The 115343-nt window shown below is 60.4% G+C and carries 85 protein-coding genes and 1 pseudogene (2 of these 86 running past the window's edge); 35 read left to right on the top strand and 51 right to left on the bottom strand.

Features of this window, described 5'->3' with window-relative positions:
* The 5 genes from KSS91_RS18995 to KSS91_RS18975 form a co-directional block, all read right to left on the bottom strand.
* A protein-coding gene (locus KSS91_RS18995; protein WP_217835758.1) for an AraC family transcriptional regulator crosses the window boundary here: on the bottom strand, positions 1-812 show its 5' portion. Its footprint begins 229 nt before the window's first position; the window shows 812 of its 1041 coding nt (coding positions 1-812); it begins with the start codon at positions 810-812; its stop codon lies off the left edge, out of view.
* 3 nt (positions 813-815) lie between these two features.
* Positions 816-1946, bottom strand: coding sequence for a carbon-nitrogen hydrolase family protein (locus tag KSS91_RS18990; protein ID WP_217835757.1), 1131 nt, complete (start codon positions 1944-1946; stop codon positions 816-818).
* Between the two features lie 234 nt (positions 1947-2180).
* On the bottom strand, positions 2181-3509 hold the full coding sequence (locus tag KSS91_RS18985; protein ID WP_217835756.1) for a TolC family outer membrane protein: 1329 nt from the start codon (positions 3507-3509) through the stop codon (positions 2181-2183).
* 1 nt (position 3510) lies between these two features.
* A complete protein-coding gene (locus tag KSS91_RS18980) occupies positions 3511-4851 on the bottom strand; it encodes an HlyD family type I secretion periplasmic adaptor subunit (protein ID WP_217835755.1) in 1341 nt (446 codons plus the stop codon).
* Between the two features lie 6 nt (positions 4852-4857).
* Positions 4858-6594: a type I secretion system permease/ATPase gene (locus tag KSS91_RS18975; RefSeq protein WP_217835754.1), complete on the bottom strand. Its 1737-nt coding sequence runs from the start codon at positions 6592-6594 to the stop codon at positions 4858-4860.
* A gap of 670 nt (positions 6595-7264) precedes the next feature.
* Between KSS91_RS18975 and KSS91_RS18970 the strand changes: the two genes are divergently transcribed.
* A complete protein-coding gene (locus tag KSS91_RS18970; protein WP_217835753.1) occupies positions 7265-18481 on the top strand; it encodes a peroxidase family protein in 11217 nt (3738 codons plus the stop codon).
* A 181-nt stretch (positions 18482-18662) separates the two neighbouring features.
* The gene (locus KSS91_RS18965; RefSeq protein ID WP_015094313.1) at positions 18663-19238 is read left to right on the top strand and encodes a hypothetical protein; all 576 of its coding nucleotides are present in this window, start codon (positions 18663-18665) and stop codon (positions 19236-19238) included.
* Positions 19239-19263: 25 nt separating this feature from the next.
* On the opposite strand, the gene KSS91_RS18960 is transcribed toward KSS91_RS18965, so the two are convergent.
* The 7 genes from KSS91_RS18960 to KSS91_RS18930 all read right to left on the bottom strand — a co-directional run bounded on the left by KSS91_RS18960 (position 19264) and on the right by KSS91_RS18930 (position 26440).
* Positions 19264-20253: a fatty acid desaturase family protein gene (locus tag KSS91_RS18960; protein WP_217835752.1), complete on the bottom strand. Its 990-nt coding sequence runs from the start codon at positions 20251-20253 to the stop codon at positions 19264-19266.
* A gap of 57 nt (positions 20254-20310) precedes the next feature.
* Positions 20311-21093 carry a PaaX family transcriptional regulator C-terminal domain-containing protein gene (locus tag KSS91_RS18955; protein WP_217835751.1) on the bottom strand — a complete coding sequence of 261 codons (783 nt, stop codon included), beginning with the start codon at positions 21091-21093 and terminating at the stop codon, positions 20311-20313.
* 148 nt (positions 21094-21241) lie between these two features.
* The gene (locus KSS91_RS18950) at positions 21242-21700 is read right to left on the bottom strand and encodes a glycine zipper 2TM domain-containing protein (RefSeq protein WP_007976931.1); all 459 of its coding nucleotides are present in this window, start codon (positions 21698-21700) and stop codon (positions 21242-21244) included.
* A gap of 14 nt (positions 21701-21714) precedes the next feature.
* Positions 21715-22143 (bottom strand): hypothetical protein, encoded by a 429-nt coding sequence (locus tag KSS91_RS18945; RefSeq protein WP_126050412.1) that lies wholly within the window; start codon positions 22141-22143, stop codon positions 21715-21717.
* Positions 22144-22171: 28 nt separating this feature from the next.
* A complete protein-coding gene (locus KSS91_RS18940; protein ID WP_217835750.1) occupies positions 22172-22849 on the bottom strand; it encodes a DUF3313 domain-containing protein in 678 nt (225 codons plus the stop codon).
* Positions 22850-22896: 47 nt separating this feature from the next.
* Positions 22897-24165, bottom strand: a complete 1269-nt coding sequence (locus KSS91_RS18935) for an OmpP1/FadL family transporter (protein ID WP_217835749.1) — start codon at positions 24163-24165, stop codon at positions 22897-22899.
* Between the two features lie 238 nt (positions 24166-24403).
* The gene (locus KSS91_RS18930; protein WP_217835748.1) at positions 24404-26440 is read right to left on the bottom strand and encodes an alkyl/aryl-sulfatase; all 2037 of its coding nucleotides are present in this window, start codon (positions 26438-26440) and stop codon (positions 24404-24406) included.
* A 153-nt stretch (positions 26441-26593) separates the two neighbouring features.
* Between KSS91_RS18930 and KSS91_RS18925 the strand changes: the two genes are divergently transcribed.
* The 3 genes and pseudogenes from KSS91_RS18925 (at position 26594) to KSS91_RS28635 (ending at position 30160) form a co-directional block, all read left to right on the top strand.
* Positions 26594-27553 carry a LysR family transcriptional regulator gene (locus KSS91_RS18925; RefSeq protein WP_217835747.1) on the top strand — a complete coding sequence of 320 codons (960 nt, stop codon included), beginning with the start codon at positions 26594-26596 and terminating at the stop codon, positions 27551-27553.
* Positions 27554-27718: 165 nt separating this feature from the next.
* Positions 27719-28165 carry a hypothetical protein gene (locus KSS91_RS18920; protein WP_217835746.1) on the top strand — a complete coding sequence of 149 codons (447 nt, stop codon included), beginning with the start codon at positions 27719-27721 and terminating at the stop codon, positions 28163-28165.
* 282 nt (positions 28166-28447) lie between these two features.
* Positions 28448-30160 (top strand): annotated as a pseudogene (locus tag KSS91_RS28635) (arylsulfatase).
* 70 nt (positions 30161-30230) lie between these two features.
* On the opposite strand, the gene KSS91_RS18910 reads toward KSS91_RS28635, so the two are convergent.
* Both KSS91_RS18910 and KSS91_RS18905 read right to left on the bottom strand, forming a co-directional pair.
* Entirely contained in the window at positions 30231-30890 is a 660-nt protein-coding gene (locus KSS91_RS18910; protein WP_015094324.1) for a MarC family protein, read from the bottom strand.
* A gap of 147 nt (positions 30891-31037) precedes the next feature.
* The gene (locus KSS91_RS18905) at positions 31038-32624 is read right to left on the bottom strand and encodes a GMC family oxidoreductase (RefSeq protein WP_217835745.1); all 1587 of its coding nucleotides are present in this window, start codon (positions 32622-32624) and stop codon (positions 31038-31040) included.
* 132 nt (positions 32625-32756) lie between these two features.
* Between KSS91_RS18905 and KSS91_RS18900 the strand changes: the two genes are divergently transcribed.
* Positions 32757-33761, top strand: coding sequence for an AraC family transcriptional regulator (locus KSS91_RS18900; RefSeq protein ID WP_217835744.1), 1005 nt, complete (start codon positions 32757-32759; stop codon positions 33759-33761).
* 4 nt (positions 33762-33765) lie between these two features.
* Here KSS91_RS18900 and KSS91_RS18895 read toward each other — a convergent pair whose 3' ends face one another.
* Complete coding sequence (locus KSS91_RS18895) at positions 33766-34731, bottom strand: LysR substrate-binding domain-containing protein (RefSeq protein ID WP_217835743.1); 966 nt, start codon at positions 34729-34731, stop codon at positions 33766-33768.
* Between the two features lie 139 nt (positions 34732-34870).
* On the opposite strand from KSS91_RS18895, the gene KSS91_RS18890 reads away from it, so the two are divergent.
* The 5 genes from KSS91_RS18890 to KSS91_RS18870 all read left to right on the top strand — a co-directional run bounded on the left by KSS91_RS18890 (position 34871) and on the right by KSS91_RS18870 (position 42494).
* The gene (locus KSS91_RS18890) at positions 34871-37246 is read left to right on the top strand and encodes a crotonase/enoyl-CoA hydratase family protein (protein ID WP_217835742.1); all 2376 of its coding nucleotides are present in this window, start codon (positions 34871-34873) and stop codon (positions 37244-37246) included.
* Between the two features lie 108 nt (positions 37247-37354).
* Positions 37355-38812: a coniferyl aldehyde dehydrogenase gene (locus tag KSS91_RS18885; RefSeq protein ID WP_217835741.1), complete on the top strand. Its 1458-nt coding sequence runs from the start codon at positions 37355-37357 to the stop codon at positions 38810-38812.
* 54 nt (positions 38813-38866) lie between these two features.
* Complete coding sequence (locus KSS91_RS18880; protein WP_217835740.1) at positions 38867-39253, top strand: tautomerase family protein; 387 nt, start codon at positions 38867-38869, stop codon at positions 39251-39253.
* Between the two features lie 228 nt (positions 39254-39481).
* Positions 39482-41521, top strand: coding sequence for an oxidoreductase (locus tag KSS91_RS18875; protein WP_015094332.1), 2040 nt, complete (start codon positions 39482-39484; stop codon positions 41519-41521).
* Positions 41522-41567: 46 nt separating this feature from the next.
* A complete protein-coding gene (locus tag KSS91_RS18870) occupies positions 41568-42494 on the top strand; it encodes a 1-aminocyclopropane-1-carboxylate deaminase/D-cysteine desulfhydrase (protein WP_217835739.1) in 927 nt (308 codons plus the stop codon).
* Positions 42495-42619: 125 nt separating this feature from the next.
* Here KSS91_RS18870 and KSS91_RS18865 read toward each other — a convergent pair whose 3' ends face one another.
* From KSS91_RS18865 to KSS91_RS18855, 3 genes are all read right to left on the bottom strand, one after another.
* Positions 42620-43180 carry a cytochrome b gene (locus tag KSS91_RS18865; protein WP_217835738.1) on the bottom strand — a complete coding sequence of 187 codons (561 nt, stop codon included), beginning with the start codon at positions 43178-43180 and terminating at the stop codon, positions 42620-42622.
* Between the two features lie 255 nt (positions 43181-43435).
* A complete protein-coding gene (gene phnX / locus KSS91_RS18860; protein WP_015094335.1) occupies positions 43436-44263 on the bottom strand; it encodes a phosphonoacetaldehyde hydrolase in 828 nt (275 codons plus the stop codon).
* 151 nt (positions 44264-44414) lie between these two features.
* Positions 44415-45524 carry a 2-aminoethylphosphonate--pyruvate transaminase gene (locus tag KSS91_RS18855; protein WP_217835737.1) on the bottom strand — a complete coding sequence of 370 codons (1110 nt, stop codon included), beginning with the start codon at positions 45522-45524 and terminating at the stop codon, positions 44415-44417.
* A 109-nt stretch (positions 45525-45633) separates the two neighbouring features.
* On the opposite strand from KSS91_RS18855, the gene KSS91_RS18850 reads away from it, so the two are divergent.
* Positions 45634-46497, top strand: a complete 864-nt coding sequence (locus KSS91_RS18850) for a LysR substrate-binding domain-containing protein (RefSeq protein WP_217835736.1) — start codon at positions 45634-45636, stop codon at positions 46495-46497.
* A gap of 94 nt (positions 46498-46591) precedes the next feature.
* Here KSS91_RS18850 and KSS91_RS18845 read toward each other — a convergent pair whose 3' ends face one another.
* The gene (locus tag KSS91_RS18845) at positions 46592-47464 is read right to left on the bottom strand and encodes a LysR family transcriptional regulator (RefSeq protein WP_015094338.1); all 873 of its coding nucleotides are present in this window, start codon (positions 47462-47464) and stop codon (positions 46592-46594) included.
* A gap of 267 nt (positions 47465-47731) precedes the next feature.
* On the opposite strand from KSS91_RS18845, the gene KSS91_RS18840 reads away from it, so the two are divergent.
* Positions 47732-49057 carry an MFS transporter gene (locus KSS91_RS18840; protein ID WP_217835735.1) on the top strand — a complete coding sequence of 442 codons (1326 nt, stop codon included), beginning with the start codon at positions 47732-47734 and terminating at the stop codon, positions 49055-49057.
* 71 nt (positions 49058-49128) lie between these two features.
* Here KSS91_RS18840 and KSS91_RS18835 read toward each other — a convergent pair whose 3' ends face one another.
* The gene (locus KSS91_RS18835) at positions 49129-50541 is read right to left on the bottom strand and encodes a type VI secretion system Vgr family protein (protein WP_217835734.1); all 1413 of its coding nucleotides are present in this window, start codon (positions 50539-50541) and stop codon (positions 49129-49131) included.
* Positions 50542-50766: 225 nt separating this feature from the next.
* On the opposite strand from KSS91_RS18835, the gene KSS91_RS18830 reads away from it, so the two are divergent.
* Positions 50767-51471, top strand: coding sequence for a YebC/PmpR family DNA-binding transcriptional regulator (locus KSS91_RS18830; protein ID WP_007976978.1), 705 nt, complete (start codon positions 50767-50769; stop codon positions 51469-51471).
* Between the two features lie 150 nt (positions 51472-51621).
* Here KSS91_RS18830 and KSS91_RS18825 read toward each other — a convergent pair whose 3' ends face one another.
* From KSS91_RS18825 to KSS91_RS18810, 4 genes are all read right to left on the bottom strand, one after another.
* Positions 51622-52935, bottom strand: coding sequence for a leucine-rich repeat-containing protein kinase family protein (locus KSS91_RS18825; RefSeq protein ID WP_217835733.1), 1314 nt, complete (start codon positions 52933-52935; stop codon positions 51622-51624).
* Between the two features lie 208 nt (positions 52936-53143).
* Positions 53144-54268, bottom strand: coding sequence for a cell division protein ZapE (gene zapE, locus KSS91_RS18820; RefSeq protein WP_217835732.1), 1125 nt, complete (start codon positions 54266-54268; stop codon positions 53144-53146).
* Positions 54269-54437: 169 nt separating this feature from the next.
* On the bottom strand, positions 54438-55190 hold the full coding sequence (locus KSS91_RS18815; RefSeq protein WP_217835731.1) for an anti-sigma factor family protein: 753 nt from the start codon (positions 55188-55190) through the stop codon (positions 54438-54440).
* Entirely contained in the window at positions 55187-55693 is a 507-nt protein-coding gene (locus tag KSS91_RS18810; protein WP_095966533.1) for an RNA polymerase sigma factor, read from the bottom strand. The genes KSS91_RS18815 and KSS91_RS18810 overlap by 4 nt, the downstream gene beginning before the upstream one ends.
* 158 nt (positions 55694-55851) lie before the next feature.
* Between KSS91_RS18810 and KSS91_RS18805 the strand changes: the two genes are divergently transcribed.
* Together KSS91_RS18805 and KSS91_RS18800 are read left to right on the top strand one after the other, a co-directional pair.
* On the top strand, positions 55852-56937 hold the full coding sequence (locus KSS91_RS18805) for a catalase family peroxidase (RefSeq protein WP_102674651.1): 1086 nt from the start codon (positions 55852-55854) through the stop codon (positions 56935-56937).
* The gene (locus KSS91_RS18800) at positions 56934-57479 is read left to right on the top strand and encodes a cytochrome b (RefSeq protein ID WP_007976988.1); all 546 of its coding nucleotides are present in this window, start codon (positions 56934-56936) and stop codon (positions 57477-57479) included. The genes KSS91_RS18805 and KSS91_RS18800 overlap by 4 nt, the downstream gene beginning before the upstream one ends.
* A gap of 103 nt (positions 57480-57582) precedes the next feature.
* On the opposite strand, the gene KSS91_RS18795 is transcribed toward KSS91_RS18800, so the two are convergent.
* Both KSS91_RS18795 and KSS91_RS18790 read right to left on the bottom strand, forming a co-directional pair.
* Complete coding sequence (locus KSS91_RS18795) at positions 57583-58734, bottom strand: M14 family metallopeptidase (RefSeq protein ID WP_217835730.1); 1152 nt, start codon at positions 58732-58734, stop codon at positions 57583-57585.
* Between the two features lie 485 nt (positions 58735-59219).
* A complete protein-coding gene (locus KSS91_RS18790) occupies positions 59220-59561 on the bottom strand; it encodes a DUF6124 family protein (protein ID WP_217835729.1) in 342 nt (113 codons plus the stop codon).
* 129 nt (positions 59562-59690) lie between these two features.
* Here KSS91_RS18790 and KSS91_RS18785 point away from each other — a divergent pair, with 129 nt between their 5' ends.
* Positions 59691-60338, top strand: a complete 648-nt coding sequence (locus tag KSS91_RS18785; protein WP_217835728.1) for a LexA family protein — start codon at positions 59691-59693, stop codon at positions 60336-60338.
* A 39-nt stretch (positions 60339-60377) separates the two neighbouring features.
* Here the strand turns inward: KSS91_RS18785 and KSS91_RS18780 are convergent, their stop codons facing one another.
* The 4 genes from KSS91_RS18780 to KSS91_RS18765 all read right to left on the bottom strand — a co-directional run bounded on the left by KSS91_RS18780 (position 60378) and on the right by KSS91_RS18765 (position 66062).
* Positions 60378-62333 carry an acetyl/propionyl/methylcrotonyl-CoA carboxylase subunit alpha gene (locus KSS91_RS18780; protein ID WP_217835727.1) on the bottom strand — a complete coding sequence of 652 codons (1956 nt, stop codon included), beginning with the start codon at positions 62331-62333 and terminating at the stop codon, positions 60378-60380.
* Positions 62333-63145 carry a gamma-carboxygeranoyl-CoA hydratase gene (locus tag KSS91_RS18775; protein WP_007981004.1) on the bottom strand — a complete coding sequence of 271 codons (813 nt, stop codon included), beginning with the start codon at positions 63143-63145 and terminating at the stop codon, positions 62333-62335. Before KSS91_RS18775 ends, KSS91_RS18780 begins: the two co-directional genes overlap by 1 nt.
* A gap of 133 nt (positions 63146-63278) precedes the next feature.
* On the bottom strand, positions 63279-64886 hold the full coding sequence (locus KSS91_RS18770) for a carboxyl transferase domain-containing protein (protein ID WP_015094351.1): 1608 nt from the start codon (positions 64884-64886) through the stop codon (positions 63279-63281).
* A 12-nt stretch (positions 64887-64898) separates the two neighbouring features.
* A complete protein-coding gene (locus KSS91_RS18765) occupies positions 64899-66062 on the bottom strand; it encodes an isovaleryl-CoA dehydrogenase (RefSeq protein WP_008031893.1) in 1164 nt (387 codons plus the stop codon).
* Between the two features lie 294 nt (positions 66063-66356).
* Here KSS91_RS18765 and KSS91_RS18760 point away from each other — a divergent pair, with 294 nt between their 5' ends.
* Together KSS91_RS18760 and KSS91_RS18755 are read left to right on the top strand one after the other, a co-directional pair.
* On the top strand, positions 66357-68051 hold the full coding sequence (locus tag KSS91_RS18760; RefSeq protein WP_217835726.1) for an AMP-binding protein: 1695 nt from the start codon (positions 66357-66359) through the stop codon (positions 68049-68051).
* 208 nt (positions 68052-68259) lie between these two features.
* The gene (locus tag KSS91_RS18755) at positions 68260-69096 is read left to right on the top strand and encodes a M15 family metallopeptidase (protein WP_217835725.1); all 837 of its coding nucleotides are present in this window, start codon (positions 68260-68262) and stop codon (positions 69094-69096) included.
* A gap of 619 nt (positions 69097-69715) precedes the next feature.
* Here the strand turns inward: KSS91_RS18755 and KSS91_RS18750 are convergent.
* From KSS91_RS18750 to KSS91_RS18740, 3 genes are all read right to left on the bottom strand, one after another.
* On the bottom strand, positions 69716-70615 hold the full coding sequence (locus KSS91_RS18750; RefSeq protein WP_217835724.1) for a hydroxymethylglutaryl-CoA lyase: 900 nt from the start codon (positions 70613-70615) through the stop codon (positions 69716-69718).
* 187 nt (positions 70616-70802) lie between these two features.
* Positions 70803-71204 (bottom strand): MerR family transcriptional regulator, encoded by a 402-nt coding sequence (locus tag KSS91_RS18745; protein ID WP_007980992.1) that lies wholly within the window; start codon positions 71202-71204, stop codon positions 70803-70805.
* A gap of 207 nt (positions 71205-71411) precedes the next feature.
* The gene (locus KSS91_RS18740) at positions 71412-72341 is read right to left on the bottom strand and encodes a LysR family transcriptional regulator (protein WP_217835723.1); all 930 of its coding nucleotides are present in this window, start codon (positions 72339-72341) and stop codon (positions 71412-71414) included.
* Positions 72342-72506: 165 nt separating this feature from the next.
* Here KSS91_RS18740 and KSS91_RS18735 point away from each other — a divergent pair, with 165 nt between their 5' ends.
* Positions 72507-73736, top strand: a complete 1230-nt coding sequence (locus KSS91_RS18735; protein ID WP_015094355.1) for an acyl-CoA dehydrogenase — start codon at positions 72507-72509, stop codon at positions 73734-73736.
* 125 nt (positions 73737-73861) lie between these two features.
* Here the strand turns inward: KSS91_RS18735 and KSS91_RS18730 are convergent, their stop codons facing one another.
* Together KSS91_RS18730 and xthA are read right to left on the bottom strand one after the other, a co-directional pair.
* Positions 73862-75202: a substrate-binding domain-containing protein gene (locus KSS91_RS18730; RefSeq protein WP_217835722.1), complete on the bottom strand. Its 1341-nt coding sequence runs from the start codon at positions 75200-75202 to the stop codon at positions 73862-73864.
* A 189-nt stretch (positions 75203-75391) separates the two neighbouring features.
* Positions 75392-76204, bottom strand: a complete 813-nt coding sequence (gene xthA, locus KSS91_RS18725) for an exodeoxyribonuclease III (RefSeq protein ID WP_007970500.1) — start codon at positions 76202-76204, stop codon at positions 75392-75394.
* A gap of 296 nt (positions 76205-76500) precedes the next feature.
* On the opposite strand from xthA, the gene KSS91_RS18720 reads away from it, so the two are divergent.
* The 7 genes from KSS91_RS18720 to KSS91_RS18690 all read left to right on the top strand — a co-directional run bounded on the left by KSS91_RS18720 (position 76501) and on the right by KSS91_RS18690 (position 87607).
* Positions 76501-77151, top strand: coding sequence for a GNAT family N-acetyltransferase (locus tag KSS91_RS18720; protein ID WP_095966520.1), 651 nt, complete (start codon positions 76501-76503; stop codon positions 77149-77151).
* A gap of 78 nt (positions 77152-77229) precedes the next feature.
* The gene (locus tag KSS91_RS18715) at positions 77230-78957 is read left to right on the top strand and encodes an autotransporter assembly complex protein TamA (protein WP_217835721.1); all 1728 of its coding nucleotides are present in this window, start codon (positions 77230-77232) and stop codon (positions 78955-78957) included.
* Positions 78954-82622, top strand: a complete 3669-nt coding sequence (locus tag KSS91_RS18710) for a translocation/assembly module TamB domain-containing protein (RefSeq protein ID WP_217835720.1) — start codon at positions 78954-78956, stop codon at positions 82620-82622. The genes KSS91_RS18715 and KSS91_RS18710 overlap by 4 nt, the downstream gene beginning before the upstream one ends.
* Positions 82623-82860: 238 nt before the next feature.
* Positions 82861-83334 (top strand): MarR family winged helix-turn-helix transcriptional regulator, encoded by a 474-nt coding sequence (locus KSS91_RS18705; protein WP_217835719.1) that lies wholly within the window; start codon positions 82861-82863, stop codon positions 83332-83334.
* The gene (locus KSS91_RS18700; RefSeq protein WP_217835718.1) at positions 83331-84800 is read left to right on the top strand and encodes an efflux transporter outer membrane subunit; all 1470 of its coding nucleotides are present in this window, start codon (positions 83331-83333) and stop codon (positions 84798-84800) included. Before KSS91_RS18705 ends, KSS91_RS18700 begins: the two co-directional genes overlap by 4 nt.
* Positions 84801-84815: 15 nt before the next feature.
* Positions 84816-86018 (top strand): HlyD family secretion protein, encoded by a 1203-nt coding sequence (locus KSS91_RS18695; protein WP_217835717.1) that lies wholly within the window; start codon positions 84816-84818, stop codon positions 86016-86018.
* A 59-nt stretch (positions 86019-86077) separates the two neighbouring features.
* Positions 86078-87607: a DHA2 family efflux MFS transporter permease subunit gene (locus tag KSS91_RS18690; protein WP_217835716.1), complete on the top strand. Its 1530-nt coding sequence runs from the start codon at positions 86078-86080 to the stop codon at positions 87605-87607.
* Positions 87608-87728: 121 nt separating this feature from the next.
* Here KSS91_RS18690 and lpxH read toward each other — a convergent pair whose 3' ends face one another.
* Together lpxH and KSS91_RS18680 are read right to left on the bottom strand one after the other, a co-directional pair.
* Entirely contained in the window at positions 87729-88481 is a 753-nt protein-coding gene (lpxH, locus tag KSS91_RS18685; protein ID WP_217835715.1) for a UDP-2,3-diacylglucosamine diphosphatase, read from the bottom strand.
* A complete protein-coding gene (locus tag KSS91_RS18680) occupies positions 88478-88981 on the bottom strand; it encodes a peptidylprolyl isomerase (protein WP_217835714.1) in 504 nt (167 codons plus the stop codon). Before KSS91_RS18680 ends, lpxH begins: the two co-directional genes overlap by 4 nt.
* Before the next feature lie 250 nt (positions 88982-89231).
* Between KSS91_RS18680 and KSS91_RS18675 the strand changes: the two genes are divergently transcribed.
* Complete coding sequence (locus KSS91_RS18675) at positions 89232-90929, top strand: glutamine--tRNA ligase/YqeY domain fusion protein (RefSeq protein ID WP_217835713.1); 1698 nt, start codon at positions 89232-89234, stop codon at positions 90927-90929.
* A gap of 21 nt (positions 90930-90950) precedes the next feature.
* Positions 90951-92333 carry a cysteine--tRNA ligase gene (gene cysS, locus KSS91_RS18670; RefSeq protein ID WP_217835712.1) on the top strand — a complete coding sequence of 461 codons (1383 nt, stop codon included), beginning with the start codon at positions 90951-90953 and terminating at the stop codon, positions 92331-92333.
* Positions 92334-92545: 212 nt separating this feature from the next.
* Here cysS and KSS91_RS18665 read toward each other — a convergent pair whose 3' ends face one another.
* Entirely contained in the window at positions 92546-94378 is a 1833-nt protein-coding gene (locus KSS91_RS18665; protein WP_217835711.1) for a sigma-54-dependent Fis family transcriptional regulator, read from the bottom strand.
* 400 nt (positions 94379-94778) lie between these two features.
* On the opposite strand from KSS91_RS18665, the gene KSS91_RS18660 reads away from it, so the two are divergent.
* Genes KSS91_RS18660 through KSS91_RS18635 form a run of 6 tightly spaced genes read left to right on the top strand, consistent with a single transcriptional unit; the run spans position 94779 to position 100735 of the window.
* Positions 94779-95873 (top strand): ABC transporter ATP-binding protein, encoded by a 1095-nt coding sequence (locus KSS91_RS18660; RefSeq protein WP_015094365.1) that lies wholly within the window; start codon positions 94779-94781, stop codon positions 95871-95873.
* A complete protein-coding gene (locus tag KSS91_RS18655; protein WP_217835710.1) occupies positions 95873-96988 on the top strand; it encodes an ABC transporter ATP-binding protein in 1116 nt (371 codons plus the stop codon). Before KSS91_RS18660 ends, KSS91_RS18655 begins: the two co-directional genes overlap by 1 nt.
* Positions 96985-97851, top strand: a complete 867-nt coding sequence (locus KSS91_RS18650; RefSeq protein ID WP_217835709.1) for a carbohydrate ABC transporter permease — start codon at positions 96985-96987, stop codon at positions 97849-97851. The genes KSS91_RS18655 and KSS91_RS18650 overlap by 4 nt, the downstream gene beginning before the upstream one ends.
* A 10-nt stretch (positions 97852-97861) precedes the next feature.
* Entirely contained in the window at positions 97862-98662 is an 801-nt protein-coding gene (locus KSS91_RS18645; RefSeq protein ID WP_007970460.1) for a carbohydrate ABC transporter permease, read from the top strand.
* Between the two features lie 10 nt (positions 98663-98672).
* A complete protein-coding gene (locus KSS91_RS18640) occupies positions 98673-98945 on the top strand; it encodes a DUF2160 domain-containing protein (RefSeq protein WP_015094367.1) in 273 nt (90 codons plus the stop codon).
* 47 nt (positions 98946-98992) lie between these two features.
* Positions 98993-100735 (top strand): ABC transporter substrate-binding protein, encoded by a 1743-nt coding sequence (locus KSS91_RS18635; protein WP_015094368.1) that lies wholly within the window; start codon positions 98993-98995, stop codon positions 100733-100735.
* 112 nt (positions 100736-100847) lie between these two features.
* Here the strand turns inward: KSS91_RS18635 and KSS91_RS18630 are convergent, their stop codons facing one another.
* The 13 genes from KSS91_RS18630 to nuoC all read right to left on the bottom strand — a co-directional run.
* A complete protein-coding gene (locus KSS91_RS18630) occupies positions 100848-101225 on the bottom strand; it encodes a type II toxin-antitoxin system VapC family toxin (protein ID WP_217835708.1) in 378 nt (125 codons plus the stop codon).
* Entirely contained in the window at positions 101222-101557 is a 336-nt protein-coding gene (locus KSS91_RS18625) for a type II toxin-antitoxin system Phd/YefM family antitoxin (RefSeq protein ID WP_437179760.1), read from the bottom strand. The genes KSS91_RS18630 and KSS91_RS18625 overlap by 4 nt, the downstream gene beginning before the upstream one ends.
* A gap of 294 nt (positions 101558-101851) precedes the next feature.
* Positions 101852-103315 carry an NADH-quinone oxidoreductase subunit NuoN gene (nuoN, locus tag KSS91_RS18620; protein WP_015094370.1) on the bottom strand — a complete coding sequence of 488 codons (1464 nt, stop codon included), beginning with the start codon at positions 103313-103315 and terminating at the stop codon, positions 101852-101854.
* Between the two features lie 7 nt (positions 103316-103322).
* Positions 103323-104855 (bottom strand): NADH-quinone oxidoreductase subunit M, encoded by a 1533-nt coding sequence (nuoM, locus tag KSS91_RS18615; RefSeq protein ID WP_015094371.1) that lies wholly within the window; start codon positions 104853-104855, stop codon positions 103323-103325.
* A 39-nt stretch (positions 104856-104894) separates the two neighbouring features.
* Positions 104895-106748 carry an NADH-quinone oxidoreductase subunit L gene (nuoL, locus tag KSS91_RS18610; protein ID WP_217835707.1) on the bottom strand — a complete coding sequence of 618 codons (1854 nt, stop codon included), beginning with the start codon at positions 106746-106748 and terminating at the stop codon, positions 104895-104897.
* Complete coding sequence (gene nuoK, locus KSS91_RS18605) at positions 106745-107053, bottom strand: NADH-quinone oxidoreductase subunit NuoK (RefSeq protein WP_075947950.1); 309 nt, start codon at positions 107051-107053, stop codon at positions 106745-106747. The genes nuoL and nuoK overlap by 4 nt, the downstream gene beginning before the upstream one ends.
* A 2-nt stretch (positions 107054-107055) precedes the next feature.
* Positions 107056-107559, bottom strand: a complete 504-nt coding sequence (gene nuoJ, locus KSS91_RS18600; protein ID WP_015094373.1) for an NADH-quinone oxidoreductase subunit J — start codon at positions 107557-107559, stop codon at positions 107056-107058.
* A 9-nt stretch (positions 107560-107568) separates the two neighbouring features.
* Positions 107569-108114 (bottom strand): NADH-quinone oxidoreductase subunit NuoI, encoded by a 546-nt coding sequence (gene nuoI / locus KSS91_RS18595; RefSeq protein WP_015094374.1) that lies wholly within the window; start codon positions 108112-108114, stop codon positions 107569-107571.
* A 12-nt stretch (positions 108115-108126) separates the two neighbouring features.
* The gene (gene nuoH, locus KSS91_RS18590; RefSeq protein WP_217835706.1) at positions 108127-109134 is read right to left on the bottom strand and encodes an NADH-quinone oxidoreductase subunit NuoH; all 1008 of its coding nucleotides are present in this window, start codon (positions 109132-109134) and stop codon (positions 108127-108129) included.
* Complete coding sequence (gene nuoG / locus KSS91_RS18585) at positions 109131-111845, bottom strand: NADH-quinone oxidoreductase subunit NuoG (RefSeq protein ID WP_217835705.1); 2715 nt, start codon at positions 111843-111845, stop codon at positions 109131-109133. Before nuoG ends, nuoH begins: the two co-directional genes overlap by 4 nt.
* A 136-nt stretch (positions 111846-111981) precedes the next feature.
* A complete protein-coding gene (gene nuoF, locus KSS91_RS18580; protein WP_057714158.1) occupies positions 111982-113337 on the bottom strand; it encodes an NADH-quinone oxidoreductase subunit NuoF in 1356 nt (451 codons plus the stop codon).
* A complete protein-coding gene (gene nuoE / locus KSS91_RS18575; RefSeq protein WP_008020715.1) occupies positions 113334-113831 on the bottom strand; it encodes an NADH-quinone oxidoreductase subunit NuoE in 498 nt (165 codons plus the stop codon). The genes nuoF and nuoE overlap by 4 nt, the downstream gene beginning before the upstream one ends.
* A 2-nt stretch (positions 113832-113833) precedes the next feature.
* Positions 113834-115343: the 3' portion of an NADH-quinone oxidoreductase subunit C/D gene (gene nuoC / locus KSS91_RS18570; protein WP_008020717.1), read on the bottom strand. The gene runs 275 nt beyond the window's last position; 1510 of the gene's 1785 nt are visible here — the last part of the coding sequence; its start codon lies beyond the right edge, outside the window; its stop codon occupies positions 113834-113836.

Below are 115343 nucleotides of genomic sequence, written 5' to 3'. Positions count from 1 at the left end.
GTGGGCAGCTTCAGGCGTGCCGCCACTTCTTCCAGGTCGGGCTCCCGGCCACCATTGAGCAAGGGGCCCAGCAGCGCGATGATGCGCTCACGCAGGCTGCGGGTGCGTGTCAGTTGTTCCAGCTCTTGCTCGCACAGTTGCAGCAAATGCCGCCAGGTGCTCGGGCAATGCTCGGGGTTGCGCTGGGCGAGGCTTGCCAGGCTCAAGCGCAGTTGATTGCGTTCGCTGCCAAACTGGATCGGACAGTCACCCAGAACGTCATAAGCCGCGCGGTATCCGGGTTCGTCGAATTCGATCTCGATACGTTCGGCGCGCAGCGGGATGGGGCTGACACTGGATAATTGCTGCAACCAGCCCGCAATGATCGAATCCACCACGAAACGGTTGTAGGCGTTGTAGGGGCTGATCGAATAGAAGCGCAGCCAGGCACCCTGGGCGTCTTCGTGGAAGCTTGATTGGCCGCGATAATTGGAACCATACAAGGCTTCGAAGCGGATCAGACAGCGTGCGGCTTCACGTACTGTGGGTGCCTGGGCGGCGGTGACCCCTGCGAGGCCGATCTGGCTCAGGCGACTGAGTTGACCCATGCGTAAGCCAAGGGCCGGGTTGTCGGTGAGTTGAATGGCGCCGTGGCCCAGGCGCATGTAGCGCGGTATTGACAGGCGGGCACCGGCCTCGCTCAGTCGTGCTGCATCGAGGCCGTATTGATCGAGCAGTGGCTGCGGATCGACGCCATGGCTGCGCACGGCATCGGCCAGGCTATGAACAAAGCCCACCGACAGATCGCCGAGGCGCATCGGCTGCGGTTTCATGGCTTACAACCAGAGGTTCAGCAAGCGCGCACCCTGGGCGTTGCCGTCGGCAAAATGCTGGCCGTTGCGGCTGAGGAAACTGTGCCCGGCGCTGCCCTGATCCCAGAACTGACCCCGCAGGAACACACTCATGCCAGCGACAGCCTGGCTGGACGGTATCCGGGTCGTGAGGGTCAGGCGCTGCCAGGCCTGGCCTTCGCTGACTTCTCCGGGCTTGAGGTTGACCGACGCCGGCTCCGATGCCCCCCTGTAGCCACGCCACGGTTGCTCCCAGGTGCCACGGCCGGGAACAAAGGCCGGTACCGCAACCAGCTGTACGCTCTGGTCGTTGAGCTTGAGGTAGTTTTCCGGGTACCAGCTGTCGTGGCCGATCAATACGCCCAACCTTCCTGCAGGGGTATCAACGACGTTGAGCAAGTGGTCGGCGTTCGCCTTGATCCCGTTCTGTTCTGCGAAGAACGGGTGCATCTGGCGCTGGGGCTGGCCGATCGGCAGGCCATCGTTGTTGAACACCACACTGCTGTTGTACAGCGCGCCGCGACCGATTTTCAACGTGCCGTCAATGATGCTCGGTTCGGGCAGCACGATGGAGCCCGCGACAAGCGTCACGTGGAATTCCCTGGCCAATCCTCCGAACAACGCCTGGTAGTCTCTGGCCATCGCCTTGGCTTTCATGCGCAGGTGGGCATCGTCCAGGCGGTTGCCACCCTCGGCGCTGATCAATGCTCTGGCGAACTTGAGGGGATTGCTCACCGCCAGCCAGTTCATGGCCTCCTTGAGGGTGCTGGCCTGATACAACTCATCTTTTTCGCCGCTGACCATCAGCCAGGTACCGACGTGTTCCGGCAACACGACGACGGTCTTGCCGTTCAACAAACCCTGGTCCCGGGCCGCTTGCAGGTAGGCCGCGAGCTTGCGGTGCAAACGCTCGGGGCTTTGATAATCGGTAGGAAACAGTTCGGGCTGAATGCCCAGCAGATTGCCACGATCGGCAGGCGTACCCTGGTCGACTGCCAGGTTGATCCGCAGGTCCGAAAGGTAGTGGCCCACCGGTCGGTCCGCGGCCCACATCGCGTAGGTCGTGAGGGCGGCGAGCAACGCCATGGAAAATGTCAGGTACAAAAGTTTGCGCATGGGGACACAGTTTACAGCCTGGAGCCGGGCGTGGCTTTTCATTTGGAACCGGATTAAGCATAAAGGGAATCAAGGGCTTGGTGGGCAAATTTCACGCTGACGGTTTTTTGCGGTCGGCGGCCTTTCTGCATCGAGATGCAGCAATGAATGACCGGGTTAAACGCGAGGGGAATTGAGAGGGAGGGGGGGGCGCCGGTCAGCCACCATTTTGCTCGACCGGCCGGCAGGAGAACGTTAGTTGGTGACCAGCAGTTCCGGGCCGAGGTAGTCGTTGATCTGGTCGATATCGTCGTCGCCCAGGCTGCCCACCGAAGAAGCCAGGCGCAGACGCGACATCAAATAGCGCAACTTGGCATCGAACAGGTCGTGACGCGCAACGAAGAGCAGCTCTTCGGCATTGAGGACGTCCGAGTTGGTGCTGGTGCCACCTTCCTTGAAGCCCTTGCGCGTCGATGCCAGTGAGCGTTCGTTGGACGCTACTGCCTTCTCCAGGGCGCGAATGCGTTTGGCGCCGCTGAGTATGCCTTGATACTCACGGGTGGTTCCGGTGATGACTTCCTGACGCGCGGCGTCAAGCTCATCCAGGGCCTTGTCGCTATTGGCGCTGGCCTGGCGCGTCAGTGCGCTGACGCCGCCACCGCTGTACAGCGGGATATTGACTTCCAGCCCGATCGAGCCGTAGCGGTTGCGTTGGTTCAACTCGGAGAGCGATTGGCTCTCACCCGCGGTGTAGCCGGCGATGAAATCCAGTGTTGGCCAGTGGCCGGCCCTGGCACGCTTCACTTCTTCTTCGGCGAGGTCGCGGCTGTAACGGCGCGCATGGATCAGCGGACTATCGGTCTGGGCCTTGACCAGCCAGTCCTGCAGGTTGCTCGGCAGCAGCGGTGGTGTGTCGAAGCTCGGACGCAAGGTGGTCAGCGATTCGGGAGTTTCACCGATATATTCCTCAAGCTTGGCGCGCGCGTTGACCAGATTGTCCTGCGCTTCGATCAGTTCGGCTTCGGCAAGGTCGCGGCGGGCGGCTGACTCGTCGATGTCGGTGATGGTGCCGGCCCCCAACTCCATGCGCCGTTTCGCCGAGGCAAGTTGCTCATCGAAGGCGCTCAGCTTGGATTTGGCCAGGGTGATGGTTTCGCTGGCCAGGAGCACGTCGAAATAGCTTTCGGCCAGGCGCACCGCGGCGTCCTGGCTCTTGGCATCGAATACCGCGTTGCTGTAGTCGGCACGCTGCTGACCCTGGCGGTACTCGGCCATCTTCTGTTTGTTGAACAGCGGCTGGCGCAGGCGCACGTTGGCGCCCTTGGAGTCGTAGTGCAGATCATTGTCGATGTTGTTCTGGCTTTGGGAGCCGTTGACCTTGTTGTTGTAGGCCGAGGCGTTGATCTGCGGTAGCAGGCCGGCCTTGCCGATGGCGCGGTTTTCGCCGCCGGCTTGTTTTTCATGCACGGCGGCCTGGTAGATAGGGCCCTGGTACTGCAACAGATCCCAGGCTTGCTTGAGGTCCATGGCGTCAGCCGGCAGGGCCAACCCCAACAAGCAGAAGAGCAGGCAATGACGTTCCATTTCATTGTTCCTTGAATGAGCTGTCCACGCGTTCGAGCATTGGTTTAAGAAGATAGCTCATCATGTTGCGTTCGCCGGTCTTGATGGTGACGGTGGCGGGCATGCCGGGGCGAATGTGATTGCTGCCAAGCAGGTTCATGCCGTCGGGCGTGACTTCCACCTGGGCCAGATAGAAGGGTTCCTTGCTTTCCTCGTCCATCAGGCGGTCGGCGGAGATGGTCAGCACGCGACCTGGGATGTTTGGCGTCTGGGCATGGTTGAAGGCCGGGAAGGCGATGTCCACGGGCAAGCCGGGGACCATCTTGTCGATGGCCTGCACTGGAATCATCGCGTCGACCTGCAACGGTTCGTTGAGCGGAACGATTTCCATGATCTTGAAGCCGGGCTGAATGACCCCGCCGACGGTGGCAATGCTCAGGCCCTGGACCATGCCATCGATTGGCGAGCGAATCACCGTGTGGGTCACTTCATAGTCGAGTGCGCGCAAGCGGTCGGCCAGGGTGGTGTTTTCCTTGGCGGTTTCAGTCAACTGCGATTCGACTTCCTTGAGGTAATCGTGCTGGCGCTGCAGGATGCGCAGCTTGATTTCGGTGGTCTGGCTGCGCACGCGGGCGATGTTGTTGAGGTTCTCGGCCTGGCCGGCGGAGAGGTCGGCGTTGCTGCGTTCCAGCTCGAGCAGGCGATTGCGCGGCACATAGCCTTCAGCCGACAGCACGCGGGTGCCCTGCAGTTCCTGATTGAGGAAGCCGATCTGCGAAGCGCGGGCGCTGTAGACCTGCTGCAGGCCCTTGAGCTGCACTGCCGACGCTGCCAGGTTCTCCTGCAGGATGCTGATTTCGCCAGCGAGTCCGGCGCGGCGGGTGTCCAGCAGGCGCTGCTGCAGGTCCATGGCGGCCTCCAGGCGGTAGTCACCCTTGAAGCGCTTGAGCAGCTCGGGATCGTAGGTCACTACATCGCGACCGTCTCGTTCCGCTTCCAGGCGGTTTTCCACGGTCTTGCTGACGATGTACTGAGCGCTGATCGCACCCTCTTCGGCAGCGGCACGCAACGAGTCGAGGCGGACCACTTCCTGTCCTTTTTTCACCAAATCGCCTTCGCGAACGAGTATGGCCTCCACGGTGCCGCCCGTGAGGTGCTGTACCGCTTTGCGATTGCTGGTGACTTTGACCGTGCCGGTCGCGACCACGCCGGCATCCAGCGGTGCCAGCCAGGACCACAGGAGGAAGCCGCCGAAGCCGGCGAGCACCAGCCACACGCCCCATCGCGTGGGTCTGCCGACGTCCAGGTCTACCGCGCTGCGGGGATCGGCAGGAATCATCTCGGTGTGTTGGCTCAGTTGCATGATCGGTCACTCCCGTGCTTTGACGGAGGCCAGCGGAGTCGACGCGCCTGCAGGCATCACACTGGCCTTGCGCAGCGCTGCGAATACTTCATCGCGCGTGCCGAGCATCTGCACGCCGCCGTCACGCAGCATCAGCACCTTGTCGACGGCGCAGAGTACGTTGGGACGGTGGGAAATCAGGACGACGGTGGCGCCACGGCCCTTGAGTTCGGCCAGCGCATCGACCAGGGCCTTTTCGCCGACGTCATCGAGGTTGGCGTTCGGCTCATCCAGCACGATCAGATTGGGCTCGCCATACAGTGCGCGGGCCAAGGCAATTCGCTGCTTCTGGCCGCCGGAAAGGGGGCTGCCATCGGTGTCCAGGCGGGTGTCATAACCCTGCGGAAAACGCAGGATCATCTCGTGCACGCCGGTGATCTTGGCGGCGCGGATGACCGCTTCACTGTCCACTTCGCCAAAGCGCGCAATGTTGTCGGCGATGTTGCCCTCGAACAGCTCCACGTCCTGTGGCAGATAGCCGAGCCAGGGGCCGAGTTCGCCCTTGTTCCAGGTGAATATGTCCGCGCCGTCCAGGCGCACCTTGCCGGCCTGCGCCGGCCAGACCCCGACCAGCAGGCGGGCGAGGGTGGATTTGCCCGAGGCGGACGGGCCGATGATGCCAAGGCTTTCACCGGGGACCAGGCTGAAGCCCACGCCGCGTAGAATCGTGTTGTTGGTACCAGGGGCCCCGGCATACACATTCTCCACTGCCAGCATGCCCTGCGGCCGCTGCAGCGACATGCTCGGTGGCCGGCGCGGAAAGTCTTGCAGCATCTCGTTGAGCCTGCCCCAGGCCGAACGGCAGCCGAGCAGTTGCTTCCACGATGCGATGACCTGTTCCACCGGGCCCAGTGCACGGCCGGTGAGGATCGAGCAGGCAATCATCATCCCCGGAGTGATCTTGCCTTCGATCGCCAGCAGCGCGCCGGCGCCGAGGATCAGTGACTGCAGCGTGATACGCACGAAGCGTCCGGTGCTGCTGATCAAGGCGGCGCGGTCGGAGGCCAGGGTCTGCATTTCCAGGATGCGCAAGTGGCTATTGAACCAGCGCTTGCTGATCGACGGCAGCATGCCCATGGCCTCGATGACCTCGGCATTGCGCAGGTTGTTGTTGGCGTATTGGGCTGAGGACATGGCGGCCTGATTGGCTTCGGCCAGCGGCTTCTGCGTCGACTTTTCAGTGAGATAAGCCAGGCCTATCAGAATCAGGGAACCGATCAGCGTGATCAGCCCGAGCATCGGGTGGATCAGATAGGCGACCAACAGGTAGATCGGCGTCCACGGTGCATCGAAGAAGGCGAACAGGGAACTGCCGGTGACGAACTGACGAACCTGGGAGAGATCTTGCAGGGCCTGGGCCGGATTACCTCCGGCGCGGCTCAGGTTGCGTTCGAATGCAGCGTTGAAAACGCGTCGGTTGAGGTCCATGTCGAGGCAGTTGCCGACCCGGATCAGCACCTTGGTGCGGACCATTTCCAGCGTGGACATCAACAGGAAAAGACCCACCACCAGCACAGTCAGCATTGTCAGCGTCGTAACGTTCCCACTGACCAGGGCTCGATCATAGACCTGCAGCATATAAATAGCTGGCGTCAACATCATGACGTTTATGACACCGCTGAACGCTGCCAGCGAATAAAAGCTGCGGCGCAGGCGAAAGAGCGCGTCGGACAGTTCGGAACGGATGCTCGACTGCTTGGGCATGGTGATCCTCCCACTTCGAAAAGGCGGTTGCCCTTGGGGCGCAACAGCTAACAGTAAATGTAGTCCGTTAAACGACTTATGCACACGCAGGCTGGTCGCTCTGTGAATGGCGAGTCTTCCGAAATCTCTGCGTTGCTCCCTTATGCAGGAGCGTAGGTCGCGCTGAAACCCTCCGAAATAACATTTCGCTCTATACCTGCACTCAACTTTCTATATGTCGTTTAAAAACAGCTAGTTGTGTCGACTAAACACCAGTCGTCTGTTTTCACGACGGAATATTGACAAAGATTTGCTATGGAACTTTAGTCTTAGTTATCGGGGGGGCCGCCCGCCTGAAGCTTGTCATCGTTTTGGCAACGCAAGGCGCGCTGATTTCCCGGAAGGAGCAGAGCATGTCGATCATTGCGTTCTTTTGCAGAGTGAAGGGGCTTTCCAGCAAGTTTGCCTTTACCTCCTGTTTCCATGGCCCGCCCAAGGGTCGTACTTGCTCTGCCTGACCGTTCGGCGAGCCATTCACTACGCGAATTCCAGGCGCGTATCCCGGGTCCCGGGTAACGCCAGCTCTCGCAAAAAAACATGACCAACACACTGCGCAAGCCAGCACTTGACTTGGCGCGGGAGGATTTTCTCGTCCCGCGCCTTTACCCAGACAGATCGAGGGCAATCCAAAATGGCCAATTTCACCCAATCGGACCTGGAATTCATCCTCAAGCAAATCTTTATCGCCGAAGCGAATGCCGCCGGCACCAGCCTCATTGATTTGCTTCCCAACACTCAGGTGCCATTCGGTCTGCGTACCGTCGATGGCAGCTTCAACAACCTGGTCACCGGCCAGACTGATTTCGGCGCGGCGGACGCTGATTTTCCGCGCCTGCTTGATCCTTCCTTTCTATCGGCGCAATACGCAGGAACCGGGACGGTGGTCGACCCGCAACCACGGATTATCAGTAACCTGATCGTCGACCAGACCGCCAACAACCCGGCGGCCTATGCTTCTGCGTTCGACCCGGGCCTGGACGGTGTGCTCAACTTCGGCACGGCGGGTAATGACGACGTACTCAAGGATGGCGTGCAGATAGTCGCCAGCCCCGGGCTGGATGGCGTATTCGGAACGGCTGATGACAAGGACGTATTCTTCTTTCCCAACGAGTCGCCGGACGTCGGCCTGACCGCCGGCTTCAACTCGTGGATGACTTTCTTCGGCCAGTTCTTCGACCACGGCCTCGACCTGGTCACCAAGAGCGCTACCGACATTGTGTTCATTCCGCTGCAGCCGGACGATCCGTTGTTCGTACCGGGCAGCCCGACCAACTTCATGGTGCTCTCACGCGCAGTGCGTACCGCCGGCGCGGACGGCGTAGTCGGCACGGCCGATGATGGCCAGACCAACACCACCTCGCCATTCGTCGACCAAAGCCAGACCTACAGCTCGCACCCCTCGCATCAGGTGTTCCTGCGTGAGTACGTGCTCAACGCGGCAGGTGACCCTGTTGCCACGGGGCGCTTGATTACCAACCGCGATCTCGGCGCCGATGGCGTGTTCGGCACTGCCGATGATGGCGCCGCTGATGGCATGGCGACCTGGGCAGTGGTCAAGGCGCAGGCTCGTGACATGCTCGGCATCAACCTGACCGACGCCGATGTGCACAACGTGCCGTTGCTGGCAACCGATGCGTACGGCAACTTCATCCGCGGGCCTAACGGCATGCCGCAGGTCGTGATTCGCGTCAGTAATGGTGCCGACGGCATCGCCGGAACAGCTGATGATGTCACGCAACTGGTCGAAGGCAACCGGGCTGCTCCGATCAGTCTGGCCAACGCCGTGAGTAGCGGGCATGCCTTCCTCGACGACATTGCCCACAATGCTGCACCGGTCGTCGTCGGTGGCGTTCTTCAGGCGGATGCCGACACCGCAGTCGGCAATGCGCAGCCTGTTGGCCCAGGCGGCAACAACCTGACCTATGACAACGAACTGCTCGACTCCCACTATATTGCCGGCGACGGCCGGGTTAACGAGAACATCGGCCTGACCGCCGTGCACCATGTGTTCCACTCCGAGCACAACCGTCTGGTCCAGCAGTCCAAGGACACCATCCTTGCTTCCGGTGACCTGGCCTTCCTCAATGAATGGCTGGCTGACGACGTGACTGCGATACCGACTACACCCGCCGAGATCGCGGCACTGGTGTGGGATGGTGAACGCCTGTTCCAGGCCGCCAAGTTCGGTACTGAAATGCAGTACCAACACCTGGTGTTCGAGGAATTCGGGCGTACCGTTCAGCCACAGATCGACGCGTTCCTTGCGCCCAACGGGTATGACACCTCGATCAATCCGGCAATCCTCGCCGAGTTCGCCCACGTGGTGTACCGCTTCGGTCACTCGATGTTGACCGAGACCGTCGATCGCTTCGACCCGGCGTTCAATCCGCTGCTCACTGACCCCACCAACCCGGACTCGCAAATGGGGTTGATCGCGGCCTTCCTCAACCCTCTGGCGTTCGCCAGCAGCGGGTTGACTGCGGACCAGGCGGCAGGTGCGATCATTCGCGGTGTGACCCGCCAGGTCGGTAACGAGATCGATGAGTTCGTCACTGAAGCGTTGCGCAACAACCTGCTCGGTCTGCCGCTCGATTTGCCGGCCCTGAACCTGGCGCGTGGTCGCGACACGGGCATCCCCACCTTGAATGAGGCGCGGCGGGAGTTCTACGAATCAACCGGCGACAGCCAGCTCAAGCCTTACATCAGTTGGGCCGACCTGGCAGACAGCCTCAAGCACCCCGAGTCGCTGGTCAACTTCATCGCGGCCTATGGCACGCACAGCACGATCACGGCGGCGACCACACTGGCAGGCAAACGCGATGCAGCCCTGGCGCTGGTATTGGGGGGCGTGGGTTCGCCCGCTGACCGCCTGGACTTCCTCAACAGCACCGGTGCCTATGCCAACGTAACGCTGGCCGGCGCGGATGGGGTACTGGGTACTGCAGATGACCTGACCGGTGTGACGATCACGGGCGTTGACGACATCGACTTCTGGGTCGGTGGCCTCGCTGAACAGAAGATGCCGTTCGGCGGCATGCTCGGCTCGACCTTCAACTTCGTGTTTGAAACCCAGATGGAGGCGTTGCAGGACGGCGACCGCTTCTACTACCTGGCGCGTACCGCGGGCCTGGACTTCGGCACCGAGTTGGAAAACAACTCCTTTGCCAAGCTGATCATGCTCAACTCCGATGTCACCCACCTGTCGAACACTGTGTTCCTGACACCGACGTTCACCCTCGAGGTGGATCCGACCGCTCAGTTCACCGGCCTTGGCGTGGACGGCCGAGCCGACCCTACGGGCGGCATCATGATCAACGGCGTCGAAGTCGTGTCGCTGGTGATTCGCGACAACCCTGACACCGTGGGTCCGGATACCAATTATCTGCAGTACACCGGTGAAGACCATATCGTCATGGGCGGCACCGCCGGCAATGACATCCTCATTTCCGGCGAGGGCGATGACACCCTTTACGGAGACGGCGGCAACGACCGCCTCGAAGGCGGCGCCGGGAACGACGCGGTACTGGGCGGTGCGGGTGATGACATCATCAGCGACTCGTTCGGTGACAACCGTCTGGAAGGCAATGACGGTAACGATGTGATCGTGGCCGGCAGCATGCTGGCGGGTGGCAACCTGATCCTGGGTGGCGCTGGCCAGGACTTCATCATCACCACGGAAGACATCAGCACCACCTTCGGTGGCCAGGGCGACGACTTCATCCTCGGTGCCAAGACCAACCTGCCACCTACCGGTGGCGAAGGTGATGACTGGATCGAGATGGGCACCCAGGACGGTGCGCCTGGTGATAACTTCTCGCCACTGCTCAATGACGATGTGATCGGCAACGACATCTTTGTCGGTGGTCCCGGCTTCGACGAAATGATCGGCGAGGGTGGCGATGACATCTTTACCGGCAGCGACGCCCAAGACAACATGGATGGCATGTCCGGCTTCGACTGGGTGACCTACAAGAATGACAGGCACGGCGTGACTGCCGACCTGACCATGGTCACGCTGGCACAGCCACACGGCAACGCGCCCAACCAGAACACCGGGGTGTTCAATCCGGTCGGCGCCTCGCCGGCCTCGATTCTCGACCGATATGCCGAGGTCGAGGGCTTGTCCGGTTCGAGTTTCGGCGATGTGCTCAAAGGCGATAATGTCGATGCCGACACCATCATCAACCACGGCGGTACCACGGGCAGTGCGCTGACCAATGTGGCGTTGATCCGCGGGCTGGACCAGTTCCTGGCTGATGCCGGGTTGCCGGTCACCGGCTTTGCCACTGGCAACATCATCCTTGGCGGCGATGGCAGTGACCTGATCGAGGGTCGCGGTGGCGATGACCTGATCGATGGTGACAAATGGATCAACGTCAGGATTGCCGTTTATGATCCGGCTGACGTCAACCATACCGGTCCCGAAATCGCCTCCTTCGACAGCATGGTCGATATGATTCCGCTCATGCTGGACGGCACCATCAACCCTGGTCAGCTCCAGGCCGTGCGGGAAATCATGCCCGGCACCTCGACCGGCGGGGCGGCTTTCGACACCGCCATTTTCTCCGGGCTTCAGGACGAGTACACGGTGACCGTCGACGACCGCGGCACCGCCGATCTGGCGGACGACGTCTATACCGTGACAGACAGCGTAGCGGGCCGCGACGGCGCCGATACTCTGTTGCATATCGAACGCCTGCAATTCGCCGATAACCAGCTAGTGCTGGTGGATGGACTCAATGCCGAACCGGCTGGCAGTCCGACTGTCACGGATGGCAACGGCGGCGCGATAGTCGTGGGCGATATACTGACTGTCAGCGTGGCCGGGGTGACCGATGCCGACAACGTCGCGGCGGGTAATCCGCAAGGCTTGATCAACGGCTCGGTGTCCTACTTCTGGCAATTCGAGGCGGATCCAGGCAGCGGCGTTTTCGAGGACATCATCCTGCTGCCGGCCGGCGACGTGGCGTTCCAGAGTGCCGACGGCACCACGTTCAAGGTCTCTCCCGACCTTGCCGGCCTGTCGTTGCGGGTCAAGGCGATCTACCAGGATGCTCATGGCACAACTGAGGTGTTGTTCTCGCAACCCACTTCAGTGGTAGCTCCCGGCGCGCCGGTCGTGCCGACCGCGCAGACCCCGGTTGTCGATGCCACCGCGGGTGGCGCAGGCCTGCACATGGTCCGCTCCGACCTCAACTTCATTCTTGACCAGATCAGGATTGCCGAGGCTGATGCGGCCGGTCAGGACATCCTCTCGCTGATCCCGAACATCCGCGCGCCGTTGGGCCTGCGTACGGTCGACGGGTCGAACAACAACCTGTTGAACCTCAACGGCATCAACAACACCGAGTTCGGCGCCGCCGATAACCTCTTTCCGCGCGTGAGCGATCCGGTCCTCAATCCGGCGGAAGGGGGAACGTCGTATGCGCAGAACAACGGCATTGTGATTGACTCGCAGCCGCGCACCATCAGTAACCTGATCGTCGACCAGACGTCGAACAATCCGGCGGCCTATGCCACGGCTTTCGACCCGGGCGCGGACGGTGTGCTCAACTTCGGCCTGGCGGGTAATGACGACGTGCTCAAGGATGGCGTATCGATAGTCGCCAGCCCCGGCCTGGACGGTGAGTTCGGCACTGCCGACGACCGCGATGTGTACCTGTTCGAGAACACCACGGCGGACGCGGGGTTGTCCGCACCGTTCAACGCCTGGATGACCTTCTTCGGGCAGTTCTTCGATCATGGCCTGGACCTGGTGACCAAAGGTGGTTCGGGCACCGTGTTCATCCCGCTGCAACCGGATGATCCACTGTTTGTCCCAGGTAGCCCGACGAACTTCATGGTTCTGACCCGCGCGACCAACCAGCCGGGAGCCGATGGCATTCTCGGCACGGCCGACGACATCCATGAGCACACCAACACCACCACGCCGTTCGTGGACCAGAACCAGACCTATAGCTCGCATCCGTCGCACCAGGTGTTCCTGCGCGCTTATCAAATGACTGACAACGGCCCAATAGCGACCGGCCGGCTGATCACCAACCGTGACCTGGGGGCGGATGGCCAGTTTGGTACCGCGGATGACATCGAACTGGGTGGCATGGCGACCTGGAAAGTGGTCAAGGCACAGGCCCGCGACATCCTGGGTATCAACCTTACCGATGCCGATGTCGATAGTGGCCCGCTGTTGGCGACCGACGCCTATGGCAATTTCATCAAGGGGCCGAACGGCTTCCCGATGGTGGTGATGACAGGGGTTGACGGTATTGGCGGCACGGCTGATGACGAACTTGTCGAAGGCAATCCGCTAGCGCCGATTGACCTGACCAATGCCGTGCGCACCGGTCACCAGTTCCTCGCCGACATCGCTCACAATGCCGTGCCGGTTGTCGCTGGTGGGGTTCTGCAGGCGGACGCTGACACCGATGTCGGCAATGCGCAGCCTGTTGGCCCAGGCGGCAACAACCTGACCTATGACAACGAGCTGCTCGATGCTCACTACATCGCCGGCGACGGTCGGGTCAACGAGAACATCGGCCTGACCGCGGTGCATGCGATCTTCCACTCCGAGCACAACCGGCTGGTTGCGCAGACCAAGGACACCGTGCTCGATTCGGGTGACGTGGCCTTCCTCAACGAGTGGCTGCTCACTCCGGTGACTGCGTTGCCAACCAACCAGGCTGAGTTCGATGCGCTGGTGTGGAATGGCGAGCGCCTGTTCCAGGCTGCCAAGTTCGGTACCGAGATGCAGTACCAGCACCTGGTGTTCGAGGAATTTGCGCGGACCATCCAGCCCCGAGTCGATCTGTTTTTCGCACCGACCCAGGTCTATGACGTCGACCTCGATCCCTCGATCGTCGCCGAGTTTGCCCACACCGTGTACCGGTTTGGCCACTCGATGCTGACCGAGACCGTCGATCGCTACGACATCGACTTCAACGTGGTGAGCGATCCGAACAGCGCTGATCCTGCTCAGCAGCTCGGCCTGATTGCGGCGTTCCTCAATCCGTTGGCGTACGCCGCCAGTGGCGTGTCGGCAGAGGATGCAACCAGTGCGATCATCCGTGGGGTGACCCGGCAAGCCGGTAACGAAATCGACGAATTCGTCACCGAGGCGCTGCGCAATAACCTGCTCGGCCTGCCGCTCGATCTGCCGGCGATCAACATCGCCCGTGGCCGCGACGTGGGGATTCCTTCACTCAACGCGTTCCGCCGCGACATCTACAGTCAAACCGGTGACACCCAACTCAAGCCGTACACCAGCTGGGTCGACCTGGTGCAGCACCTCAAGCATCCGGAGTCGTTGATCAACTTCATCGCGGCCTATGGCACGCATGACACGATCACCGCGGCGACCACGCTGGAAGGCAAGCGCGCTGCAGCCCTGGCACTGGTCTTCGGTGGTGTGGGTGCGCCGGCTGACCGCCTGGACTTCCTCAACAGCACCGGTGCCTATGCCAACGTAACGCTGGCCGGCACGGATGGCGTGCTGGGCACTGCCGACGACCTGAGGGGCGTGACCGTCACGGGTGTCGATGCCATCGATATGTGGATTGGCGGCCTTGCCGAACAGAAAACTCCGTTCGGCGGCATGCTCGGCTCGACCTTCAACTTCGTGTTCGAGAACCAGCTGGAAAAACTGCAGGACGGCGATCGCTTCTACTACCTGGAGCGTACCGCTGGCCTGACGATGAATGCGGAACTTGAAAGCAACTCGTTTGCCAAGATGATCATGGCAAACACTTCGGCCACTCACTTGCCGGGCCTGGTGTTCTCGACCCCGGGACTCTACCTGGAGGTGGACGCGGGGAGGCAGTTCAACGAAGGCCTGGCCGCCGCCGATCCGCTCGGCCCGAACGGCGAGCAGGTGGTGTTCCGCGACAACCCGCTGACCGTGGGGGCGGACACCAACTACATCAAGTACACAGGTGACCAGCACATCGTGCTGGGCGGCACCGACAACGCAGACATCCTCATTTCCAGTGAAGGCGATGACACAGTCTGGGGTGATGGTGGCAATGATCGCATCGAAGGCGGTGACGGCAACGACCAGCTGCGCGGTGGTGCCGGCGACGACATCATCACCGACACCGGTGGCGACGATAACCTCCAGGGTGGCGACGGCCACGACGTACTGCACGGAGGCAACGGCGTCAACCTGATCATTGGCGGGTTCGGCAACGACTTCATCATTACCGGTGAGGACGCCTCCGAAGCCATTGGTGGCCAGGGCAACGACTTCATCCTGGGCAGCAAGGCCAACGAACAGGACATGGGTAACGAAGGCGACGACTGGATCGAGAAGGGCACTTCGGATGGTGCACCTGGCGACAACTTCGACCCGCTCGGTAACGACCCTGTGATCGGCCACGATGTATTCGTCGGCGCCAGCGAGAACGATAAGTTCAACGGCGAAGGCGGTGACGACATCATGGTCGGCAGTCTCGGCTTCGGTGATCGCTATATCGGCGGCTCGGGCTATGACTGGGCGACCTTCAAGGGGCTTGCCCAGGGCGTGAGCATCGATTTCAGCGACCGTTTCTTCGATGTACCACCGACGCCGGGTTCGGGTGCGTCGGCGCTGGTGCGTTTCGACGCCATGGAAGGTCTGTCGGGTTCGTCTCACGGTGATTACCTGCGCGGCGATAGCACAGATGCGACAACGCTACCTACTGCGGGTGCAACCGGCAGTGTGCTGACCAACATCAGCCTGATCAACGGTCTGTCTGATCTGCTGGCAGCGGGAGCTACGTTCTTTGACGGCGGCAACATCATCCTCGGTGGCAGCGGCAGCGACCTCATCGAAGGCCGCGGTGGTGACGACATCATCGATGGTGACAAGTGGCTGAACGTGCGCATCAGCGTGCGGGCGAATGCTGATGGAAGCGGCGCGGAGATCGCCACGTTCAACAGCATGGAACCACTGGTGCCGTTCATGCTCAACGGTACTTACAACCCGGGCCAGTTGGTCATCGTGCGGGAGATTCTGACCGGCACTGACAACTTCGACACTGCGGTGTATTCCGGTAATGCGTCGGAGTACACGGTCGCTGTCGAAGGCAACTCCGTCATCGTGACCGACCTGGTGGCGGGCCGTGATGGCGTGGATCGCCTGACGGGCATCGAGCGTCTGCAGTTCGCTGACCAGGCGCAGGCGTCCGGCGTCGGCACCGCCGTGAACAGCGGGCCTGTGGGGCGTCTGGCGATCCTTGATGGTGTCACCGGTGCGCGTGAGGATACGCCTGTCGCCGGCCAGCTGTTGCGCGTCAGCAATCAGTCGGTCCGCGACCTGGACAGTGTGAGTGCAACCAATCCGACCGGTGCGGTTACCGGTCCGGTGTCTTACTACTGGCAGGTCGAAAACGTTGCCGGTTCGGGCATCTATGAAGACATCACCGTTATCGCCGCCGGCGAGGCATCGCGGGTGACGGGCACCACCTACCGGGTGGCGGATGATGTCGCCGGTCTGAACATCCGTGTTCGGGCAGTTTATCAGGATGCCGACAGTACGCTGGAGTTCGTCGATTCGTCGGCGAACAACACACCGACTGCAGGTCCGACCATCCTCGGGCTGGCGACGCAGAACCAGGTGTTGACCGCTGACCTGTCGACCATCATCGATGTCGATGGCCTGAGCAATCCGCAGTTCACCTTCCAGTGGCAGGAGACCAACGGAGTCACCTTCGTCAACATCCCCGGAGCCACCGGCAGCACCTTCACGCTCGGCCAGGCTCAGGTCGGCGATCAGGTGCGCGTGGTGGTCAGTTACGTCGATGACTTCGGTGTCGCCGAAACCGTTGCGTCCGATGCCACGGCACCGGTGGCCAACGTCAACGATGCACCGACAGGTGCGTTGCTGATCAGCGATACGACACCGACTCAAGGGCAGGTGCTGACCGCACAGACGGCCGGGATTGCCGATCCGGACGGGCTGGGCACATTCAGCTTCCAGTGGCAGCAAGGTGTCGGGACTACCTTCACCAATATCGCCGGCGCGACCAACGCGACCTTCACCCCGGGTGCGGCGCAGATCAACCAGCAAATCCGGGTGATCGCACGCTACACCGATGGCTTCGGCACGCTGGAGTCGGTGACCTCTGCGGCGACGGCGCTGGTCGTGCTGCTGGGTGCTGTGCAAACGGGGGACGCCCTGGCGAATACCCTTGTCGGCACCGCAGGTAGCGATGTGCTGTTTGGCTTGGGCGGGAACGATACGCTCATTGGCCTGGGTGGTGTCGACCAGTTGTTTGGCGGCATCGGCGACGACAATCTCAGTGGCGGAGACGGCAACGACTTCCTCAATGGCGAGGACGGCAATGACTTCCTCAATGGCGGAGCGGGTAATGACCAGATGCTGGGCGGAACCGGCAACGACACCTTCCGCGTCGACTCAGCCGGGGATGTGCTGACCGAGTTGACCGGCGAGGGGGCGGATTCCGTACAGACCACGCTGGCCAGCTTCACACTGGGCGCCAACATGGAACATCTGCTCTACCTTGGAGCCGCCAACTTCACCGGCAACGGCAACGCGCTGAACAACGTCATCACCGGCGGGACGGCTAATGACACCCTCAACGGTGGTGACGGCAACGATACATTGATCGGTGGTGCCGGTAACGACGTCCTCACCGGCGGTGCGGGTAATGACGCAATGGCCGGCGGAGCCGGCAACGATACCTTCCGCGTCGATTCAGCCGGGGACCTGGTGACCGAGGCGGCGGGTGAAGGTTCCGATTCCGTACAGACGACCCTGGCCAGTTACACACTGGGCGCCAATGTCGAGAATCTGCTCTACACCGGAACCGGCAACTTCACCGGCAACGGCAACGCGTTGAACAACGTCATGACCGGTGGGGTGGGTAATGACACCCTCAACGGCGGTGACGGCAACGACACGTTGCTGGGTGGAGCCGGCAACGACGTCATCACTGGCGGTGCGGGCAATGACCGGATGGTCGGCGCACTGGGCAACGATACCTTCCGCGTCGATTCAGCCGGGGACCTGGTGGTCGAAGTGACGGGTGAAGGTGCGGACTCCGTACAAACGACGCTGAACAGCTACACGCTGGGCGCCAATGTCGAGCACATGCTCTTCACCGGAGCCGGCAACTTCGTCGGCACTGGCAACGCGTTGAGCAACATCATTACCGCCGGGACCGGTAATGACACGCTCAACGGCGGTGACGGCAACGACACATTGCTGGGTGGCCTCGGCAACGACGTCATCGATGGCGGTGTGGGGGCTGACCGGTTGGAAGGCGGAGTCGGCAATGACACCTACCGCGTCGATTCTGCCGCGGACGGGGTCATCGAAGTGGCGGCCAGTGGAGAGGACTCCATTCAGACGTCGCTGTCCAGTTACACACTGGGTGCCAATGCCGAGCATCTGCTCTACACCGGGGTCGGCAACTTCGTCGGCACCGGCAACGCGTCGAACAACGTCATCACCGGTGGGGTGGGTAATGACAACCTCAACGGTGCTGGCGGCAACGACACTTTGCTGGGCGGCCTAGGCAGCGACATCATCGATGGCGGTGCCGGCAACGACAGTATTGCCGGTGGGGCCGGCAACGACACGATGAATGCCAGCACTGGCGACGATGTCTTCGTGTTCGGACTGGCCTTCGGCAACGACCGGATCATCGGCTTTGATGCCAACGCGGCGGGCGGCCAGGATCTGCTCAATTTCGCCGCACTCAACATCACGGCTGCGACCTTCAACACCAGTGTCAACGTCTTTGATCAGGGAGCGGATACGTTACTCACCTTCGGTGCCGGTTCCATCACCCTGGTAGGTGTGGGAGACCCGAACACCATCTCGGCCACAGACTTCATTCTGGCCTCTTGAGGTTCTGACAAACACTGTCGCAGGAGCGTGTACCACGGAAGGGAGGGCAATGGATGCCCTCCCTTTTTCCTTCCACTCAATGACCCATTGGTAATCGGGGTGCCAGCAGCGTACTGGAGCTCAACAAAGCAGGCTGGATTTGAGCTGCGAAATCAAAAAATGGAAAAGGGGACACCAGGTCGTGAACATTTCTGCCATCTGCATCTTGAGCAGCCTACTGGTTTCGGCCGCGGCATCTGCTACCGGGGCCGCTTCTGTCTTCGACCTGGACTTCACCAGGTCAGCCATGGAAACGCTGGAAAAACTGGATATCAACGACGCTTGCATTATCTCCGTCTCAAGTCCTGCTGCGTTTACCTTTTGCCGAAAAGGATCGTCAACACTCTGGAAGTATCAGGTGCTGGATCTGGAGCAACAGGCGGCGATCCAGATGGGGCAAAAGCGCTCTTCGACGGACTATCAACGAATTACCGTTGTGCAACTCAATAGCGTTGCCTGCGAGCAGGATCACCTTGCAGCATTGGCTAAACCGGCTATCAGGCGTGGGCTTGCCCTTGGCCTGATCGCCCTGTTTCTGTTGGTCGGCCTGCGGTATACCTACCAGGCAATCAGGCATGGTTATTACGTACAGGTCGGTGTTGCGAAGCCCGGTTTGCAGCGATTGAGCGAATCCGGATTACCGCAAAACTCAACGGTCATGGCATTGGTCGCGTGGGGTATGGCGGCAGCTACGGCATTTGTCTACTTCGGCTTTTGAGTCTGGGGCGAACAGTATTCACCCATCAGGCGGTGTGAATTCGCTGGCTCACACGCTTGAGCACCTGCAAGTAAGTGGGCGGTTGCGGCACGATGCCACGCTGTCGCAAAAGAGCATGCAACTTCGGCAGGCGAAAATACGGCACCGATGCCATCAGATGGTGCTCGATGTGAAAGTTGACCCGGATAGGTGCCACGCAAACGCGGGCGATAACACCGGCTTGTGTGGTTCGCGTATTGCGAAGGACGTCCGTGCCTGATTCCAGGCAGGCATGTTCGGCCATGGAGCGAATGCGGATGAACAACGGAAACGGCGTGATATAGGCCAGCACCCACACACCGTACAACCACGCCTGTCCACTGATCCAGAATGCGGCAAGGAGCAGGCCGTTGGTGAGTAGCATGCCGCTGGCGTTTCTGAAAAAGGTCCGTGGGTAGTCCCACCAGCGACGACCTGCCTGCGGCAGGCGGTGGATATCGCTGGTGAGCGACCACTGCAGCACGCCGGCATCCATCAGCACGCGTCCCGCCAGGAACTTCAGACCGGTAATGCCTGAAAGATCGCGCAGGCACTTGCGCATCAAGGAGCGTCGCGTAGTAGGCAATCCGGCAACCAGGCAGAGATCGGGATCGTCGACGCAAGAGGTCCTGGCGTGATGAGTCAGGTGATAGGGACGATATTTGCGCAGCTCGTTCCAGATCGGCCGGGCGCACAACCAGTCCACCAGTACGTCATTGCACCATTTGGTCTTGAACAATGTCCCGTGCGCGGCGTCGTGCTGCAAAATGCCAAAGCACAACTGGCGTCCGGCAATAATCACGACACCCACGATCAGGGCGAGACAAAATCCCCACCAGGGCAGGAGTTCGCGGGCCCAGGCCAGGCTTGTAAAGGTCAAGGCCAACACACCCCAAGTAGACACTACGGCCCAGGCACCCCAGAGGTCTGAGCGTTCGCTGAAGGATTTGATTTCGTCGCGGCTGAGAATATCGCTGATTTTGGTTTTGTTATGCATGTCTATCCTCGACATCAAGGGCCAGGTACCGGCCCGGGTGATGAGTCAGTTGAGTCTTCAGGGCTGTTGCACAAAGGTGCGCCAGATTTGATGGCCGCGATCCACGAAGCGCTGGGTGCAGGCAAAGAATTCCGTGCGCAGCGCCACATCGACCATAGGTTCCGGTAGCAGGGGGTCGAAGACGATCTGGCGGATGGCTTCGCGGCCGAGGATGAAAGACTCGCGTGCGGCCATATCCGGCTTCAGTTGCCCCGCGCGCAGCATCCAGCTTTCCAATTGCTCGCAATTGCGGCGATAGCTGTCGTCGAGCAACTCACCCTTCCACAGGTTTTGTATTCGCTGCGACTGCGCCTCTTCGAAGCCCAGGGCCTGGAAAACCAGTGCGGCCGGTTCCAGGCCGAGATCGATCAAGCGTCGACGCAGCGACTCGATATCAGGCGAGATATTGTTCGGGCGCACGTACAGGTCTTTGTCCAGCTCCGCGAAACCCAGCATGTGCAGGGCACGTTCACGCTGGCGCAAGATGTTGCGATCACTGCGCCCCAAGGCGTTGCACGCCACCATCAGATAACTGCCGTCCCACGGCCGCAGATGCTGCTCCACGTTGCGCCACTCGAACAGCTGCGCCGAGATGTCCCTGGCCTGCGGCCCCAACTGATAACTTCCTCGGCCCGCACCTTCGAGCAATGCTTCGATAGTGAGGCGCGCCAAGGTGACCCGGACGTTGTTTTCACTGATGCCGAATAGCTCGCAGGCGACGATGGCTTCCCTGACCTGCAAGGGAACGCCGTTTTTAGCGACCAGCAGTTCGAGCACCAGGCTTTTTACGCAAGGTTTCATGGTCTTTTCAGCTCATTACAGGTTATGAATAAATCTATCGTGAAGTGTAATATTACACAACAGTAGGTTTATTTATTTTTACTGTAATGAATTGGTTTATGCTTTGGGCTGCCTGATCAACGGCGTTTTACCGCTCCAGACGTGGCCGCTACCCACCCTGTGGCAGCACCCGGGCATTATTTCCCGAGCCTTCGATGTAAACGTTCATGCCTTTGCTCAGGGCCGGATTGATCGGCTGGGTCACCGATACCAGCACGCCACTCTTCACCCGCACGATGACCTGCTGCGCCGCTACCGGCTGGTCATACTTTTTCTTCTCTGCGTAATTGCCGCCCACCGCACCGGCGAGTGCGCCGGCAACCATCGCAACGTCGCGACCGGTGCCACTGCCGATCAGGCTACCGATGCCGAGACCGCCGAGACCACCAAGGACGGCGCCGACGCCACTGTCGTGATTGGTCTGCATCTGCGTCAGCGATATCTGCTCGATCTTGCCCGAGCGAATCTCCATTTCACCGGCACCACCATCGTTCGATCCCACGGCGGAACAGGCACTGATCAAGACAGTCGCCAAGGTGACCGTCAGCCAGGACAGGATTGCTTTCATAGCTGTGCACCTCGTCATTGGTATTTGATGGCAATGCCTTTGAGCTTGCGGCCCTGGATCGTATCGATGTCGCGGTTCCACAGAGGACCGGTCACGTAAGCGGCGACGGGTTGGATCCGGTCATAAACCACCACCACCGCGTCTGCACCCAGTTTGGCGCCTTCTTCACGCAGTTTCTGTTCGACCTGGGTGATGGGAGGCGCGGGGTCGACGCTGGCATCGATCAGGATTTCGCCCAAACGCACACTGGGGCGCTTCGGTTCCGTGCGTAATATCTGGACTTCGCTGGGCAGGGTCGGAGCAGGGTGCTCGACCCCGACGTAGGCGGTCGTCTGGGCATCCACCGTTGCGCAAGCGCTTAACGCAAGCGCGCTGGCGATGAGCGTTGCGACGATTAAAGGTCTGTGCAAGTTTGTGAGTCGAAGCAATGTATGGGAAGCCATGTCAGCTATTCCTCTACGGGGAAGCGATTCAACTGCGGATGAATGCCCAGAGATCGACGTTCAACTTGTCGATCGCCGCCTTGAAGTCCTGGGCGGTGATTTTCTGGGTTTCGTTGGACAACTGCTTGCCGAACACCTTGCGCACGACCCTGGCCACGGTCTGGTTGTCTTTCGCGTCGATGAGCTCGGCCTCGATGTACAGCTCGGTGTCCTGATCGCGGTGACCGGTGGCCGCCTGTGTCGCTCCGACGACAGCGGCGATGGGCACCACTTCATACCATTTCATGCCTTCATTGGAGGCGCTCACGCCGGTAATCGCGGCGTGCAGGATCAAGGTTTTCGAACCTTTTGGCGCGGCACTCGTGTGGTGGACCATCCGGTACTTCTGCCCCAGCGTCGCCTTGACCCTGCTGCTCATGTAGTCCCGGATGTCATCGAGTGTCTGCTGGTTGACCCGCTCATTGGGCTTGGGCGCCGGATACAGCTCCAGTCGCTCGAACGCTACCGTGTCATAGGCATTGGGGTTCCACGACGGGCTCACCCAGCGCATCGCCGTGCCGCCGCTGGGCGTGGTGACCTCCTGCAGATTGTCGTAGTTGGACAGGTAGCCGGAGTATTGCGCCTGTTCAGTGACTTTGGAGGTGCAACCACCGAGCAGAAGCCCGGCCACGGCGGCACCGACAAGCAGGTTTCGGGACAGATTCATGATGCTGTGTGCTCCTCGGATGAAGTCGCTTTGGTGTGGCAAGACACTCAAAAGCGCCAGGTCATGTTTCCGGTCACGGCTTGAATCCAGGCATTGTCGAATTGACCGGAAATTCGATTGCCCGAAACGTTTCTGGTCTGGTCAACCGGCATGTCGCCAATCCAGATCATGGCCCAACTGAGGTTGACGTCGGTGTCCTTGTCCAGCGCATAGGTGGCTCCTGTCGCAAGGCGCCAGGACTCGGCCATCGGTACGGTCACGCTGCGGTTGTGGTCCGACACGGCGCTGCTGTCGTAAGCCACGCCGACATTCCACAGCCATTGCTCGGTGGCCTGGTATTGCGCGCCGAGCGACAGGTGCCAGGTGTCCTTGAAGTTGGCGTCGACAGTGGTTGATCGGGCGCCGACCGCCGTGGTGTCGACCTGCACTGCGATGTCGCCGAACTCTGACCAGTCCTGCCAGTTGACCGAGGCCAGCAAGGCCCATTGCCGGTCCAGTTGCTGAAACAGGCTCAGGGTGACGGTTTGCGGCACCTTCACATCGAGTTCGGTTTTGGTGTTGTTGACGCGCTCGAGCAGTCGGCCATCACCGTTCACGTCCAGCCGGTCCTCGAAGTCCAGATCGACCTGGCTGGTGTAGGTCAGGCCAATGCGCGTGCCGGCTTGCGGGGCGTAGATCACGCCGACATTCGCACCGAAGCCCCAATCCTGGTCCTTGTACTTGAATTGGCCGTCGGTGCGGTCGGTAAAGCCGAACGGCGAGCGGTCAATCGCGGTCTGGGCTTGCAGCATGCCGTACATGGCCTTGACGCCCAGACCCACCGACCATTGCTCGTTGAAGCGGTAAGCCACGCTCGGCACCAACGACAAACCACCGAGGCTGGCGTTCTGGGCGAAGTAGCGCCCGGACCAGTCGTTGTCGTAATTGACCGCCAGACCGAAGTCGGCGTATTGGCCGAAGCCGACGCTCCAGTGCTCGTCCAGTTCATGGCTGATGAAGAAGCTGCCGCCGGGAATCGGGTCGAGGGCGTTGCCACTGCCGCTGCCCGGCACGTTGGTGCCAGCGTCGCGGTCGAAGCTCAGGTCGCCGTACAGCACCTGCAAGCCGGCGGTGATTTGCGTGCCGGGCAGGTAGCTCAGGCCCGCGGGGTTGCTGGCAATGGTCGAAGGGCCCTGGGCGCGGGCAGCGGCACCGGCATTGGCCAGGCCAGCGTTATCGGTGCCGATTTCGTAAAGCATGATGCCGCCGGCCCAGGCTGGCTGGCTGCATAGGGCCAATAACGTAAAGGCAGACATTGCTCCTGATCTGGATTGCATGGATTAGATCCCGGCAAGTGTACATTTTCGAAATAAGGGTAATAGCAATCGTCGAGAAACTTTAACTGCATTGAACCAGCACGGCTCGATCACACATAAGTGGTAGTTCATATTCTCGATATTGGAAGGAACAACTTGTGAATAGCGCCACCCATGCTCGTTATTGTTAATTCAGGGTCGCGAAGTAGAGCGCCATAGCGCTTCACCCCGGGGCAGGATGAAGCGCAGCCCTTGTTGATTACTGATGGGTGCCTGGCAGTAGTTCAAAGGTCGGGGTAAACGGGGTGATTGCCGCCATCAACAGTTCGAACGGTTTACGATCGCCCTCGAAAGTGGCTTTGCCGGCTGCAACAAGTTGATCAAAGCTGCTTTTCCTGGCCATCACACCTTCAAGGTCAGCACGGTCAAGGGTGATGGTGAGGGCGGCATTGCTGGCGTGCTGTCCCTTGATATTGGTCAGTGTCGAATTGCTCAACTCCACCACGAACTGCTCGCCGTTATCGGGCGTCTTGAGATTGAAGATGAAGTGTTGATCCGCAACTTTGCTGCCATCGAGGGCAATGCCGAGGTATTCGAGCCATAACTCGGTGCTCATGCCGCGAATCATGTCGGGGCCACCGGTTTTTGGCGGCAGACCCTTGGGCATGCCATGGCGCAGTTCATAGGCTGCCGAAAGGAAACTGTTGCGCACGCCGGCACTTTCCTTCTGATAACCGACTTGCTCATAGACATCCGCGAGCAAGTCCTTGGCCTTGCTGTTCTGCGGTTCGGCATACACCAGCTTGTTGAGGATTTCATAGGCTTCGCGGTACTTGCCCTGATCGAACAAGGACTTGCCCTTGGCCATGATCTTGTCGGCGCCTCCCATCATTTCCACATACAAGGGTGCCGAATCCTTTGGAGACAATGGCATCAGCGTCGCCGGATTGGCATCCCAGTAACCCAGGTAGCGGTTGATCACGGCGCGACTGTTGTGTTCTTCCGAGCCGTGGTAGCTATGGGTGGCCCAGTTGTTTTTCAGGCTTTCGGGCAATTTGTAGACGTTTTGAATCTCGTTGATGGTGACGCCCTGGTTGGCGGCATGCAGCACAGCGTTGTTCAGGTTGGCATAGGCATCGCGTTGCGCGCGCATCACATCCTGAATCCGCTCATTGCCCCAGCGTGGCCAACTGTGGGAGGCGAACATGACGTCTGCCGTTTGACCGTAGCGATACAGGGCATTGTTGATGTTCTTCGACCAGACCAGCGGGTCGCGGACAAGGGCGCCGCGCAGGGTATAGATGTTATGGATGGTGCCAGTGATGTTCTCGGCTGCCCAGAACGCCTTGAACTGTGGGAACCAGGTGTTCATCTCTGCGGGCGCTTCAGTGCCGGGCGTGCTCTGGAACTCCATTTCGATACCGTCGATGGTCAGGGTCTCGAAATCTTTGGTAATGAAACGATTAGGTTCGATCAGGCCCATGTTGCCACTGGAAGCGTTTTTACCAATGGCCATGTCGACATGACCATAGGGGCTGTGCGGCAACAGCAAACCATATTGCAAGAACGCTCGCCGGTTCATGGCGTTGCCGGCGTAGACGTTTTCAGCCACGGCATGCTCCATGAAACCTTGCGGCGCAATCAGCGGGATCTTGCCGCTGCGGACATCGGCCTCGTCGACCACGCCACGGATACCGCCAAAGTGATCGGCATGGGAGTGGGAGATCACCACCGCCACGACCGGGCGCTTGCCCAGCTTTTCGTTGATGAAGTCCAGGGCCGCCCTGGCGGTCTCCTTCGACAGCAGCGTGTCGAAGACAATCCAGCCGGTGTCGCCCTTGATGAACGTGATATTGGCCAGGTCAAACCCGCGCACCTGGTAGATCTTGTCCGGAACGACTTCATAGAGGCCATAGGCCGTGTTGAGCACCGCCTGACGCTGCAGCGACGGATTGATGCTGTCGTAATCCTTGCCTTCATTCAGGAAGTTGTAGCTCCCCATGTTCCACGCGACGTTCCCGGCGTCGGCCATGATCTTCTTGTAGGGCGGTGCGGCGATGAAGCCTTTTTTCGCTTCTTCAAGGTCACGCTTGTCTGCAAAGGGGAGTGTCTTGCGCACAGTGTTCTGCATGTCGACCGTGTAGGACGAAGGTGCCTTGCCCTTGCTGTCGAAGTGCACGTTTTGCGATGGAGCCGGATCGGAAGCTGCGCCGTTTGCATCGGCAGCGAAAACGCAAGGGCTGATGCCACCGCCAAGTGTGATCGCCAGTGCCAGATGGAGGGTCTTGTTGTACATGAAAGGTTCCTGCGCCAGATGAAGTGTCCAAGGGCGTCAAGGCAACGCGAGTGTTCTGCGTTCTCGGCTTGACCTGTCGAACCATGAATAGCATATTGAGTTAATTCAGAAAAATTCAGTTTTAAAGGCTTTCGATAACATAAAGGTTATGAGATGACGCCGAACCGTCTACGTCAGTTTTTGGCATTGATCGAGCACGCACACTTTGGCCGAGCGGCAAAGGCGCTGGGTGTTTCCCAGCCGGCGCTGAGCAAAAGCATCCAGTTGCTGGAGCGCGAACTCGGGGTCACGTTGTTCGATCGACGCACCGACGGCGTTGTATTGACTGCATTCGGTCATTTGCTTCGGGAGAAAAGTCAGCGCCTGCTGGTGGCAGAACAGGATCTGCGACGTGACATTGCCTTGCTCGCGGGCGGGAATATCGGCGCACTGAAAGTCGCTTTCGGTCCTTACCCCAGTATCATCAGCGGCTACGCCAGCATCGCGCGGATGCATGCCCGGCATCCGCAAATCAAGGTGACGGCCCATGTGGCCGGGTGGCGGGAGGTGGCGCATCAGGTCACAACCGGCGTGGTGGATCTGGGCATCGCTGAGATCAGCACGTTGCAGGGCCGGGAAGAGCTCACCTGCGAGCTGTTGGGGGAGCATGAAGGCCGTCTGTTCTGTCGTCCCGACCATCCGCTGCTGGCGCAAAACCGTTCCCTCACCCTGGCACAAACACTCGATTATCCGTGGGTGGCTTCGCGCATTCCCTTGCGATTGGCGACCCACTTGCTTCCGGCGACGCTGGGCTGCGCCGGTGCTTATGATGCGCTGAGCGGAGACTTCGTACCGGCCATCGAAATTGATGTCCCCATGCAAATCGTGAAGTTCGTCGAGAACAGCAACGCCCTGGCGCTGGGAAATCTGTCGACGTTCGAGCGCGAATTGTCGGCGGGTGAAATCGTGCCGTTACCCGTTCAGGACCTCGCACTGCGTACCCGGTATGGCTTCATTTACCTCAAGGAACGTTCGCTGCCACCCGCGGTAGAGGTGTTCATGAAAGAAGTGAGGGCAGTGGAGGCTGACGTTTGCCAGCGCGAAAGTCTGTTGGTCAAGATCATGGAGGCGTGAAAGCCAGGGACAGATGACACTGTCAGCGTTTCTTCTGTTTTTTTGCCTGATCGCCGGGTGACAGGTGCGAAGTTTTCCAATGCGGATTTATTGAGGTACAGCCCATTTATTAATGAGCTATACCCAATGTTCCCCCATGCACTTCTTCCACTTTTGGAGGTTGTTATGAATACCCGCATCGTTCCACTCGCGCTACTCATTGCAGGTCTCTTCGGTTGCAGCACGGCTTCGAACCACTCTATGAATCTGCCTCTGGCGGCCACCCACCGCAATGCGGGCCAGACAGGCAACGCCACCCTGACAGCCGAAGGCAACCAGACCAATTTTGATTTCTATATCACTGGCGTTCCGACCGGAACTCTCCTGCCGCCGCGCATTTACACCTTCATCAACAAAGGCAGCTGTCAGCAACCCGGACCTGTCGCCTATGCAATGAACGATAAGGTCAATACAAAAAATGAAGCCGGGGCCAATGGTTGGAGCTTTTACCGTAATGCGCCTATCGCAACGTCAGAGTTGCTTTCCGGAAAATATTCCATCGTCGTGCGTACATCACCCGAAGATGGCAGCGTCGATATTTTCTGCGGCGATGTCGCGCAGGCAAAGCGATGAAATGATGTGATCCTTTGAGGGGCGGCTTTGCGGCCGGCTCCTTGTAAATGCGCGTCTATACTCACCATCCGGTTAGTGGTAGGGCTGAACACTGGGTATGCAAATGACTGGAGCCAAATGCCATTGCGGTCAAAGCTCAACATATTTAAGGAAGCCGCACCCGTGACGGATGACCGTCAGTATTAAGGATGGGGCAGTTGCAGTTTTTGAGCCTTGAGAGATGAGAGCACGACGTATCCGAGATGGGTAGTTATGTGAATCAACTGGAAGAGGGTCAAGTTCATGAAACTGAGAAAACTTGTACTGACGGGACTGGCGTTAAGCAGTCTTGCCGGTACCGCCAGCCTGTCGACAGTGACTCAAGCGGCCGACAAGAAACCCAACATCATGTTCATCATGGCCGATGACATCGGCTGGATGCAGCCGAGCATCTATCACCAGGGCCTGGCGGTGGGTGAAACACCGAATATCGATCGCATCGCCCAGGAAGGTGCGAAATTCATGACCTACTACGCCGAGCAGAGTTGTACGGCGGGGCGCAATGCTTTTTTTACCGGGATGCACCCGCTGCGAACCGGCATGATCCCACCGCAATTGCCCGGCAGCCCTTAATGGCTGCGCCCTGGTACCCCGACACTGTCCAAGTTCCTGCTGGATCTGGGCTATAACACGGGCGAATTTGGCAAGAACCACCTGGGTGACAATTTTGAGGCACTGCCGACTTCCCACGGCTTCCAGGAATTCTGGGGTTACCTCTATCACCTCGATGCAATGCAGGGCGTAAGTTTTGTCGATATCAACAAGACGCCGCAGGTGCAGGGCATCGCCCCACCGTGCAAGGCCACGTCGATCAACGGGCTGCCGGACGTGCCTGGCGCCATCGATCCGCGGGAAGGCACCTGCCTGACGCCACCTCGTCCGGTCATGTCCTGCGTCTCCAGCGACGGTACGCAAAAGAACACCACATGCAAGGACGAAGGGCCGCTGACGCTGGAACGTTCGAAGTCCGTGGATGAAGAAATCTCCGCCAAGGTCATCGACTTCCTCGACCGCAACGATCCGAAGAAGACCAGTAAACCCTTCTTCGTCTGGTACAACCCGGCACGCATGCACATCACCACAGTGCTGCCACCCAAGTATGACGCCATGGTCGGCGAGCCCGGCGGAAAAGACTGGGGCACCAACGAAGCAGGCATGAAACAACTGGACGACAACATCGGTTATGTCCTGAAGAAACTCGAGGACATGGGCCAACTGGACAACACCATTGTCGTCTTCACCACCGACAACGGTGCGGAAACCATTACCTTCCCGGACGGCGGTACAACCCCGTTCAAAGGCGGCAAGTTGACCACCTGGGAGGGTGGCATGCGCGCGCCACTGGTCATCCGCTGGCCCGGGGTGATCAAGCCTGGCACGGTCCTGACCGACATCTTTGCCTCGCTCGACTGGGTGCCGACGCTGGTCAATATCGCTGGCGGCAAGAAGGGCACTGAGCTGAACGAGCAGATCATGGCGGGCAATTACCCCGGCATCGTCAAGACCAAGCTCGATGGCGTGGATCAGACGGACTACCTGACCGGCAAGTCCGACAAGTCGGCGCGAGACACCTTCTTCTACTACACCGGCTCGCAACCTTCGGCGGTGCGCTACAAGAACTGGAAGATGTACTACACCATGGTGCCGGATACCGCGACGGGCGGGTTGTATGGCGCGACCACTTTCCACTGGACCCAACTGCTCAATCTCAAGCGCGACCCTTTTGAAACAACGGTCGGTGCCGACGCGAAGTCCATCACGGGCTATGGCGGTGCCTTGGGCTCACCGGGTAACGCCTATATCTACAACTGGAACATGCTGCCGATCGGACAGTTGCTCTGGGAGAAGGAGCTGATGTCGTACAAGGACTTCCCGCCCATGCAGGCGCCGGAAACCTACAACCTGGACGGCATCCTCAAAGCCATGAAGCAGAACGGTCATAACGGACACGATTGACGCCGTGACTGATCAGCCGTGCGGGCGCCCCAAACAGGCGCCCGTTTTTTTGCATGAGAGCTTTGCAGTCCTACTTCGCTACACCGTTGAGTAGCACCCCATACGACTGGAGAAACTCCACCGTCCCGTGAAAGATCAGCCCCACGCCCATCGCCGAAACGAAGAAGCCGACGATGCGGGTCGCGGCATCGATGCCTTGCGGGCCAATCTTCTTGAGGATGTTGTTGGCGTAGGCCAAAGAGAGGTAAGTGACCAGCATGGTGGCGCAGATCGCCAGCGCCACGACGGCAAAGGACAGTACCGCGCGGTCGGAGTCCTTGATGGTGCTGGTCAGGCCGATCACCGTGGCAATGGCCCCGGGACCGAACATGATCGGCATGGCCATGGGGATGAAAGATACGTCCTCGTCGCCTTTGCCCCCGCTTGGAATCAGGCTGCTGTCGGGGGAGGGCGCAAAAAGCTCGAACCCGATCCGCATCAGGATCACCCCGCCGACCACCCGAATCATACTCAGCGGAACTTCAAACAAACGCAGCAGCAGGTTGCCGAAGATCAAAAAGAAAAACATTAACAGCAGCGCGTAAAGGCAGGCCTTGCGCGCCACCCGACGCTGTTCGGCGGCATCTTTGCCTTGCAACAGACCCAGGAACACCGGGATGGCTTCCAGAGGATTGATGATTGCCAGCAGGGTAGTGAACATGCCGAAGAACAGGGTGAAGTAGGCGTTCATGGATGATCTGCCCAAATGGGTGGTTGACCAAGTTACCTTAGCTGATCAGGAACAAATCACCTCAAACCACTGCCGCACTGTTCGGAACCTGTGTACCCAAACCGCTGACCTCCGGCAGCAACGCCGAAGGTCGATTCGACAGCAGGATCACCCACTCGTGGACACCCAGTCCGCCGCGCGTTCGGCGATCATGATTGAAGCGGCGTTGGTGTTGCCGCCCACCAGCGTCGGCATGATCGAGGCATCCACCACCCGCAGCCCCTCGATGCCATGCACGCGCAATTGGCTGTCCACCACCGCATGTTCGTCGTTGCCCATCTTGCAGGTACCGACCGGGTGATAAATGGTGTCGGTACGCTGGCGCAACAGTTCGATCAGCTGTTCATCGCCATACAAGCCCTCGCTGAACATATCCTTCAAGCCATAACGCGCCATCGGCGCTTGTTGAATGATGTTCCGGGTCATGCGGTAGCCCGTGAGCAGGGTCTCGACATCTTCGTCATGCCCGAGAATGTTCGGGTCGATGCGCGGTGGGGCGCTCGGGTCGTTTGATTGCAGGCCGACGCTGCCGGTGCTCTTGGGCCGTAACACGCAGACGTGGCAACTGAAGCCGTGACCCCAGTGCAGCTTGCGGTTGTGGTCGTCGATCATCGCGATCACCGAATGCAGCTGGATATCCGGGCGTGCAAGTTTGGCATCGGTTTTCAGGAAGCCGCCACCTTCGGCGAAGTTGCTCACAAAAGGGCCGCGCCGATGACGGGCATAGTCGATCAAGGCCTTGCCCATCTTCACACTGCCGCGCAGTGAGACACCCATCAATGACGTATCCTGGCTCCTGTAGCTGAGCACGACATCCGGATGGTCCTGCAGGTTTTGCCCGACACCGGGCAGTTCGTGCTGCACCGTGATGCCTTGGGGCTTGAGTTCCTCTTGCGGGCCAATCCCCGAGAGCATCAGCAATTGTGGGCTGCCGAAACAACCGGCACTGAGCAGGACTTCCCGGCGTGCTTTTATGGTCTGGCGATTGCCCTTGAGGCGCAGCTCGACACCGACGGCTTTTTTGCCTTCGAGCACAATGCGTTCGGCAGCGGCCGACGTCAGCACCGTGAGGTTCTTGCGGATGTGTCGAACCGGTTTGAGGAACGCGGTGGCCGTGCTCCAGCGCCGACCGTCGCGGATCGTCACATCGAACTGGCCAACGCCTTCCTGGTCGACGCCATTGAAGTCGGGATTATGACGGTGCCCGGCCATCTGTCCGGCCTCGATGAAAGCTTGCGTGACGGGATGCATCGGGTTCCTGCCGACATAGAGTTCGCCTTGCGCCCCGTGGTAGTCGCATGCGCCGCGGTGGCTCATTTCACTCTTGCGAAAGTACGGCAGTACATCGGCGAACGACCAGCCGGGATTGCCCAACGCCTGCCAATCGTCGAAGTCACCATGGTGGCCTCGGATGTACACCATGCCGTTGATCGAACTGCTTCCGCCCAGCACCTTGCCGCGCGGCTGGTAGCCGCGACGTCCGTTCAAACCGGGCTGCGGTACTGTGTGAAATGCCCAATTGACGTGTCGGCTCGGCAGGATCGCCGCGACGCCCACCGGGGCATGGATCAATGGCGAGCGGTCTTCCGGACCGGCCTCCAGCAAACATACCGTGATATCGGGATTTGCACTCAAGCGGTTGGCCAGGACACAGCCGGCTGAACCGGCACCAATGATTACGTAGTCGAATTCCATCACACAATGATCCCGAGCGAGCGAACAGGGGCTGCTTCACCAGGAAGCAACAGAGTTACCTGGGACCGATTGTTGGCTGAAGGCGGTAGAAAATAATTGACCTCTCATGCCATTTATTTGATCTTTGACGACATGACTACATTGATCAGAACAAGCTCGTTTACCGGGTTCCGTGAGGTGGCAAGCCAGCTCGGCGGGCAAGCTGACCTCATGCTCGAGCGCTTCCGCATCCATCCGGACGTGCTGATGGACGAGGAGGCACGGGTGCCGTTGCGTTCGCTGGTCGGGCTGCTGGAGTTTGCCGCACGAGAGCTGGACTGCCCTGACTTTGGCTTGCGCATGGCCGAGTACCAGGACTTGCACGTCTTGGGGCCGATTGCGGTCATCGCTCGAACGTGCGCAACGGCGGGGGAGGCGTTGGAGCAAATCATCCGTTTTATCGGCTACCACAGCCCGGGCATCCAGCTTGATCTGGACCTTAGCGAGAAACAGGCGCCGCGTCTGTTGATCGACATCCGCCTGTCCGGACCGACCCCGCGACGGCAAATGGTGGAGCTGGCAATGGGGGTGGCGCATAACGGCATGAAGTTGCTGTATGGCGACAACTTCGTTGCCCAGGCGGTTCTGTTTTCCGCCAATCACTCAGTGGCTCAAGCACGTTACCGGCGCTATTTCAAAACTGCGGTGTGCACCGGTCAATCCTGCAACGCCCTGGTACTTCGTGACGAACAACTCAATCAGCGGATTGAACAGCAAGCCCCCTACCTGCATCGCGCACTGGAACAGTATTTCCAGCAGTTCGACTTGCAAGCGACGTCGGATGTTGTCAGTCAGGTCGAGCGCCTGGTCTTGCGCATGATGCCGATACAGCGTTGCCGTTTGCCATTGATTGCCGAGCAACTGGGTATGCACGTGCGTATGTTGCAGCGAAGGCTGGCCGAGCAGGGGAGAAGCTTCGATGAAATCGTCGAGAGCCTGCGGCGTGACCGTGCCGACCACTATCTGGCGGAGCGGCACATGCCGATGTCCCAGGTTGCCGGTCTGCTCGGCTATAGCGAACAGAGCGTGTTCAATCGCGCTTGCCAGCGCTGGTTTTCCATGTCGCCGGGAGCCAGGCGTCGTCAGTTGTTCGAATGAAAGGTTATCGATCTTCGCGCGGGACCTGATGGCTGGCGACATCGAGACCGTCGCCGAAATGGCCGCTATTGCGAATCACAGCCTTCAACCAGCGCCGCAGCCGCAAGACTTTGGGAGACATCTCATTGCCATTGAGACAGAGCAAGCGGTAGGCCGACACTCGCTCCAGCTTCTCCTTGAAAGGCAGGACCAATTGGCCATTCTTCAGGTGCTTTTCGATAAGCCCCAGCGGTGCCATCATCAATCCGTGACCGTCAATGGCCGCCTGCAGGCCATCACTCAGACTTTCAAAAAGCAGCTCACGTTGTGGTGGGATATCCATGCGTCCGGCGGCTTGATTCCAAAGTGTCCAGACGCCAGGTGCCTGGGCTAGCGTAATGCGAGGGATACTCTCGATACGCTCCCCGGCAACGAGTCTTGCCGCTATTTGCGGTGCACAGACAGGCGCACCGGAGACATCCGCCAGTTTTTCGGAAAATACGTTGAATCGGGTTTGCGTGGTGTGGCGAATGGCAATGTCCAGCTCGCGGGCTTCCAGATCGGCCACTCTGGATGAAAACTCCATATGCACGGTGATATCCGGGTTCTCATGCTCGAACTGCGCCATGCCCGCACTCAGATAGGTAGCCGCGAAACTGGGCGCCACACTGATGCGTAAAGGGCTGGTGTCACTGGCTTGTTTGACCGCCTGAAGCCCGATAGAGATCTCGGCCAGCCCCCGGCTGACGTGCAGCTGCAGCTTGCGACCGCTTTCGGTCAATTCGATTTGCCGATTGCGTCGAACAAAAAGCGCCACACCCAATACGCCTTCCAGTCTTCGAACCTGGTGACTGATTGCCGAAGGCGTCAGGTGCAGGAACGTCGCGGCCTCTTGAAAGGAGCCGAGCCGCGCAGCCGCTTCAAAAGCATTGAGCGCGGGCAGCTGCCGCACGCTCTCCGTAGGGATGAGGATCTTCTTTTCACGTGACATTTTGTCATCCAAGTAAAACCAATGTCGTTTGTCGAGCTCACGACCCCGCTCGTACTGTTGTTCACGAGTCGATGACCCCTAAGGCGCACCAACGTGCCTCGGAACACGCGATGACCAATACCACGAGCGGGGTAAATACATGAACTCATTTCTGTCGCAAAGGCCTTTGGAAGTACCCGTCGGTTCCTTCGCCGGGCTATTTCTGGAGCGAATCCAACACTACGCAGACAACCCGGCGCTGATCGACGGGCTGAGCGGTGAACAACTGACCTACGCCGAACTGTCCCGGCATGTGCGTGTGCTTGCCGGCAATCTGATAGAGCGCGGTCTGGAGCCGGGCGAGGTCACCGCCATCATCGCGCCGAACAGCATTTGGTTCCCGGTGGCTCTGTACGGTATAGCCTTCGCCGGCGGCGTGTACTCCACACTCAATCCCATGTCCTCGCCGGAGGACGTGCGAGAACTCCTCAAGTTGGTGGGGGCCACGCGTGTGATCGTCACCGCGCAAGTCTTCGAAAGGCTACGCGACACCTTGATCACGTTGCAGTTGAAAGACATTTTCGTGCTGGGTGAGTCTGCGGGCCTCACGCCGTTTTCCTCGTTGCTGATGGGCAAGCCTCTGGCCGAAGAACGCTGCCGTGATCTGCAAAAAGACCTGTTGGCTCTGATGTTTTCCAGTGGCACCAGCGGCTTCCCCAAGGCGGTGATGCTCAGCAATCGCAACTACGTTGCGGCGACCGAGCAGGTGACCGCCGCCCAGGTTTTCCGCCGGTCCGACACCATCCTGGCGGCGCTGCCGTTCTTCCATATCTATGGACAAACCAGCTTCATAGGCTCGGCGCTTTCTCAGGGCGCGCGCTTGATCGTGCTGCCCGCTCTCGACCTGGAAGTGACTTTGCGCGTGATTCAGGACTACAAAATCACTGTCGCTCCGGTCGTTGCTCCTGTTGTCTTGCAGTTTGCCAAGCATCCTTTGGTCGATCATTTCGACCTGTCGAGCCTGCGGCTGGCCATCTCCGGTGCCTCGCCCATCAGTGCCGACCTGCTGAAGAGCGCCGCCGATCGATTGAAAGTACCGGTGCTCAACGGCTGGGGCCTTACCGAATCCACCACCACCGGAGCTGTTTCCGAGCCAGGCATGCCGAAAGAGGCCGAAGGTTCGGTCGGCCGGGTGATGCATGGCATTGAGGTGCGGGTCGTGGAAATCGGCGGCAGCCAGGATGTGGCGCCAGGTGCCGATGGCGAGCTGCTGATACGCGGTCCCAACGTGATGCTCGGCTACTTCAACAATCCGGCGGCAACCGCCGAAACGATCGATGCGCAGGGCTGGCTGCGAACCGGAGATGTCGGCCGGATCGATGAGCACGGCAATCTGCGAATCATCGACCGCGCCAAAGAGTTCATCAAGTTCAAAGGTTTCCAGATCAGCCCGGTCGAACTCGAAAGTGTGTTATTGATGCACCCGGCGGTGGCCGATGCCGGCGTCGTGCCCAGCCCTGACACCGAATCCGGTGAGGTGCCCAAAGCCTTCGTTGTGCTGCGCTCACCTGTGACCGAAGCCGAACTGATCGACTTCGTCGCACAGCGTGTAACCCCCTACAAGAAACTGCGCGACATCGAGTTCATCGACGCCATTCCGAAGAACCCGGCAGGGAAAATCCTGCGGCGGATCCTGGTACTGCGCGAGCGCGAAAAACGCGAAACCCATGCCGCGTCCGGCGACCGTCTTGAGGATCGGGTGGTTATCACACGCCACGGTAATGTGCTGTCGATCTGCCTGGACCGTCCGCGCAAGATGAATGCCTTCGACCGCGACATGTTCATCGGCCTGGCCAAGGCCATGGCGATCTACGAGGACGATCCAAGCCTGCGTTGTGCGGTGTTGCATGCCAATGGCCTGGTCTTCACCTCGGGCATGGACATCGTCAGTACTGCGCCTCTCGCCGCGCGGGGAGAGTTGCGTATCGGCGATCCATCGTTGGTGGATATGCTCGAAATCGACCCGGCCGTTCGCCGCCGGAGCAAACCGGTGGTCCTTGCCGTTCATGGCAAGTGCATGAACCTGGGGGTGGAGCTGGCGGCAGCGGCGGATATCGTTATCGCCGCGCAAGATGTCACGTTCATTCAACGCGAGGTGGCAGTCGGCTTGTTCCCGTTCGGGGGTGCCACCGTGTTCTTGCCGGCAAAAATCGGTCTCGGTAACGCGCTTCGCTACATCCTGACGGCGGAGGAGTTCGATGCTCAGTCCGCTTGCCGGATGGGGCTGGTGCAAGAAGTCGTACCGCAGAGCCAGCTGATGACGCGCGCTTTCGAATTCGCACGGCTGATTGCGCAGAACTCACCGTCCGGGGTTAAAGCAGCGCTTGCGTCGGTGCGCCTGGCTCGTGAAAAAGGCCCCGAGGCGGCGCTTGCAACACTGCTAAGTGAAGTCGCCCGGTTGACCGGTGCAGAAGACTTCAAGGAAGGCGCTGCGGCCTTCCTGGAAAAACGAGCGCCGAACTTCAAGGACGCGTGAGCGCCACACCGGATGCATTGAATCCTTTGCAATAGAAGGGGGGCGGCTGCGCGACAAGCGTAGCCAAACCCATTTGCCGCCTTTCAATCACTACACAAGGACCTCGGCATGAGTGCCCTGAATATTGCCCAGCCCATCGTTCCCGCCGCCATGCAATCCTGCTTCGAGCACCAACGCGCCGCCTACCTCGCCACGCCCGAGCGCAGCTATGCCCAGCGCGTGGAAGACCTCAAGAAGTTGGCGCGGATGCTGAAAGACAACCGCCAGGCACTGATCGAAGCGATCAACCAGGACTACGGCAACCGCTCCACCTTCGAGACGCTGTTCGCCGAGTTTTTCGTCGTGCTGGGAGATATCAAGTCCACCATCAAGCACCTGAAGAAGTGGATGAAACCGCAGAAGCGCCACATCGATCTGATGGTTTACCCCACCTCCAGCAACCGTGTCATTCCCCAGCCGTTGGGCGTGGTCGGCGTGATCGTACCCTGGAACTTTCCGCTGCTGCTGTCGTTCGGGCCACTCACCGCCATCTTCGCCGCCGGCAACCGGGCGATGGTCAAGATGTCGGAAAACTCGAACAATCTGACGCACCTGCTGATGTCCATCACACCGAAATACTTCCCGCCGCAACAGCTTCAGTTCTTCGAAGACAGCGGCGCCAATGGTTCGGTGGGCCCGGCTTTTTCCTCGATCCGCTTCGACCATCTCTTCTTCACGGGTTCGGGTCAGACCGGCCGCGCCGTGATGGCGAACGCTGCACGCAACCTGACCCCGGTGACACTGGAGTTGGGCGGTAAATCACCCGCCGTGGTCGCGCCGGATTTCCCGATGACCCTGGCCGTCGATCGCATCATGTGGAGCAAGGCCTTCAACGCGGGCCAGATCTGCACCAACGTCGACTATGTCTTCATTCCCGCCGGCTCCGAGGCGGACTTTGAACGCGAAGCCCAGCGGGTCATAGCCGAGCGCTACCCCAATATCAATCATGCCGATTACACCTCCATGATCGACCAGCGCGCCTATGACCGCATGCAGGCCACGCTGGATGATGCTGTGGCCAAGGGCGCGCGCGTGGTCAATCTTTTCCCCGAGCAGACGCCGGACAAGACCCTGCGCAAGTTCCCGCTGACCCTGGTTTTCGACGTCAGCGACGACATGGTCATCATGCAGCGCGAGATCTTCGGCCCGCTGCTGCCGGTCAAGACCTACACCACTCGCGAAGAAGTGGCTGGTTACGTCAACAAGCACGACAGGCCCTTGGCGCTGTATCCCTTCACCAGGGACCGCGCCCTGCAGGACTACTACGTGACCCACATCATGTCGGGCGGCGTATGCATCAACACCGCGCTGCTGCACGTGTCTCAGCACGACATGCCCTTCGGCGGCGTCGGCGCCAGCGGTATGGGCCATTACCACGGTTACGAAGGCTTTCAGACCTTTTCCAAAATGCGCCCTGTCTATCGTCAGGGCTTCTTCGCCGCCACCAGGATGATGCTGCCGCCCTACGACAAAGGACCGCTCAAGCCCAACAAGCTGATCGAACTGATTATCAAGTTGAAGGGCTGAAGCGTTAAGCCCTGTGTACCTGACTGTTCCATACCGTCTTCAAAGGAGTTTTCCATGCCCCTCTATGAATGCCAGACCGTCAAAGGAACGCTCAGCGAGCGTCAACGCCAATCGCTGGCCGAGTCCATCACATCCATTCACACCAGGGAAACTGGCGCGCCGGCCAGCTATGTGCACGTGCTGTTCAAGGAGCTTGAAGCGGGAAGCGCATTCACCGCCGGCCAAGTCGCGACCCCCGCGATAATTCGCGGCCAGATACGTGCAGGACGACCACAAGCGACGCGCCACGCCATCCTGCGCGCAATCACCGACGTTTACATGGCCGTCACCGGGGCCGATGCGAATGCAGTGGTCGTGGCAGTGGTCGACATACCCGCTTCATGGGCCATGGAAGGCGGTCAAATTTTCCCGGAACCGGAACAGCCTCCCGAAGTGGCATGACACGCTTCGCTGCGACGAAAACATTTGCGCATTTTCGCGCAGGTCAGGCAGGCAGCCGCTGGTGTAGCAGCTATTTCCCAGTCACCCCGGGTTGCTGCACATTTCGATCATTAAGTTGTCAGTTACGGTCATTGAGCGACGGCGTCGCGGCTCTTAGTCTGTCGAACATGACTGATGGGGGCCGCAGAGCTCCTGCACTTTCCGTGATCGATCGATGTGGAGTTACCGATGACCGCCGCTCAATACCCGCACCTGTTGGCTCCGCTGGACCTGGGTTTCACCACGCTGCGCAATCGCACCCTGATGGGCTCGATGCACACGGGCCTTGAGGAGAAACCGGGTGGTTTCGAACGCATGGCGGCGTACTTTGCCGAACGTGCCCGTGGCGGTGTCGGCCTGATGGTCACCGGCGGTATCGGCCCCAACGACGAAGGTGGCGTGTATTCCGGTGCGGCCAAGCTGACGACCGAAGAAGAGGCGCTCAAGCACCGCATCGTCACCCGTGCCGTTCATGACGCGGGCGGCAAGATCTGCATGCAGATCCTCCACGCCGGTCGTTATGCCTACAGCCCGAAACAGGTTGCACCCAGCGCCATTCAAGCGCCGATCAACCCGTTCAAACCCAAGGAACTGGACGAGGAAGGCATCGAGAAGCAGATCAGCGATTTCGTCACCTGCTCGGTACTGGCGCAAACCGCCGAGTACGACGGTGTGGAAATCATGGGCTCCGAAGGCTATTTCATTAACCAGTTCCTCGCCGCCCACACCAACCACCGTACCGACCGCTGGGGTGGCAGCTATGAAAACCGCATGCGCCTGCCGGTGGAAATCGTTCGCCGCGTGCGTGAAGCGGTCGGCCCGAATTTCATCATCATTTTCCGTCTGTCGATGCTCGACCTGGTCGAAGGCGGCAGCACCTGGGAAGAAATCGTTCAACTGGCCAAGGCCATCGAGCAGGCCGGCGCGACCATCATCAACACCGGTATCGGCTGGCACGAAGCGCGGATTCCGACCATCGCCACCAAAGTGCCGCGAGCGGCGTTCAGCAAGGTCACGGCCAAGCTGCGGGGTTCGGTGAATATTCCGCTGATCACCACCAATCGCATCAACACGCCGGAAGTCGCCGAGCAGATTCTCGCCGAGGGCGATGCCGACATGGTGTCCATGGCGCGGCCATTCCTCGCCGACCCGGATTTCGTCAACAAGGCCGCTGAAGGTCGCGCCGATGAAATCAACACCTGCATCGGCTGCAACCAGGCCTGCCTCGATCACACCTTTGGCGGCAAGCTGACCAGCTGCCTGGTCAACCCGCGTGCCTGCCACGAAACCGAACTCAATTACCTGCCTGTGCAGCAACTGAAGAAAATCGCCGTGGTCGGTGCCGGCCCTGCCGGTTTGTCCGCCGCGACCGTGGCGGCCGAGCGCGGCCATCAGGTGACGCTGTTCGATTCGGCCAGCGAAATCGGCGGTCAGTTCAACATCGCCAAGCGCGTTCCGGGCAAGGAAGAGTTCTATGAGACCATTCGCTACTTCAACCGCAAGCTACAGACCACCAACGTCGAGGTGTGCCTGAACACCCGAGTCGACGTGGCACAGCTGGTCGAAGGCGGCTACGACGAGATCATCCTGGCCACCGGCATTGCGCCGCGCGTGCCGGCGATTCCTGGCGTGGAAAACGCCAAGGTGCTGAGCTACCTGGATGTGATCCTGGAGCGCAAACCGGTCGGCAAGCGTGTCGCGGTGATTGGTGCCGGTGGTATTGGTTTCGACGTCTCCGAGTTCCTCGTTCATGAAGGTGTCGCTACCAGTCAGGACCGCGCCGCGTTCTGGAAGGAGTGGGGCATCGATACGCACCTTGAGGCACGCGGTGGTGTTGCCGGTATCAAGGCCGCACCCCATGCGCCGGCCCGCGAGGTGTTCCTGCTGCAACGCAAGAAGTCCAAGGTCGGCGACGGCCTGGGCAAGACCACCGGCTGGATCCATCGCACGGGGCTGAAGAACAAGCAGGTGCAGATGCTCAACAGCGTTGAATACCTGAAGATCGACGACGAAGGCCTGCACATCCGAATCGGCGAAACCGGCGAGCCGCAGGTGCTGCCAGTGGACAACATCGTGATTTGCGCCGGGCAGGACCCGTTGCGTGAGTTGCATGAGAGCCTGGTGGCGGCGGGGCAGAGCGTGCACCTGATCGGTGGCGCGGACGTCGCGGCAGAGCTGGATGCCAAGCGGGCGATCAATCAGGGTTCGCGGTTGGCGGCGCAGTTGTGACCCGTCAGCTGATAAGATGCCGGCTCTTCACCCTGAGCCGGCATTGATGCTTCTCCCTCCCGACACCTGGCTGCCCCAGGCTCCCCTCGAACCCCTTCACCTCGACTGGCTCACCCACGCCGGTATCGAAGTGGCCATCCTGCGTCTGGACCTGATCGACCCGCTGATCAGCGGCAACAAATGGTTCAAGCTCATCGAACACCTGAAGACCGCCGACCGCGCAGGGGCCGAAGGCATCATCAGTCTCGGTGGCGCGCATTCCAATCACCTCCATGCGTTGGCGGCGGCGGGCAAGCGTTTCGGCTTTTCCACCGTCGGCTTGTTGCGCGGGCATCCTCAGGAAACACCGACCGTGAGGGATTTGCAGGCATTTGGCATGCAGTTGCACTGGCTGGGTTACGGCGGCTATCGGGCGCGACACGAGGCCGGTTTTTGGCAGCCATGGCAAGCGCAGTATCCGACATTGCATCCGGTGCCTGAAGGTGGAGGCGGATTACCCGGCGCACAAGGGTGCATGCAGTTGCGGGCGCAGGTTTGTGCGCAACTGGCTGGATTAGGCTGGAGTGATTACGACGGTTGGTGGGTGGCCTGCGGAACCGGCACGACCCTCGCGGGGCTGGTACTGGCAGAAGCTGGTGATCATCCGGTTTTCGGGGCGTTGGCGGTGCCTGAAGATCATGGCGTGGCGCAGCAGGTCGAGATGATCGTGGGGCAAGCGGGCGTGTCAGATCCGTTGTATGAACTGTTTGAGGCCAGTCGCGGTGGCTTCGCCAAGGTCGATCCGCTGCTGCTTGAGTTCATCGAAAAGACCGGGCAGGCCAGCGGCATTCCCTTGGAACCGCTGTACACCGGCAAGGCACTGCTGGCACTCAAGCACCAAGTCGAAGCGGGCCGATTCGCCCAAGGTACGCGACTGATCTTCATCCACACCGGCGGCTTGCAGGGGCGGCGAGGGTTTGATTCACAAGCCTGAAACGCACCGCAAATCAATGTGGGAGCGAGCTTGCTCGCGATGAGGGCATTGCATTCAGCACATTTGTCGACTGACACACCGCCATTGCGAGCAAGCTCGCTCCCACATTTTGGTTGCCGTCAAGTTCAGCTATCGCGGGTTTCGCCTTTGGGCATCATCCGCAGCAAGGTGTTATCTCCCACCACATAATGGTGATACAGCGCGGCCACGGCATGCAGGCCGATCAGCCAATAGCCGATAGTGCCGCCAAGCTCGTGCCAGTCCTTGAGTTGTTTGGCCAGGTCCTTGTTTTCCGCGATCGGCATCGGCAGGTCGAAACCGTAGAACATCACCTGGTTGCCTTTGGCGCTGGTGACCAGCCAGCCGAGAATCGGCGTGACGATCATGAAAATGTACAGCGCCCAGTGCATCAGCCTGGCCAGCGTCGTTTGCCACGGCGGCGAAGCGGGGAAGACTTGCGGCGCCGGGCCGAGACTGCGTGCGAACAATCGCAGCCAGACCAGGAAGAATACGGTCAGACCGAGCATGAAGTGTGATTCGACGATCAGCGTGCGCCCGCCACTGCCCTTGGGAAAGAGCCCGCGAAACTCGATACAGGCATAAACCAGCGCCAGCAGGACCAGCATCAACCAATGCAACGTGATCGATACGGTGCTGTAGCGCGAGGCAGAGTTTTTCCACGGCATTCGGTGTTCCTCACAGGTCCGGTTTAAAGCCACCGCTCTTGTCCGACGGTGTGCCTTAAATGTAATCCTGTTTCACCGGGTTTGCCTGAGGTGATCGATTGCTCGTTGCTCTGGATCAGGTAATTGACGGCAAAAACGCATCGGCCCCAGTAGGAGCTGCCGCAGGCTGCGATCTTTTGATCTTCAGGTCCCCAATGACGCCGAAAATCAAAAGATCGCAGCCTGCGGCAGCTCCTACAAGGGGAGTCGCGGTTTTTAGCTCGATTGCGGCATTTCGCCGTTGGCCAGGCGCTTGTTGATGTCGGCGATCACCTGCGGCAGATCGGTGATGGTGTCGATCATGTAGTGCGGGCGCGAACTTTCGAACATCCCATGGATGCGCTTGCGCTCACTGTCCAGTTGGTCGCTGCCCAGCGCGCGATAACCTTCGTAATCCAGACCCAGGGCGTTGCCCGAGCAGATCAGCGCCACGGTCCACATGCCGGCGCGGCGACCTTCGAGAATGCCAGGCACGGTGTCATCGATCTTCACGCACGCGGCGACATCGTCGATGCCCAGGGCGATGACGTTGGCCAGCGCCTGGGCGGGCCATGGGCGACCATTCGGGACTTCGTCGGTGGCAACCACGTGATCGGCCACATAGCCGTTGGTGGCAGCCAGTTCGACCACCTTGTCCATGACCTGTTTCGGATAACCGGAGCAGGAGCCGATCTTGATCCCTTGCTGGCGCAGGTTGGCGATGGTCTCCAGAGCGCCCGGAATCAGCGCCGAGTGCTCGGCGATTTTCTCGATCTGCAGCGGCATGAAACGCTGGTAGATCGCGGTGACGTCGTCGTCGGTCGGCGTGCGGCCGAAGACTTTGCGATAACGCTCGGCAACTTCCGGCAGATCGCACAGGGTGCGGATGTGGTCCCACTTGCCCATGCCCATCGGGCCGCGGGCTTCTTCGATGGAAACCTGGACGTCGAACTCGGCGAATGCCTCGACGAAAATCTGCGTCGGGGCGAAGGAGCCGAAGTCGACCACGGTGCCGGCCCAGTCGAGGATCGCGGCCTGGAGTTTGCCTGGGTTGGAGTAGTTCATGGTGATCAAATTCCTTGGAAACTGGCGGATGAAGAGCAGCTTTGGGTGGGAGCGGGCTTGCTCGCGAAAGCGGTGTGTCAGCCGACATCTATGTTGAATGTCGGTCCCTCTTCGCGAGCAAGCCCGCTCCCACAGGGGAATGCGGTGTGGGTTAGATCTCCAGCACTTCCATCTCGCGCAACACCTCGCCAATCGCGGCCACGGCTTCGCGCATCTCGGCCGGTTGCACATGTCCGATGCAGCCGACGCGGAAGGTTTCGACCTGGGTCAGTTTGCCCGGGTAGAGGATGTAACCCTTGGCCTTGACCCGCTCGTAGAATTCCTTGAACTGGTAGCGTGGATCTTTCGGGGCGTGGAAGGTGGCGATGATTGGCGCCTGAATGGCCGCCGGCAGGAAGCTGCGCAACCCCAGGTTGCCCATCTCCTCCATCAGTGCCTGGCAGTTGGCGGCGTAGCGTTCGTGCCGGGCCGGCAAGCCGCCTTCTTCGTTGTATTGCAGCAGGGCTTCGTGCAGCGCCGCGACCACGTGGGTCGGCGGGGTGAAGCGCCACTGGCCGGTCTTGGCCATGTAGGCGTGCTGGTCCTGCAGGTCCATCGCCAGCGAATGCGAGTTGCCGGCGGCGCTGGCCAGGGATTCTTTGCGAGCGAAGACAAAACCCATGCCAGGCACGCCTTCCAGGCATTTGCCCGAGGCGGCGATCAGGGCGTCGAACGGCACTTGTTGCGCGTCCACCGGCAGGGCACCGAAGGAACTCATGGCGTCGATGATCAGGCGCTTGCCGTGTTGTGCAACCACCTGGGCAATCTCCGGCAGCGGATTGAGGATGCCGGTGCTGGTTTCGCAGTGAATCAGGGCGACGTGGGTGATGCCGTTGTCGGCGCGCAGCAGGCGGTCGACGTCGGCAGCGGTGGTCGGTTCGTCTTCGGCGGTTTCGAAGGTGCTGAAGGAACGGCCCAGCACTTCGCAGATTTTCGCCAGGCGTTTGCCGTAGGCGCCGTTGATCAGTACCAGAACCTTGCCATCGCGAGGCACCAGGGTGCCGATCGCGGCCTCGACGGCGAAGGTACCACTGCCTTGCAAGGGCACGCAGTGGTGAGTGGCGGCGCCGTTGACGATCGCCAGCAATTGCTCGCAGAGGCTGGCGGTCAATTGATTGAAGCGCTCATCCCATGAGCCCCAGTCGATCATCATCGCCTGACGGGTGCGGGCCGAAGTGGTCAACGGGCCGGGGGTGAGCAGGATGGGTTCGGCAGCACTCATTTTCGTGTCCTCGCAATCGATGGGATGAAGCTACGGGGCTTAAATTGCAATTTGCCGTGCTATCAATCAAATTGTTTGTTGTTATGCCAGCCATCAGTGAGGGTTATTCATGAACCTGTTTCAGCTCCGCGCCTTCGATGCCGTGGCCCGGGAAGGCAGTTTTACCCGGGCGGCGGCGCGGCTGTTCATCAGCCAGCCGGCGGTCACCGGGCACATCAAGGCGCTGGAAGAGCACTACCAGATCACCCTGTTGCGCCGCACCGCCCGACGGGTGGAACTGACGGAGGAGGGCACCAAGCTGGCGGCGATCACCCGGGCGATGTTCGGCCTGGCCGAGGAGGCGCAGGCGATGCTCGAAGCCAACCGGCAATTGCTGACCGGGCGTCTGGAGGTGGCGGCGGACGGTCCGCACATGGTCATGCCGATGCTCGCCAGCCTGCGCGCGCGCTATCCGGGGATCACGGTGAACCTGCGCCTGGGCAACGCCCAGGAAACCCTGGCGGCGCTGCTGTCCGAACATGCCGACGTGGCGGTGCTGACCGAAGTCGAGCCGCGCAAGGGCTTGCATCTGCAGGCACTGAGCGAATCACGGATTTGTGCGCTGGTGCCCGACAGGCACCCTTGGGCGCAGAAGACCAAAGGCGTGCAGCTCAAGGAACTGGACCAGGTGATCATGGTGCTGCGCGAACCGAGTTCGATTACCCGGCGCACCTTCGATGAGGCTTGCGCCCAGGCCAGGGTCAATCCGCGGGTGCTGCTGGAACTGGACAGCCGCGAAGCGGTGACCGAGGCGGTGGCCGCCGAACTGGGGGTAGGGGTGGTGTCGTCGGTGGAAGTCAGCCACGACCCGCGAGTGGCGGCGGTGCCGATCATTGGCGAGGGATTGGTGAACCGGCACATGATCGGGTGCATGGAGCGGCGCCGGGATTTGCGGTTGATTCAGGCTTTTTTGGGGTTGGCGTCAGTCAGGTAGACCGAGTCGCCTGCATTCGCGAGCAAGCCCGCTCCCACATTTGGAATGCATTCCCCTGTGGGAGCGGGCTTGCTCGCGAAGAGGCCGGGCCTGCTTAAACAAGACTCTCGCGAACCATCTCTAGAAACGTCGCCACGATTCGCCGCGAACTTTGCTCGCGCAAGCACACCAGCGTTTCAGTCAGCCGCCGTTTGCAATCGGTAATCGGCAACGCGCATACCCGTGAGTCGGCGCCGAACTCGGCCGCCGACACCACGCCGATGCCAATCCCTACCACCACCGCTTCACGAGCGGCTTCCCGGCCTTCAACCTGGATCGCCGGACGAATGCGCAGCCCGGCGCCGGCCATTTCCTCCTCCAGGGTCTGGCGCGTCACCGAACCGATTTCCCGCAGTACCAGCGGTGTGTCATCAAGGTCGGCGAGGGTGATGGATTCACGGTCGGCCCACGGATGATTGCGCGACACGAACGCCACCATCGGGTCATTGCGCAGGGGCAGGGAGATCAGGCGTTCGTCACTGACGTCCCGGCCCAGCAACGCCAGGTCGGCCTGATAGTTGAACAGTCGAAACAGCGACTCATCAGTGTTGCCGGTTTCGATCTTCACGCTGATCCCCGGGTAGCGTTCGCAGAATCGGGCAATCTGCGGCAGCACGTGCACCGGCGCATCCACCGCCAGGATCAGGCTGCCGGTCTGCAGGGCCTGGGAGTCCTGCAGCAGTTCCTGGGCTTCGGCCTCAATCACAAAAAGCCGCTGGGTAACGCTCAGCAGGCGTTCGCCCAGATCGGTCAGGCGTACCGAACGCTTGTTGCGGTGAAACAGCAAAACACCGTAGCGCTCTTCAAGTTTGCGCACTTGGTCGGAAATCGCCGGCTGCGTCAGAAATAGCCGCTCGGCGGCTTTGGTAAAGCTTCCATATACCGCAACGGCATGGAACGCTTTGAGTTGGGCGTGGGAAACCGACATCGATATCTCCAGTAACAAGCAAAGCTTATTTTGGAAATACGATAAATCGATTTCACTTATTAAACAGTAATTGTTTTTATCACTCTCAGCCCCGCTGACTGGTCAGTCGAACCGCAGCGGGTGCCATGAGCCTGGGCGTGCAAAACAGGACTCATCTGACCGGTATCCGCCGTAGGGACAGGGCGATATCGCAGTGCTCAACAATAAGAAAACAGGCATTTGCTTCCAATTCTGCCGGCACACTCACACCCTGAGGTCAGAAGCACAATGAACAAGCACATCGGCACCATCAAGCGTTGGCGCGTGCAGATCTTCGCGATCACCTGGCTTGCCTACGCCGCGTTCTACTTCACCCGCAAAGCCTTCTCGGTGGCCAAGCTCGGCATCGCCGAAGACCCGACCTTCATGCTCGACAAAATGGCCATGGCCAACCTCGATGCCATCTACCTGACGGCTTACGCCGTCGGCCAATTCACCTGGGGCATCCTGGCCGACCGCTTCGGTCCGCGGGTGGTGGTGCTCGGCGGGTTGCTGATTTCCGCTGGCGCGGCGCTGGTGATGGGTAATTTCGCAACCTTACCGATTTTTGCTACCTGCATGCTGGTACAAGGCCTGGCGCAGTCCACCGGCTGGTCGGGATTGTGCAAGAACCTGGGCAGTTTCTTTCCCTCCGAACAGCGCGGTCGGGTATTGGGCCTGTGGAGTTCCTGCTACGCCTTTGGCGGGCTCGTGGCCTCGCCGTTTGCCGGCTGGTGGGCGTATACGCTCATCGGCACCTGGCATGCGGCGTTCATTTCCAGTGCGGCGGTGGTTGGGCTGGTCGCCGTGCTGTTTTTTATTTTCCAGCGCAACAAACCTGAAGACGTCGGCTTGCCGGCTGTGGAACCGGAGCCAGAACAGACCGCTGAAGAAACCCTTGCCCAAAGCAGAATCAGAATCTGGGAGCCACTCAAGGAAATCCTGCGCAACCGCACGGTACTGGTGCTGGGGCTGGCGTACTTCATGCTGAAACCGGCGCGCTACGCGATTCTGCTGTGGGGACCGGTGATCGTCTTCGAACAGATGCCTTCGGTAGGCAAGGTCGGTGCGGCGATCATTCCGACCTCGTTCGAACTGGCCGGGTTGCTCGGGCCGATCATGATCGGCCTGGCCTCGGACAAACTGTTCGGCGCCCGGCGCATGCCGGCTTGCGTACTCAGTCTGTTGGCACTCACCGTGACCCTGGCGTTGTTCATGGGCGCCCTGCATACCGGCAGTGTGGTCCTGGTGGTGGCGCTCTTGTTCGTCATGGGCCTGACCCTCTACGGGCCGGACTCGATGATCAGCGGCGCGGCGGCGATCGATTTCGGCACGGCCAAGGCCGGTGCGACGGCAGCCGGGTTCGTCAACGGTTGCGGTTCCGTCGGGGCGGTGCTCGGCGGATTGCTGCCGGGTTACTTCGACTCGGTCACGGTGTTCATTGTCTTCGCCGGTTGCGCGATGTTCTCGGCACTGGTGCTGATCCCGCACTGGAACAGCCGCCCCGGCGGCCTGAAAACCAACCCTCCCTCCGTGCCCGATCGGGCGATGAACATCAAACCCCTGCGTACCTGAATCCTGTTCCTCGTCGCCGATGTGTGCATCGTCGGCGGCGGTTACACACAGGTTGTGGACCTCGGTCGTGCTCAAGGACGGTGGAGCAGCCAGTCGAACAGCAGGCGGGTATCGCCACGGGGTTCACGGGGCGGTGGGCGCAGAGGTTGTGGCCGAGGGCCCAGCGCCGTACAGAGCACCGGGCGATCCGGGTCACTGTCGAGGAAGACCACCTGTACCTCACTGCCGGCCACGGGCAAGCGGGACGGATCGATCCAGTCCTCGGCGGTGGTCAGCGCCAAGGGTAGCCACAGGCCGCTGGACAACGACTCTGTGGCTGAATCTGTGGCGGGCCAGAGGTTCACCCGAATCCGGCCATCCTCGTCCACTGTCGGCGGTTGTCCGACCGGGCCGCACACCTGGCCTGGCTGATACCCGGGGATACTCGGCCTGGGTTGTTTAAGCGCGGGCCTGAACACCGTCGACCAGGGGATGGCGCTGAATTGATTGCGGTAACCCAGGGCCATGCCCGTTGAGTCGTCGAGCAGAATCGATGGCTGGCACCCCTGATGGCTTGTTTCGGTCACCAGCCATTGATCATTGAAACTCTCCTGGGGATGCCCGGCCACCTGCACGATCCGGCCGCTGCGTAATGCTCCCAGGTTGCTTTGACCGTGGATCTGCAGGTGCCGGCACCGCAGGCGTTCCAGTTGTCGCCGGCTGAGCTGGTCGCGATGCTGCTGTTCGCCAGCGAGAACCTGTCTGGCCGTGGTGAACGAGTGATTGGCTGCGCCGTCGCTGATGTCCGCTGCACCAGGATTGCTCGCACCCGGGCGCACAGGGGGGAGCGAAGCATCATGGCGCTGGAACAGTTCGCTGATCACAGTTTGGTGATGGTCGTCGAGTGCGTCGCTGCGCAGCGGCATGAGCAGCGGCTCCTGGGGGAAACTCAGGCTGTCATCGGCCAGTACCAGCACATGGCCGTCGCGTTGATGCTCGAAGTGGTAATGGATGCCTTCTTCCTCGCACAGTCGTTGCAACAATGCCAGGTCGGTTTCTTCGTACTGAATGCAAAAAGCTCGCACGGGATAGTGGCCGGTTGCCAGTTCAAAGCGATAACTGCTGGCGGGCAGCCCATGTTCCTCGAGCAACTGGCGCAGGATCATGGGCACGCTGGCGCGCTTGAAAACCCGTCGGCAGCGTTGCTGCTCCAGTTTCTGGATACCGGACACCAGCACCAGTTTGTAAGCGACCCGGTGTGCGCTTCGATATTCACACCCGGCGCTGTGCAGCACGCCATGTATGCCCTGGTCGTGGCCGAACTCGAGAAACGCCGGCTGGTGCAGCAATCGTTCAAGGTTCAGGGCCGGTGCCAGGCCGATAACCTCGATGTCGAATCGATAGGGCTGGTTGAGTGCTTCGTGACCGCTGAACCGGACCACCTGGAAACTCAGGTCGTCATCGAGAAGCGTCAGGGTGGTGGGACTTTCCTTGTCGTTGTGCATCTAACACGCTACCGCCGTGAAGTAGGGTGCAAAGCGTACGAAACCCCGGCGCATTGCGGGCACGGTAAAGCGACATTTCCGAATCGCCCTACAACCGCTGGTGAAGATGTCGACGCCAGTCGGGATTTTTTGGTCGATTGCCAACTTTAGGCCGTATAAACTTGTGCAAAGCGTCGGCCAATAGATGTCTCGGCGCCACAGATGCCACAGATAAGAGAGTGAGAAATGGGCGCACAGTGGAAGGTTAAACACAAAGAAGCGGCAGCCAATGCCAAGGGCAAGATCTTCGGCAAACTGGTGAAAGAAATCACCATTGCTGCGCGCAATGGCGCTGATGTTGCTACCAACGCGCACTTGCGTCTGGTCGTTGAACAGGCCAAGAAAGCTTCGATGCCCAAGGAAACACTGGATCGCGCCATCAAGAAGGGCGCGGGCCTCTTGGGCGAGACCGTGCAGTACCATCGCGTGACCTATGAAGGGTTCGCCCCGCATCAGGTGCCGTTGATCGTCGAGTGCGTGACCGACAACATCAACCGCACCGTTGCCGAGATCCGCGTGGCGTTCCGCAAGGGCCAACTGGGCGCTTCCGGCTCGGTAGCCTGGGACTTCAACCATGTCGGCATGATCGAAGCGTCGCCGGACACCCCGGACGCCGACCCGGAAATGGCCGCCATCGAAGCCGGTGCACAGGATTTCGAACCGGGTGAAGAGGGTGCAACCCTGTTCCTGACCGAACCGACCGACCTCGACGCGGTACAGAAAGCCCTGCCGGAACAAGGCTTCACCGTGCTGTCGGCCAAACTGGGCTACCAGCCGAAAAACCCGGTCAGCGGCCTGAGCGACGAGCAGATGGCGGAAGTCGAGGCGTTCCTCGAAGGCCTCGACAACCATGACGACGTGCAGGACATGTTTGTCGGGTTGGCTGGTTAAGTCTTTGTGTCAATGACGGTTCTGTTGTCTGTCAGACCGTCATCGCGAGCAAGCTCGCTCCCACAGTTGACCGAGTTGCCTGGTTGGGCGCGGTCTAATGTGGGAGCGAGCTTGCTCCGGGTTGCGATCCGACGATTGACCGCATAGCGGTCACAGACTTTCCAATTGCCGCACGACTTCGCTAAACCCTGGCCGCGCCAGCACCTGCGGCTGACAGCAACGCCGCTCCAGATCTTCCAGCACTCCACGCCGATCATCGCTCAACCCCGAGTCGATCCGCGCCAGCAGTTCCCCCAGCAACACCCCGAACGCCCGCACCTCGATCCGCTGCAAGGCACGGCTTTCAAGGCTGTCGGAAATCCCGTGGAACGACGCCGCGCCAAAGTCCCCCAGCAAGCAGTCTCCCTGCTCATTCCACAGGATATTGTGCCCGTAGAGGTCGCCGTGGGTGATGCCATGGCTGTGCAGGTGTTCGGCCACCGAGGCAATGCCCGAGGCAATGCGCAGCGCCACGGCCGCACTGAAGCGCAAGTCGTCGGGGTAGATGTCTCGGCTGCACGACGCCAGGCTCGGCAGTGCGGCGAGGTTGTGGTAACTCGGTGCGATCAGTTGCATCACCAGCCCGGCGGTTTGCTGCGGGTGATCGACAATCCGCCCTTCGACGCGGATCAGGTTCGGGTGCAGGCCGGCGGTGATACAGGCGTTCATCTCGTGCAGCGGTGAACCATCGCTGGTCATTTCGCCCTTGTAGAGCTTCACCGCAACGGCCATGGGCGGTTGCTCTGCCTGTTGCCAGACCGCCTGATGGATCACCCCGGACGCACCTTCGCCAAGCTTTTTTTCCAGGCGCAATGCCGACCAGTCAATGCGCGGTGTCGCGTCGAGGGCCGCGGCATCGGCTTCGGTTTCCAGCGGGTTACCGGCGTACGCCAGCCAGGTCAGGCTCGGCAATTCCAGCAGCCATAGCGGCAACTCGGTCAACTGGTTGGCCGCGATGCGGATCAGCTCCAGCCGATGGCACTGACGCAACGACTCCGGCAGCGCGTGCAAACGGTTGCCGGCGAGCATGAGCTTTTGCAGGTATGGCCGCTCTCCCAACTCGCTCGGCAGCGTCTCGATGCAGTTGTCGGTCAGGATCAGCCAACGCAGCCGTGGTGGCAGCGCCGCAGCGGGCACGTGGGAGATGCGGTTGGCCTTGAAGCCGATCATCGTCAGTGCGGCGCATTGGCCCAGGCAGGCCGGCAACTCGGTGAAGCGGTTATCGGAGCAGAACAGCACGCGCAGACGGGTCAGGCGATGCAAGTCTTCCGGCAGGGTGCTCAAGGCATTGCCGCTGAGGTTGAGTACTTCCAGCGAGTCCGCCAGATCGAAAATCTCCCGGGGGAATTCCGTGAGGCCGTCGACCAGATCCAGCCGCGTGATGCCTGACAACTCGCCGGCACGCAATTGAGCAAGGGTATGCATGAACAGATTCGCCATTAGCCAAGGGGAGGACGCGTGGGAAATGGGCGACATGATAGCGGGAAAGATGTGGCGCCTGTCAGGCCGCTTTCGCGAGCAAGTCGAATCGTCGCACCGCCACTCCCACATTGGATTTTTGTCTTGGCACAGATCCAATGTGGGAGCGGGCTTGCTCGCGAAGAGGCCCGTCAATACAACACAATAATATCGCTCAGGCCGGTTCGCTGACTTCGACCAGTTGCCCCAGTCGACTGCGGGTACGGGCCAGATCGATGGCATCGCCGTCCAGGCATTCGCGCAGGGCGTGTTGTGCGAGCAGTGTCAGGTGCTTGTCCTGGTCGTACAGTACGTCGATGAGGTTGATGAAGCGCTGTTGGGCGGCCATCGAGCACTCAGCGAGCCGCGGCAGGTCATCGATGATCCAGCGATCGAAGCGGCGGCACAGCTCCAGGTAATCCATCACGGCCACAGGCTGGTCGCACAGGTCGGCGAAAGTAAAACCGATGCGGCGCTCATCGCACAAACGCGCCTGGAAATGCCGGGTGCCTACGGGGAGCAATTGGGGCGGGGCGCCGCGATCCGGCAGATTCAATGAGCGCCGTTGCACCGCGCTGGCTGGCCACACATAATGGCCTTGGGTGAACAGCTGCTGCGCATGGCTGCGGACCTGGCTGCGATAGTCGTGTGGACCGCCGACTTCCATGACTTGCATGCGTGCATTGATCAAGTCGATCACCGGTTTGAAGCGGGCGTGGTACAGCGGATTGGGCAACAGGCCTGCGGGCGGGTAGTTGGAGGTGACCAGCAACAGGATGCCGCGCTGAAACAGTGCCTTGAACAACCGGGTGATGAGCATCGCATCGCCGATGTCGTGCACATGGAACTCATCGAAACACAGCACCCTGCAATCGCTGAGCAATGCATCCAGGGTGATCGCCAGGGCATCAGGATGATCGCGGTGCTCGAACATGCCCTGGTGCAGTTGGGCGAAAAACTGATGGAAGTGCAGGCGTTGTTTATGCGCGAGGGGAACTGCGCGGAAAAAACCGTCGAGCAGCCAGCTCTTGCCGCGCCCCACGGCACCATGCAGGTAAAGGCCCGGAAGGGTTTGCGTCGAAGCGCCCATCAACAGGCAGGTATGCCGGGCCATGCAGTCGATCACGCGTTGCTGGCTGTGACTGAGGGTGTAGCCCCGGGAATGGGCCTGGTGACGAAAGTAGTCGTGGATTACCTCGCTTGCCTCGGCGCTGCCGGCAGCCGGTGTCTTGCCGAGAAGACGACGCAACGATTGCCAGCGCGATTTGATTCGCGAACGATTGGGTGGTCGAACGGCCACTGAGATGTCACCTCTGGTGTGCGGGCAGGCTCCCCGAGCTGCGGCGGCATAGTTTAACCAGAGCAGGGAATGTGCTTCCAGCGGAGTTGACCTGTCCGGGCCACCGTAACCGGGTTCTGAAGGAACACCGCAAACCCTGTGGGAGCAAGCTCGCTCCCACAGAGGGGGATCAGAACCGAGTGGTCTGCTTGAGCATCTGCGCCGCCGCTGTGTCCGCCGGGCTGACCATCGCATAGTTGTAGCCAGCACCCGACCAGTACTCGGCCTGCAGGTCTCCATCGCTACGGCTGCCACGGGGCAGCAGGTAGTTTTTCGGTCCTGGCGGGCGCACATAGAAACTGATTTTCTGCCCGCCCTGATTCTCGTAGACCACCATCGCTGCCGGGCCTTGCTCGGTACTCAGCAAACGCCCGCTGGCCGGCTTGAACCCGGCCCCCGAGAGGTCGGGCAGGCGATTGGCCCGGGTGAAGTAGCGGTCGAGCCAACCTTGCATGTCACCGTCGTCGCCGGCCTTGTAATCCGCCGGCAGGATGCCTTGCTGGGCAATCAGGCGATACGCCTGCAGGGCATCGGTCATTGGAAGCTGGGGGCTCGCGAGTGTCATCTCCCGCGCTTGCCAACCGCTGAAACCGCCGAAGCTGACGGCGATGAGCAATACCGCGGCACTGGCCAGGTGTCGACGGGATTGGCGTTTGAGGCGCTGGCGTATCACCGCCGGATCCAGGTCCGGGTTCGACGGTTGTTGCAAGGCGCCACTCAAGGCCGCGCGCAGTGCCTGGGCATCCAGCTGCCAGGCGCGCACTTGTGCCGCCACGGGCGGGTTACTGGCCAGAAATGTCTCCACCAGGCGCCGGTCGGCGTCGCTCAGTTGGTGGTCGACGTAGGCGTGCAGGTCTCGCTCGCTGGGGGGCATGCTGATCATTTGAGTCTCCGCAGGGATGGGCGGTTGATTTCGCCATCGCTGAGTTGGCGCAGGGCCTGGCGAGCCCGGGACAGGCGGGACATCACGGTGCCGGTGGGGACGTCGAGAATCTCGGCGACCTCTTTGTAACTCAAGCCTTCTACCGAGACCCAGAGCAGCAGCGCGCGTTGTTCGGTGGGCAGTTGATCGAAGGCATTGAGGGTCGATTGAGCAATGACGGTGCGCTCCACCGAGGGCTGGGCATCGTCACGGCCAGTGAAAAAATCGAGCATGCGCGCGTAGCGCCGGGAGCGGCGGTGCGCATCGAGAAACTGCCGATACAGAATCGAGAACAGCCAGGCGCGCAAGTCGCCCTCGGCGCGTTTGCCAGCCCAACTCGACAGTGCCCGCTCCAGACTCGCCTGCACCAGATCGTCAGCGCTGCTCGGGTTGCGCGTCAGCGACACGGCGAACCGTCGCAATCGGGGAATGATTTCTCTGAGTTGTTCGTCGATATCGTTCATGAAGTTCTGGCTAGTCACTACGCTTGGGACTAGGAAGACGCCCGGTACTCGAGGTTATTCCACGCCTGAAAAAATAAATACCGCACGCTGGAATAAACCTGCCTGCGGTTCGTCTGCTTGATTCTTCTCACTTGTGGCCGATGGCCCTGGAGTCTTTCATGGTAGATCGATCATCACCGCCCACCCGGCCACCCTTGAGTGCGGCAAGCCTGACGTTGCGTCTGGCTGGCATTGCCGTGGTCGTTGCCGCACTGGCAGGGGCGTTTGCCTACGTCAACGGCACCTTCGACCCACAGCGCCTGACCCCGAAGAAACTGATCAACGTGCTGGAAACCAACAACGGCGTGCATCCGGGTTTCCGCCGCAACCATTCCAAAGGCGTGTGCGTGATCGGGCATTTCGAAAGCAGCGGTGAGGCGCGCAGCTATTCCACCGCTCAGGTCTTCAATGAGGCGCAGACGCCGGTTGTCGGGCGTTTCGCCTTGCCGGCCGGTAACCCATACGCGCCGGACAGTGCCGTGCCGATCCGCAGCATGGCCTTGCGCTTCACTCAGGCCAACGGCCAGCAGTGGCGCACCGGGATGAACAGCATGCCGGTGTTCCCGGTGGGCACGCCCGAGGCGTTCTATCAATTGCAAAAAGCCCAGTCACCAGACCCGGCCACCGGCAAACCGGACCCCAAGGCTGTGCCCGCATTCTTTGCTTCGCACCCCGAAGCGGCACCTTTCCTGGCCTGGATCAAAACCGCCAAGCCGTCGGCCAGTTATGTGACCGAAAACTACAACAGCGTCAATGCGTTCTACCTGGTCAATGCGGCGGGCCAACGTCAGGCCGTGCGCTGGAACATGGTGCCTCTGGCCCAGGACGCACCCGGGGCCACGGCGCCGGAGGGTAGTGATTTCCTGGAGAAAGACCTGGTCGAGCGAATCGCCGCAGGTCCGTTGCGCTGGCAACTGAACATCACCCTGGCCAACCCCGGCGATCCGGTGAACGACGCCAGCAAGGCCTGGCCCGAAGGACGCAAGGTGTTGAACGCTGGCACTCTGGTGCTTGAAAAGACTCAGCCGCAACTCAACGGCGAATGCCGTGACATCAATTACGATCCGCTGGTGTTGCCTGCCGGGATTGAAGGTTCCGACGACCCGTTGCTTGCCGCTCGTTCAGCCGGTTACGCCAATTCCTACCTGCGTCGCACCAGCGAAGTCAGCCAACTGCCCGCCGCCACACAGGAGACCCGGCAATGAGCACTCAACCGAACCACTTCGCCCCGCTGGCGCGCCTGCTGCACTGGCTGATGGCGCTGATGATCATCGCCATGCTGTTTATCGGTGCCGGCATGGTCGCCTCGGTGTCCGAGCGGCATGAATGGCTGATCCATTTGCACAAACCCTTGGGGGTCGCGATTTTGCTGTTGGTGATTGTGCGTCTGGTGGTGCGTTTTTCCACCACGCAGCCTCCGCTGCCGGCGGATCTGCCGGGTTGGCAAGCGCTGGCGGCCAAGGCTTCGCATGTCTTGTTGTATGCACTGATGCTGGTCTTGCCGCTGCTGGGCTGGGCGATGATTTCGGCATCGGGCGAACCGGTGATGCTCAGCAGTTCGTTGCAACTGCCGTCGATTGTGTCGGCGAATGCGCAGCTGTTTGCGTTTTTGCGCAAGGCGCACGGGTATCTGGCGTATCTACTGTTTCTGACCGTGTTGCTGCATCTGGCGGCAGCGTTGTTTCACGGCTGGGTGCGGCGAGATGAAGTGTTGGACAGTATGTTGCGGGGTAAGGATCGGGGTTAATCGCCGCCTGAAAAAAGATCGCAGCCTGCGGCAGCTCCTACAGAGGTACGCCGATTCCTGTAGGAGCTGCCGAAGGCTGCGATCTTTTGATCCTGAAGGGTGATCAGCGCAAGGTGTCGACCATATCGGCAAGCGTGGTCAGCACATCCTTGCCCAACTGCTTCGACCGCTTGCCCGACCAGCCCGTCAACGGATTCGGGTGGTCGTCATGATCCTTGAACGGCATTTCCAGGGTCAGCGACAGGCAGTCGTACTTCTGGCCGACGCTGTTGCAGGCCAGCGTCATGTTGGCCTGGCCCGGTTCGTCGCGGGTGTAGCCGTACTTGGTCTGGAAGTCTTTGGTGGTGTGCTTCAGGTGGCTGCGGAAGTGTTCTTCGAGCTTTTCGACCCGTGGCGTGTAGCCTGGATTGCCTTCGCAGCCGGCGGTGAACACGTGAGGGATTTCCTCGTCACCATGGACGTCGAGGAACATATCGACGCCGTACTTTTCCATCTGCTGCTGAACGAACAGGACCTCCGGGCTGATTTCCTGGCTGGCGCTCTGCCAGGCACGATTGAGGTCCTGGCCCATGGCGTTGGTGCGCAGGTGGCCGTGGAAAGCGCCGTCCGGGTTCATGTTCGGCACCAGGTACAGGTCGGCGCTGGCCAGCAGTTTGTTCAGCACAGGGTCGTCGTGTTTTTCCAGGCGTTCGATCACGCCTTCAATGAACCACTCGGCCATGTGTTCGCCAGGATGTTGCTGGGCAATCATCCACACCTTGCGTCGGCCTTCGGCCCCGGTGCCTTTGCGCAACAGCTGGATGTCACGGCCTTCGACACTCTTGCCGGTGGCCAGCAGTTCGGTACCGGCCTTGCTCAGCGCCTGCTCGATCAGCCAGTCGTGACGGCCACGGCTGTAGGGTTCGAAGTAGGCGAACCAGGCGTGGGTCTGCTCGGCTTCGAGGCTGAAACGCAGGCAGTCGCCTTCGAAAATGGTGGGTACGCGGAACCAGTTGACGTGATCGTAGGACGCCACCGCCTGATAGCCGGTCCAGGCCTTGTTATAGGAGGACTGGCTGGCATTATTCAGGCGAAACCAGTGCTCCTGGCCGACATGCAGGCCGCTGGCCTTGAAGTGGAACCACTGGAAATGGGCGCTGCGGGTGTCCGGGCGAATGGCCAGAAGCGGTTTGAGCGGATCGCTGATGTCGATGACTTGGATGTTGCCGCTGTCGAAGTTGGCACTGATGTCGAAAGAGGATTTGCCCACGGTCATAATCGGGTCCTGAATATGATTTTTATCGCGGCTACTTTACACGCAAGAGGGGGTGAAACCGAGGGAAATTGCGGGCTGCAGAGGTGGGGGCGTCCTCCTTGACGCTGACGCAGCTTAGAGACTGTGCGATTGATTCTCAAGTGCTATCTGTCGCTGGTTTGAACCCATGATGCCGGGCCTCTCTTGCCAACTGGCATTCTTTTGATATCATCCGCGCCATCGAATTTGCGGCACCCAAAGACTTCATTAGCCTGAAGCCAAAGCCAGAAAAAACTGGCAAAAAAAAGACCCGGCAAAAAGCCGGGTCAAAAACCGTGATTAGCCTGATGAGGAGATAGTCCAGGAGACCGACCTAAGGTCCCCTGGTCCATCGACTGATCTCGCGACCAGCTGATGCAATAATAATCATTCTCGTTTGCAGGTCAAGCATTTTTACCTGCACGACAGGAAAATTCTTTCCTGTCCTCTCGATTTACCTTCTCACTTCAAGCGTTTTCATACTTTTCCAGCGATCGATCAACCATCGCCTTGGCCATGTCGATCATGTGCACCGTCGAAAACGCCAGGTCACGGTTTGCGCCTTGCAGGTGACTGGCTGATTCGTACGCGGTGGCGGCGGCACAGCGCAGCAGGTCCAAGGCATGGACCAGCGCCTCTTCGCCGCTTATGTTGCGGTTGACATCAAAAAAACGCGACTCGGCCACTTCCTCCGAAACGGCAGGTTTCAGGTAATAGTCCAGCGCGCGTTGTGCCGCCGCCGAGTCCAGGGATGAGGTGAGGGTAGTGTCGATTTGCATGTCCGGCAGGTCATTGGCGGGTGGGTTCATGGCGATGGCAAGCTCCGTGTTAGATTCAGATCCGTGAGTCGATCCTAATACGAACTGTATTTGTGACGAGGATTTAAATACTACAATTTGTGTTTTGAAGGTCGGAGGCGCCCACGTATCGTGCCGCACATGGATAAATGGATTGAATTGGTCAAGGCCAAGATGAGTGAACTCAAAATCACTCAAGAGATACTCGCCGAGCGCCTCGGGATGTCCCAGGGCGGCATTGGCCACTGGCTCAACAAACGTCGTGAACCCGGCATCGAAGACATGAACCGTGTGTTGCAGGCGCTGGGCCTGGAGTTTCTCGAAGTGGCGCTGGTGATCCGGGAACCGCAGGCGTCAACGGACGACGAAACTCCCCTGACCCACAAGTACAACCCGTACTTTCGCTACCCGATCAGTGATTGGCACGAGCCTGCCGAAGTGCGCGACGGCGAGGTCCCGGTGTATGGCAAGGAGCGCTATGAACTGTCCGATTACCACGCTCGGGGGCCGGCATTCTGGTTGAGAGTGGCGGGCGATGCGATGACCGCGCCCAATGGCATCAGCATCCCGGAAGGCATGTTGATCCTGGTGGACCCGGCTGTGGAAGCCGTGCCTGGCAAACTGGTCATCGCCCAGTGGCCGGACAGCACTGAAGCCACGTTTCGCAAGCTGATCGAAGAGGGCGGTCAGCGTTATCTGGTCCCGCTCAATCCGACGTATCCGAAAGCCTTGTACGCCGATGAATGTCGAATCATCGGCGTAGTGGTTCAGGCAACCGCCAGGTTCTGATCAGATCGGTCCTGGCAATGCGCAGGACCGATCTTCATTTCACGCTTCTTCCAGTTCGACCAGCGCACTGCCTTCGCTGACCATCTCGCCTTCCTGGCAATACAGCGCCTTGATCACCCCGGCATGGGGCGCGCGAATGCTGTGCTCCATCTTCATCGCTTCCAGTACCACCAACTGCGCCCCGGCCTCGACCGATTGCCCGGCCTCCACCAGCACGCGGACGATGCTGCCGTTCATCGGTGCGGTCAGCCCGCCCTGATGGCTGTGGCTGGCCTCGACGGCGCTGATCGGGTCGTAGGCCTCGATGCGGTGCAATTCGCCATCCCACTGCAAATACACATGCTCGCCACGGCGTATTGCGCGGTGTTGACGGCGCACGCCAGCCTGCTCGGTCAACAGATGCTCACCCTTGAGCCGGGCACTGTCAGCATTGATATCGCCCAGCGTCAGTGCACGGTCCTGGCCTTCACAACTCAAGTGCAGAGTGATCTCTCTCGGCAAACCGGCACGCAGACCATTAGGCGCCGCCCACGGTGAACCCGGGTCATCGGCACGGGTTGCGTGCGGCTGGCTCTGGGCAAATGCCTGGGCGGCGGCTTGCCAGAACTCATCGCCGAGTTGCGCTGGCGCCGGCAGCAACTGTTCCTGATAGCGCGGAATGAAGCCGGTATCGAGTTCGGCAGCGGCGAACGCCGGGTGACCGATGATACGCCGCAGGAAGTTGATGTTGGTTTTCAACCCACCGATGGCGAACTCGTCGAGCATGCTCAGCAGGCGCAACCGTGCCTGTTCACGATCCTCGCCCCAGGCAATCAGCTTGCCGAGCATCGGGTCGTAGAACGGCGAAATTTCATCGCCTTCTTCAACGCCGCTGTCAACCCGGCGTCCGGGCCCCGGGGCGGATTCGCGATACAGCTCCAGGCGACCGGTCGCCGGCAGGAAATCATTGCCCGGATCTTCGGCGTACAGCCGCACTTCGATCGCGTGGCCCACCAGCGGCACCTGATCCTGAGTCATCGGCAATGCTTCGCCGCGTGCCACGCGAATCTGCCAGGCCACCAGGTCGAGACCGGTGATGGCTTCGGTGACCGGGTGTTCGACTTGCAGTCGGGTGTTCATCTCCATGAAGAAGAACTCGCCGCGCGCATCCAGCAAAAACTCAACGGTGCCGGCACCGACGTAGCCGATGGCCTGCGCCGAACGCACGGCCGCCTCCCCCATGGCGCGCCGCAGTTCCGGACTCAGGCCCGGTGCCGGGGCTTCTTCGACGACTTTCTGGTGCCGGCGCTGGATCGAGCAGTCACGCTCGTTGAGGTACAGGCAGTTGCCGTACTGGTCGGCGAACACCTGGATTTCCACGTGACGTGGCTTGAGCAGGTATTTCTCCACCAGCATCCGCGAATCGCCGAACGACGATTGCGCCTCACGCTGGGCCGAGGCCAGGGCTTCGGCCAGCTGGCTGACGTCCTCGACCACTTTCATGCCTTTGCCGCCGCCACCTGCGGTGGCCTTGAGCAGCACCGGGTAGCCGATGCGTTCGCAGGCATCGCGGAAGGTTTCCAGGTCCTGGGCTTCGCCGTGATAACCGGGCACCAGTGGCACGCCAGCGGTTTCCATCAAGGCTTTGGCCGCGGACTTGCTGCCCATGGCGTCGATGGCCGAGGCAGGTGGGCCGAGGAAAATCAGACCGGCGTTTTCGATGGCGCGGGCGAATCCGGCGTTCTCCGACAGAAAACCATAGCCGGGGTGAATTGCCTGGGCGCCGCTGGCCTTGGCGGCGGCGATCAGTTTGTCGATCTGCAGGTAGCTGTCGGCGGCTTTGCTGCCACCCAGGTCAACGCGAATGTCGGCTTCGCGGCTGTGCCGGGCGTCACGGTCGGTGGCGCTGTGCACGGCCACGGTCGTCAGGCCCAGGGCCTTGGCGGTGCGCATCACCCGGCAAGCGATTTCGCCACGGTTGGCCACCAGCAGGGTGGTGAGGACAGGTGCGCTCATCAACGGGGCTCCTTGGTGGTTTCGGCTTGCCAGCTCGGCGGACGTTTTTGCAGGAAGGCACGCAGGCCTTCCTGCCCCTCGGGGCTGACGCGGATGCGGGCGATGGCGTTTTCGGTGTAGCGGCGCAATGCCGGGGTCAATGATCCGTCGCCGACTTCGCGCAACAGATCCTTGCTGGCGCGCATGGCCGCCGGGCTGTTGAGCAGCAGGTTGTCGATCCACTGCTCGACTTTCTGTTCAAGCTCGGCACTTGCATAGCTCTCCGACAACAGGCCGATTTCCCGTGCCCGTTGCCCGCCAAAGCGCTCAGCCGTCAGGGCATAACGCCGGGTCGCGCGCTCGCCGATGGCTTGCACCACGAATGGGCTGATCACTGCCGGTGCCAGGCCGATGCGCACTTCCGACAGGCAGAACTGCGCGTCATCGGCACCGATGGCCATGTCGCAGCAACTGATCAGGCCCAGCGCACCGCCGAAGGCTGCGCCTTGCACCACGGCCAGGGTCGGCACTTTCAGTTTGGCCAGGTTGTACATCAACTCCGCCAGTTCCCGGGCGTCATCGAGGTTGGTGGCGTAATCGAGTTCGGCCGATTGCTGCATCCAGGCCAGGTCAGCGCCGGCGCTGAAATGCTTGCCACGACCGCGCACGATCAGAAAGCGCAGGCTGGCATCGCTCGCGACTTTGTCGAGGGCGATGATCAGTTCGCGGATCATTTCGGCGTTGAAGGCGTTGTTCTTTTCTTCACGGCTGAGCCAGAGAGTCGCAAAACCCCTTGGATCGCTCAGCAGTTCGAGGGTGTTGAAGTCGCTCATATTCGTCCGTCTCCACGGCTCTTGTGTAGGAGCGAGCTTGCTCGCGATGGGCTACAGGGCGGCGCGTTTTTTCAGAAAACACGCGTTATCGTTAACGTCCATCGCGAGCAGGCTCGCTCCTACAACAAAAAAATCACATCCGGAACACGCCGAAGCGGCTCGGTTCGATTGGCGCGTTCAACGACGCGGACAAGGCCAGGGCCAGTACGTCGCGGGTCTGGGCCGGGTCGATGACACCGTCGTCCCACAGGCGCGCGCTGGAATAGTAGGGGTGACCCTGTTCTTCGTACTGGTCGAGGATCGGTTGCTTGATCTCGGCTTCCTGCTCGGCACTGAAGCCATGGCCGCTGCGTTCGGCCTGTTCGCGCTTGACCTGCACCAGCACGCCGGCCGCCTGTTCGGCGCCCATCACACCGATGCGTGCGTTTGGCCACATCCACAAGAAGCGCGGATCGTAGGCGCGACCGCACATGCCGTAGTTACCGGCACCGAAGCTGCCGCCGATGATCACCGTGAACTTCGGCACCTTGGCGCAAGCAACCGCCGTCACCAGTTTCGCGCCGTGCTTGGCAATACCGCCGGCTTCGTATTTCTGGCCGACCATGAAGCCGGTGATGTTTTGCAGGAACAACAACGGAATGCCGCGCTGGCATGCCAGTTCAATGAAGTGCGCGCCTTTCTGCGCCGCTTCAGCGAAAAGAATGCCGTTGTTGGCGAGGATCGCGATCGGGTAACCGTGCAGGTAAGCAAAACCGCAGACCAGCGTTGTCCCGAACAGCGCCTTGAACTCGTCGAACACCGACCCGTCCACCAGTCGCGCGATGACTTCGCGCACGTCGAACGGCTGCTTGGCATCGGCCGGCACCACGCCGTACAACTCGTCGCTGCTGTAGAGCGGGGCGATTGGCGTGCGTTGCTGAACCTCACCTTGCTTGCGCCAGTTGAGGTTGGCCACACTGCGGCGCGCCAGCGCCAAAGCGTGTTCATCGCTCTCGGCGTAATGGTCGGCCACCCCGGAAATCTTGCAGTGCACATCGGCCCCGCCGAGGTCCTCGGCGCTGACCACTTCACCGGTCGCGGCCTTCACCAGTGGCGGGCCGGCGAGGAAGATCGTCGCTTGCTCGCGGACCATGATCGCTTCGTCCGCCATCGCCGGCACGTAGGCGCCGCCAGCGGTGCAGGAGCCCATGACCACGGCAATCTGCGGAATGCCCATGGCGCTCATGTTGGCCTGGTTGAAGAAGATCCGCCCGAAGTGCTCACGGTCAGGGAACACTTCATCCTGACGCGGCAGGTTGGCGCCGCCCGAATCCACCAGGTAGATGCACGGCAAGCGGTTCTGCTGGGCAATGGTTTGGGCGCGCAGGTGTTTTTTCACGGTCAAGGGGTAATACGAGCCGCCTTTTACCGTGGCGTCGTTGGCGACGATCATGCATTCGACGCCTTCCACGCGACCGATCCCGGCGATCACGCCCGCAGCAGGGACGTCTTCGCCATACACCTCATACGCCGCCAGTTGGCTGATTTCCAGAAACGGTGAGCCCGGATCGAGCAAGCGGTTGATGCGCTCGCGAGGCAGCAGTTTGCCCCGCGAGGTGTGGCGTTCCTGAGCCTTCGGGCCGCCACCTTGCGCCACTTGGGCGAGCAGGGTGTGCAACGCGTCGACCTGCTTGAGCATCGCCGCACTGTTGGTGGCGAACTCCGCTGAACGGGGGTTGAGCTGGGTATGCAGGGTAGCCATGGACAGCTCCGTTTAGCGGGTTTCGTTGAACAGTTCGCGACCGATCAGCATGCGACGGATCTCACTGGTGCCCGCGCCGATTTCGTACAGCTTGGCGTCACGCAACAGACGACCGGCCGGGAATTCATTGATATAGCCGTTGCCACCGAGAATCTGGATCGCGTCGAGGGCCATTTGCGTGGCGCGTTCGGCGCTGTAGAGGATCACGCCGGCGGCGTCCTTGCGCGTGGTTTCGCCGCGCTCGCAAGCCTGGGCCACGGCGTACAGGTAGGCGCGGCTGGCGTTGAGCTGGGTGTACATGTCGGCGACCTTGCCCTGGATCAGCTGGAATTCGCCGATGCTTTGGCCGAACTGCTTGCGGTCGTGGATGTACGGCACGATCAGGTCCATGCAGGCCTGCATGATCCCGGTCGGGCCACCTGAAAGGACGACGCGCTCGTAGTCAAGGCCGCTCATCAGCACTTTCACGCCACCGTTGAGTACGCCGAGGATGTTTTCTTCCGGCACTTCGACGTCATCGAAGAACAACTCGCAGGTGTTCGAACCGCGCATGCCGAGCTTGTCGAACTTGTTGCTGCGGCTGAAACCTTTCCAGTCGCGCTCGACGATGAACGCGGTGATGCCGTGGGGGCCCTTTTCCAGGTCGGTCTTGGCGTAGATCACGTAGGTGTTGGCGTCCGGACCGTTGGTGATCCAGGTCTTGCTGCCGTTGAGCACGTAGTGGTCGCCACGCTTGTCGGCGCGCAGTTTCATCGAGACCACGTCGGAACCGGCATTCGGCTCACTCATGGCCAGCGCACCGATGTGCTCGCCGCTGATCAGCTTCGGCAGGTATTTGGATTTCTGTTCGTGGTTGCCGTTGCGGTTGATCTGGTTGACGCAGAGGTTGGAGTGGGCGCCATAGGACAGGGCCACCGAGGCCGAACCGCGGCTGATTTCTTCCATTGCGACCACGTGAGCCAGGTAACCCAGGCCAGCGCCGCCGTACTCTTCCGGCACGGTGATGCCCAGCAGGCCCATGTCGCCGAATTTGCGCCACAGGTCGGCGGGGAACAGGTTGTCGATGTCGATCTGAGCGGCGCGCGGGGCGATCTCCTTGGCGACGAAGGACTGGACCTGATCGCGCAGCATGTCGATGGTTTCACCGAGGGCAAAGTTCAGGGATGGGTAGCTCATGGGTCACCTTTTGGCTTTTTTGTAGGGCGGGAGAGGGCCGTGATCGGGTTCTCACCTTTACGTTAACGTAAGCCTGTGACGAATGGCTGTCAATCACCCTTTACGTTAACGTCAACTTGAGCGAGAGTAGAGCCAGTTCAAGATAGAACGCGGACCCATCCTGTGGGAGCGGGCTTGCTCGCGAAGGCGTCCAGTCAGTCGACATTCATGTTGTCTGATACACCGCTTTCGCGAGCAAGCCCGCTCCCACAACGGACCGCCGGTAGCCCATAAATAAAGACAATAGGGGTCGTCATGGATCAACCCAGTGCAAGCCCGCAATGCAGTTACACCCGTGGTTCCCAGGACAAAGCCTTGCTGGCGATGACCATCGGCCAGGCGTTCGACAACACGGTCGCGCAGTTCCCGGACGGGGAGGCGCTGGTTGTGCGCCATCAACAGCTGCGTTACACATGGCGGCAGTTGGCCGAGGCCGCGGACCTGCACGCCAGAGCTCTGCTGGCACTGGGGCTGCAAGCCGGGGATCGCCTTGGCATCTGGGCGCCGAACTGTGCGCAGTGGTGCATCAGCCAGGTTGCCACCGCGAAAATCGGCGTGATCCTGGTTAATATCAATCCGGCGTATCGCAGTTCCGAACTCGAATACGTACTCAAGCAATCCGGCTGCCAATGGCTGGTTTGCGCCGGGGCCTTCAAGACCTCAAACTATCACGCGATGCTGCAAGGCCTGGTGCCCGAGCTGGCCGAGCAATCCATCGGCAAACTGCAGAGCGAGCGGTTGCCGCAGTTGCGTGGCGTTATCAGCCTGGATGTCCAGCCGCCGTCGGGGTTCCTGCCCTGGTCGCAATTGACCGGTCTGGCGGACAGCGTGACAGTCGAGCAACTGCATGAGCGCCAGAACAGCCTGCATTTCGATCAGCCGGTGAATATCCAGTACACCTCTGGCACCACCGGTTTTCCCAAGGGCGCGACCCTCAGTCACTACAACATTCTCAACAACGGTTACATGGTCGGTGAAAGCCTGGGCCTGACGGCGGCCGATCGCCTGGTGATTCCGGTGCCCTTGTATCACTGCTTCGGCATGGTCATGGGCAACCTCGGCTGCATCACCCATGGCAGCACGATGATTTATCCGAACGACGCGTTCGATCCGTTACTGACCCTCGGCACTGTGGCTGAAGAAAAAGCCACGGCGCTGTACGGCGTGCCGACCATGTTCATCGCCATGCTCGACCAGCCGCAACGTGCCGAATTCGATCTGTCGAGCCTGCGCACCGGGATCATGGCAGGCGCAACCTGTCCTATCGAAGTGATGCGTCGGGTCATCAGCGAAATGCACATGAGCGAAGTGCAGATTGCCTACGGCATGACGGAAACCAGTCCGGTGTCATTGCAGACCGGTCCTTCAGACGACCTGGAATTGCGCGTGACCACCGTCGGCCGCACCCAGCCGCAGCTTGAAAGCAAGATCATCGACGAAGCGGGCAACCTGGTACCTCGGGGCACCATCGGTGAGCTGTGCACTCGCGGTTACAGTGTGATGCTGGGTTACTGGAACAACCCTGAAGGCACCGCAGAAGCCATCGATCCGGCAGGCTGGATGCACACCGGTGATCTGGCGAGCATGAACGAGGAGGGGTACGTGTGTATTGCCGGGCGCAACAAGGACATGATCATCCGTGGTGGTGAGAATATTTACCCGCGGGAGCTGGAAGAGTTTTTCTTCACGCATCCGGCCGTTGCGGACGTTCAGGTGATCGGCATTCCATGCTCGCGCTACGGCGAAGAGATCGTCGCCTGGATCAAGTTCCACCCCGGCCACAGCGCTACCGAACAAGAGCTGCAAGCCTGGTGCAAGGAGCGCATCGCGCACTTCAAGACGCCGCGTTACTTCAAGTTCGTCGAGGAGTTTCCAATGACCGTGACCGGCAAGATCCAGAAATTCCGGATGCGCGAAATAAGTATCGAGGAGCTCAAGGTAAATCGGTAGGCTCCGTTTAGATGCCGCGGGGCAAAAAACCGTTTCAGAGCTGTGCTGAATAAAGCCGATACCCGTATCGGCTTTTTAGTGTCTGCGTTTTAAAAGTCAAGTTTACGTTGGCATACACTTGATCGGATGATCCTGTTGCTGGATTCCCTGTAAGGTTTCGATACGCCCACATGAAGTGGTGTGAGTTATTACAGGAGTTGAAACTGACATGGAAGTAAGAAACTTATTAATGGCCGGGGTTTTGTGTTCAGCAGCGCTCGTAGGACTGAGCGAGGTGGCACAGGCCAGTGTTTCTCCGGTCACCCCTGAGCTGTGCGAGTTAATGAAGACGACTAATGTCATTACCGACAAAAATCCGGTTGGCTGTGACAGATTGCGCGTGGTTTCCTTCGATTTCACCAATTTCGAAGGCCGGGTCGAACAAGGCTCGATAACCGTGCTGGATGCCTTTGCCCCTTATGTGCAAAGCATTTTCAACGATCTTCATCATATGGCGTTCCCATTGAAAATAGCGCGCGGTCTCGAACATTACATGGGGAATGATGGCGCCTCCATGGCCGATAACAATACTTCGGCTTTCAATGGGCGGGCGATTACCGGGGGTAGTAGTTGGTCTCTTCATGCATACGGTGCCGCGATTGATCTTAACCCGATCCAGAATCCCTACATTAATATCCAGCCTACTGGTCAGGCGATGATTGATCCGGTTGTTTCCGCGCGTGCTTATGTCAACCGAATGCAGTTTCGGCCCGAGAAATCGGAGCGATTTGGTCTTGCTGAGCCGGTAGTTAATGTGTTTGCCAATTATGGTTTTATCAATTGGGGAGGTTACTTCAACTATCCGATTGATTATCAGCATTTCGAAGTCTCACCGCGTCGTTTCATCGAGCACCTGACAACGGTCTCTCCAGAGCGGGCGGCAAAAGACTTCGACGGCTATGTTGCCTACTTCCGCAACTGCATGCAGAACTCGGACGAGCAGGATCCAGAGGCGCGTCGGGCGCTTTGCGTGGGTCAGACGATGGAGGCATACCGCCAGGCGTAGAGGTTGCTTTTGGTGATTTCTGTTGGGTGGGGCGTCGATCGATGGGCGCTGAACCAGAGTCCCGGAAAGCACAAAGGGGAGCCGAAGCTCCCCTTTAATTTGTCGTTGCGCGTGCTCTTTTTTTATTATTGAGGGTCGGTCTGTTTTTGTTTTTGGCAACCGTTGCCCTTTACCGCTGTTTTTGGCGATCCCCATCCGGGATCAAGAGCAAACGTATTTTTTTGAGCGCTGATCTGCTTTTTCGCTGAGCGATCCAACCAGTACGGGAGCTACCTGAAGGTAGTTTTATTATTCTCTGTCTGATTGCGGGTCACTTCGAAAAGCACCCTGAAAAGCACATCTTCTCCAAAAAAATCTGTTAGCTGCGTCTCTGCCGTGTTGTTTTTGTTATGTCAGAGTCGTTACGTCTTGTTTTTATTAGGGTTGCCGCAATTTTTTTATTCTTGTTATGCGATAGATATAGCAGGAGCCGTGCCAACTTTTTAAAGGCCTTTAAAATCAATGCTTTGCGGTTTTGCGGGTTTTTTTTCTCAGGCAAAACCCTACATTTTGTTTCCGTGTTACTCGCTTGCGCCCACGTTTGAGTCTGCGCGGTAACACCCGGACACACTCAACGCACTCACTGTGCGCTGCGGGCCCTGGCCACGCGGGAACCGGTAGGGCGACCCAATACGCTGCAAATCTGCTGACCGGCGAGCATCAGGGCGTCGAGGTCGATTCCGGTGTCGATACCCAGGCCGTTCAGCAGGTAAACCACGTCTTCGGTCGCGACGTTACCGCTGGCGCCCTTGGCATAGGGGCAGCCGCCGAGACCGGCGATGGAGCTGTCGAACACCGAGATACCTTCCAGCAGGCTGGCGTAGATGTTGGCCACGGCCTGGCCATAGGTGTCGTGGAAGTGCCCGGCGAGTTTTTCACGGGGTACATCCTTTGCTACCACTTCGAACATTTTTCGGGTTTCGCCAGCGGTGCCGGTGCCGATGGTGTCCCCCAGCGAGACCTCGTAGCAGCCCATGGCATAGAGCTCGCGAGCGACCAAAGCGACTTGCTCCGGGGTGACGTGACCTTCATAGGGGCAGCCCAGCACGCAGGACACATACCCGCGCACGGTCACCCCATGTTGTCTGGCGGCCTCCATGATCGGCGCGAAACGCTCCAGGCTTTCGCTGATCGAGCAATTGATGTTGCGCCGGGAAAACGCCTCGGACGCCGCGGCGAACACGGCCACTTCCTTGACCCCGGCGGCGAGGGCATCTTCGAAACCGCGCAGGTTGGGAGCGAGTGCGCCATAGACCACACCCGGTTTGCGCTGGATCTGCGCGAAAACCTCGGCGGAGCCGGCCATCTGCGGCACCCACTTGGGCGACACGAAACTGCCGACTTCTATATAGCCGAGCCCGGCTGCGGTGAGTGCATCGACCAGTTGCACCTTGTCGGCAACGCTGATGGGTTGGGCTTCGTTTTGCAGGCCATCGCGCGGGCCGACTTCGACAATGCGTACGTGGGAGGGGAGGGACATGGGCTTTGACCTGTGCTGATTGTTCGGAGAACCCTGTAGGAGCGAACTGTGGCGAGGGGGCTTGCCCCCGTTTGAGTGCGCAGCACTCACAAGATCTTCGATACATCGGAAATTTTGGGGCTGCTTCGCAGCCCAACGGGGGCAAGCCCCCTCGCCACAGCTCGCTCCTACAGGGGGCGGTGTGGATTTACTGAATTGATTCCTGGCTTTTGAGGGTCTGCTCCAGCGCCTGTACGCAGCGCTCTTCGGCAGTATCGAGCTCCAGTTTCATCTGTTCGATGTCCAGCAACTGCTGTTCAAGCTGCTCACGGCGCTCGCTGATTTTCGCCAGCATGCTGTGCAACTGTTTGGTGTTACCGCTGGACGGGTCGTAAAGCTCGATCAGCTCGCGGCATTCAGCCAGCGAGAAACCGATGCGTTTGCCCCGCAGGATCAGCTTCAGGCTGACTTTGTCCCGGGGCGAGTAAATGCGTTCCTGACCACGGCGCTCGGGGCTGAGCAGGCCTTGCTCCTCATAAAAGCGAATGGCGCGGGTGGTGATGTCGAGCTCGCGGGCGAGGTCGGAAATGCTGTAGGTCTGGCTGCTCATGGAAGCGCTCGCAAAAGGTCATGGCGCTAAGCTAATGGCAGGTTGACGTTTACGTCAAGGGGCGTGAATTTTCAGCGTTCTTGCTGGCCCCTTCGCGAGCAAGCCCGCTCCCACAGGGATTTGTGCAGGGCACCAGTATTGTGTCCACTGAAGATCCAATGTGGGAGCGGGCTTGCTCGCGAAGAACGATAACGCGGTGTGACGCCTTTACACCTTCTCGAGCTTCTTCTCCTGCGCCGTCACCTGCTGGCACAACTCGATCATCTGCTCGCGCATCCAGCGGTTCGCCGGGTCCTGGTCTGTGCTTTCATGCCAGTAAAGGTGGGTTTCCACCGGTGGCACATCGTTGACCGGCAGATAAAAGGCGTGCAGGTCGTTGCGGCGGGCGAAGCGTTCCGGCACGGTCATGACCATGTCCGTCTGCTGCAACACCTGCGAGGCCATCAGGTAATGCTGGGAACGCAGGGCGATCTTGCGCTGGATGCCCATCTTGCCCAGCGCCAGGTCGACATAACCGAGGCCGCTGCGGCGGCTGGAAATATGGATGTGGGTCAGGCCCAGGTAATCATCCAGCGTGAGTTTTTCCTTGCCCGCCAGCGGATGCCCCTTGCGCATGGCGCACACGTAGCGGTCTTCCATCAACTTGACGTGACGCACCTGTGGGTCGGTGTTGAGCGGCGCATCGACCGCAAAGTCCAGGCGGCCGGCCGCCAGTTCCTTGGTGGTCTCGCGGCGTTTGGACAGAAAACTCTCGATGATCACCGTCGGCGCCAGGCGGCGCAGGCGCTGGAACAGCGGCGGCAGGATCACCGCTTCGGTGAGGTCGGTCATGCTGATGCGATAGGTCTTGGCCGCTTGCTGCGGATTGAAAATGCGGCTTTCCTGCACCGACACGCGCAGCAGTGAGAGCGCATTGCGCACCGGGCCGATGATGTTCTGCGCCATGGGCGTCGGCACCATGCCTTGGGCCGTGCGTACGAACAGCGGGTCGTTGAAGGTCTCGCGCAGGCGGGCCAGAGCGTTCGACACCGCCGGTTGGGTGATGCCGACAATCTGCCCGGCACGGGTCAGGTTGGCTTCGGTGTAGATCGCGTCGAAGACGATGAAAAGGTTGAGATCGACCTTGCTCAGATTCATTACGCGGCTCTCTTATTGTGTGGGCGGGCTGACCTTGACGATCAGTCGATCATATATCGGTGATGAATGTTTATACACGCCGAGAATAGGCTAGGTAAATTTTCATGGCTGTTCTAGCATCGATTGCATGATCTAAACAACCTCCCCCAAGAAGGTATCTCGCTCATGGATTTCGCTTATTCGCCCAAGGTTCAGGAACTGCGTGAGCGCGTAACAGCGTTCATGGACACCTACGTTTATCCCGCCGAAGCCGTGTTCGAGCGCCAGGTCGCCGAGGGCGACCGCTGGCAGCCGACCGCGATCATGGAAGAACTCAAACTCAAGGCCAAGGCTGAAGGGCTGTGGAATTTGTTTCTGCCTGAGTCTGAGCTCGGTGCCGGCCTGACCAACCTCGAATACGCACCGTTGGCGGAAATCATGGGCCGCTCGCTGCTGGGGCCAGAGCCGTTCAACTGCTCGGCACCGGACACCGGTAACATGGAAGTGCTGGTGCGTTATGCCAACGAAGAACAGAAGCAACGCTGGCTCGAACCCTTGCTGCGCGGCGAGATCCGCTCGGCGTTCGCCATGACCGAACCGGACGTTGCCTCCTCCGATGCCACCAACATGGCCGCCCGTGCGGTGCGCGATGGTGATGAGTGGGTGATCAACGGCAAGAAATGGTGGACCTCGGGTGCTTGCGACCCTCGCTGCAAAATCCTGATTTTCATGGGGCTGAGCAATCCGGACGCGCCACGCCACGCCCAGCACTCGATGATTCTGGTGCCGGTCGATACCCCCGGCGTGAAGATTGTGCGCCCGCTGCCGGTGTTCGGTTACGACGATGCGCCTCATGGTCACGCCGAAGTGCTGTTTGAAAATGTCCGGGTGCCGTACGAAAACGTCCTGTTGGGCGAAGGACGCGGCTTCGAAATCGCTCAAGGTCGCCTTGGTCCGGGCCGGATTCACCACTGCATGCGTTCGATCGGCATGGCCGAGCGTGCGCTGGAACTGATGTGCAAGCGCTCGGTGAGCCGTACGGCATTCGGCAAGCCCCTGGCGCGGCTGGGCGGTAACGTCGACAAGATCGCCGATTCGCGGATGGAAATCGACATGGCACGCCTGCTGACACTGAAGGCGGCGTACATGATGGACACCGTTGGCAACAAAGTGGCCCGCAGCGAGATCGCGCAGATCAAGGTCGTCGCGCCAAACGTTGCGTTGCGGGTGATCGACCGGGCGATCCAGATCCATGGCGGGGCAGGGGTTTCCAACGATTTCCCGCTGGCCTACATGTATGCGATGCAGCGCACCCTGCGCCTGGCCGACGGCCCGGACGAAGTGCACCGTGCGGCGATCGGCAAATTCGAAATCGGCAAATATGTGCCGAAAGAGATGATGCGTAGCGGGCACTAAGACCGCGGCGACTGCCATTCGCGAGCAAGCCCGCTCCCACACTGAATCTGCGCCATGTAGAGATCCAATGTGGGAGCGGGCTTGCTCGCGAAGGCGTCATTCCATTCGATGCAGCAACATCAGATTCAATACACCCAAACCTCAACCCGCCGATTCTTGATCCTTCCCTCATCGGCGCTATTGGCCGCCACCGGCATCTGCGCTCCAAATCCGCGTATCTCGCGAAACACCACACCGCTTTTCACCAACTCCCGCCTTACCGCCATGGCTCGCAGCTTCGACAACAGATCGGCGCGCGCCGGGTCGCTCTTGTCATCGCCAAAGCCCACCAGTGTTACCTGGCCACTGGTTTTGTCGTGCTGCTTTATATAGTCGAGCACCCGGGACAAGTCTTGTTGCGCCTTGTTGTCCAGCGTTGCGCTGCCTTCTTCGAAACGAAAGTTGACCGACAAACGCTGTGCGTGACGGCTCAGAGCCTGATAACCCTCGGGCATCAACGCATTGGGTGTCACGGTCATGGCCTGGACGGTCTGGGCGATGAAACCGTTGGCGGCGACAATCGCTTGTCCTTTGCTGCTTTGGGCAAACGCCACCAGTGCATCGGCCCAAGGGTTTTCCCTGCTCGGTGGCAGATAAAAAAACAGTCGGCGGGACAGCGGATAGTCTTCCGTGGCAATCAGGTTGTTCAGTGGCGGCATGGCTTGTGATTGTCCATCGACAATCGCCACGGCTTTGGCCTGGCGCACGTAGGGCAGGCCGATAAAACCAATGCCTTGTGGGTCTGCACTCACGGCGTCGGACAGTTGTTCACTGGATTCGAAGCGTTTCGCCGTGCTGCTGAGACCTTTCCCGCGATCACTCAGGACCAGTTCCTTGAAGGTGTCGTAGGTACCGGACTGATCATCCCGTGCATACAGATGAATCGGCCCGACGCGGCCGCCGATTTCTTCCCAGGTTTTGACTTCGCCACTGAAAATGCGCGCCAGTTGCTCGGTGCCGAGTTGAGTCAGCGGATTGTCCGGGTGAAGGATGATCGCCAGGCCATCGATGGCGATGACTTGTTCGGCACCAGGGCTTTTCAGATCGCCCAGGGATGCAAGGCTCACCCGTTCGCTGTCCTTGATCGGGCGGGATGAGGCGGCGAGGTCGGCATTGGCGGTTTTCAGGGCGGTAAAACCGGTACTCGAACCATGGGCTGCGACTTCAACGACAACCCGGCTGCCCTGATCGGTTTCACCCACGATGCGCAGTTCGTTGGCGGTGTCCGGGGTTTCGCGGTGAATCCTGCGCAGGCCCTGTTCGCCCAGCAGGCCCTCGACCAGCGCCGGTCCCAGGGCTGCGCCGATGGTGTTGGAGCCTTGAATGCGCAGCACCGGGCCTTGTCCAGCTGTCGGCAAATTGCCGGCAGCCGCCAGGTGTGGCAAGCCGAGGCACAGCATCAACAGGAACAATACGCGCAGCATCATGCCGGCACCTTATATAGCCAAAGGAGGTGTCGGGAGATTAAGTCAGTAAGGTTTCCGAAAAATGACACTTTTCCAATGTGGGAGCGGGCTTGCTCGCGAAAGCGTCAGATCAGTCGATACATGCATTGACTGAAACACCGCATTCGCGAGCAAGCCCGCTCCCACATTGGCGCTGGGTACGTTTCGGGATCAGCTCAACTCAAGCCAGATCGGCGCATGGTCCGAAGGTTTTTCCATGCCGCGCAGTTCGTAGTCCACACCGGCGGCCTTCACCCGCGGCAGCAAGCCGTGGGAGGCGAGGATCAGATCGATGCGCAGGCCGCGCTTGGGTTCGTCTTCGAAGCCACGGCTGCGGTAGTCGAACCAGCTGAAGGTGTCGGTCACGTCCGGGTTCAGGTGACGGAAACTGTCGACCAGGCCCCAGTTCTTCAGGCGGGCCATCCACTCGCGCTCTTCCGGCAGAAAGCTGCATTTGCCGGTCTTCAGCCAGCGCTTCATGTTGTCCGGGCCGATGCCGATGTCGCAGTCTTCCGGAGAAATGTTCACATCGCCCATCACCACCAGCGGCTGGTCGTTCTTGAACTGGCTTTCCAGCAATTGCTGCAAGTCGCCGTAGAAACGCTCCTTGGCCGGGAATTTGGTTGGGTGGTCGCGGCTTTCGCCCTGTGGGAAATAACCGTTCATGATGGTGACCGGGACACCGTTGGCGTCGGCGAAGGTGCCCCAGATGAAACGCCGCTGGGCATCTTCTTCATCGGTGGCGAAACCTTTATGCAGGGCCAGCGGTTCCTGGCGCGAGAGCAGGGCGACGCCGTAATGGCCTTTTTGCCCGTGGAAATACACGTGGTAGCCCAGCGCCTGCACCTCGGCCAGCGGGAACTGCTCATCGTGGACTTTGGTTTCCTGCAAGCCGATCACATCGGGCTGGTGCTTTTCGATCAGCGCCGCCAGCTGATGGGGACGGGCGCGCAGCCCGTTGATGTTGAAGGAGACGATCTTCATGGTCGGCAGTCCTGGCAAAAGGGCGATGCTAGCTGACATGGGGGAATCGGGCCAGTGTGGGGTGAGGGGATTGGGTTTTGCCTGTCAGTCTTGTGTGGGCAGTGATGGCCCTTTCGCGAGCAAGCCCGCTCCCACAGGTTATGCGCCGGCCTTTGCTTTTGTGGGAGCGAGCCTGCTCGCGAAGGCGAATTCATTGCCTACACTCATTTCGGATCTTTAAGGAACTGTGACAGCGCCGATCAGCTCGTAACAACAAGAGCGCAGCCATCCGAGCTGCGCCGGGGAGATCAACCGTCATGCCCGAAACCTCGACCGCCATCGCCGATATTCACATGCTCGACAGCGGCTACGCCCGTGAAGCCCGTTCGCTGCTGTACCAGGCTTATCGACACGAACCGACCTTCGGCTATCTGTTCGAAGCTGAACGCCCCGGTTACGAACAGCGGGTTCGCGCCACGGTGCGCGAACTGGTGACCCAGCATTTTCTCCAGGACCTGCCGGCCATCGGCCTGCTGGTCAACGACCGCCTGATCGGTATCGCCCTGATCGCGCCGCCGCAACGTCGCCTTGGGGTTACCGAAAGTTGGGCGTGGCGCCTGCGCATGGTGCTCAGCACGGGATTTCGCTGCACCCGTCGCTACCTCGAATATCACGCTGCCGTGGAGGCCTGCGTGCCGAACGACTCGGTGCACGTCTTGCCGTTGCTGGGGGTTCACCCGCAGTTCCAGGGCCAGCATTTCGGCGAACAGCTGTTGCAAGCCGTACACAACTGGTGCGCGGTGGATGAACACTCACAGGGCGTGATCCTCGACACCGGAAACCCTCGCTATCTGGAGTTCTATAAGCGTCAAGGCTATGAGGAAATCGGTGAAGTTGCCGTAGGGCCGGTTCGCGAACACGTGTTTTTTCACCCCAATCCCCAGGTGTTACAAACAGCAACGGCTTAGACCACGAACTTTCCGGGCATGTCAGGCTCTATCACGCTTCCATGTTCATGAACCATGCTCGTGATAGCATCCGCGCCTATGAAGTTTCCAGGAAGATTTACCAGTGGCGTGCTCATGCTGTTATCCAGCTGCACGGCGCTGGCGCAAAGTGAATTGGATGTGCGGATCAAACCGTCCAACGATGAACTGAAGGCCAATATAGAGGGCTATATCGGCAGCCTCGGCGATCGTGACGAAGAAGCCTTGCAGCGCTTCAGTCGTGGCGCCGAGGAGCAGGCGCGCAAGGCCGCCCAGGCCTTGGGTTATTACCAGCCGCACATCGACAGTGAAGTGAAGGGCGGCGATAAGCCACGCCTGGTGTTGAAGGTCGACCCCGGCGAGCCGGTGCACTTGCGCAATGTCACGGTGCGAGTCGAAGGACCCGCGGCGTCCCTCAAATCCTTTCGAATCCCCAAAAGCGACGCGCTCAAGCCCGGTGCCGTGCTCAACCATGGGCATTACGAGGACGCCAAGCGCCTGATCCAGAACCAGGCTTCGCGTTATGGCTTTTTCAGCGGCCGTTTCACCCGTTCGAAACTGTCGGTCGACCCGCGGGCCGGTGTTGCCGATATCGAGCTTATCTATGAAAGCGGTCCGCGCTATTCCTTGGGCAAGGTCAGTTTCGAGGGCGATACGCCGTTCGATGACGAACTGCTGCAACGCATGGTGCCCTTCAAGGCCGGTACACCTTACGACTCGGAGCTGATTGCCGAACTCAATCAGAACCTGCAATCGAGTGGCTACTTCGAAGGCGTGCGCGTGGACGCAGCACCCGCGGCGTCAAAAGAGAATGCTATCCCGGTAGACGTCAAGCTCGAAACCCGCAAGCCACGGACCATGGGCCTGGGCCTGGGTTTCTCCACCGACGTCGGCCCACGGGCCAAGGCCAACTGGACCCGGCACTGGGTCAACCCACAAGGGCACAGTTATGGCTGGGAAACCGAAGTCTCGGCACCCCGGCAAAACGTCGGGCTGTTCTACGACATTCCGCTGGACCCGCCACTGACCGACAAACTGCGTTTTGCCGGTGGCTACCAGAATGAAGAAATCGCCGATAAGGAAAGCCACAGCAAGCTGCTGACCCTCGGCCCCGAGTGGCACAGCAAACTGCCCAGCGGCTGGCAACGGGTGGTGTCGCTGAAGTGGCAGCGCGAGGATTACCAACTGGGCGATGACTCGGGGCTCAGCACCTTGCTGATGCCCGGTGTGAGCTATTCGTACCTCAAAAGCGACAACCGCATCGATCCGCACAACGGTTATCGCCTGCAATTCGAATCCAAGGTGGCCAAGGAGGGGCTGGGTTCCGACAGCAACCTGCTCTATGGCACGGCATTGGTCAAAGGCCTGACCACGGTGTTCGATAAACACCGCTTCCTCGGACGGGTGCAGGTCGGCGGCAGTGCCACCAACGGCTTCAAATCTGTACCGCCATCGTTGCGCTTCTTCGCCGGTGGCGATCAGAGCGTGCGCGGCTACGACTATCAGAGCCTGTCGCCGGAAAACTCCGACGGCGATCGCATCGGTGGCCGCTACATGGTGGCCGCCAGCGCGGAGTACCAGTATTCGGTCGCCGAAAAATGGCGGATAGCGACCTTTGTCGACCAGGGCAACGCCTTCAACACCCTCGAACTGCCGAGCCTCAAGACCGGGGTCGGTATCGGCGTGCGCTGGGTATCGCCGGTGGGGCCGATCCGCCTCGACCTGGCCCATGCGCTGGACGACGATGGCGGCATTCGACTGCACTTTTCCATGGGGCCTGAGCTGTGAAGCGTGGTTTGAAAGTAACGCTGCTGGCAATAGCCGCACTGTTGATGCTGGTTGTCCTGACGCTGGCCACTGTACTCGGCACGGCGACGGGCAGCCGCTGGGCGTTGGGCTTCGTACCGGGGTTGACCCTGGACAACTTCCAGGGCCGGCTGGGCGGGCAGTGGAGTGCCGACCGGGTGCTGTGGCAGCAGGACACCAGTCGGGTTGAACTGAACCAGGTGATTTTCGCCTGGTCGCCGTTGTGCCTGACCCGCATGACCTTGTGCATCGAGCAATTGCAGGCCGACCAGGTCAGCCTGACGTTCCCGCCGGGTGCCGAAGAGCCGGGCACTGGCCCGATTACCCTGCCGGAACTGAAGTTACCGCTGGCCATCGAGTTGGGAGATGTCAAGGTCGGCAGCCTGCTGTTCAACGGCAGTGAGGAGCTCAAGGGTTTGCAGCTGGTAGCACACTGGACCCCTGAGGGCATGCAGATCGATTCCGTGCATTTGCAGCGCGATGACCTCAGCCTGAACCTGTCCGGCTCGCTGCAACCGATCGGCAATTGGCCGCTTCACGCGCAAGGCAAGTTGACCCTGTCGACCCCCGCGCCGTGGGAGCTGGCGCTCAAGATTGATGGCGACCTGCTGAAAACCCTCAATCTCAGAGCCGACAGCAGCGGTTACCTCAACGGGCAACTGACCGGCGAACTGCAACCGCTGGTGGACAACCTGCCGGCCAAGGTGCGGATCACCGCCGATGGCTTCAAACCCGGTGCCGATCTGCCGGACACCCTGCAACTCAATCAGCTTGAGCTCACCGGCGCTGGCGACTTGAAGAACGGCTACGCGCTGCTCGGCAAAGCCACGCTGCCCGCCGAGCAAGGGCCGGTCGCCCTGGCACTGCAAGGCAAGGTCGACGCCAACGGCGCGCAGATCGCCGCGCTCGACCTGACCGCCAGCGACAAACAAAGCCTCAAGCTCACAGGGCTTGTGGACTGGAGCAAAGGCCTGAGCGCCGAAGCGAAAATCGACTGGCTGGACTTCCCCTGGCACCGTCTCTATCCATTGATCGACGAGCCGGAGGTGGCGTTGCGCCGCTTCACCGGTGAGGTGTCCTACACCGACAGCAAGTACCTCGGTCATTTTGAAGCCGCGGCGGATGGTCCGGCCGGTGCCTTCACCCTGGCCAGTCCGTTCGCGGGCGACCTGACGAAAATCTACTTGCAACAGATTCAACTCCAGGCCGGGCAGGGCAAGGCTGAAGGGCACCTGAACCTGCAGTTCGCCGACGGCATTGCCTGGGACACCGCGCTGGATCTGTCGGCGATCAACCCGGCGTACTGGGTCGCGGAGCTGCCGGGCACGCTAGCGGGGCCGTTGCGCAGCACGGGCGAGCTGAAAAACGAAGTGCTCAGCCTCAACGCCGACCTGGACCTCAAGGGCAAACTGCGCGGCCAGCCAGCGGTGATCCAGGCCAAGGCCGATGGCCGTGGTGAGCAATGGAACCTCAACGCCCTGCAGGTTCGCCTGGGCGAGAACAGCATCAGCGGCAAGGGCAGCCTGCAACAGAAACTCGCCGGGCAGATCGACCTCAAGCTGCCGCGCCTGGCCCAACTCTGGCCAGAGCTGCGCGGCCAACTCAATGGCCGCGTGGATGTCGCCGGCACGCTCAAGGCGCCCCAAGGCAAGCTGGACCTGCAAGGCTCGCAATTGGTTTTCCAGGACAATCGCCTGCAAAGCCTGAACCTGGACGCCACGCTGGACAGTGCGCAACGGGCGAAAATCGACCTCAAGGGCAGCGGCATCCAGGCCGGTGACACCTCGCTGGGAACCCTGACCGCCAGCGGTCAGGGCGATATCAAGAACCAGAAGTTGAGCCTCGATCTGCAAGGGCCGAAGCTGAAACTGGCGCTGGGTCTGGACGGTGCGCTGGATAAAGGCAATTGGCGTGGACGCCTGGCCAGCGGTGATATCCAGGCCGGTGGCCAGGACTGGAAGCTGCAAGGGCCGGCGAAACTCGAACGCCTGGCGGACGCTAAAATCAACTTCGGTGCCCATTGCTGGGCATCCGGCCAGGCCAGTCTGTGCGGTGAAGACTCACGCCTGATGCCCGAGCCGAAGCTGCGTTATCACCTCAGGCAGTTCCCGATCGACAGCCTGGCGCAGTGGTTGCCGAAGGATTTCGCCTGGCAGGGCCGGCTCAATGCCGACCTGCAACTGGATCTGCCGGCCAGTGGCCCGAACGGCCAGGTCAGCGTCGATGCCAGCGGCGGCACGTTGCGCATCAAGGACAAGGACCAGTGGCTGGACTTCCCGTACCAGACCCTGACACTCACCAGCAAACTCACGCCCAAACGTATCGACACCGAACTCAATTTTGTCGGCGGCAAACTCGGCGAACTGAGGGTGCAGGCACAGCTCAATCCGTTGCCGAAGAACAAGCCGTTGAGCGGTTCGTTCCGTTTGAGCGGGCTGGACTTGTCGGTGGCGCGGCCATTCGTGCCGATGGTCGAGAAGCTGACCGGGCGCCTGAATGGCAGCGGCACGATTTCCGGCGGTCTTTTGGCGCCGCAGGTCAATGGCAGTCTGCAACTCAGTGACGGCGTGGTGGCCGGGCCTGAATTGCCGATGGAGCTGCAAAATCTGCACGTTCAGGCGCTCATCGCCGGTGAAAGCGTGCAACTGAACGGTGGCTGGAACAGCGGCAAGGCCGGGCAGGGCAGCTTGAACGGCAACATCGCCTGGGGGCAGGCGCTGGTGGTGGATCTGGCACTCAAGGGCTCGCAATTGCCGGTCACCGTCGAGCCTTACGCCAAGCTTGAAGTCGCGCCGGACCTGAAGATTTCAATGAAGGGCGATGAGCTGGCCATCGCCGGTAAAGTGCTGGTGCCCAGGGGTGAAATCACCATTCGTGAATTGCCGCCGTCGACGGTCAAGGTCTCCGATGACACGGTGATCGTCGGTCAGCAGACCGAGGAGGGCAAGCCACCGCTGGCGATGAAGATGGACATCGAAGTGCTGGTCGGCGAGGACAAGCTGAGCTTTGCCGGGTTTGGCCTGACGGCGAATGTGCAGGGGCATGTGCACATCGGCGACAACATGGACACCCGCGGCGAGCTGTGGCTCAACGACGGGCGTTACCGTGCCTATGGCCAGCGGCTTTCAGTGCGCCGGGCACGTTTGCTGTTTGCCGGGCCCATCGATCAGCCGTACCTGGACATCGAAGCCATTCGCAAGACCGACGACATCATCGCCGGCATTCGTTTGAGTGGCAGTGCCGAACAACCGACCACGCAAATCTTTTCAGAGCCGGCGATGAGCCAGGAGCAGGCCTTGTCCTATCTGGTGCTCGGGCGTCCACTGAGCAGCAATGGCGAAGACAACAACATGCTCGCCCAGGCGGCCCTCGGGTTGGGCTTGATGGGCAGTTCCGGTGTGACCAGCGGCATCGCCAAGAACCTGGGCATCCAGGACTTCCAGCTCGACACCCAGGGCAGCGGCAACACCACCAGCGTAGTGGCCAGCGGCAATATTTCCGAGAAGCTCAGCCTGCGCTATGGCGTCGGCGTGTTCGAACCGGCCAACACCATTGCCCTGCGCTACAAGCTGAGCAAAAGGGTCTACCTTGAAGCCGCCGGCGGCGTGGCCAGTTCGCTGGACATCTTCTACAAGCGGGATTTCTAGGTCCGCATTTCCTACAAAAGACCGAGTCACCCCATTCGCGAGCAAGCCCGCTCCCACAGGTTCAGCGTGATCCCTGTGGGAGCGGGCTTGCTCGCGAAGGCGTCCGTGTGGACAGCACAAAACCCGGCAGCATTGAAAAATTATTTGCAAAGCATGCTAACTATTGCGTTAACATTCGCTGCCTAGGCAGTAACATTTAGACATACATTCACTGCCTAGGCAGCTAACGGGTGGTCAGATGAAACATTTCTCTCCAGACGATTTCCACAATTGCCATCTTGGCCTGCTGCTCGGACGCGCCGCGCTGCTCAAGGACCGGATCATTGACACCCACATGGAACCCCACGGCATCACCGCCGCGCAGTTCAAGGTGTTGATCATCATGGCCCAGTACGGCGTCGATTCGCCGGGCGAGTTGTGCCGTCACCTGTCCCTGGACAGCGGTTCGATGACTCGCATGCTCGATCGTCTGGAACAGAAGGGGTTCCTCGCCCGCCAACGCTCCGAGGCGGATCGCCGTCAGGTGCAGCTGGTACTCACGGAAGACGGCCAGAAGCTCGCCGGGCTGTTGCCGCACATCGGCGCCGAAGCCATGAATGAACTGGCCGGTGCCATCACTGCGCAAGAGCTGAAGACTCTTGAGATGATTCTGAAGAAGATTTTGGTAGCAGCCGGTGACTCGATCACCCTGCTGCGAGTAGGTGACAAATGAGCAGTAAACCCTTGCGTGCCGGCCTGAGCCTGGTTTTGTTAGCCATGAGCCTGGCCGGTTGCGCCAGTTACAGCGGCCTGAAAACCGAAGGGGTCAGGCTCGACGCGAAAAACTTCAAGGCCGGGCAATCCCTCGGCGGCGTGCCCCTGTCGCCGGCCGCCTGGCCGAAGAGCGACTGGTGGAAAAGCCTCGACGACCCGAAACTCGACGGCCTGATCCGCGAGGCCCTGCGCGACAGCCCGGACATGCAGATCGCCGACGCCCGTGCCCATCAGGCCAACGCTGCCGCTTACGCCGCCGACGCCGCGCGGATGCCGACCCTGGATGCCAGCGCCGGTGTCAGCCGCTCGCGCCTGGCCCGCGACCAGGACCCGCTCGGGCAGGGCGACGCTTACGCCACCGTGCGTAACATCAGCACCCGTTTCAACTACAACTTCGACCTGTGGGGCGGTCAGCGCGATGCCTGGGAAGCGGCCCTCGGCCAGGCCCGTGCCGCTGAAGTCGACCAGCAGGCCGCGCAACTGACCCTGGCCGCCGACGTCGCCCGGGCCTACAGCGATCTCGGTCAGGCGCACATCGTGTATGACCTGTCCAGCGAAGACCTCAAGCGCACCCGGCAAATGCTCGAGCTGAGCCAGCGGCGACTGACGGCCGGGATCGACAGCCAGTACCAGTTCCAGCAGACCGAAAGCCTCGAAGCCACCTCCCAAGCCAATTTGATCGACGCTGAAAAGCGCCTGAACAGCGCGAAGATCGCCCTTGCGGTGCTGCTCGGCAAAGGTCCGGACCGCGGCAATGAAATTGCCCGGCCGAACATTCTTAAGCCGAGTGCGGTAGCGCTACCTTCGGTGTTGCCGGCCGAGTTGCTCGGACGTCGCCCGGACCTGGTTGCCGCGCGCTGGCGGGTCGAGGCGGCGAGCAAAAGCATCGACGCCGGCAAGACCCGGTTCTACCCCAACTTGAACCTCAGCGCGGCTGCCGGCGCCGAGTCCTTGTTGGGCGATGCGATGTTTGGATCGGCCAGCCGCTTTTTCAACATTGCACCGACGATCTCTGTGCCGGTTTTCGACGGTGGCCGCTTGCGCGCCGACCTCGATTCGCGCGACGCCAACTACGACCTCGCGGTGGCGCAGTACAACAAAAGCCTGGTGAAGGCGCTGGGGGATGTCAGTGACAGCATCAACCAGCTGCGCGATATCGGCCGGCAGATCGCTGCCCAGCAGCACGCCACCGACATCGCCCAGGATTCCTACAACACCGTGGTCCAGCGTTACGGTTCCGGCATCGGCAATTACCTGGACGTGCTCAGCATCGAGCAGCAATTGCTCCAGGCCCAGCGTCAGCTGGCCAACCTGAATGCCGAGCAGATCGACCTGTCGATTCAATTGATGCAGGCGCTGGGCGGTGGTTTCCGGCCTGAGGCCATCGCCTTGGCCAACGCCACGCCCGCCACGCTGACCCACTAATTCAAGGTACTTGTCATGGCCACTGCCGATACAACTCAACCTCCGGAAAACACCCAAGGCAACCCCAACTCGGGCAAGCGCAAGTTCATGTTGTTGATCCTCGCTGTCGCCGTCGTGCTGAGTGGCGCGGGCGTCTGGGCTTATCACGAGTTCTACGGACGCTGGAGCGAAAGCACCGACGACGCCTATGTGAACGGCAACGTGGTGGAAATCACGCCACTGGTCACGGGCACCGTGGTCAGCATCGGCGCCGACGATGGCGATCTGGTGCATGAAGGCCAGGTGCTGGTGAACTTTGACCCGAACGACGCCGAAATCGGTCTGCAAAACGCCCGGGCCAATCTGGCGCGTACCGTGCGTCAGGTGCGTGGTCTGTACAGTGATGTGGATGGCATGAAAGCCCAGGTCAATGCGCAGAAAGCCGAAGTGCAAAAGGCTCAGGACAACTTCAGCCGGCGCAAGAACCTTGCTGCCGGCGGGGCGATTTCCCAGGAAGAGCTGTCCCACGCCCGCGACGACCTGACCTCGGCGCAAAACGCCCTGGCCAATGCCGAACAAAAGCTCAAGACCACCAGCGCGCTGGTCGATGACACCGTGGTGTCTTCGCACCCGGACGTGATGGCCGCCGCCGCACAACTGCGTCAGGCCTACCTGAACAACTCACGCAGCGTCCTGATTGCACCGGTCACCGGTTACGTGGCCAAGCGTTCGGTGCAACTGGGTCAACGCGTGCAACCGGGTACCGCGCTGATGGCGGTGATTCCGCTGGATCAGCTGTGGATCGACGCCAACTTCAAGGAAACCCAGCTGCGTGACATGCGCATTGGCCAACCGGTGGAGATCGAGACGGACCTGTACGGCAGCAGCGTGAAATACAGCGGCACCATCGACAGCCTCGGCGCCGGCACCGGCAGCGCCTTTGCCCTGCTGCCGGCGCAGAACGCCACCGGCAACTGGATCAAGATCGTGCAACGCGTGCCGGTGCGAGTCCACGTCAACGCCGAGGAGCTGGCCAAACATCCGCTGCGGGTCGGCCTGTCGACCATGGTCGATGTGGACCTGCACGACCAGAGCGGGCCGGTGCTGGCGCAACAGCCGCCGCAGAAGGCTTCGTTCAGCACCAACGTCTACGACCGTCAGCTGGCCGAGGCCGACGCGATGATCACCCGGTTGATCCACGACAACAGCGCCGCGGTCAGCAAAACCGCGCAACGCTGATTCGCCACAGGTCGCTCCCACAGGGTTAGCTGCGCCCAACTGGTTTCAAAGGATTCGCGATGAGCAATAACGCGTCTTTCACACCGCCAAGCCTGTTACTGAGCACTATCGGCCTGTCGCTGGCGACCTTCATGCAGGTGCTCGACACCACCATCGCCAACGTGGCGTTGCCGACGATCTCCGGCAACCTGGGTGTGAGTTCGGAGCAGGGCACCTGGGTCATCACTTCGTTTGCGGTGAGCAATGCCATCGCCTTGCCGTTGACCGGTTGGCTCAGTCGGCGTTTTGGCGAGGTGAAGCTGTTTGTCTGGGCGACACTGCTGTTCGTGCTGGCCTCGTTCCTGTGCGGGATTTCCACCTCGATGCCCGAGCTGGTGGGCTTCCGGGTGCTGCAAGGGGTGGTGGCGGGGCCGTTGTACCCGATGACCCAGACATTGCTGATCGCGGTTTATCCGCCAGCGAAGCGGGGGCTGGCCCTGGCGTTGCTGGCGATGGTCACGGTGGTCGCGCCGATTGCCGGGCCGATCCTCGGCGGCTGGATCACCGACAGCTACAGCTGGCCGTGGATTTTCTTCATCAACGTGCCGATTGGCCTGTTCGCGGCATGGGTGGTCACCCAGCAGATGAAAAAGCGCCCGGTGGTCACCAGCCGCCAGCCGATGGATTACGTCGGTCTGATCGCACTGATTATCGGTGTCGGGGCGCTGCAGATCGTGCTCGACAAGGGTAACGATGCCGACTGGTTCGAATCGAGCTTCATCGTGATCGGCAGTGTGATTTCGGTGGTGGCCCTGGCGTTCTTCGTGATCTGGGAAATGACCGATGAACACCCGGTGGTCAACTTGCGTCTGTTCGCCCACCGCAACTTCCGCTACGGCACCATTGTGCTGATCCTGGGCTATGCCGGGTTCTTCGGGATCAACCTGATTCTGCCGCAGTGGCTGCAGACACGCTTGGGCTACACCGCGACCTGGGCCGGTTTTGCCGTGGCGCCGCTGGGGATCCTGCCGGTGTTGCTGGCACCCTTTGTTGGCAAATACGCACCGAAATTCGATATGCGGTTACTGGCAGGTGGTGCGTTCCTGGCCATTGGTCTCAGTTGCTTCATGCGCGCCGGGTTCACCAATGAAGTGGATTTCCAGCACATCGCCCTGGTGCAGCTGTTCATGGGGATAGGCGTGGCGCTGTTCTTCATGCCGACCCTGACCATCCTGCTCTCGGACCTGCCGCCGAGCCAGATTGCCGACGGTTCCGGGTTGGCGACGTTCTTGCGGACCCTGGGCGGTAGTTTCGCGGCGTCGCTGACCACCTGGATCTGGATTCGTCGTGCCGACCAGCACCATGCCTACCTGACCGAAAGCATCACCCCGTTCGACCCGGCGACCCGCGAAGCACTGAGCAACCTGGGCGGGGCGGGGGCCAAGGCCTATACGCAATTGGATCAGATGGTGATCAGCCAGGCCTACATCATGTCCACGGTGGATTACTTCACCTTGCTGGGCTGGATGTTCCTGGGGCTGATCCTGATCGTGTGGCTGGCCAGGCCGCCGTTTACGGCGAAGGCCGGGCCTGCGGCCTCGGGACACTAAGGCAACACATAACCTGTGGGAGCGGGCTTGCCCGCGAAGGCGGCGGATCAGTCATACAGATGTCGACTGACACTCCCTCTTCGCGGGCAAGCCCGCTCCCACAGGTTTTTGTGTTCGGCTGTTAGTTCGCGGGTGCTGCCAGTTGCGGCGGCGGTACGAAGTCGAACGGCGCCAGCGCAAACCCTTGTTCGTCCACCTGCAACGCCCAACCCTGACGATCCCAATCCCCCAGCACAATGCGCCGGGCTGCCTGGTCGCCCAACTGCAACTTGTGGATCGCCGGACGATGGGTATGCCCGTGGATCAAGGTCTTCACCCCGAACTCCTGCATGATCCGCGGAATCTCTTCGGGCGTGACGTCGACGATGTCATTGGCCTTCATCCGCACCTGGGCACGGCTTTCACTGCGCAGCTTGCGTGCCAGCTTGTGCCGGGTGCGCAAGGGCAGGTTGCGCAGGATGAACAGGGTGATCGGGTTGCGCAGGTAGCGGCGCAGCTTCATATAGCCTTCGTCGCGGGTGCACAGGCTGTCGCCGTGCATCAGCAGCACCGGCTCGCCGTTGAATTGCACGACACTCGGGTCTTTCAGCAGGGTGCAGCCGGCCTGCTTGCAGAAGGCCTTGCCGAGCATGAAATCGCGATTGCCGTGCATCAGGAAAATGGCCGTGCCGCTGTCGCTGAGGTCGCGCAGGGCCTGGCAGATGGAACGCTGGAAGGGCGTCATGGCGTCGTCGCCAATCCACACCTCGAAAAAGTCGCCCAAAATGTACAACGCACTCGCCGAGCGGGCGCGTCCGGCGAGCAAATCCAGAAACGCCCGGGTAATGTCCGGGCGCTCCTCTTCCAGATGTAAATCTGAAATCAGCAATATCACTCAATGATCTCGGCTTTCTCGATGATCACGTCGTCTGCCGGTACGTCCTGGTGGCCGGCCTTGGAAGTGGTGGCCACGCCTTTGATCTTGTCGACAACGTCGGTGCCGGCGGTCACTTTACCGAATACTGCGTAGCCCCAGCCTTGAACGTTCTTGCCGCTGTGGTTGAGGAAGCTGTTGTCCGCCACGTTGATGAAGAACTGTGCGGAAGCCGAATGCGGCTCCATGGTGCGGGCCATGGCGATGGTGTACTTGTCGTTGGAAAGACCGTTGTCGGCTTCGTTCTGGATGCTTGGACGCTTGTCTTTCTTTTCTTTCATGCCTGGCTCGAAACCGCCGCCCTGGATCATGAAGTTGCCGATGACGCGGTGGAAAACGGTGTTTTCGTAGTGACCGGCTTTAACGTACTCGATGAAGTTGGCCACGGTGATCGGGGCTTTGTCGGCGTTCAGTTCGATGACGATGTCGCCGAAGTTGGTAGTCAGTTTGACTTGGGTCATGATCGTTACTCACTTAAGGAATTCGTGGTGTTGGAACAGCATGTCCCGCCACCGGTTCAGCCTTTTTGGCCAAGGTGCGCAGTTTAGCGTGCCAGACGCGAATTTCGAGGCAGTTTTTTCATTTGCGGCCCATTAAATGCGACGGTTTACAGAGTGCGCTCTGTCAGGCACTTGACGGCATCGGCTATGATAGCGGCTTTGTTTTGTCCGGCCTTCATTACGGCCACGCACTTGTACGTTCAAGGATCCTATGAGCAAGCCCACTGTCGACCCTACCTCGAATGCCAAGACCGGCCCAGCCGTGCCGGTCAACTTCCTGCGGCCGATCATCCAGGCAGACCTGGACTCGGGCAAGCACACGCAGATCGTCACCCGTTTCCCGCCTGAGCCCAACGGCTACCTGCACATCGGCCATGCCAAGTCGATCTGTGTGAACTTCGGCCTGGCCCAGGAGTTCGGCGGCGTCACGCACCTGCGTTTCGACGACACCAACCCGGCCAAGGAAGACCAGGAATACATCGACGCGATCGAAAGCGACGTCAAATGGCTGGGCTTCGAGTGGTCCGGTGAAGTGCGCTACGCCTCGCAATATTTCGACCAGTTGCACGACTGGGCAGTGGAGCTGATCAAATCCGGCAATGCCTACGTCGATGACCTGACTCCGGAGCAAGCCAAGGAATACCGTGGCAGCCTGACCGAACCTGGCAAGAACAGCCCGTTCCGCGACCGCAGCGTCGAAGAGAACCTGGAGCTGTTCGCCCGCATGAAAGCCGGCGAGTTCCCGGACGGCGCACGCGTACTGCGGGCCAAGATCGACATGGCCTCGCCGAACATGAACCTGCGCGACCCGATCATGTATCGCATCCGTCACGCTCACCACCACCAGACCGGTGACAAGTGGTGCATCTACCCGAACTACGACTTCACCCACGGTCAGTCGGACGCCATCGAAGGCATCACCCACTCGATCTGCACCCTGGAGTTCGAAAGCCACCGTCCGCTGTACGAGTGGTTCCTCGAGCATCTGCCGGTTCCGGCCAACCCGCGCCAGTACGAGTTCAGCCGCCTGAACCTGAACTACACCATCACCAGCAAGCGCAAGCTCAAGCAGCTGGTTGATGAAAAGCACGTCAACGGCTGGGACGACCCGCGCATGTCCACGCTGTCGGGTTTCCGCCGCCGTGGCTACACGCCGAAATCGATCCGCAACTTCTGCGAAATGATCGGCACCAACCGTTCCGACGGCGTGGTGGACTTCGGCATGCTCGAGTTCAGCATCCGTGACGACCTCGACCAGAGCGCCCCGCGTGCCATGTGCGTGCTGCGTCCGCTGAAAGTCGTGATCACCAACTACCCGCAAGGCCAGGTCGAGAACCTCGAACTGCCGTGCCACCCGAAAGAAGACATGGGCGTGCGCGCTTTGCCGTTCGCCCGTGAAATCTACATCGACCGTGAAGACTTCATGGAAGAGCCGCCGAAGGGCTACAAGCGCCTGGAGCCGGCCGGTGAAGTGCGTCTGCGTGGCAGCTACGTGATCCGCGCCGACGAAGCGATCAAGGACGCCGATGGCAACATCGTCGAACTGCGCTGCTCGTACGATCCGGACACCCTGGGCAAGAACCCGGAAGGCCGCAAGGTCAAAGGCGTGATCCACTGGGTGCCGGCCGCGGCCAGCGTCGAGTGCGAAGTGCGTCTGTACGATCGCCTGTTCCGTTCGCCGAACCCGGAGAAGGCCGAAGACAGCGCCAGTTTCCTGGACAACATCAACCCTGACTCGCTGCAGGTACTCACCGGTTGTCGTGCCGAGCCTTCGTTGGGCAATGCACAGCCGGAAGACCGTTTCCAGTTCGAGCGCGAAGGTTATTTCGTCGCCGATCTCAAGGACTCGAAACCAGGTCAGCCGGTATTCAACCGCACCGTGACCCTTCGTGATTCGTGGGGCCAGTGATTCAGCGTCAAGGGAAATAACGTGCTAACGATCTACAACACGCTCACCAAGAGCAAAGAAGTCTTCAAGCCGCTCGATGGCAACAATGTGCGCATGTACGTGTGCGGCATGACCGTGTACGACTACTGCCACATCGGCCACGGCCGCAGCATGGTCGCGTTCGACCTTGTGACCCGCTGGTTGCGCTTCAGTGGCTACAACCTGACTTATGTGCGCAACATCACCGACATTGAAGACAAGATCATCAATCGGGCCCGGGAGAACGGCGAGCCGTTCGACGCATTGACCGAGCGTATGATCACCGCCATGCATGAGGACGAGGCACGCCTCAACATCCTCAAGCCGGACATGGAACCGCGTGCCACCGATCACATCCCGGGCATGCTGAGCATGATCCAGACCCTGATCGACAAGGGTTATGCCTACGCCCCGGGCAACGGCGACGTGTACTACCGCGTCGCCAAGTTCATGGGCTACGGCAAGCTGTCGCGCAAGAAGATCGAAGACCTGCGCATCGGCGCGCGCATCGAAGTCGACGAGTCCAAGCAGGACCCGCTGGACTTCGTACTGTGGAAAGCCACCAAGCCGGGCGAGCCGAGCTGGGATTCGCCGTGGGGCGCCGGGCGTCCGGGCTGGCACATCGAATGCTCGGTGATGTCGACCTGCTGCCTGGGCGAAACCTTCGACATTCATGGCGGCGGCAGCGATCTTGAGTTCCCGCATCACGAAAACGAAATCGCCCAGAGCGAAGCGGCCACCGGCAAGACCTACGCCAACGCGTGGATGCATTGCGGCATGATCCGTATCAATGGCGAGAAGATGTCCAAGTCCTTGAACAACTTCTTCACCATCCGCGACGTACTCGACAAGTACCACCCGGAAGTCGTGCGTTACCTGCTGGTGTCGAGCCACTACCGCAGCGCGATCAACTATTCGGAAGACAACCTCAAGGACGCCAAGGGCGCCCTGGAGCGTTTCTACCACGCGTTGAAAGGCCTGCCGAACGTGGCGCCTGCCGGCGGCGAAGCCTTCGTCGAGCGTTTCACCCAGGTGATGAACGACGACTTCGGCACGCCGGAAGCCTGCGCGGTGCTGTTCGAGATGGTCCGCGAGATCAACCGTCTGCGCGAGAGCGATCTCAATGCAGCGGCCGGCCTGGCGGCGCGTCTGAAAGAACTGGCCAGCGTGCTGGGTGTGTTGCAGCTCGAAGCCGATGACTTCCTGCAGGCCGGTGCCGAAGGGCGGGTGGATGCAGCCCAAGTCGAGGTGCTGATTGCAGCTCGCCTGGCGGCACGTGCCGGCAAGGACTGGGCCGAATCCGACCGCATCCGCGACCAGCTCACCGCCATGGGCGTGGTGCTGGAAGACGGCAAGGGCGGCACGACCTGGCGTCTGGCTGACTGACAGCGGCTGTATTGGCTAAAAAAAACAAAACCCGCCTTGTGCGGGTTTTTGTTTTTCGGGGGGGGGGCTGTTCGTTCTTTGGCGACAGGACTGACGCCTTCGCGGGCAAGCCCGCTCCCACAGTTGATCTTTGGTGTGTTTGAGTTTTGAGTACAACGCAAATCCAATGTGGGAGCGGGCTTGCTCGCGAAGAGGCCCATTCGGCCAACTTGTCATTCAGCCTGGCGCAACCGCTTGTACAGGGTATTGCGGCTAACCCCCAACAGCCGCGCCAGATACGAAATATTCCCCCCGACCGCCTGCAACTGCCGATTCAGTGCTTCCACATCATTCAAGTCGATGCCCAGCGGCTCCGGCGTCTCCACCGGTTCCATCTCCAGGTCGACAAAAAAATCATCCGGCAAGTGCTCTGCTCGCACCGGCTGTTCCTCGGCCATGGCCAGGGCCACCTGGATCACGCTGCTGACCTGGCGCAAGTTGCCCGGCCACGGGTGGCGGCTGAATAACGCCATCACTTCCTGGCTCAAACCGGCCCATTGCGCCGGTTCACGGTGCTGCTCCCACAGGCGTTTGAACAGTGCCTCCTTATCGCTGCGCTCACGCAGGGGCGGCAGTTCCAGGGTCAGGCCGCCGATGCGGTAGTACAAGTCTTCACGAAACCGCCCCAGCTGTACTTGTTCGCGCAGCGAGCGATTGGTCGCTGAAATGATGCGCAAGTCCACAGGGAACAAATCGCTGCTGCCCACTGGCTGAACGCAACGTTCCTGCAACACCCGCAACAGTCGCGCCTGTGTCGGCAGTGGCATGTCACCGATTTCGTCGAGAAACAGCGTGCCTTTGTCAGCCTTGCGGATCAGCCCGATGCTACCTTTCTGGTTGGCGCCGGTGAACGCGCCTTTCTCATAACCGAATAACTCGGATTCCACCAGTTCGGCGGGAATCGCCGCACAGTTGACGGCGATGAGTGCTTGTTTGCTGCGTGAGCTGGCGTGGTGCAGGGCTTTGACGAACACTTCCTTGCCGACCCCGGTTTCACCATGGATCAGCAGTGGAATGTCTTTTTCCAGCAAGCGTTCGGCTTGGCGCACGGCTTTTTCCACGCGGCTGTCGCCGAAATGCAGGGTGTTGAGGCTGATGGCCGCGGGTTTAGCTACAACCGGCTCGGTGAACACTCGGGGTTGAATGGATGCCTGTTTCGGCCGCTTCAGCAGGCACTGGAAGCGGTTGCGTCCTGAGGCTTGCAAGGCGAAGGGCAGGCCTTCGGGCTGATTGAGCAGTTCCAGCAGCGAGACCTTGAACAGGCTCTCGACACTGACCCGCGACAGGCTGATGCCCAGCAGATTGTCGGCCCGGCGATTGGCCGACAGCACCTGGCCGCTTTCATCGAAAATCAGCAAGCCGGCCCATTGGCTGTCGAGGTTGTTCAGCCCGGTATTGAACGTCAACTGGAAATGCTGGCCATGGAACAGGTTGAGGATCAGCCGGTTTTCCACGGTCTGGCTCATCATCTTGACCATGCCCAGGGTATGGGATGGCGGCAGGTAGCTGTCGCTGGACACGTCCAGCACCGCGATCACCTTGCGCTCGGCATCGAAAATCGGCGCAGCGGAACCGGTCATGAAGCGGTTGGCCTTGAGGAAATGTTCGTCGTGTTCGATGTGCACGGCCTGTTCACAGGCCAGGGCGGTGCCAATGGCGTTGGTGCCGGTGCAACGTTCCACCCAGCTGGCGCCGGCGCTGAAACCCCGGGCCAGTTTCGGCTCGATAAAGCGCTGGGTGCCCCACGATGTAAGCACCTGGCCCTGATGGTCGGCGAGCATGATCAGGCAATTTGAATTGCTCAGGATGTTCTCATAGTAGGGCAGCACTTCCTGATGGGTGGTTTGCACCAGTGAATGCTGGCTCTCCAGCAGTTGCGCGATGCCCGCAGCCGGCAATTGATCGAATGCCGGCGCGCTCTGATGACTGAGGCCGAACGCGCGGCAACGCGACCAGGAGTCCTGGATGATGGCGTCGTGGGACAGCGGCAGGGCAGGTGCGGCCATGGCAGTCGATCTCTGAACAAGACTTTATTGTTGTTATGGGTAGTTCTGCAGCGCGATGAACTTCATGTGGGAGCGGGCTTGCTCGCGAAGGCGGCGGCACATTCAACATCAATGTGACTGTCAGACCGCTTTCGCGAGCAAGCCCGCTCCCACAGGTTTTGCATTTATTTCAGGTATCAGGAAAGGCAAAACGCATCCGTAGAGTGTTGTTCACTATTGTTCACTGTCAATGGGTGAACTGTTCAATTGTTCATTTCAGATTGTTCATTTGTGTTCAGCAACGAACGTCGACGGCCCGTTGTTTTCACTAATTTCAAGCTGAATCAACGGCTTGGGATTTTTGGCACGGATGTCGCTTTATCGCTCCGGTCGCTTGATACCAATAATAAAAGGCCGAGCCATGTCACTCACCCTGGAGCACGTCAGCCGCACCGTCGAGGGCCAGACCTGGATCGACGATGCCAACCTGAGTTTTGAACCCGGTTCCTTCAACGTTTTGCTGGGAAGAACCCTGTCCGGCAAAACCAGCCTGATGCGCCTGATGGCCGGTCTGGACAAGCCCGACAGCGGCCGCATCCTGATGAACGGCGTCGACGTTACCCAACGGCCGGTGCGCTTGCGCAATGTGTCGATGGTTTATCAGCAATTCATCAATTACCCGACCATGACGGTGTTCGACAACATCGCCTCGCCGCTGCGCCAGGCCGGAGTATCCAGCGAGCTGATCCAGAGCAAGGTGCTGGAAACCGCGAAGATGCTGCGCATCGAAAAATTTCTGAAGCGTTATCCGCTGGAGCTTTCCGGTGGTCAGCAACAACGCACGGCCATGGCCCGGGCGCTGGTCAAGGATGCCGAGTTGATCCTGTTCGACGAGCCGCTGGTCAACCTCGACTACAAGTTGCGCGAGGAACTGCGCCAGGAAATGCGCGAGCTGTTCAAGGCGCGCCATACCATCGCAATCTATGCCACCACCGAACCCAACGAGGCCCTGGCCCTGGGCGGCACCACCACCATTCTTCACGAAGGGCGGGTGATCCAGAGCGGCCAGTCGTCTTCGGTCTATCACCAGCCGCAAACCGTGCTGGCGGCGGAGCTGTTCTCCGAACCGCCGATCAACCTGATGCCGGGGCGCATTGCCGGCAACGAAGTGAGTTTCGCCAACTTCGTGCACTTTCCGCTGAACGTCGATTTGCGCCCGGTGGGCGAGGGCGAGTTCCGTTTCGGCGTGCGACCCAGCCATATCTCGCTGGTGCCGAGCAATGACGATGACCTCGAACTGGCAGTGACCGTCGAGGTGGCCGAGATCAGCGGCTCGGAAACCTTCCTCCACGTGCGCAACGAGCATTTCCTGCTGGTGCTGCACTTGCCGGGTGTTCACGAATACGACGTCGATGCGCCGATCCGTATCTACATCCCGACCCATAAACTGTTTGTGTTCGATACGCAGGGCCGGCTGGTGCAGGCGCCGGGCCAGCGTGTCGCGAGGGTAGCCTGATGGCCGAAATCCGTTTGCAGAACCTCGCCCACAGCTACACCAAAACCCCGGTGGGACCCGAAGACTACGCGATCCGCGAGATGGACCACATCTGGGAGCAGGGCGGCGCCTACGCGTTGCTCGGTCCGTCGGGCTGTGGCAAATCAACCTTGCTCAACATTATTTCCGGGCTGCTCAGCCCGTCCCAGGGTCATGTGCTGTTCGACGGCAAAGCGGTCAACGACCTGACGCCGGAGAAGCGCAACATTGCCCAGGTTTTCCAGTTCCCGGTGGTCTACGACACCATGACGGTGTTCGACAACCTGGCCTTCCCGCTGCGTAACCAGGGCATGGCCGAGGCAAGAATTCATACCAAGGTGCAGGAAATCGCCGAGGTCCTCGACCTGCAGAACCTGCTGGGCAAAAAGGCGCGCAACCTCACCGCCGACGAAAAACAGAAAGTCTCCATGGGCCGCGGGCTGGTGCGCGACGATGTGTCGGCGATCCTGTTCGATGAACCACTGACGGTGATCGACCCGCACCTGAAGTGGAAGCTGCGACGCAAGCTCAAGCAGATCCACGAGCAGTTCAACATCACCATGGTCTATGTCACCCACGATCAGCTGGAGGCCTCGACCTTCGCCGACAAGATTGCGGTGATGTACGGCGGGCAGATCGTGCAATTCGGCACACCACGGGAATTGTTCGAGCGCCCGAGCCACACCTTTGTCGGCTACTTCATCGGCAGCCCGGGGATGAACCTGATCGAGGTGCAGCCGCAACCGGGTGGCGTCGGGTTCGCTTCGACCCACCTGCCGCTGTCCGAGGCCATGCAGCAACGCATCGCCGAATCCGAATGGAAAACCCTGAAGGTCGGCATTCGCCCGGAGTTCGTCCATGTGTGGGACGAAGCCTTTGATGACGCGCTACGGGCACAGGTCGTACACGTCGAGGACCTGGGTACCTACAAGATCATGACCCTCAACCTCGACGGCGCCACCCTGAAAGTGCGCCTGGCCGAAGACAAACCGGTGCCGCAAGGCACGGCCTACATCAGTTTTCCGGCGCAGTGGTTGATGGTGTACGCCGATGATTTCCTGCTCGAAGCCCATGCCAACCAGGAGGCGCAGCCATGAACAAGGTGCAGAACAACAAGGCCTGGTGGCTGGTGCTGCCGGTGTTCCTGCTGGTGGCGTTCAGTGCGGTGATCCCGATGATGACCGTGGTCAACTATTCGGTGCAGGACATTTTCGACCAGTCCAGCCGCTATTTCGTCGGTGCCGACTGGTACAAGCAGGTACTGCTCGACCCTCGGCTGCACGACTCTCTGCTGCGCCAGTTCATCTATTCCGCCTGCGTGTTGCTGATCGAAATTCCGCTGGGCATTGCCATCGCCCTGACCATGCCGACCAAGGGCCGCTGGTCGTCGGTGGTGCTGATCGTGCTGGCGATCCCGCTGCTGATCCCGTGGAACGTGGTCGGCACCATCTGGCAGATCTTCGGCCGCGCCGACATCGGCTTGTTGGGGGCGAGCCTCAAGGCCATGGGCATCAGCTACAACTATGCGGCGAACACCATGGACGCCTGGGTCACCGTGCTGGTGATGGACGTCTGGCACTGGACCTCGCTGGTGGCGCTGTTGTGTTTCTCCGGGTTGCGGGCGATTCCGGATGTGTATTACCAGGCGGCGCGGATCGACCGTGCCTCGGCCTGGGCGGTGTTCCGGCATATCCAGTTGCCCAAGCTCAAGAGCGTGCTGCTGATCGCGGTGATGCTGCGTTTCATGGACAGTTTCATGATCTACACCGAGCCCTTCGTACTCACCGGTGGCGGTCCGGGCAATGCCACGACCTTCCTCAGCCAGACCCTGACGCAGATGGCCGTAGGGCAATTCGACCTGGGGCCGGCTGCGGCGTTCTCGCTGGTGTACTTCCTGATCATCCTGTTGGTGTCCTGGCTGTTCTACACCGCCATGACTCACTCTGACGCCAACCGCTGAGGCCCGCGCCATGAGCAAAAGAAAGCTTATCCCCCTGCTGCTCTACATCCTGTTCCTGCTGGTGCCGATCTACTGGCTGCTGAACATGTCCTTCAAGAGCAACAGCGAAATCCTCGGCGGCCTGACGCTGTTCCCGCAGGATTTCACCCTGGCCAACTACAAGGTGATCTTCACCGACCCGAGCTGGTACACCGGCTACATCAATTCGGCGTATTACGTGAGCCTGAACACGATCATTTCCCTGACCGTGGCACTGCCGGCGGCGTATGCCTTCTCGCGTTATCGCTTCCTGGGCGACAAGCACCTGTTCTTCTGGCTGCTGACCAACCGCATGGCGCCGCCGGCGGTGTTCCTGTTGCCGTTTTTCCAGCTGTATTCGTCGATCGGGTTGTTCGACACCCATATTGCCGTGGCCCTGGCTCACTGCCTGTTCAACGTGCCGCTGGCGGTGTGGATTCTCGAAGGCTTCATGTCCGGCGTACCCAAGGAAATCGACGAAACCGCCTACATTGATGGCTACAGTTTTCCCAAGTTCTTCGTGAAGATTTTCATCCCGTTGATCGGCTCCGGCATTGGTGTGACGGCGTTCTTCTGCTTCATGTTCTCCTGGGTAGAACTGCTGCTGGCGCGAACCCTCACCTCGGTGAATGCCAAACCCATCGCGGCGGTGATGACGCGTACGGTTTCGGCATCCGGTATCGACTGGGGCGTACTGGCAGCGGCGGGGGTGTTGACCATCCTGCCGGGCATGCTGGTGATCTGGTTTGTTCGCAACCACGTGGCCAAGGGCTTTGCCCTGGGCCGGGTATGAGGAGCTGATGATGGAATGGATGAGTTGGACCGCCCCCACGGCGGCGTTCTTCGGCGTCATTGCCTTGATCCTGGTGGGCATGACCACCTGGGAATTGCGTTCGCCGAGCGTGCTTCGGCGAGGTTTGCTACCGATTGCCACCACCCGTGGCGATCGCTTGTTCATCGGTCTTCTCGGCAGCGCCTACCTGCATTTGCTGGTAATCGGCGTCACCGACTGGAGCATCTGGGTGGCGTTCGCGTTGTCCCTGGTGTGGCTGTTGGCTGTGATGCGTTGGGGCTAGTCGAATCGCTCGGCACTGTTGCTCCGAAACCCTATAAGGAGGTCTCTATGTTCGACAAAAACAATAAGCTGCGACATAGCATTTCATTGGCAGCCATGCTGGCACTCAGCGGTTTGAGCGCTTCGGCCTGGGCCGATGCCTACGAAGATGCCGCAAAAAAATGGATCGGCAGTGAATTCAAGCCATCCACACTGACGGCCGATCAACAGCTGGAAGAGTTGAAGTGGTTTATCAAGGCGGCGGAGCCCTTCCGCGGAATGAACATCAAGGTGGTGTCGGAAACCATCGCTACCCACGAGTACGAGTCCAAGGTGCTGGCCAAGGCCTTCACCGAGATCACCGGGATCAAGCTGACCCACGATCTGCTGCAGGAAGGCGACGTGGTGGAAAAGCTGCAGACCGTGATGCAATCGGACAAAAGCATCTATGACGGCTGGGTCAACGACTCGGACTTGATCGGTACGCACTTTCGCTACGGCAAGACCGAATCGATCACCGACCTGATGGCGAACGAAGGCAAGGACTTCACCTCGCCGACCCTCGACCTCAAGGACTTCATCGGCATTTCCTTCACCACCGCGCCGGACGGCAAGATCTACCAGTTGCCTGACCAGCAGTTCGCCAACCTGTACTGGTTCCGTGCCGACTGGTTCGAACGGGCGGACCTCAAGGCCAAGTTCAAGGAAAAGTACGGCTACGAGCTGGGCGTACCGGTGAACTGGTCGGCCTATGAAGACATTGCCAGGTTCTTCAGCGAAGACGTCAAGGAAATCGACGGCAAGCGCGTCTACGGGCACATGGACTACGGCAAGAAGGACCCGTCCCTGGGCTGGCGCTTCACCGATGCCTGGTTCTCCATGGCCGGTGGCGGCGACAAGGGCATTCCCAACGGCCTGCCGGTGGACGAGTGGGGCATTCGTGTCGAGGACTGCCACCCGGTGGGTTCCAGCGTGACCCGAGGTGGCGACACCAACGGCCCGGCGGCGGTGTTCGCCACCACCAAGTACGTCGACTGGCTGAAAAAGTACGCGCCACCGGAAGCGGCGGGTATGACCTTCTCCGAATCCGGACCGGTGCCGTCCCAGGGCAGCATCGCCCAGCAGATTTTCTGGTACACCGCCTTCACCGCCGACATGACCAAGCCAGGCCTGGCGGTGATGAACGCCGATGGCACGCCGAAATGGCGCATGGCGCCCTCACCACGGGGACCGTACTGGGAAGAGGGCATGAAACTGGGCTATCAGGACGTGGGTTCCTGGACCTTCATGAAGTCCACGCCCGAGAAGCAGAAACTGGCGGCCTGGCTCTATGCGCAGTTCGTGACCTCGAAAACCGTGTCGCTGAAGAAAACCATCGTCGGCCTGACGCCTATCCGCGAGTCGGACATCAACTCGCAAGCCATGACCGACCTGGCACCGAAACTCGGCGGCCTGGTGGAGTTCTACCGCAGCCCGGCCCGCGTGCAATGGACGCCGACCGGGACCAACGTGCCTGATTATCCTCGCCTCGCGCAGTTGTGGTGGAGCCACATCGCCGAAGCGGCCAGCGGCGACAAAACCCCGCAACAGGCACTCGACGGCCTGGCCAAGGATCAGGATGCGATCATGACCCGCCTGGAGCGTTCGAAGGCACAAGCCACCTGCGCACCGAAAATGAACCCCGAGCGCGATGCTCAGTACTGGTTCGACCAGCCGGGCGCACCGAAACCTAAACTGGAAAACGAGAAGCCTAAGGGGGAGACCGTGAGCTACAGCGAGCTGCTGAAATCTTGGGCGGATGCGCGTAAGTAAGTGTTTGGGAGTGTGAAAGACGAACGGCACCGAAAGGTGCCGTTTTCATTTGTGCTTGACCTACAGTCTTCGCGAGCAAGCCCGCTCCCACATTTGATCGGAGATGGGCTGACTAAATCAAAATAGCCAAATCCGTGTACTTGGCCACCAATGGGTCAGACGTTAGAAGTTTCATGGGTTCAGTCATCGCGGTTGCAACAATGAGGCGGTCGAACGGTTCACGATGGTGATGTTCGAGGTCTTTCACGGCAATGGCATGTTCTGAGGTCACAGGCAGTTCGATGAAACCGCTTTCGAGGCAGTACTGGCGGATTTCTTCCAGATCAACATTCAGCTTTCCCAGCCCGACCTTGATCGCCATTTCCCAGAATGTCGCTGCGCTGATGTATATGTCGGCAGCGTCTTCAATGAGCTTTCTAGCCTTTCCGGATAGTTTGGGGTCATCGCTGAGAGCCCAAAGCAAAACATGAGTGTCCAGCAGAACCCTCATTCGTGGGTTCCTTCAAAAGCATCCAGCATGTCGTCCGGCAGTGGTGCATCGAAGTCTTCAGCCAGAACCAGTTTGCCTTTCATCGCACCGATACGCTTCCCGCTGGTTTTTCCTACGGGAACAAGGCGGGCCAAGGCTCGACCATGCTTGGCAATCGTTATGATCTGGCCGGCCGCCGCATCATCGACGAGTTTGGACAGATTGTTTTTTGCTTCGGCCAACGGAACGATGATCATGATTTCTCTCCCATATTCTGGACAAATATAGCCAGAATTTTTCGGGGTGGCAAAGGCAAGCGAACCATAGGTCGGTTTCGCCATTTCATTGCACATCATCACCATCGGTTCTTGTTTCATTTGAATACTCCTGTAAGCCCGTCGCTCACATTAGCGTTCGGAGCAATCGCCGGATGTCATCAATCGCTGATCGTCAGACAAATACTTTCTGAAAAGAGGGTAGGCCATGAAGATTAAAAGATCGCAGCCAGCGGCAGCTCCTACAGGCTGTACGCCTCCCGAATGTAGGAGCTGCCGCTGGCTGCGATCTTTTGACCTTGAAAACCCCCAAACGCAAAAACGGCACCCGAAGGTGCCGTTTCTGTTTGTTACCGAGAGCCGCCTAAGCGATCAACCCGCCAGACCCGACTGTTGAACCAGGTTCAGCAGCGGTTGTGGGTACAGGCCGAGGAAGAAGGCCAGTACCGCGATGGCCAGCAGCATCACGCCGCCTGCACGTTGTTCCCAGTGCAGTTGGGCGTCGACGCGACGCAGGTTCGGTTCGATCAGGTACAGGGTGACCATCACACGCAGGTAGTAGAACACGCCGATGGCGCTGCCCAGTACCAGGGAGCCGACCAGCCACCATTGGTGCGACTCGACACCGGTGGCGATGATGTAGAACTTTCCGATGAAGCCCGCGGTCAGCGGGATACCGGCCAGGGACAGCATCATCACGGTCAGTACGGCAGTCAGGTACGGACGGCGCCAGAACAGGCCGCGGTACTCGTACAGGGCGTCTGCGTCACGACCTTTGTACGGCGAGGACATCAGGGTGATCACGCCGAAAGCGCCGAGGCTGGTGATCACGTAGGTGACCAGGTATACGCCGATGGCTTCCACGGCCAGGCCCTTGCTCGCCACCAGGGCGATCAGCAGGTAGCCGAAGTGGGCGATGGACGAGTAACCCAGCAGACGCTTGAGGTTGCTCTGGGTCAGTGCCAGCAGGTTGCCGAACAGGATCGACGCAATGGCGATGATGGTCAGCACGTCGCTCAGCACGCCGCTGCTGGCCGCTGGCGAGATCTGGAACAGGCGCACCATCACTGCGAACACGGCCACTTTGGAAGCGGTGGCCAGGAATGCTGCGACCGGTGCCGGAGCACCTTCGTAGACGTCTGGAGTCCAGAGGTGGAAGGGCACCAGCGACAGCTTGAACGCCAGGCCGATCAGCATCATGCCCAGGCCCAGTTGTGCCAGCGAGCTTGGCAGGCCGGTAGCCGCCAGCGCCTGACCGATGCCGACGAAGCTCAGGGAGCCGGAGTCTGCGTACAGCAGGGCCATACCGAACAACAGGAACGCGGAGCCGGCAGCCGACAGCACCATGTACTTGATACCGGCTTCCAGCGAACGCTTGTTGAAGAAGGCATAGGCCACCAGACCGTAGACCGGCACCGACAGCAGTTCCAGACCGATGAACAACCCGGCCAGGTGCTGCGCGCTGACCAGCACCAGGCCACCGGCGGCGGCCATCAGGATCAGCAGGTACAGTTCTTCACGGTTGCCCGGGTAACCCGTGCCGCCATCGCCGAGGTAGGCGTGGGCGAGGGTGACACAAGCGAGGGTGGCGACCAGGATCAGCGCCATGTACAAGCAAGCGAAGCTATCGATTTGCAGCAGTGGGGTCACGGCCAATGGCGCGACCTTCAAGGCTGGCAGGATCGACAGCAACGCCAGGTTCAGACCGGCCACGGACAGCAGGAAGGTCTGGGAGTGGTTGCGGCGCCAGGCAATTGCCAGCATCACCACGATGATCGTGGCGCTGGTAATCAACAGCGGCGCTAGCGCGATAAAGTGTTGAGTCGTGAATTCCATAGCGCTCTTACCGGGCCGAAGCGAGTTGAGTGAAGGCGGTGCCGAGCCATTGCTGCACGCCATGCATCGTAGCGGCAGAGGTATCGAGGAACGGTTGTGGGTAGATGCCGATGTAGACCAGCAGCGCTGCCAGACCGACCACCATGATCATTTCGCGACCGTCCATGCCATGCAGTACCGCGTCCGACTTGGCCGGGCCGAAGAAGGCACGGTGGACCATGATCAGCGAGTAGACCGAACCGAACACCAGGCCGGACGTGGCGATGATGGTGATCCAAGGGGCGATCGGGAAGGTGCCGATCAGGATCAGGAACTCACCGACGAAGTTACCGGTACCCGGCAAGCCCAGGGACGCCGCCGCGAAGAACAGGCTGAGGGCCGGCAGGTAAGCGATCTTCGACCACAGGCCACCCATTTCACGCATGTCGCGGGTGTGGGTGCGTTCGTACAGCTGGCCACTCAGGATAAAGAGTGCCGCCGCCGACAGGCCGTGGGCCAGCATCTGCATCACCGCGCCCTGCAGTGCCAGTTGGCTGCCGGAGTAGATGCCGATCAGTACGAAGCCCATGTGGGAAACGGACGAGAAGGCGATCAGACGCTTGATGTCGGTTTGCGCGAACGCCAGGAACGCACCGTAGAAGATCCCGATCAGACCCAGGGTCATGGCGATCGGCGCGAACTCGGCCGAGGCATTCGGGAACAGCGGCAGGGCGAAACGCAGCAGGCCGTAGGCAGCGGTTTTCAGCAGGATACCGGCGAGGTCGACGGAACCGGCGGTCGGCGCCTGGGCGTGAGCGTCAGGCAGCCAGGAGTGGAACGGCACCACGGGCAGCTTGACCGCAAAGGCGATGAAGAAGCCGAGCATCAGGATGTACTCGGTGGTCATCGACATCTTGGTCTTCAACAGGTCGGCGTAGTTGAAGGTAATCACGCCGGTGTCGTTGAAGTTGACCAGTACCAGGCCCAGGATCGCCACCAGCATGATCAGGCCGGAAGCCTGAGTGAAGATGAAGAACTTGGTCGCCGCGTAGATCCGGGTTTTCTTGCCGTCCGAAGAACTGTGACCCCAGAGCGCGATGAGGAAGTACATCGGCACCAGCATCATTTCCCAGAAGAAGAAGAACATGAACAGGTCGAGGGCGAGGAACACGCCGACGACACCGCCCAGGATCCACATCAGGTTCAGGTGGAAGAAGCCAACGTGACGCTGGATCTCTTTCCACGAGCAGAGTACCGAGAGGACACCCAGCAGGCCGGTCAGCATGATCATCAACAGCGACAGGCCATCGAGGGCCAGGTGCACATTGATGCCGAAGCGCTGGATCCAGACGTGCTTGAACTCAAGCGCCCAGGTCGGATCGGCACCCGGTGCCGGAGCGAATGAATAGTCACCGTTGGCCCACAGCCAGAGGCCGAGGGAAAGCAGCAGGGACATGGTGATCAGCGCAATCCAGCGGGGGAGGGTGGCGCCGAAGCGCTCACCCATCCAGCACAGCAGGCCGCCGATGAAGGGGATCAGGATTAGCCAAGGCAGAATCATGACGGGTTCGTTTCCTTTCGCAAATTCGCAAGGTTCATATCAGACCGCTACCAGCACGACGGCGCCGATGACCAGCACGGCACCAGCAGCCATCGAGGCGGCATACCAACGCAGTTGACCGGTCTCGGTACGGCTCAGGGCGGTGTGACCGCCTTTGGCCATGCGCGGGATCAGACCGATGGTCTGGTCGAGCGGGTCTTTGCGCAGGATGTGGCTGATCGCCAGGTACGGCTTGACGAACAGTTTGTCGTAGATCCAGTCGAAGCCCCAGGCAGCGAACCACCAGGCCGAAAGGACACGGCCGATGCCGCTGTTGGCGATGGCTGTCACGAAACGACGCTTGCCGAGGAACAGCAGCGCGGCCAGCAGGATACCGGCCAGGGCGATGGCGCCCGAAGCGATTTCCAGGCTGTGCTTGGCTTCGCCGCCGGCATGGCCGACGCTCTCAGGCAGTACGCCGTGCAGTGGCGGAACGATCATTGCGCCGACGAAGGTCGACAGCACGATCAGCACCGACAGTGGCAGCCAGTGGGCAATGCCGTGACCGGCGTGGGCTTCGGTCTTCGCTTCACCGTGGAACGCGATGAAGATCAGGCGGAAGGTGTAGAGCGAGGTCATGAACGCACCCACCAGACCTGCATACAGCAGACCTTCGTTACCGCTGGCAAATGCTTCCCAGAGGATTTCGTCCTTGGAGTAGAAGCCCGCGGTTACCAGTGGCAGGGCCGCCAGGGCCGCGCCGCCGACGATGAAGCTGGCGTAGGCCAGTGGCAGTTTCTTCCACAGGCCGCCCATCTTGAAGATGTCCTGCTCGTGGTGGCAGGCAACGATCACCGCACCGGATGCAAGGAACAGCAGGGCCTTGAAGAAGGCGTGGGTCATCAGGTGGAAGATCGCGCCATCCCAGGCACCGACGCCCAGGGCCAGGAACATGTAGCCGATCTGGCTCATGGTCGAGTAGGCGAGGATACGCTTGATGTCGGTCTGAACCAGGGCTGCAAAACCGGCGAGTACCAGCGTCACACCGCCGACCAGGCCAACCAGATGCAGGATTTCCGGCGCCAGGGTGAACAGGCCGTGGGTACGGGCGATCAGGTAGACACCGGCGGTCACCATGGTTGCGGCGTGGATCAGTGCCGAAACCGGAGTAGGACCGGCCATCGCGTCCGCCAGCCAGGTTTGCAGTGGCAGTTGCGCGGATTTACCGACAGCGCCGCCCAGCAGCATCAGGGTGGCCATGACCATCCAGAAGTCACCGGCCTGGAATTTCTGCGGTGCCAGCACCAGCAGTTCCTGAACGTTCAGCGTGCCCAGTTGGGCAAACAGAATGAACAGGCCGATGGCCATGAACACGTCACCGATGCGGGTCACGATGAAGGCCTTGAGTGCGGCGTTACCGTTGTTGCGGTTGCTGTAGTAGAAACCGATCAACAGGTACGAGCACAGGCCCACGCCTTCCCAGCCGAAGTACAGGAACAACAGGTTATCACCCAGCACGAGGAACAGCATGCTGGCGATGAACAGGTTGGTGTAGGCGAAGAAACGCGAGTAACCGGCTTCACCGCGCATGTACCAGGACGCGAACAGGTGGATCAGGAAGCCGACGCCGACGACCACACCCAGCATGGTCACGGACAGGCCGTCCAGGTACAGGGCGAAGTTAGGCGTGAAGCCTTCCACCGCCATCCACTGCCACAACACCTGGGTGTAGTGGCCGCCTTCCGGCGGAGCGACGTTGAATTGCCAGATCACGTAGGCAGTCACGATCGCCGACAGACCGATGGAGCCGACGCCAATCAGCGCGGCCAGGTTTTCCGAGATGCGTCCACGGGAGAACGACAGCAGCAGGAAACCGATGAGAGGGAATACGAAAGTCAGATAGAGAAGGTTCATCCGCGCATCTCACTGGCAGCGTCGATATCGAGCGTGTGGAAGCGGCGATACAGTTGCAGCAGGATCGCCAGGCCGATACTGGCCTCGGCGGCTGCCAGGCTGATCACCAGGATGAACATGACCTGTCCATCCGGTTGCGCCCAGCGGCTACCGGCAACGATGAACGCCAAGGCGGAGGCATTCATCATGACCTCCAGGCTCATCAGCACGAAAAGGATGTTGCGGCGGACCATCAGGCCGACCAGACCGAGGCAGAACAGGATGCCGGCGACTGCCAGACCATGCTCCATGGGGATAGCAGGCATCGTCATTGCTCCTTGGCTTCGTTGCGGCCCAAGTGGAACGCCGTGACGGCTGCGGCGAGCAGCAGCATCGAGGCGAGTTCAACCACCAGCAGATAAGGACCGAACAGGCTGATGCCCACGGCCTTGGCGTCTACGGTGGTGTGGCCGATGGCTTCACCGGTCTGGTGGGAGAACAGCACGTACAGCAGTTCCACCAGCAGCAGCGTGGCGAGGAGGACCGGGCCGCCCCATATGCCAGGCTTGAGCCAGGCGCGCTCTTGCTGAACCGAGGCCGGGCCCAGGTTCAGCATCATCACCACGAACACGAACAGCACCATGATGGCGCCAGCGTAGGCGATCACTTCCAGGACACCGGCAAACGGTGCGCCGAGGGCGAAGAACGTCATGGCCACGGCGATCAGCGAAATGATCAGGTAGAGCAGGGCGTGCACAGGGTTGGTGTGGGTGATCACGCGAAGCGTGGACACCACAGCGATACCCGATGCGAAATAGAAAGCGAATTCCATCTTTCTTCCTTAAGGCAGCAAGCTCTTCACGTTGATCGGCTGGGCTTCGTTCTGCGCGGAGCCTTTCGGCTTCCCGGCAATCGCCATACCTGCAACACGATAGAAGTTGTAATCAGGGTTTTTGCCGGGGCCGGAGATCAGCAGATCTTCTTTCTCGTAGACCAGGTCCTGACGTTTGAACTCGGCCATCTCGAAATCCGGCGTCAGCTGGATCGCGGTGGTCGGGCAGGCTTCCTCGCAGAGGCCACAGAAAATGCAGCGCGAGAAGTTGATGCGGAAGAAGTCCGGGTACCAGCGACCGTCTTCGGTTTCAGCTTTCTGCAGCGAGATGCAACCGACCGGGCAGGCCACGGCGCACAGGTTGCAGGCTACGCAACGCTCTTCGCCGTCGGGGTCGCGGGTCAGGACGATACGCCCACGGTAGCGCGGCGGCAGGTAGACCGGTTCTTCCGGGTACTGCAGCGTGTCGCGCTTGCGGAAGGCGTGGCCGAAAATCATCACCAGGCTGCGAAGCTGGGTGTAGAAGCCATGCACGATGTCAAATATGTACTTCATGATTCTCTATCCTCACTGAGCCGCGACGGCGGGCGTGTTGAGCAACACGATCGCAGCGGTCACCAGCATGTTGACGAGGGTCAGCGGCAGGCAGAACTTCCAGCTGAAATCCATCACCTGGTCATACCGTGGGCGCGGGATCGAAGCGCGCAGCAGGATGAACATCATGATGAAGAACGCGGTTTTCAGTGCGAACCAGATGAACGGGATCTGCGGCAGGAGGCCGAACGGACCGTGCCAGCCACCGAAGAACAAGGTCACCAGCAACGCCGAAATCAACACGATGCCGATGTACTCGCCGACGAAGAACATGCCCCATTTCATGCCGGCGTATTCAATGTGGTAACCGTCGGCCAGTTCCTGTTCCGCTTCCGGCTGGTCGAACGGGTGACGGTGAGTCACGGCCACGCCCGCGATGAAGAAGGTCAGGAAGCCGAAGATCTGCGGAATGATGAACCACAGGTTCTGCGCTTGATATTCAACGATGTCGCGCATGTTGAACGAGCCGACCTGAATCACGATGCCCATCAGCGACAGGCCCATGAACACTTCATACGACACGGTTTGCGCCGAGGCACGCAAGCTGCCCAGCAGGGCGAACTTGTTGTTGCTCGACCAGCCGGCGAACAGCACCGCGTAGACCGAAAGGCCCGCCATGGCGAAGAAGAACAGGATGCCGATGTTGATGTCCGCCACGCCCCAGGTCGGAGTGATCGGGATGATCGCGAAGGCAATCAGCAGTGCGCTCATGGCCACGACCGGTGCCAGGGTGAAGATCATCTTGTCGGCGAATGGAGGCGTCCAGTCTTCCTTGAAGAACATCTTGATCATGTCGGCGGCGATCTGGAACGCGCCGAACGGGCCGACGCGGTTCGGACCGTAACGGTCCTGCCAGAGGGCGAGCAAACGACGTTCGACCCAGCTCAGCAGGGCGCCGCAGATCACCACGGCGAGCAGAATCACCACGGCCTTGAGGACCGTGATGATGATGTCGATCACTTCAGGAGTGAACCAGGTCATTGAGCTGCCTCCTGCAGACCGTCAACGGATTTGCCAAAGATCGCTGGCGGAATGCCGGCGATGCCCGCAGGCAATGCCACCAGGCCTGCGCCCAGTTCTTCATTGATGCGCAGCGGCAGACGCAGGGTCTGGCCGGCCACGTTCAGGCTCAGCATGGCACCGTCGTTGACGCCCAGGCGGTCGGCTTCGGACTTGGCCAGTGCAACGTAGGCCGCCGGAATGCGTTCCTGGACCGGAGCGGCTTTCGAAGAGTTTTCTTCGCTGCCGAACAGGTGGAAGAACGGCACGACCTGCCAGGTGCCTGGAGCCGGGTTGAACGCGCGCGGAACGCTGGCGAACCAGTTCAGCGAGTCACCGGCGCTTTCGATCAGGCGGGTGCCCGGGTCGCCAGCGCGGATGTGACCACCGACTTCGTCCTGGAACTTGTTCCAGGCTTGCGGCGAGTTCCAGCCCGGAGACCAGGCGAATGGCACTTGCTGACGCGGTTCGGCCGAACCCGAGTAACCTTCCATGGAGAAGGCGAACGCGGTGTCCTTGTCCTGCGGGGTACGCGGTTCGTGCACGCTGATGTCGGCGCGCATGGCGGTACGACCGGAGTAGCGCAGCGGTTCACGGGCCAGTTTCATGCCCTTGATACGGAACGCGGCGGACGGTGCGGCGTCGACAATGCGGTTCAGGACCGGTGTGCTGGAAGCGACAGCGGCGGTGACGTGGTCCAGCTGGGTCCAGTCGATCGGCTGGTTCAGCAGGGTGGCGCGCAGGGCATGCAGCCAGCGCCAGCCTTCGTGAACCAGGATGCTCGCGTCCATGTACTTCGGATCGAAGACCTGGAAGAAGCGCTGGGCGCGACCTTCCTGGCTGACCAGGGTACCGTCGCCTTCAGCAAAGCTGGCGGCTGGCAGCACCAGGTGCGCGCGATCGCTGGTGGCAGTCTTCTGATGGTCGGCGACGATCAGCACTTTGGCGGCAGTCAGGGCGGCATCGACACGGGCTTTGTCGGTACGGGTGTACAGATCGTTTTCCAGCACGACGATGGCGTCGGCCTTGCCATCGATTACGGCTTGCAGCGCAGCGTCGACCGATTCGCCACCGAGCATGGCCAGGCCGAGGCTGTTGGCCTCCGGCACGATCAGGCTGATGGAACCGTTCTTCTCGCGCAGCTTCAGGGCCTTGGCGATGTTCGCGGCAGCTTCGATCAGGGCTTTGGAGCCCAGGGAAGTACCGGCGATGATCAGTGGGCGCTTGGCCGCGAGCAGGGCGTCGGCAATGCGCTTGGCCAGTTCGAGGGCTTCAGCGTCCAGGCCTTCAACGGCCGGTGCGCTGGCGTCGAGGGCGTGAGCCACGGCGAAACCGATGCGGGCCAGATCGTCCGGAGCGGCGTGAACGCACTCTTCGGCGATGTCGTCGAGCTTGGTTTCAGCCAGGCTGGCGATGAACAGCGGGTTCAGCGCGTGCTGGCCAATGTTCTTCACCGCGGCGTCGAGCCAAGGCTGGACGCGCATGGCGTCGGCCATGTCTTCGGCCTTGCCCTTGACCGATTGACGCAGGGACAGGGCCATGCGCGCAGCGGTCTGGGTCAGGTCTTCACCGAGGACGAACACGGCGTCGTGGTCTTCGATGTCGCGCATGTTCGGCACTGGCAGCGGGCTGTCCTTGAGCACTTGCAGGACCAGGCGGATGCGTTCCAGTTCGGACGCTTCGATACCCGAATAGAAGTGCTCGGCGCCGACCAGTTCGCGCAACGCGTAGTTGCTTTCGAGGCTGGCGCGTGGCGAACCGATGCCGACGATGTTGCGACCGCGCAGCAAATCAGCAGCTTTATCCAGCGCTTCGTCGAGGCTCAGCTTGGTGCCATTGGCCAGCAGCGGCTGACGCGGACGGTCTTCACGGTTGACGTAGCCATAGCCGAAACGGCCACGGTCGCACAGGAAGTACTGGTTCACCGAACCGTTGAAACGGTTTTCGATGCGGCGCAGTTCACCGTAACGCTCGCCCGGAGAAATGTTGCAACCGCTGGAGCAGCCATGGCAGATGCTCGGCGAGAACTGCATGTCCCACTTGCGGTTGTAGCGCTCGGAGTGAGTCTTGTCGGTGAACACACCGGTCGGGCAGACCTCGGTGAGGTTGCCGGAGAACTCGCTTTCCAGGGTGCCGTCTTCAACGCGACCGAAGTACACGTTGTCGTGGGCGCCGAATACACCCAGATCGGTGCCGCCGGCGTAGTCCTTGTAGAAGCGCACGCAGCGGTAGCAAGCGATGCAGCGGTTCATTTCGTGGGAAATGAACGGGCCCAGTTGCTGGTTCTGGTGGGTACGCTTGGTGAAGCGGTAACGGCGCTCGTTGTGGCCGGTCATTACCGTCATGTCTTGCAGGTGGCAGTGACCGCCTTCCTCACAGACAGGGCAGTCGTGAGGGTGGTTGGTCATCAGCCATTCAACAACACTGGCGCGGAACGCCTTGGACTCTTCATCTTCGATGGAGATCCAGGTGTTGTCGGTGGCAGGGGTCATGCAGGACATGACGATGCGACCACGGGTGTCGTTCTCGTCGGTGTACTGCTTGACCGCGCACTGGCGGCAAGCGCCAACGCTGCCAAGGGCAGGGTGCCAGCAGAAATAAGGGATATCGAGGCCTAGCGACAGACATGCCTGTAACAGGTTGTCTGCCCCATCGACTTCGAGCTCTTTGCCGTCTACGTGGATAGTGGCCATGGTTCAAAGTTCTTCGTTGGCCCGGTGTCAGCGGGCGTGGCTAATGGAATCTTGTTATCCGCGTGAATCAACACAGCCGCTTACGGCGTCATCACACGAAAAGCGAAGGGCACGGACCCTTCGCCTTTTTAAGCGGTTACGCGCCGACTACGATCGGCCTTGCCAGAGGCGGGACGGCGGCGCTGACAGGCGCGATACCGGCTTCGAACTCATGGCGGAAGTATTTGATTGCGCTGCCCAACGGCTCCACGGCGCCCGGTGCGTGAGCACAGAAGGTCTTGCCCGGGCCGAGGAAACCGACCAGACCCAGCAGGGTCTCGATGTCGCCTGGCTGGCCTTCACCGTTCTCGATGGCCATCAGGAGCTTGACGCTCCATGGCAAGCCATCGCGGCACGGGGTGCAGAAGCCACAGGATTCGCGGGCGAAGAACTGCTCCATGTTGCGCAGCAGGGACACCATGTTGACGCTGTCGTCCACCGCCATGGCCAGGCCGGTACCCATACGGGTACCCACTTTGGCGATGCCGCCGGCGTACATTTGTGCGTCCAGGTGTTCCGGCAGCAGGAAGCCGGTACCGGCGCCGCCAGGCTGCCAGGCCTTGAGCTTGTAACCGTCGCGCATGCCACCGGCGTAGTCTTCGAACAGCTCGCGACCGGTGACGCCGAACGGCAATTCCCACAGGCCCGGGTTCTTGACCTTGCCGGAGAAGCCCATGAGCTTGGTGCCCATGTCTTCGCTACCTTCGCGAGCCAACGATTTGTACCAGTCCACGCCATCGGCAATGATTGCCGGCACGTTGCACAGGGTCTCGACGTTGTTCACGCAAGTCGGCTTGCCCCACACGCCAACGGCGGCAGGGAAGGGCGGCTTGGAGCGCGGGTTGGCGCGGCGGCCTTCCAGGGAGTTGATCAGTGCGGTTTCTTCACCGCAGATATAACGCCCGGCACCGGTGTGGACGAACAGCTCGAAATCGAAACCGCTGCCCAGGATGTTTTTACCCAGCAGGCCTGCTGCCTTGGCTTCTTCCACGGCACGGTTCAGGTGCTTGGCGGCGGTGGTGTATTCGCCACGCAGGAAGATGTAGCCGCGGTAGGTTTTCAGTGCGCGGGCACTGATCAGCATGCCTTCGATCAGCAGATGGGGCAGTTGCTCCATCAGCATGCGGTCTTTCCAGGTGTTCGGCTCCATTTCATCCGCGTTGCACAGCAGGTAGCGGATGTTGATGGATTCGTCCTTGGGCATCAGGCCCCACTTCACGCCCGTGGGGAAGCCTGCACCGCCGCGACCCTTGAGGCCGGAATCTTTCACGGTCTGGACGATGTCGTCCTGGGCCATGTCGGCGAAGGCCTTGCGCGCAGCTGCGTAACCGTTCTTGGCCTGGTACTCGTCGAGCCATACCGCTTCGCCGTCATCGCGCAGTCGCCAGGTGAGCGGGTGAGTCTCGGCCGAACGCTTGATGCGGTTGGCTGGACCGAAGGAAGTCAGGGTCATACGTAGCCCTCGAGCAATTTGGCAACGCCTGCTGGCTGCACATCACCGAAAGTGTCGTCGTCGATCATCAAGGCTGGTGCCTTGTCGCAGTTGCCGAGGCAGCAGACCGGCAGCAGGGTGAAACGACCGTCGGCGGTGGTCTGACCCAGGCCGATGCCGAGCTTGCTCTGGATTTCGCTGACCACGGACTCGTGGCCGCCGATGTAGCAGACCATGCTGTCGCAGACGCGAATGATGTGGCGGCCGACCGGCTGACGGAAGATCTGGCTGTAGAACGTCGCCACGCCTTCAACGTCGCTGGCCGGGATGCCGAGGATCTCGCCGATGGCGTACAGGGCGCCGTCCGGCACCCAGCCACGTTCCTTCTGGACGATCTTCAGGGCTTCGATCGACGCCGCGCGCGGGTCTTCGTAGTGATGCAACTCGTGCTCGATGGCCGAGCGCTCGGTTTCACTCAAGGTGAAACGGTCTGTCTGGATAAGCGTGCTGTTCATGCTTAGCGGTCCACGTCGGCCATAACGAAATCGATACTACCCAGGTACGCGATCAAGTCCGCGACCATGCTGCCTTTGATCACCGAAGGGATCTGCTGCAGGTGCGGGAAGCTTGGGGTGCGAATCCGGGTGCGGTAGCTCATGGTGCCGCCATCGCTCGTCAGGTAATAACTGTTGATGCCCTTGGTCGCTTCAATCATCTGGAAGGATTCGTTGGCCGGCATGACCGGGCCCCACGAAACCTGCAGGAAGTGCGTGATCAAGGTTTCGATGTGCTGCAGGGTGCGCTCTTTCGGCGGCGGCGTGGTCAGCGGGTGATCCGCCTTGTACGGGCCTTCCGGCATGTTGCGCAGGCACTGGTCGATGATCCTGATGCTCTGGCGCATCTCCTCGACACGCACGATGCAGCGGTCGTAGGCATCGCCATTGGCGGCCAGCGGCACTTCGAACTCGAAGTTCTCGTAGCCCGAGTACGGGCGCGCTTTACGCAGGTCGAAATCGCAACCGGTCGAACGCAGACCAGCACCGGTGACGCCCCATTCCAGGGCCTCTTTGGTGTTGTAGTCGGCGACGCCGATGGTCCGGCCACGCAGGATGCTATTGTCCAGGGCGGCTTTCTGGTATTCGTCCAGACGCTTGGGCATCCACTCGACGAAGTCCTTGACCAGTTTTTCCCAGCCGCGCGGCAGGTCGTGGGCGACGCCGCCGATGCGGTACCAGGCCGGGTGCAGGCGGAAACCGGTAATGGCCTCGATCACCGTGTACGCGCGCTGGCGGTCGGTGAAGGTGAAGAACACCGGAGTCATGGCGCCGACGTCCTGGATGTAGGTACCCAGGAACAGCAGGTGGCTGGTGATCCGGAAGAACTCGGCCATCATGATGCGGATGACATCGACCTTCTCGGGCACCTTGATGCCGGCCAGCTTCTCGACCGAGAGCACGTACGGCAGGTTGTTCATCACGCCGCCGAGGTAGTCGATACGGTCGGTGTACGGGATGAAGCTGTGCCACGACTGACGCTCGGCCATCTTCTCGGCGCCACGGTGGTGGTAGCCGATGTCCGGTACGCAATCGACGATCTCTTCACCGTCCAGCTGCAGGATGATGCGGAATGCACCGTGCGCCGAAGGGTGGTTCGGGCCGAGGTTGAGGAACATGTAGTCCTCGTTCGGGCCGGAGCGTTTCATGCCCCAGTCTTCCGGCTTGAAGCGCGCAGACTCTTCTTCGAGCTGCTGCTTGGCCAGGTTCAGGGTGAACGGGTCGAACTCGGTGGCGCGGGCCGGGAAGTCCTTGCGCAGCGGGTGACCTTCCCAGGTCGGCGGCATCATGATGCGCGACAGGTGCGGGTGGCCTTTGAAGTCGATGCCGTACATGTCCCAGACTTCACGCTCGTACCAGTTGGCGTTCGGCCAGATGCTGGTGACGGTCGGCAGGCTGAGGTCGCTCTCGGACAAGGCGACCTTGATCATTACGTCACTATTACGTTCGATCGACATCAAGTGGTAGAACACG

Origin of the sequence: Pseudomonas azerbaijanorientalis, assembly GCF_019139795.1 — a bacterium.
GTDB lineage: Bacteria > Pseudomonadota > Gammaproteobacteria > Pseudomonadales > Pseudomonadaceae > Aquipseudomonas > Aquipseudomonas laurylsulfatiphila.
The sequence above is the reverse complement of the archived record's forward strand: the minus strand, read 5'-3'. Positions and strand labels throughout refer to the sequence as shown.

Bases quoted from the DNA above. Each gene is read 5' to 3' on its own strand.
- KSS91_RS18990 (WP_217835757.1), bottom strand. From the start codon at position 1,946: ATGCGCAAACTTTTGTACCTGACATTTTCCATGGCGTTGCTCGCCGCC.
- KSS91_RS18985 (WP_217835756.1), bottom strand. From the start codon at position 3,509: ATGGAACGTCATTGCCTGCTCTTCTGCTTGTTGGGGTTGGCCCTGCCG.
- KSS91_RS18980 (WP_217835755.1), bottom strand. From the start codon at position 4,851: ATGCAACTGAGCCAACACACCGAGATGATTCCTGCCGATCCCCGCAGC.
- KSS91_RS18975 (WP_217835754.1), bottom strand. From the start codon at position 6,594: ATGCCCAAGCAGTCGAGCATCCGTTCCGAACTGTCCGACGCGCTCTTT.
- KSS91_RS18970 (WP_217835753.1), top strand. From the start codon at position 7,265: ATGGCCAATTTCACCCAATCGGACCTGGAATTCATCCTCAAGCAAATC.
- KSS91_RS18960 (WP_217835752.1), bottom strand. From the start codon at position 20,253: ATGCATAACAAAACCAAAATCAGCGATATTCTCAGCCGCGACGAAATC.
- KSS91_RS18955 (WP_217835751.1), bottom strand. From the start codon at position 21,093: ATGAAACCTTGCGTAAAAAGCCTGGTGCTCGAACTGCTGGTCGCTAAA.
- KSS91_RS18950 (WP_007976931.1), bottom strand. From the start codon at position 21,700: ATGAAAGCAATCCTGTCCTGGCTGACGGTCACCTTGGCGACTGTCTTG.
- KSS91_RS18945 (WP_126050412.1), bottom strand. From the start codon at position 22,143: ATGGCTTCCCATACATTGCTTCGACTCACAAACTTGCACAGACCTTTA.
- KSS91_RS18940 (WP_217835750.1), bottom strand. From the start codon at position 22,849: ATGAATCTGTCCCGAAACCTGCTTGTCGGTGCCGCCGTGGCCGGGCTT.
- KSS91_RS18935 (WP_217835749.1), bottom strand. From the start codon at position 24,165: ATGCAATCCAGATCAGGAGCAATGTCTGCCTTTACGTTATTGGCCCTA.
- KSS91_RS18930 (WP_217835748.1), bottom strand. From the start codon at position 26,440: ATGTACAACAAGACCCTCCATCTGGCACTGGCGATCACACTTGGCGGT.
- KSS91_RS18925 (WP_217835747.1), top strand. From the start codon at position 26,594: ATGACGCCGAACCGTCTACGTCAGTTTTTGGCATTGATCGAGCACGCA.
- KSS91_RS18920 (WP_217835746.1), top strand. From the start codon at position 27,719: ATGAATACCCGCATCGTTCCACTCGCGCTACTCATTGCAGGTCTCTTC.
- KSS91_RS18910 (WP_015094324.1), bottom strand. From the start codon at position 30,890: ATGAACGCCTACTTCACCCTGTTCTTCGGCATGTTCACTACCCTGCTG.
- KSS91_RS18905 (WP_217835745.1), bottom strand. From the start codon at position 32,624: ATGGAATTCGACTACGTAATCATTGGTGCCGGTTCAGCCGGCTGTGTC.
- KSS91_RS18900 (WP_217835744.1), top strand. From the start codon at position 32,757: ATGACTACATTGATCAGAACAAGCTCGTTTACCGGGTTCCGTGAGGTG.
- KSS91_RS18895 (WP_217835743.1), bottom strand. From the start codon at position 34,731: ATGTCACGTGAAAAGAAGATCCTCATCCCTACGGAGAGCGTGCGGCAG.
- KSS91_RS18890 (WP_217835742.1), top strand. From the start codon at position 34,871: ATGAACTCATTTCTGTCGCAAAGGCCTTTGGAAGTACCCGTCGGTTCC.
- KSS91_RS18885 (WP_217835741.1), top strand. From the start codon at position 37,355: ATGAGTGCCCTGAATATTGCCCAGCCCATCGTTCCCGCCGCCATGCAA.
- KSS91_RS18880 (WP_217835740.1), top strand. From the start codon at position 38,867: ATGCCCCTCTATGAATGCCAGACCGTCAAAGGAACGCTCAGCGAGCGT.
- KSS91_RS18875 (WP_015094332.1), top strand. From the start codon at position 39,482: ATGACCGCCGCTCAATACCCGCACCTGTTGGCTCCGCTGGACCTGGGT.
- KSS91_RS18870 (WP_217835739.1), top strand. From the start codon at position 41,568: ATGCTTCTCCCTCCCGACACCTGGCTGCCCCAGGCTCCCCTCGAACCC.
- KSS91_RS18865 (WP_217835738.1), bottom strand. From the start codon at position 43,180: ATGCCGTGGAAAAACTCTGCCTCGCGCTACAGCACCGTATCGATCACG.
- phnX (WP_015094335.1), bottom strand. From the start codon at position 44,263: ATGAACTACTCCAACCCAGGCAAACTCCAGGCCGCGATCCTCGACTGG.
- KSS91_RS18855 (WP_217835737.1), bottom strand. From the start codon at position 45,524: ATGAGTGCTGCCGAACCCATCCTGCTCACCCCCGGCCCGTTGACCACT.
- KSS91_RS18850 (WP_217835736.1), top strand. From the start codon at position 45,634: ATGAACCTGTTTCAGCTCCGCGCCTTCGATGCCGTGGCCCGGGAAGGC.
- KSS91_RS18845 (WP_015094338.1), bottom strand. From the start codon at position 47,464: ATGTCGGTTTCCCACGCCCAACTCAAAGCGTTCCATGCCGTTGCGGTA.
- KSS91_RS18840 (WP_217835735.1), top strand. From the start codon at position 47,732: ATGAACAAGCACATCGGCACCATCAAGCGTTGGCGCGTGCAGATCTTC.
- KSS91_RS18835 (WP_217835734.1), bottom strand. From the start codon at position 50,541: ATGCACAACGACAAGGAAAGTCCCACCACCCTGACGCTTCTCGATGAC.
- KSS91_RS18830 (WP_007976978.1), top strand. From the start codon at position 50,767: ATGGGCGCACAGTGGAAGGTTAAACACAAAGAAGCGGCAGCCAATGCC.
- KSS91_RS18825 (WP_217835733.1), bottom strand. From the start codon at position 52,935: ATGCATACCCTTGCTCAATTGCGTGCCGGCGAGTTGTCAGGCATCACG.
- KSS91_RS18815 (WP_217835731.1), bottom strand. From the start codon at position 55,190: ATGATCAGCATGCCCCCCAGCGAGCGAGACCTGCACGCCTACGTCGAC.
- KSS91_RS18810 (WP_095966533.1), bottom strand. From the start codon at position 55,693: ATGAACGATATCGACGAACAACTCAGAGAAATCATTCCCCGATTGCGA.
- KSS91_RS18805 (WP_102674651.1), top strand. From the start codon at position 55,852: ATGGTAGATCGATCATCACCGCCCACCCGGCCACCCTTGAGTGCGGCA.
- KSS91_RS18800 (WP_007976988.1), top strand. From the start codon at position 56,934: ATGAGCACTCAACCGAACCACTTCGCCCCGCTGGCGCGCCTGCTGCAC.
- KSS91_RS18795 (WP_217835730.1), bottom strand. From the start codon at position 58,734: ATGACCGTGGGCAAATCCTCTTTCGACATCAGTGCCAACTTCGACAGC.
- KSS91_RS18790 (WP_217835729.1), bottom strand. From the start codon at position 59,561: ATGAACCCACCCGCCAATGACCTGCCGGACATGCAAATCGACACTACC.
- KSS91_RS18785 (WP_217835728.1), top strand. From the start codon at position 59,691: ATGGATAAATGGATTGAATTGGTCAAGGCCAAGATGAGTGAACTCAAA.
- KSS91_RS18780 (WP_217835727.1), bottom strand. From the start codon at position 62,333: ATGAGCGCACCTGTCCTCACCACCCTGCTGGTGGCCAACCGTGGCGAA.
- KSS91_RS18775 (WP_007981004.1), bottom strand. From the start codon at position 63,145: ATGAGCGACTTCAACACCCTCGAACTGCTGAGCGATCCAAGGGGTTTT.
- KSS91_RS18770 (WP_015094351.1), bottom strand. From the start codon at position 64,886: ATGGCTACCCTGCATACCCAGCTCAACCCCCGTTCAGCGGAGTTCGCC.
- KSS91_RS18765 (WP_008031893.1), bottom strand. From the start codon at position 66,062: ATGAGCTACCCATCCCTGAACTTTGCCCTCGGTGAAACCATCGACATG.
- KSS91_RS18760 (WP_217835726.1), top strand. From the start codon at position 66,357: ATGGATCAACCCAGTGCAAGCCCGCAATGCAGTTACACCCGTGGTTCC.
- KSS91_RS18755 (WP_217835725.1), top strand. From the start codon at position 68,260: ATGGAAGTAAGAAACTTATTAATGGCCGGGGTTTTGTGTTCAGCAGCG.
- KSS91_RS18750 (WP_217835724.1), bottom strand. From the start codon at position 70,615: ATGTCCCTCCCCTCCCACGTACGCATTGTCGAAGTCGGCCCGCGCGAT.
- KSS91_RS18745 (WP_007980992.1), bottom strand. From the start codon at position 71,204: ATGAGCAGCCAGACCTACAGCATTTCCGACCTCGCCCGCGAGCTCGAC.
- KSS91_RS18740 (WP_217835723.1), bottom strand. From the start codon at position 72,341: ATGAATCTGAGCAAGGTCGATCTCAACCTTTTCATCGTCTTCGACGCG.
- KSS91_RS18735 (WP_015094355.1), top strand. From the start codon at position 72,507: ATGGATTTCGCTTATTCGCCCAAGGTTCAGGAACTGCGTGAGCGCGTA.
- KSS91_RS18730 (WP_217835722.1), bottom strand. From the start codon at position 75,202: ATGATGCTGCGCGTATTGTTCCTGTTGATGCTGTGCCTCGGCTTGCCA.
- xthA (WP_007970500.1), bottom strand. From the start codon at position 76,204: ATGAAGATCGTCTCCTTCAACATCAACGGGCTGCGCGCCCGTCCCCAT.
- KSS91_RS18720 (WP_095966520.1), top strand. From the start codon at position 76,501: ATGCCCGAAACCTCGACCGCCATCGCCGATATTCACATGCTCGACAGC.
- KSS91_RS18715 (WP_217835721.1), top strand. From the start codon at position 77,230: ATGAAGTTTCCAGGAAGATTTACCAGTGGCGTGCTCATGCTGTTATCC.
- KSS91_RS18705 (WP_217835719.1), top strand. From the start codon at position 82,861: ATGAAACATTTCTCTCCAGACGATTTCCACAATTGCCATCTTGGCCTG.
- KSS91_RS18700 (WP_217835718.1), top strand. From the start codon at position 83,331: ATGAGCAGTAAACCCTTGCGTGCCGGCCTGAGCCTGGTTTTGTTAGCC.
- KSS91_RS18695 (WP_217835717.1), top strand. From the start codon at position 84,816: ATGGCCACTGCCGATACAACTCAACCTCCGGAAAACACCCAAGGCAAC.
- KSS91_RS18690 (WP_217835716.1), top strand. From the start codon at position 86,078: ATGAGCAATAACGCGTCTTTCACACCGCCAAGCCTGTTACTGAGCACT.
- KSS91_RS18680 (WP_217835714.1), bottom strand. From the start codon at position 88,981: ATGACCCAAGTCAAACTGACTACCAACTTCGGCGACATCGTCATCGAA.
- KSS91_RS18675 (WP_217835713.1), top strand. From the start codon at position 89,232: ATGAGCAAGCCCACTGTCGACCCTACCTCGAATGCCAAGACCGGCCCA.
- KSS91_RS18665 (WP_217835711.1), bottom strand. From the start codon at position 94,378: ATGGCCGCACCTGCCCTGCCGCTGTCCCACGACGCCATCATCCAGGAC.
- KSS91_RS18660 (WP_015094365.1), top strand. From the start codon at position 94,779: ATGTCACTCACCCTGGAGCACGTCAGCCGCACCGTCGAGGGCCAGACC.
- KSS91_RS18655 (WP_217835710.1), top strand. From the start codon at position 95,873: ATGGCCGAAATCCGTTTGCAGAACCTCGCCCACAGCTACACCAAAACC.
- KSS91_RS18650 (WP_217835709.1), top strand. From the start codon at position 96,985: ATGAACAAGGTGCAGAACAACAAGGCCTGGTGGCTGGTGCTGCCGGTG.
- KSS91_RS18645 (WP_007970460.1), top strand. From the start codon at position 97,862: ATGAGCAAAAGAAAGCTTATCCCCCTGCTGCTCTACATCCTGTTCCTG.
- KSS91_RS18640 (WP_015094367.1), top strand. From the start codon at position 98,673: ATGGAATGGATGAGTTGGACCGCCCCCACGGCGGCGTTCTTCGGCGTC.
- KSS91_RS18635 (WP_015094368.1), top strand. From the start codon at position 98,993: ATGTTCGACAAAAACAATAAGCTGCGACATAGCATTTCATTGGCAGCC.
- KSS91_RS18630 (WP_217835708.1), bottom strand. From the start codon at position 101,225: ATGAGGGTTCTGCTGGACACTCATGTTTTGCTTTGGGCTCTCAGCGAT.
- KSS91_RS18625 (WP_437179760.1), bottom strand. From the start codon at position 101,557: ATGTGCAATGAAATGGCGAAACCGACCTATGGTTCGCTTGCCTTTGCC.
- nuoN (WP_015094370.1), bottom strand. From the start codon at position 103,315: ATGGAATTCACGACTCAACACTTTATCGCGCTAGCGCCGCTGTTGATT.
- nuoM (WP_015094371.1), bottom strand. From the start codon at position 104,855: ATGATTCTGCCTTGGCTAATCCTGATCCCCTTCATCGGCGGCCTGCTG.
- nuoL (WP_217835707.1), bottom strand. From the start codon at position 106,748: ATGAACCTTCTCTATCTGACTTTCGTATTCCCTCTCATCGGTTTCCTG.
- nuoK (WP_075947950.1), bottom strand. From the start codon at position 107,053: ATGCCTGCTATCCCCATGGAGCATGGTCTGGCAGTCGCCGGCATCCTG.
- nuoJ (WP_015094373.1), bottom strand. From the start codon at position 107,559: ATGGAATTCGCTTTCTATTTCGCATCGGGTATCGCTGTGGTGTCCACG.
- nuoI (WP_015094374.1), bottom strand. From the start codon at position 108,114: ATGAAGTACATATTTGACATCGTGCATGGCTTCTACACCCAGCTTCGC.
- nuoH (WP_217835706.1), bottom strand. From the start codon at position 109,134: ATGACCTGGTTCACTCCTGAAGTGATCGACATCATCATCACGGTCCTC.
- nuoG (WP_217835705.1), bottom strand. From the start codon at position 111,845: ATGGCCACTATCCACGTAGACGGCAAAGAGCTCGAAGTCGATGGGGCA.
- nuoF (WP_057714158.1), bottom strand. From the start codon at position 113,337: ATGACCCTGACTTCCTTCGGTCCAGCCAACCGCATCAAGCGTTCGGCC.
- nuoE (WP_008020715.1), bottom strand. From the start codon at position 113,831: ATGAACAGCACGCTTATCCAGACAGACCGTTTCACCTTGAGTGAAACC.